Raw genomic sequence first — 115343 nt, 5'->3', positions numbered from 1 at the left:
ACTGCCGGGCTTGCCGATCCCAGTCAGGTATACGCAAATCCAGCAGAATCACCTGATAGCTACTCCAGTCCAATGCTGGTAATTCAGGCTGTTGTCCGTGTTTTTCACCGCTACTTTGATGTTCGTCTTGCTTGGATGCACGATGGCTGGGTTCTACAGCATTACGAGCATGTTCTCCATGAACCGGAAACAGCAATGCTTCGATCCAATCGCGCTCATGCGAAGACGGACTTCCCCACTTTCCATCTCCCTTTTCGTTTTCAATGCTTTGCCGTACTCGCTTTAGCTCCAGCGTCATTTCTTCCTCATCAACGGGCTTCAATAAATAACCATCCACCCCGAATCCCATGGCTTGCCTAGCATAATTAAAGTCTGCATATCCGCTTAAAATGAGAAAGTGATACGGCTCCCCATTCATTTGGCGTATGCTTTGTATAACCTCCAACCCACTCATCCCAGGCATACGAATATCTACAATGACCAGTTCCGGTCGATGCTCTCCGAACTTTTCCAAAGCCTCGCGTCCGTTCTCAGCCGTATCGACGATGCGAAAGCCACAATCTCCCCAGTCAATAATGGAAGACAGTCCTTCACGAATCGCAGGCTCATCATCTACAATCATCGCTTTATACATTCGACGCTTCCTCCCTTGGTATGGAAAAGTATACGGTTGTTCCTACCTGTAATGCGCTTTCAATATGCAGACCATAACGTTCACCATACATCAATGTCAGACGTTGATGAACATTGCGTAGACCAATACTGCTCCCTTCCGGCTCCTCCGTACCCGTGATCCGAGCCAACAGACGGGTCAGTTGCTCTTCCTCCATGCCAATTCCATCATCAGCCACTTTAATGTGCAGCTCTCTTTGTTCTATTGTGATATCTACCTTTACGGTAACTGGTTCTTCCTTATTTTCTAGGCCATGAATGACTGCATTTTCCACTAACGGTTGTATGATTAAGGGAGGAATCGACATGTCCTTCGCGCTTTCTTCCAAATTCACTTCATAGACCAAACGATTTCCAAACCTGAACTGCTGAATTTGCAAATAGGATCGCACCATATCCAGCTCCTGTGATACGGTTGTTTTACCACTGCCAATCTCCAAATTCCTGCGCATCAGCCTGCCAAGCAAACGAACCGTCGTTGCTATCTCCGCTTCCCCATTCAGGTGTGCTTTCATTCGAATGGATTCTAACGCGTTAAACAGAAAATGCGGATTAATTTGGCTTGCCATCATTTTTAGCTTGATATCCTTTTGTGCCAATTCAAGCTTATTATTATGCTCACTCGTCTCATAGACCTGGGCCATAAGCTGGCGGATACTGCTCACCATATAGTTGAAACGGCGGGATAAATCACCGATCTCGTCCCTTCCCTCCACACTTGATACCACATGAAAATCACCCGCAGCTACCTGACCCAGCTCATAGCTCAGCCGCTGGAGTCGTTTGGTAATAAGCCAGGAAATGATGGTAATCAGAATCAGCGCCATGATGAGTACCGCTAGTACACATAATGCACCAATCAGGCTGACCCGGTTTGCCCCCTGCACGATATGTTCCGTTGAAAACACCGAAATAATCGTCAATCCGCTCACACTTGAGGTTGGCAGCAGCTCATCCACAATAATGTTCGAGGGCGTTCCGTTAATTTTTGCTTCATATATCCCCTTACCTGCACGCTGGACATCAAAGCCTAAATGTAAATCCGTCAACGTCCGACCTACTGACTGCGGATGGGTAGCTGCGACCACAATTCCGTTACGATCCGTAATCAAGGTTTCAAAGGGCTCCTTGCTCAGCATATGATTCAACTCGGTCTGACTCAGTGCAATCATCAGAACTCCCTTGGAATTGTATTCGGGAAAAGGAATTTGCCGTACCAGGCTGAGGCGATTAACTGGGTTATCCTCCTTATCCTGAATGTAAAACCAGTTAATCGCCGTCCCCTTCAAAGCCTCCTGGAACCACGGCTGCCGCTCAATGTTAGCGTCCACAGGAATAAACTCCAGATTGTTGACCAACGTCGGATTGTAAGAATAGAACCGGATAGTAGCAACCTCTCTATATTGCTGGGTGTACTCATTAAAATCCTTGTACTGATGGTACGCATTCATGAGCTCCACCATGCCGGGATAACGGCGGTTCGCCATCTCCTTTAGCCTTTTATCGAACATTAGCCCATTTGAAATATCTGTTGGTACACGTAATAAATTTGCTGTCTGGCTCTTAATCTTTTCCACATTATTTACCGTCTGGGCAATCGCACTGTCCAGTGCCTGCTCTCGCAAATAAAAAATAACGCAGCCGCCCACCAACAGCACTGGGATCATGACAATCAGTACGTAGGAGAAGAGCAACTTATTCCGCATACGCATATTATTCATCAGATGCCTTACTCCACGATACATGCCATCCCTCCTGTGAGATAAGCGCTTACATGTTTTCAGTTTAAAGCTTCACAACATTTATATCCATATTTTCTTGCCAAATAAAAAGGTGGTGAACGGAGTCACCACACTTTACGGATCACGAACTATTTACGTACAAAAGGTTCGATATGCACTCCCTGTGGCAGCTTATACGGATCTTCCGGGTTGATACGGTCATAGAACATAATGCCATCCAGATGGTCCATTTCATGCTGTACGACAATCGCTGCATACCCCTTAAACGTTAACAGCTCCTGAGTTCCATCCGGTAAATTGGCCTTGATGCGAATCTTCTCGTAACGTGGTACATATCCGGGTATGTACCGATCTACAGACAAGCATCCCTCACCCTGTTCCAAGTAAATCATGGATGTAGAATGGCTGACCAGCTTCGGATTAAACAGGCCATATTCTACCGTTTTGTCTCCATCTTCATAATAAATAGCACACATTCTTTTATTCAACCCAACCTGGTTGGCGGATAGCCCTACACCCGGGCGCAGCTCATAGCGGGTGGCCAGCTCTTCATTTTGGCTATTTTTCAGGTAATCCAGCATCCATTGCATCTGTTGAAGATCCTCTTCAGACAGCGGCAGACATACCGGATCAACCTTTGTGCGCAAAATCGGTTCCCCTTCACGCACGATATCCTTCGTGAGAAGCATGTCCATCGATTGATTGCTCATTCGTCAGCCTCGATTCATTTAAATAAATATTACGATCATGTGATGTACAGCAAAAGCTGGATTTATCCCATAAATTATATCTATTCATGAAATGAATTGTCAAAATAGAGCGGTATGGGAGAGAGAAGCCATGATGCGCCCTCTATATATAAAGCCATTAAATATTCACTGGCTTAATAGTTTATCTAATGAATTCATATTAATGCTCTATGCTGCACTGAACCAAAAACCTCCTAAACCAATGAAGTGTTCAGGAGGTCTTTACATAGCTTTTCTTACGATTAAGACGGTTGCTCTAATGCTTCGGGTGCTTCACTGAACAGCTTCGCCTTCGGATTCGGCTGTGTCCAGGTATTATAATATTGCGAATTCTTGCCGTAAGAATTATCGATGACAACATGCGGCATATCAAGCAGGCAGGCCAGAATATGACCATGCAGCCGTGAAGTGCGAACCTCGCGGTAAGAGCTGAACAGCGTAACCGCCTTGTTCATGAGATGGTCGGTGTACTTGTACCAGAATGTACGCGTAGGCAACGGGCCGCCGATTTTCTTATTCAGACGGTAAAACTTTTGGAAATAGACGATCCCCTTCACTTCCAGCGGAGTGAATAAAGTATCCCAGTCCAGACGGTGTGAGGCATCAGCCTCGTCATCGAATTTCTTTTGTCCTCCTACCGTTTCAATATCTGTACGTAGGAAGTACAATACGTCCTTCACGGTTTCCGTAGTCGGCTTCAATGGCCATAGCTGGTGCGCCATATCAGGACATAATGTGATACTGCACTGGTTCAGTTTATCCTTAGCCCACTGATAAGAGCGTGTATCCCGCACAAACATATGTAGATCCGGGTGGGCATTAAACAGAACCGCCACCTCATTAGCCTTTTGTTCAGACTGGAAGTGGATCGTCTGCGGCATGATTACAATTCGGTGGTTAGGGAAATCACGAACGATGCGTTCCCGCAAATTTTGGTGATTTGAATATAGATCGCCAAAGTTGCCACCCCCGTGGCATACGATAATCCAGTCGCCCGGAATATGAAGCTGATCGGGAATATCCATGGCGCTATAACGGGCACGGACACGAATGCCATTATCCTTAAAGAACGCTTCGGTGCCTTTCATGATCAGTACGTCCCCACCGTTATTATAGACGGGATAATCGACATAAATAATGTTCGAACCTTGAGGGACTACGTCGAGAATGACGCTCAGCTTATTTTTCAGTTTAGCCATGGGATGCGAATTCGGCATCTTTCAGTTCTCCCTTCCTGCGCTTCTTTTGTATAGTCTGCAAGACAAATGTAATATCACTTTTATCAAAAATGATCCGGGATAGCGGAACATTGAAAAACATTGGGAACGAGAACAGCGAGAACGCCAACCGTACACAAGCACCTACAAGCAAAGCAATAGCAATGCCGTCCAGACCGAAGATCGGTGTACAAATAAAAAACAGACCGACGGTGATCGCATAGGCCACAATTTGCCGGAACAATACCAGTCCCGGACGACCGAGTGCGTTAAAAGCCGAAGCCAGAATCCATGAGCCACCACCGATAATACATTCCAGTGATAGCAGGTAGAACGTTAGCGATGCTTCCAGAAAAGCGGGCCCGTACAGCAAACCCAGCATGTATCGACCAATAAAGAGAGCTGGCACAATGACGATGAGCATCGCAGCCATGGAGATGCGAAAAGCACGACCCACCGTTTCGACAATTTTGCTGTGTTCCATCCCTGTCACTTTCGGGAAGGTTACATTAGTGACGGCATTTTGCACCACATTGAACACACGGGACAAGGCGTAGACAACAGAGTACAGACCGAACGCTTTGGGTGACAGCAGCGCCACAATGACGATTTTGTCCGTTTGTGTGGACAGCGTTCCCATCAACTCCATCCCATACACCCGCGCTCCATAGCTATAATAAGGGCGCAGCACTTGGCGGCTGGTCAACGGACGAAATGCGCGTAGGTTCATATGCTTGCGCAAACGGAGGAACGCCCACATGAGCGCAAGGAAACTCGCGGCAAAATTCACTGCCCCCGCCAGTTGTACATTGAGTAAGCCCATCAGCCACAGGGTCACTAGACCGATGAAATTCAGTAACGGATAGTAAAACAGCAGGCCGTTATATACGCTAAACCGATCCAGTCCTTGCGATAATGCCGTCGTAAGTGCTGTAAGCACCGCTAACGGTACTGCTGCCGCACAATAAATCTGCGACAGTTGGATAATGTCTGCACCATAGCCATTCAGCCACAGCGGCATACATATCCAGGCCACCGCTCCCGCCAACAGACTGGCAGGCAACTGAATCCAGAGCGACAACGCCAGCAGTTCTTCCGTCGTGCCTGTTTTCTTCTTAAGGTTATAAATTAACGAGGTTGGCAAGCCGAAGCTCAATACACTGCCGATCAGCGTAGGCCAGAACAGAACAGCCGCCAGTTCACCTTTCCCCTCTACTCCGAGCATACGTGCGGTCAGGATGGAAGTCAGGGTCGTGACGATTAGCACAAAAAAATTGTTAAAGCTCGTGCGCATGATCGTTTTGGCGAGACTGTCACCCGTGAATACTTTCCTTGCTGCTGTCCATGTGCTCATGTTACGTCCAACTCCTGTTCCTTATTAAGCCTCTCGTCTCTATGCTCACATCGCGTCTTTTGACGCACCTCCATCAGCCTACCGTTTTTTTGGAATTGCGTTCAGACAACTGTCCTCCGCTAACAGGCTCCTTCGTACTTGAGAAAATCTCTTTCAGTGCTCTTCTATAGCCTTGAATGGCTTTATGATTTTTTTTGGGTCTCTCCCTTAAAATCTGATACAACGTCGTCCAATATAGTGCTGCATAACCGATCGGCCCAGATCCCTCGTCACGTAGTAGATGAATATGATTCATCACCCGCATATAAGTAACCTGTTCCATATTGTCGCGCGAGGACGGCGATTCATGGTGAAGCAGCGTAAGGGCCGGATTAATATACAATGGACCGCTTTTCATGGCGATACGGGAAAGTAATAAATCCTCGCCGACGCTATAGCTTTGCAACCAAGGTACCGGCTCCAGACTTAGAATCGCATCACGGCGAAATGACATATTACAACCATGAAAAAACTGGGTCTTAAACGTCTTCTTGGCCTTATGCCAGTTGTACATCGAGCCGGACTGACCGCTGAGGGACAATCTCCCTTTGGACAAAGATTGCTGGAACGAAAGCAAGCAGCGAATTGTACCCATGAAGCTGTTACTCATTCCCTGTGCTATGCCGCCAACACCAGCTGCCTGCGGATACGCCTCATAGGTGCGCATCAACTCATTCAAGTAGTTGCTCGGCAGCTCAACATCATCGTCAAGGAACAAAATGATGTCACCTTGCGCAAGCTCCACCGTCTTTACACGTGATAACCATAGTCCGGGCTGCTCCTTACGATGATATCGGTAGGCAATTCCCGCTCTGCTCAACTGATGCTCATAACGTTCCAGCACATGCTTTGGCAGTTTTCCGTCATCAATAATCCACAGCTCGGTTTCACATGCCTCTGGTGCTCCCCCCATGGCAATTGAATTGATGCATCGGGTCAGATCGTCAACCCGATTGCGGGTGCACAGAGCAATGGACAAGCTTAACATCATACTCCCCCTTTATCCTGTCAATGTGTATTAAGCAGATTACTGAACCGCCGGGCATAAATATTCGTTATATTTTTGCTTACGCGGGTTCAGAATGAACAACACCCCCTGCTTGTATCCATCTGCTGCGTTAAAATTACGGCGCAGCGTTTCTTTGAGCATCAAGTAGGTTAAGGTCCATAAAAGAGCTCCATACTGGATAAATCCCGCCTTTTTCAGGGCAAGAAAATAATAGTGGTTAATCGCTGTGGCCTTGGCTACTTTGCCCGCCTTATCGCGCGAGCTTGGAGATTCATGATGGATGATCATTAAGTCGGGATTAATCACCAGTTTGCCGTAACGACTCGCTAACTGGCACATGTACAAATCGTCAGCCACCGCATAGCTGGTCATCCACGGATACGGCTTCATGTCCCGAAGCGCATCCCTCCGAAATGACATATTGCAGCCATGGAAAAATTCAGTGTCAAAAGTCTCGGTTGCTTCGCTCCAACGCAGTAAGGAACCTGCCAGGCTACTGGGCGAGAGCTTACCAAGGGAAGAAGACATTTGAAAAGTCAAAACGCCAAGCAGCTTTCCTGCCCGGCTTGAATGTAGTCCCTTTGCAATCCCTCCAACACCTACAATCGTTTCATCCTGTTCGTAGGTATCGAGCAAGCGCCGGATATAAAGTTTATCGTCCAGTTCGGCATCATCGTCAAAATACAGCACAATATCATACCGTACGAGAGACAAGGCCTCATAGCGGGATAACCAAACGCCGGGACGACTTTTTTTATAATATTTGAGAACACCTTGAGGCAATCCGGACACCATGTGACGGTACTGTTCAATCTGTTGGTCGGAAATATCGCCGTCATCAACAATCAGCAGTTCTACAGCTGTATGCTCCAATTGTTGCTGTGCAGCAATAGATTGTATACAGCGTGTCAGGTCTTCGATTCGGTTGCGGGTACAAATGATGATGGAGACATCGGACATGCCATTACCTCCTGTGTGTGTATCCAGATGCTTTGGAAGAGATATTCAAAGTTTTTCCAATTGCTGGATTATATATGTTTATTGTATCTTTGACAGCGTTTGAGTGTATATACCTCTTTTGTATACTTTTTCAGTCTCCAAAAGGGTAGACAATCCTCAAAAAAGAGCAAAAAAATAGGATCGGCTTCTTGCGCCAATCCTGATCTATCCTTGAAAATCCAGAAACAACGTGGCATTCACATACCGACGTGCCATCGACAAAAAATAACTATTTTGCACCGATACCGCTGCCACCAGCAAAGTATTACGCACTGCTTCACACTGGTTAGGGGTCAAATGCTGTAAACGACAAGTATATTGATCTGCGGCTTGTACCAGCAGTTCTTCTGTCGCAGCTTCCTGACGTTTCTGTCCTGTAGCAGAATTTCCGTTGTCTTTTGCATACCCTGCTCCTGCCACATCAAGCAGTTGGTCTCCGTTCGCATCCAGCTCTTCAAATAAAGTTGAATATGCAGCGTACAAATCGACCGGCTGAATCAGATCATCCGTATCATCTTCTGGCTGTTGGAACAGGATATAAAATAGCTGACGGATAGATTCAAAATCAAGACATGATTTTAAATCTTCCACGATGAGCAATATAGCAGCCTGGTTGACTGAGTATTTTTTGCCGATTTTCGGAGCGCCGAGGAACTCCTTGAAATCACGTTTGACCCAATTTTGCATAGAGGCCAGTGAGACATGGCTATATTCCACCAGTTGGCCTAAAGAAACGATCTCCTGCAGCGAAAAGGCTGCGCTGTGCTTGCCCTTGATGATTTTATCCAGCACAGGCGTCACTTCGGTATATAGAAATGTCGGCATGGTACTACCGGAACGGGCAAGATGGCTATGAGTGCGTCTCCAGGCGTCCTGAAGAACAGCCAAAGGCTGCAATTCGCTGCGGCCTTCCATGGCCAGCAACAAATGGGCCATATCACGGCGAGTGAGGGTAAAAGACTCCATCTGCTTTCCTCCCTTTATTGCATTTCAAGTTCATTCGAACTCATCATACGCCCTTAAACTAGGCTTGTAAAGTGAAGCAATGAGCCGTGCGGGTACTATTATGCCTTATTTTTCGTGTAAATTAGAGGTAGGTGACCTGCTACGATTCCATATGAACCTTGTATATTTTCTTTTAAGTTCTTAAAATAAGTTCAAGTGAACTCAAAATAGAGTTCCTTAAAAAATTGAACGAAAAAGGGATGAGTGAAAATTATATGGGTATAGGTGTCAGTCTATTTTTGTTTGCGGTGTTGATTTTATTTAGTGCTTTCTTCGTGGCTACCGAGTTTGCGATTATTAAAATCCGTTCCAGCCGGGTAGATCAGCTGGTGGTGGAGAACCGTAAAAACGCACTGGCGCTACAAAAAGTCGTCAATAATCTGGACGGCTACCTGTCTGCCTGTCAGCTTGGTATTACGATTACAGCGTTAGGACTCGGTTGGCTCGGTGAACCAACTGTAGTCAAACTGCTGGAGCCTCTCTTTCAACAGCTCAACATCAATGGGGAGTTTTCACATATCCTGGCCTTTATTATTTCATTTGTCATTGTAACTTACCTGCACGTGGTGATCGGCGAACTGGCTCCCAAAACATTGGCGATCCGCAAAGCGGAAGCTGTCAGCCTGTTAACCTCTCCAGTCATCGTGTGGTTTAATCGGATTATGTATCCGTTTATTTGGCTCCTTAACGGCTCGGCCAATCGCCTGGTTCGTCTGTTCGGTCTTCAACCGGCTACTGAGCATGAAGAAGCGCACTCTCAGGAAGAAATTCAGATCATTTTGTCCGAAAGCGTGGAAAGTGGTAAGATCAATAACACCGAATATGGCTACGTAAATCGTATCTTCGCTTTTGACGAGACCGTTGCCAAAGAAATTATGGTGCCACGTACAGATATGGTATGCTTGTTTACGAATCGCTCGCTCAAAGAAAACATGCAGACTATTCACGAAGAACAGTATACCCGTTTTCCGGTAGCGACAGACAGCAAGGATCAGATCATTGGTATGATTAATACCAAGCAGCTATTCCTTGAGTATGATCGCAATCCCGAGCTTGTTTTCGATAGCCTGATTCAACCGATCTTGACCGTTCCGGAAGTTATTCCCGTCAACACGCTGTTGAAACGTATGCAGAAGGAGCAGGTTCATATCGCTCTCCTGGTCGATGAATATGGTGGAACCTCTGGTCTGATTACCATTGAGGACATTCTGGAGGAGATTGTTGGCGAAATTCGGGATGAATTTGATAAGGATGAACGGAAGGAAATCGAGAAACTGACGGAGAACAGTTATTTGATGGATGGTAAAGTGATGCTTTCCGATCTGAGTGATCTGACGGGCTTGACATTGGATGATGAAGACGTGGATACTGTCGGAGGGTGGGTGTATAGCCGGGTTCCGGAACCGAGACAGGGCAAGGAATTCATAGAAGATGATGTGAAATTTATCATTCGTGAAATGGGTAAAAATCGTATTCGTCGGGTGGAAATTATTTTACACCACAAATCCCCGATCTCGGAAATGGAGTCGGACACTTCTTCCCAGGAGTGAACTTTGTGATCTGAGCGACCAGCATACTGCACTTGGCACTTGCGTTCACTCCTACTGAAATGACATATTTTTAGGGCAAACGACTCAGGTTGTTTGCCCTACATGCGTGTAAGGAGGAGCTAGTAAATTGGATATTTTATCATCTATTATTATGGGTATTATTGAAGGGCTGACAGAGTTTTTGCCGGTCTCTTCGACGGGTCACATGATCCTTACGGCTGATCTTCTAGGGTTGAACACCGAGAATGATACGGTCAAAACATTTGAGGTTATCGTACAATTAGGTGCTGTGATGGCGGTCGTTGTATTATACTGGCGCAGATTCCTCAGCCTGTTTGATTTCAGACGCAAAATTTCATCCCAGCCACGTCTAAACCTGTTACATATTATTTTAGCCATGATCCCTGCGGGAGTAATTGGTGTACTGTTCCGTGATGTGATCAAGCAATACTTGTTTGGTCCTGAAACGGTTTTGTACAGTTTGGTCATCGGGGGCTTGCTCATGATTGCGGCTGAAAAATTCCATCCGCCTATTAGATCACATACGTTGGATGAGATCACGTACAAACAAGCATTTACCATCGGTGTGTTCCAAGTCCTAGCTCTGTGGCCAGGCTTCTCTCGTTCAGGTTCAACTATGTCTGGGGGCCTATTCGCACGTGTAAGCCATACGGCAGCCGCAGAATTTACATTCCTCGTATCTGTTCCTGTCATGCTGGGTGCATCGGGGATTGATATGATTAAAAGTATGGATCATCTGTCTATGAGTGATTTCCCGGTGTTCGCAGCCGGCTTTATTACTGCCTTTATCGTCGGGATGCTGGCAATCAAAACGTTCCTCGGTCTGCTCAAGCGCTTGAGCTTGACTACGTTTGCCATCTATCGTTTCGTGTTAGCGGCTGTGTTCTTTTTCATTATTTTGTAATCATTGTTTGGTATCCTATAACCAAAAAGGGATATCCAAGTGGCCTTAAGGTCAGCCTTGGATATCCCTTTTGCTATTTTGCGGGCTTGGGTAGATCGTCCTGATCTACCTACCATGCGTACTGATTACTGTTTGGATTCCAGCGTAGTCAGGTATTCCGAAACTTGAGCTGGCGTTTTGGCGTATTTGCTGTGCAAATGAGCAATTTTCTCGCCATTACGGAACACGAGCAGGCTCGGAATGCCGCGTACTTGATTTTCTTCAGCAATCGGCTGAAACTTCTCGGCATCAAGCGCAAAGAAACGCTTATCCGCATTCTCCTTCATAATGCCGTCCATAAATTTATCCAGCGTCTTGCAATCTGGACACCAGCTGGTATCAAATTTCACGACGGTTAGACCGTCACCGTTAATTAAATCCTGATATTGCTGCTCAGATTCGATACGTTCCATTCGTTGGTCCCTCCTAGAGTGAATTGATAATATCTTCACATTCACATATGAATGATAAATCAGGCTTATTCCTATATTGTAATGATTCTTTTATATATTGCAACTGGGATGAGTACATGTTCGAGCGTATACTTCACTTATACTATTGTGGCTCGGATCAGCGGTATTGCGCATCATAACGATTGGCTCGGCTGATATGCTGTAGCGTCTCTCGCTCGTGCTCAGTTAGCGGCGCAATGTTGGCAGCGGAAATATTATGCTCCAATTGCCCCAAAGAGCTTGCACCCGGGATCACAGCCGCGACAGCCGGATGAGACAGGCTATAACGGATCGCTGTCTGCTCCATACTACGGTCCGCCCCTGCAAATGCCTTTAATTGCTTACGCACGTCCAGCAGCTCTGCTTCTTCGTAGTCTAGGTATCCCTTCGCTGCCTTTTCTTCCCCCTTGTCAGCCAATACGCCGCTCGCCACGGGTCCACGTGCAATCACACTAATTCCCCGCTCCTGAAGCAAAGACAGTACTTCTTCCTCTGCACGCCGATCCAGCAAGCTATACTGATTCATAACACTAACGATATTCGAGCGTTCCACATATTCACGGATGACATGCGGGCGAATGGAAGAAATACCATAGTAGCGGATGACACCCTCCTGCTGCAGTTGCTCGAAAGCCTCAATGGTTTCATCGATCGGATCATCAATCGTCCCTCCGTGCAACTGATACAGATCGATATAGTCCGTTCTCAGGCGGCGCAGACTTTCTTTCACGGCTGACAGGATATATTTCTTCGACGGGTCCCATCCCCAGCCCTCCTGCCCCGGTATACGCCGATTGCCGACCTTGGTCGCCAGGATGACATCCTGGCGCCGTCCACGGATGGCTGCCCCCACAATTTCTTCATTACGTCCATGCTGGTACAAATCGGCCGTATCCAACAGATTTACGCCCCTGTCTAACGCTTCATGGATCAAGTAAACAGCTTGCTGCTCCTCCGTACCGACCGACATACATCCCAAGCCAATCTCACCTACCAGCAAATCCGAAGCTCCCAGACGGTTTTTCTTCATCGTTGTCTCCCCTCACTTCAATGACGTATAACTTTAAATTTTTAACATTTCTCTATTATACGAAAAATACATACAAAAAAAACAACCCCAAAGACATAGAGACTCCACGCTCTCCAATCCTTTGAAGTTGTTGTATGAAATTCGTATTCCCTTAAAAGCTATCCGAACAGCCATTGAATGGCCTTAGGAAACTGACGCTGAAAACAATCTACACGATGCACCGCATCTTGATCCAGCTCAAGCAGCACATCTTTTGTGTCAAGTCCCTGTGCCAGGAGCACCTCGTGTGCCTGAAGGGTCAGCGGAACCATGTCTTTTTGTACATTCGTCTTCCCTTCCCCTTCACGGGTCCCAACAGATATATATACCCGGTGTGTCCCGGCCATTACAGTAGCAAATGATGCAGATTGCATATAATCGATCATACCAGGAAACCAATATGAGCCCGAGATCGAACCAATGCGTCCAAATATATGCGTATACGGGAAGGCCGCATACATGGAAATCAGTCCACCCAACGAAGCACCGATCAGCCCTGTATGCTCCAGCCCAGTTTGCACTGGATATTTTGCCTCGACATAGGGCATTACTTTTGAAACCACAAACGCCAGATAGGCATCTCCGCCACCGCCAAAAGCAGGTCTTCCCTCTACTAAAGCAGCTGCCTTCCAAGGCGTATAATCGTCCAGCCGATTCACGGGCTGAATGCCCACCAGTATCACACGGGGCAGCTCTCCCGTAGAAAAACCTCTTTCCAGCTCATCCAACCCGCTTAGAAATAAAGAGCTGCCATCCTGTACATACAGCACAGGATACAGCTCATTATGATTCACAGATACGGGAGGTGTATAGATGTGTAGAAGATACCCATCTAATGAAATTTCATCTACATGACCTTTCATCTTACGCAGTCCCCCATGATGTGAATGTATGCATTACAGTGCAGCATCTATTTCCTTGATCATTTCAGATACGGATTCCAGACCATTACCTGACAGGTACCAGTAGTTAGGATCAAGGTATACAATATGTCCATTTTTATATGCATTGGTTTTCTTCACCAGTTCATTCTCAATGGTTTGTTTACCTGTAACCTGTTCCTTGCCTTCCTCGACCACCACAGCCCCACGGTCAACGACAAAAATATAATCTGGATTTTTTTGCTGTACATATTCAAAAGAAACCTTTTGTCCATGCGTGGATACTTTAATGTCAGGATCTACAGGAGTTACGCCAAAAGCATCATGAATGATACCGAAGCGGGATTGTGAGCCATATGCGCTCAGGCTTCCTTCGTTCGTCAGTACGATCAAGCCTTTAGCCTTGCTCGCTACCGCCTTGTCATGTACAGCCTTAATGGAGCTATCAATCGCAGCCAGTTCCTGTTTGGCAGCATCCTCTTTATCGAAGATTTGACCCAAGGTTTCAACGTTTTTCTTAAAGGAATTGATATAATCCTTGGTGTCTACAGCCATCGAAATAGTCGGTGCAATCTTGCTCAACTCTTTATATGCATCAGCTTGTCTGCCGCCGATAATGATCAGTTCAGGAGAGAGATCACTGATTTTCTCATAATCCGGCTCAAACAGCGTACCCGCACTTGCATATTTGGAATCTTTATATTTGCTCAAATACGTAGGAAGATCCTGCTGCGCTACCGCCGCAACGTCTACTCCTAGCTTATCCAACGTATCCAATGAACCAAAATCAAAAACAACGACATTTTTCGGATTAACTTTGACTTGGACTGGATTCTCATCGAGTGCGTGTTTGACCGAGACGGTTTTGGATTCCGTTGTTGCAGTCGAGGAGCCGTTCCCAGTCGCTTCTTGTGTTGCCGGAGCCGCTTTGCCACAGGCCGATACGATCAGTACCAATGCAAGCATCAGTGTTAAAAACATCAAATTTTTCTTCATTTTACATTCCCCCTAAGTGAAGTACACACAAATTTTATGATCACCGATCTGTTGAATCGGAATATCCATATCGTACAAATCTTTTAATACCTGACTATCTATCATCTCGTCAGCCGTTCCTTGTTTTAGCAATCTACCATTCTTCATCCCGACAATATGGTCCGAATAGCAGGAAGCAAAGTTAATATCGTGAAGCACCACCAGAATCGTTTTGCCCAGATCATCCACTAAATTGCGTAGCGTCTTCATAATCTGAACCGAATGCTTCATATCCAAATTGTTCAGCGGCTCATCCAGCAGGATGTATTCCGTGTCCTGTGCCAGAATCATAGCAATAAAAGCCCGTTGCCGCTGTCCTCCACTGAGCAAATCAATATGCTTGTCCTTCATATCCTCCAATCCCATGTAAGCCATAGCCTGCTCCACCATTTTGCGATCCTCGCTGTTCAATCTGCCCTTGGAATACGGAAAACGGCCGAAGCTGACCAGCTCCTTTACGGTTAAGCGGATGTTGACATCATTGGTCTGTTTTAAAATGGATATCTTCCGGGCTAGTTCCTCACTTTTCGTCAGGCTCACGGCCTGCCCGTCAATCAGGATTTCTCCCTCATCACTGTCAGTTAGGCGACTAATCATCGACAACAAGGTGCTTTTTCCAGCGCCATTAGGACCAATAAAGGAGGTAATGGTGCCTTTAGGTACAGTGACGGATACCTGCTCCACCACATTTTTATTCCCGTAGCGTTTGGTTACGTTTTTGACTTCTACCATGATTTATTCTCCCGCAGCAAAAGGTACAGGAAGTACACCCCCCCGATAAAGTTAATAATGACGCTGACTGTTGTCGACAAGTCGAATACTCTCTCTGCCAGCAGTTGGCATCCTGCCAATGCGATAACACTAACAAAGATGGAGGCCGGAATTATATAACGGTGTTGATACGTCTTCATCACCTGATAAGCCACATTGGCCACAATTAATCCGAGAAATGTGATCGGTCCAACAAGTGCCGTGGATATGGAGATGAGAATCGCTACAATAATCAGCAATCTTTTGATGATATAACTGTAAGGGAGACCTAAATTAATCGCATGCTCCCGTCCGAGCGACAGCACGTCCAGGTACTTAATGAATCTCCACGCATAAGCAAATACGAGCACGAGCACGAATACAGAAAGCCATAACAGTTCGGTGTTTACATTGCTAAAGCTGGCAAAGCTCTTGTCCTGAATTTTCGCAAATTCGTTCGGATCTATCAGCACCTCCATAAAGGTAGACAGGCTGTTGAACAGTGTCCCAAACACCAGACCGATCAGTAAAAGCACATAAATTCCCCGTCCATCTTTGCGGAAAATTAACTTGTATAGCAATCCCGCGAACAGCACCATCATCCCCACCGACAGCAAAAAGTTTAATTCTTTGCTGGTCGAAATCAGCGGGACGGAACCAAATGCAAAAATTAATGTCGTCTGAATCAGCATATACAGTGAATCCAGCCCGATAATACCCGGGGTCAAAATCTTGTTATTCGTGACCGTCTGGAAAATAACAGTTGCAAAAGCAATGGAGCCACCGGTCAGAATGAAGGCTGCGACCTTTTTCAATCGTCGTGGCAGCGCGTAATGCCAGGTGTGCGGAAGATCTATAAACACAAAAGCAGCAATCAACACAAGCGCGGCAGCGGCTAATATTCCGATTTTTAATTTAGGATTCATAAGCCCTTCTCCTCAGCAGCAAATACAAGAACAACGCGCTCCCGATTACACCAACCGTAAGCCCTACAGAAATTTCATATGGGTAAATGATCACCCGTCCCAAAATATCGCAAAACAGCACAAACACGGCACCCAAGATTGCTGTATGTGCTAGGCTTTTTTTCAGATTATCCCCCATGTACATACTGACCAGATTGGGTACAACCAGTCCCAAAAAGGGAATCGTCCCGACAGTTAAGATGACAACAGAGGACACCAAAGCCACGATCACCAAACCAACATTGACAGTGCGCTTGTAATGTACGCCCAAATTGGCTGCAAAATCCTCACCCATGCCTGCAATTGTAAAACGGTTCGCATATATGTACGCCAACGCGACCAAAGGAACACTGAGATACAGCATTTCGTAGCGACCACTCATAATGAGAGAAAAATCCCCCTGCATCCACGAAGAAATGCCCTGAATCAGATTGTATTTGTAAGCAAAAAAAGTCGTCACCGAATTTAAAATGCCTCCAAACATCAAACCGACAAGCGGGATAAATACCGGGTCCTTAAAACGGATTTTATCCAGTATCTTCATGAAAACCAGGGTTCCCCCTAGAGCAAATCCAAAAGCCGTCAGCATCTTCGTCCAAAATCCTGCCGCTCCAAACACCATAATAGCCATCAGCACACCTAATCGTGCCGCATCCATCGTGCCTGCGGTGGTCGGCGAAACAAACCGATTCCGGGTAAGCTGCTGCATGATGAGCCCGCAAATACTCATACTCGCCCCTGCGATAATGATGCTGACCAAACGTGGGAATCTGCTAATCAGGAGCACCTGCGCTTGATCGTTGGATAAGTGGAACAAATCAAGTGGAGTTACATCATGCACACCGATAAACACCGAGGCGAAGGCCAGTACGATAAAAGCCAGTATTAAATAGCGCAATTTCATTTCTAACTAAGGGAGCCTGTCCAATAACCTGTACCAAGCTTCGGCCCTGTCCTCCCCTCCAATAATGATAATCATTATCAAAACAACTAGGATAAATTATATCAGTGATATTGTATCTGTCAAATTTTTTGCAATGAATAAGCCATGTCAAAAAAGGTGTTAGCAAAACCTGAATAGTCTGAAGAGTGAATGAGCGAATAAGAGCAATATCCTGTAAAATAGGGATGGAAGATTTAGGATTACCCGTTTCTCATTTTTACTGTAAGCAATTCTTGGAATTCGAGATTCATTAACTTGATGAATTAAAAAAATAGGAGGAGAATGATGAATCACATATTAATTGTCGAGGATGATACCGCCTTGAGTAACGGTATTGTTCTTGCCCTCAAAGAACCTAACAACGTATTTGTGCAAACGTATGACATAGCTGCTGCAAAAGAGCAATTGAACGTCACTACCTTTGACCTAGTGATTCTTGATATAAACTTGCCGGATGGGAATGGACTCGATCTTTTAACCCATTTACGAAAAAAAACAATGATTCCCGTCATCGTTCTGACAGCAAATGATATGGAAACAGATATTGTCACTGGTCTTGAGCTGGGTGCTGACGACTACATCACCAAGCCTTTCAGTCTGATGGTACTGAGAGCAAGGGTTGGTGTTCAGCTAAAGAAATCCAGATACTCGCTTGCGGACTCCATTCAGCTAGACAATTTTTCTTTTTCATTCGAGAGAATGGAATTTATTAAGAATGGTACACCTATTGAACTAAGTAAAACGGAGCAAAAATTGTTGCGCATCCTAATCAACAATCGAGGAAATACCGTTTCGCGTGATCATTTGGTAGACAGCATCTGGACAGATGGCGCTGAGTATGTGGGCGAAAATGCGTTGTCAGTCACCATAAAAAGGCTACGTGACAAGCTGGAGGACCATCCTTCCTCTCCTCTGTACATTAAGACTGTGTACGGTATCGGCTACACTTGGGCGGTGAAATGAATGACGATCCTGAATTATGCGTGTTTTGGAATTGCTATTACTGCTCTTTTCATAGCCGGGGTTACCATTCTTCTCTATCGTAAGAACGTACATAAAACAATGAAAACTATGGATCATATGATTGAAGCTGCAATTAGTGGCGAGTTTTCAGAGCGCGTTTTTGACGAATCCGTCTTATCAGCAGTAGAGGCCAAGCTTGCGCAATTTCTTTCCATTTGCTCCGTTTCCTCGAAAAATTTGTTGGCAGAAAAAAATAAAATAAACGAGCTTATTTCTGATATCTCGCATCAAACGAAAACCCCTATTGCTAATATCCTCCTCTACTCACAACTGCTTAGTGAATATGATTTGCCACCGGAAGGTTCCACTTGTGTAAAAGCTTTATCCACACAAGCCGAAAAGCTTCATTTCCTGATCCATTCCTTAGTAAAAACATCACGGCTTGAAACAGGGATTATCAAATTGTCGTCAAGGCAGGAGTCAGTTCAAAGGCTACTAACCACTGCACTGGAGCAAATTATGCCGAAGGCAAACGCTAAAGGGATTTCGATTACTATGGGGAGTAAAGAAATTCAGGCTTCTTTTGATTTAAAATGGACGGTTGAGGCAATCTATAATATTTTGGATAACGCCGTCAAATATACAGAAATGAGCGGGAATATATTTATTAAAGTGAGTGCTTACGATTTATTCTGCCGGATTGATATTACTGATAATGGCATTGGGATTGCAGAAGAAGAACACAGCAAGATTTTCAAGCGTTTCTATCGATCACAAACTGTAATCTCGCAAGAAGGTGTCGGGATTGGACTATTTTTAACAAGAGAAATTGTTTCAGCTGGGGGCGGATACATCAAACTATGGTCACGCCGCGGCAGTGGTTCCACCTTCTCGATTTTTCTCCCCATAGACAAGTAATTCTTACAACACTGTTAGATTTCAGAAAGATTGTAGAAAGATTCATATGGTAAAGTCTGTATTGCGAAGTATGGTGATACAGACTATTTTTCATGGAGGAGAAATGAATGACTCTGTTAAAAACTCAGGAGTTGAAGAAGTATTATGGTAACGGGGATACTGCTGTTCATGCCCTAGATGGGGTGAACCTGGAGGTGGAAAGCGGAGAATTTGTGGCCATTGTCGGTACGTCCGGGAGCGGCAAATCTACCCTTCTCCATATGCTGGGTGGACTCGATCGTCCGACAAGTGGAAACGTTACGATTGACGGTAAAGATATTTTCACATTGAAAGATGAAGAATTGACTATATTTCGCAGACGGAAAATTGGCTTCGTATTTCAAAATTACAACCTAGTGCCTGTTTTAAATGTCTACGAAAATATTGTGCTTCCTATTGAACTGGATGGTAAAGAACCGGACAAAACCCACATAGATAAAATTGTACATACCTTGGGCCTTGACCATAAGCTGAATAATCTGCCCAACCATCTTTCAGGAGGCCAGCAGCAGCGTGTAGCCATTGCCAGAGCACTGGCAGCCAAACCCGCCATTGTCCTGGCAGATGAACCCACTGGAAACCTGGATAGTAAAACCAGTCTGGATGTGATGGGGCTCATCAAAGTATCCAGTCAACAGTTCCAACAAACGATGGTGATGATTACGCACAACGAGGAAATTGCGCAAATGGCAGACCGGATTATACGGATTGAGGACGGTAAAATGGTCGGTGGTGAAGGCAAATGATTCAGGTTAGAAATAAAAAGACGATCCGTAATCTGGCAGATAAGAGCTTCAAAGTAAACAAAGCCCGTAACCTCTTTGCCATTGTTGCCATAGCTCTCACTTCATTGTTATTTACAACGTTGTACACCTTGGGGCTCGGTGCTGTTGAAAACTTACAACGGGCAACTATGCGACAGTCCGGTGGAGATGGACATGCCGTACTTAAATATATAACGGATGATGAATTTAATCATGTCAAGGATCATCCATTGATCAAGGAAATTGCTTATAACCGTATATTAAGCGACGGAGTTAAAAACGATAGCTTCCTAAAACGCCATACGGAATTCTGGTATTACGATGATGTAGGGTTGAAGCTCGGTTTAATTGAACTTAATGCGGGGCACAAGCCTGTGGCGAAAAACGAAGTGATTGCAGACTCCAAGACGTTGCAGCTATTGGATGTTCCACTGAAAATTGGAGCACCTCTGAGTCTAAAGCTTAACATACGAGGTAAAGAAGTACAGCGTGATTTTGTCCTCTCTGGCTGGTGGAAAAGCGATCCTGTGTTTAGCGCAGGACAAATATTGGCCTCCAAATCATATGTGGATGCTCATGCCAAGGAATTACAAAGCAACTATAAAAAAGATCACTTCCATACAGGAACCATTAGTGCATATATGATGTTCGACAACAGTTTTGATTTGCGAGGAAAGCTCAATAAAGTGATTACCGAAAGCGGTTATTCACTTGACGAAGATGCACCGAACTATATCGCGAATAATGTAAATTGGGCATACATCTCGACTAATCTTAGTTTAGATACAGAGACCATCATAGCGTTAACTTCTGCCCTGTTACTGATCATGTTTACTGGTTATTTGATTATATATAATATTTTCCAAATATCAGTGATGCGAGATATCCGTTTTTACGGTCTCTTAAAGACGATCGGTACAAGCCGCAAGCAGATACGCCGGATTATTCGCAGACAAGCACTGATTCTATCAGCGCTAGGAATCCCGATCGGATTGATAGCAGGTTTTTTTGTCGGTAAATCGCTCGTGCCTTTTATCATAAATATGAGTATATATAACGGTACCGAGGTATCGGTATCCCCCAACCCATGGATTTTTATAGGATCGGCTTTGTTCGCCCTCATTACCGTAATGATCAGCACTTTCAAGCCAGGCAGAGTTGCCTCGTCCGTATCGCCGGTAGAAGCAGTCAGATACACAGGTGGAGTAAACAAGAGCAATGGTAAGCTGAAAATATCAACCGGAGGTGCAAAAATCCACCTCATGGCTCGTTCCAATTTGGGGCGTAATAAAAAACGCACTGTTTTAGTGGTTATAAGTCTTTCTTTAAGCTTGGTCCTTCTGAACACTGCCTTCACACTATCCCAGAGCTTTGATATGGATAAATTTTTAGCCAAATTTAATGATACCGATTTTCTCATTGCCCATGCTGAATATTTCCAGGTTCCCACCAGTTTTAGTGGGCAAGAAAATGGGACCACCGAAAGTTTTATTAAGGCTGTACAGGCACAACCAGGCTTCGAAGAAGGCGGTCGATTGTACGGTGACCCAACAGCTTTCACGGCCGAGAATACAAAGGGAATCACGGATGATACCCAGAACACTGACGCTCGCGGCAACTTCCTTGTAGACGTGTATGGGCTCGAAGATTTACCCTTGCATCGGCTGCAATTGATTGATGGCGAGCTTGATTTTAAGAAACTAGCTTCCGGTAAGTATATCCTGGAGGGAGTCGAACTGAACGATAACGACAAGCCTTACATGGAAAGCATTCATCATAAAGTGGGCGAAACCGTTACTTTGCATAGTTATGTGAGAACAGTAGATGATGCTCCATTGGGTAGAGAGTATATTACACAAAAGTTTACAGTGCTTGGTCATGTGGGTATCAAATCCACCAATTCGAATCGCCTTTCGAGCTATAATAGCTTTTACCTCCCGGCGGAAATATACAAATCACTTGTAAAAGAGCCTGCTGTGATGAGCTACGCCTTTAATGTATCCTCAAATCAGGAAGCGTCAATGCAGAGCTTTTTGAAGCGCTATACTGAAACAATCGAACCGATGATGAACTACGAATCCAAAATTACGTCAAAGGACGCTTTATCAGGTATGCAAACCACTGTTGAGTTGATCGGTGGCACGCTTAGCTTGATTATTGGCCTGATAGGTATCCTGAACTTTGTAAATGCGATTTTAACCAGCATACTGACCCGGCGCAATGAATTTGCTATGTTGCAGAGCATAGGCATGACTAAACGGCAATTGCGGGGAATGCTGATTTATGAAGGACTGTATTATGTTTTCGCCACTAGCCTGACCTCTATTCTATTGGCAGTCTTATTTTCTCTTTTGATTGTAAAACCGTTTTGCAGCTTGCTATGGCTTTTAAGCTATCACTTTATACTTTGGCCACTTCTGGTCTTGTTGCCTTTACTGTTCTTGCTTGGGATACTGATACCAGTAGCAGTCTATTCTATGAATAACAAACAAAGTATTGTGGAGCGACTTCGAGAATCAGAGTAGTTGCACCTAAAAATAAGCAAGCAAAATACCTATGAGCGTCAAAAAGATGACTCCTGATCACATTCAGAGGTCATCTTTTTATGACTAGAAAGGTTTTTTTCACAGAACATTACGACTCCACTCTTCCCGTAAAAGCCCCATTCGGATCGAATCATAATACTTTCCATTATAATATCTGCATTTGCGTAGTCTGCCTTCCAGGGTCATGCCCAGCTTCTCTCCAACCTTCATCATCCGCTGGTTTCCTGACCAGGTTGTAAAACCTACTCTTACTAAAGGCAATGTATTAAACAAATGCGTGATCCACAATCGAAGTGCTCTCGTACCATAGCCACCGCTCCAATCCCCCGAATCATAGATAGCTATTCCCATTTCAAGCCATTGCGAAGGCTGATGCTCCCAATAGTAGCTCACAGATCCAATGACCTTGCCTTCCACTTCAATGGTCCAAAAGTCATCTTGCCCGATTCGCTTTTCCTTCTCTTTTAAATAATCATCAAAAGAAAGTGTCTTATGGTCATAATAAGGTGCATCCCATTGCTTCCATTCTGGTGCTTCTTCCTTGTAAGTTAATGTCCAAAGCGCATATAAATCTTCTTCCGTAACAGGTCTAATCGTTAAATACTTTTCTGTATACATCAAGTACACCCCTTTATCATAAAATGCTCATTTCTATGTCGGGTTATATGATCCTTTATTGTATCTGCTTTTGCATTATTTCGAATTCAATTTTTGTCCATCAAGAAACTGTATTGTAGCAAGATCGCAATTCATGTTGACAAACAATCAAAAATAATATATCTTAATATCAAGATATTAAATATAAAGAAAAAATTTACGACGCCGGTTTATTTTGCTTTGAAAAACCTAATCATATAAAAACCAAGGAGGGCAAATAATATGAAACTGTTAGGATTGCATCACGTTTCAGCGATTACAGCGGCAGCGGCTAAAAATGTTGATTTTTATACTCAGGTATTGGGACTTCGGTTGATCAAGAAAACGGTGAACCAGGACGATGTTAGTGTGTATCACCTCTTTTATGGAGATGAACGCGGAACCGCGGGTACGGAAGTCACTTTCTTTGAAATTCCACATGCGGGACAAACGCGTACAGGCAATAACAGTATTTCAGCGCTCTCTCTGCGTGTACCGAACGACAAGGCGTTGAATTATTGGAAAAACCGCTTCGAGCAGCTGGATGTGAAGCATGGTGAAATTATAGATCAAGCAGGACGCTTGGCGCTCTCGTTCGAGGATTTTGAAGGACAACGCTTCTTCCTCGTTTCAGATGAGCATGACAACGGAGTGCGCGGCGGTACGCCCTGGGAGAAAAGCCCTGTTCCTGCGGAATACGGCATCGTTGGACTTGGTCCGGTTCATCTGACCATTCCCAAAGCGGAGAATACCGTTCTTATTCTTGAACAAGTGATGGGCTTCCGTAAAAAAGGTTCCTACCCTTCCCCTGTTGCCGGACAACCGGATGTGGTTATCTACGAAACAGGTGAAGGCGGTACAGGAACTGAAGTTCATCTGGAAGAGCGCAACGATCTGCCACAAGAGCGACCAGGACGCGGCAGTGTGCATCACGTCGCTTTCCGTGTTGAAACCGAGGAAGAGCTCAAACAGTGGGTAGACCGTATTGGGCAGCTGCAAATTTCCAACTCTGGTTTTGTAGATCGCTTTTATTTCCGTTCCTTGTACTTCCGTGAGCCAAATGGCATTCTGTTTGAATTGGCTACCGATGGACCCGGCTTTGACACCGACGAGGAATTAGAGTTTTTGGGCGAATCTCTGGCATTGCCTCCATTCTTGGAGCCGCGCCGCGCATCGATTGAAGCCAATCTCAAGCCGCTCAACATCAAACATGAATAAAGTTATATTGGCTCTAAAATGACACAAAGCCGGGACTTCTACATCATGTAGAGGTTCCCGGCTTTTTTCGTGTAATTGCTCTATTTTCATTTAAAAAAGCATCTCATCTAGAAGCTTTCCAGCTTTGAGAGGCAAGCGAAATGCCCTTTTTGGCTGTACTTACAGCTTCTTATCATCCACACTGTTCAGCCATGCTTCAATTTCTCCGATCACAGAGGCGATGCAGCCATCTTGGAACGGCGAAATCAGTCCAGCCAGCTCAACCAATCCGGTAAAAGATCGACTTCCTCCGGCACGACACAGCTTCAAATAATCTTCCCACGCTGCCGCTCGGTCTTCGCCCATACGCTTCCAGAACTGGAATGCACATAATTGTGCCAGCGTATAGTCAATATAATAGAACGGAGATTGAAAAATATGTCCCTGCTTGTGCCAGAATCCACCCTTTTCGAGGTATTCGTTGCCTTCATAATCCAGATGCGGTTTATACTTGCGTTCAATGGAACGCCATGCACTTTTACGTTCGGCCGGGGTCCAATCCGGATGTTCATATACAGCATGCTGGAATTCGTCTACGGCTACACCGTAAGGTACGAACAGCAGCGCTGAAGATAGATGTTCAAAGTGATATTTGTCCGTGTCTTCCTCAAAGAACAGCTTCATCCAAGGCCATGCGAAAAACTCCATACTCATCGAATGGATTTCAGCCGCCTCCATGGTCGGCCAGTGGTACTCGGGAATTTCAAAATGTCGGCTTTCATAGACCTGGAAGGCATGACCTGCTTCATGAGTCAATACGTCGATATCACCGGATGTCCCATTGAAATTGGAGAAAATAAATGGCGTGCCATATTCGCTCAAAAATGTACAGTAGCCTCCGCTTTGCTTACCCTTTTTGCTGATTAAATCCATCAGTCCACGCTCAACCATAAAACTGAAAAATTCATGTGTTTCCGGTGAAAGCTCCTCATACATACGTGCTCCATTACGAAGAATCCAGTCCGGATCGCCTTTTGGCGTAGGATTGCCTGACAAGAAGTTGAAGCCCTCGTCGTAATAGCGAAGCTGATTTACTCCGATCCGCTCGCGTTGGCGCTCTTTCAGCTTGGTTGCCACAGGAACGATGTGCTTCAGCACCTGCTCGCGGAAATTGGCTACCATCTCTGCATTGTAATCTGTACGTCCCAAGCGGGCATAGCCCAATTCTACGAAATTGTTATAGCCCAGCTTGTGCGCCATGCGTGTGCGTACCTTCACCAATTCATCATAAATCCGGTCCAGCTCGTCCTCATGCTCACTCATAAATTGATATTTGGCCTCGGAGGCCTGTTTGCGGGTCTCGCGATTGGTTGCCATTTCAAAAGGCAGGAGCTGAGACAATGTGCGTTCTTCCCCCTCGAACGGGATCTTCGCTGAGGCAATCAATTGAGCATATTCCGAGGTCAGCTTATTTTCCTGCTGCAAATCCTCAATGATATCCGGATGGAACGACTTGAGCGCTACCTCGGCAATACTGAAAAGCTGGCTGCCCCATTGGCTCTCCAACTCAGCTCTAAATGGAGAATCCACCAATGCTCGGTAGTAATCGGTTACATACTCCTGAATAACCGGCATGAAATCATCAGCGTACTCTTGCTCCGCTTTGTAAAAGGCATCCTCCGTATCAATGGAGTGCCGAACTTCCACCAATTGCAATTGCGTTTCCACATTACTGCGCAGCTTGTTAATCGCATGAATAACTTCATTTTGACGTTCTACACTGTCCGCTTCACGAAATTGCTGCAACAACGTTTTAAACCGCTGTTCAATTTCAGGTTGCTCTGGCCGGCTGTAAGCCATTTCGCTGAATAATGTCATTGCTTCATTTCCCCCTTTAATGTAATAAATCTGATGCCTATTATACAGTACGATTAGACCAAACTGGAAGCTGAAATACCAAAATAATACAACCTCAAAAGCCGCAATACCATGTATTGCGGCTTTTGAGCCTAGGCTAACTCCATATATCATAGATGTCGTTATCTAAAGTAACCTCAATATATATACAGTCTGGTGGAGATTTATAAGTCTCCTTCATATGGCAGCCCTTCATGCTTTATTGATTTTGCAAACGATGTGCCACATGCAGGGTCGGACCGACAAATTCATTTAACTTGAAACCACCTTCAATGGCCTGTGTAATGAATTTCTTGGCCTGATCCACAGCTTCACGCACAGTCAGCCCTTGTGCCAAACCAGCCGTTACCGCAGCCGAAGTGGTACAGCCTGCACCGTGTGTAAAGTTGGTTAGTACAACATCCGCTTCAAACCAGTCAAAAGTGATTCCGTCATACAGCAGATCCATTGCTTTACCAGCGCGAATTTTGCCACGGTCCTTGATCAGTACATGCTTAGCACCACGCTCGTGGATAATAGCAGCCGCTTCCTGCATCTGCTCCAGTGTCGTGATCGGTCCATTCTTCGCCAGTTGCGAAGCCTCGAACAAGTTCGGTGTTACCAGGTCAGCGCCAGGAATCAACAATTCCAGCATGGCCTCTGTATTTTCCGGTTGAAGCACTTCATCCGTGCCTTTGCAGACCATAACCGGGTCAATCACAATCCGTTTCAGATCATGCTTTTTCAAGTAGCTGGCCACCAGTTCGATGATATCTACGGAACCCAGCATACCGGTCTTCATTGCATCAAAACCGATACCTTCCAATACAGTACGCAGCTGCGCCTCAACCACGTCCAACGCAACAGGATATACAAGATGGTTCCAGGTTTTAGGTTCCATCGCAACTACGGTAGTCAATACAGTCATGCCATATACGCCAAGCTCCTGGAAGGTTTTCAGGTCCGCCTGAATACCTGCTCCGCCGCTTGTGTCGGAGCCGGCTATCGTTAGTGTTTTGGGAATCGTCATTAGTACATGCTCTCCTTCACTTTCTGTGCTGCATTTATCCTAATCCTGCATGCGAAACTTGTCAACGCGCAAAACGGTCCTTTCCATACGAAAAGTCACAAGAACCAGCAACAGCTAAAAAACGAGAATATCCCCCTTTGAAATGAGAACATCCTCGTAAGTACGTGTTATATGAAGAATTTGAATGAATTTTAGAATTATAAATACCCACCAGCACTGTGATCATAGGCATGGTTTTTTTCGTTTGCCCGTACGCCGAGGCAAAGACTCTGATACAACTGCTGCTGTTCCGGGGTAGCAAAATTTCGATGCTGCTCAAATAAAGCCATACAACCAATGATATGTTCGGTATAGCTGTTATCGACAGACAATTGCAGGCAATGCAGTGTTTGTCCCAAGCCCTTGGGGTAATCGCATTTTCGAAAATAATATTCCGCATACACCTTGCAAAAAGAAGCAAAACGAAATGCATTAAAGTGCTTGCGATAATGTGTGTCCCATTGCTCCGGTGCAAGCTCCCAGAATCTCTTGAGTTGCTGGTTGAACAGCTCCAGCTCGGCATCTACGAAATAGCCAAACCGGTTCGCCGATTCGAGCAACGTATTCAGGCCTTCCAGTGTCTCATCCGGATGCTCGCGCAGGTAAGTAATATATTCATAGATTGCAGAAGTGTTGCCCATTTTGATTTCAATACAAAGTCGGTTGCCCTGTGCATATACACGATGCAGGTTGACCACTTTCCAACCTTCCTCGTCCAAACCCTCAAACCAGCTCAAATCTGCGTAACCTTCAATCCATTGCTTGGATTCCTCATATCTACCCTGAAACTCATAGCAGCTGGCCTTAAGCAGATGCCCTTGAGCATAGTAATAAACGAGCGGCTTAATCAGCTCCAGGTGCTCATCTCCAAAGCGGTTCCGATTGCGATACAATGCCTGCGCCAACTCTCTTAGCTCGTCCGCATACATTTCCATCTCGGACCATTGCATTTTTAAAGCAAACACTTGAGATAGCATATGTAAGCCTTCCAGTGCATAAATTTCCGGTAGACGACTACGGTACAAATGGAATTGTACAGCAGCCTTCAAGTTCCGTTGGTTATCCTTAATCTGAATCTGGAATATGCGAAAATAGCTAATCGCCAACCGTTCGGAGTGGGTATACTTCTCACTCTCAATGACACAATCATACAAAAGCATGGAGGCTTCATGTCGACCATCCTCAAACATCGCTTCTGCAGTCTCAAAAATAGCCGGAACATTCGATAAATCGTCCATCAAATAACCAAGCACACTGCGTATACAGTCCAGCTTGTTCAACTCTGAGCAACGAAGAAGAAACGGACGCAGCCTCCTCCAGTGTGGCAAGGAATGAATAAAACACTCATCAACATACATCTCGAACAAAGATCCTTCTTCCAATCCCATCGCCTCAGTAATCAGATCAAGCTGATTAACTGAAATAGGCCGTGGTGGGTTTCGGTTAAGTATACCGCTAAGTGTACCCGGATTTACTTTAGAAGCATCTGCAAAACATTGCATCGAAATGCCTTCACTTTGAATATACTTTTCTATCTCTGCGCGGATCGTGGTGTTTTTTTCCAAAGGGACACCCCCTCAAACGAATGATGGTGACTTTTTCATTACCTTTTAAACCAAAATTTGTTTAATCAAAGTATATGTCTAATTATACGAGAGGTCAATAACTTTAAACACGACTCAGGACATATAAAATCACGAGTTTCGTACGATTTTAAATCTGTTTTATGAAAAAAGACCGTCCTCTGAGAGACAGTCTTTTTCTATTATTTTGATGCTGTGGACTTAGAGGACAATAACTTGCAAAATATTTTAAAATTGACGAAAATCAAGAGCAAACTTAGCGTATCCTTCTGCCGTCAGTCCTTCATAGAGCAATTCAGAATAAGCATGGGCAACATTCGTTGCTTGCGGCGAGGTTAGGAAGGTCACATGTGGACGACCCGACCATGGGGCGAGGGACCAGTGACCGTCGGCCTTTGGCGTCAACGTCTTCATATGCCGCACATACTCAGTCAGCACATGTCGGTTCTCATCCGGGGAAGCCAGTATAATTCGCTCTCCACCCGGATTAACCAGCGCAGAGGAGAATGCGCGATAGTTATTCGTAACAACCAGATAACTCCGCTGCATATCCATTGGTTCCCCTTCAAAAGACATATGAATGATTCTGTGCGCTTCTAGGTCCTTTAATTCCCCGGCAGCATCATATCTGGCTGGCTGTGTTACATCAATCTGATACGTGATGCCATCGATGATATCGAAATTAAAGCTTGGAAAATCAGAATTAATCAGCTCTTGCTCCTCCTTTGCCAAAGGGTCAATTTGCCTGAATTGACCGGCCGACCACTCAAGCCATTCCCGAATTTCTGCCCCGCTCAGTCGAACGACATGCAGCGTATTCGGAAAATTGTACAGGTCGGCGACATGCTTGATCGCCAGCGTCCCTGCGGGAATATCGGTATAATACGCCGGACCATATCTGCCACCTGTTTTAAAAGGAGCTGCTGCCGACAGAATGGGCAACCCTTCATACTCGCTCCCTTGTAGCTGCTGTTTCACATACCAAATTTGCGCATCATTCACGAGCTGAACCGAAGCATCATCCATCACCTGGGCAAAAAAGCTGTTCACTGCTACTGTCGTTTGACCTACAGGTGCACGGATGTAATCTAGGGTTCCCGCATGTTCAGCTGCTACCGCCTGCTGGATAGCAGTATCGGGTTGGACGAGGGCTTCCTTGCGTATCGGGTCATACACCGGGCGTACCTCGGCAGCAGATGCAGTCACTTGCCACTTCCCTCCAATAAGGGCCAGATCCAGATCAATGATACCCAGATGATCTCCCCAGAAGCCCGGCTCTACTGCTGGAATGCCATGGATGGTGCCCTGCTCTGTATCCACACCTGTCATACCTATAAATGAAGGGCCGGGAAATACTTTATGGGCATGACCAAACACAATGGCATCGATCCCTTCCACCCTGCTCAGATGCAGCACCGCATTTTCCATACTGGGAGCTTCGGGAATATCCTCAAAGCCTGCATGGGGCATCGCAATGATGAGATCGGCTCCCTCCGCCTGCATTTCTGGGATAAACCGTCTTGCGGTTTCCAGCATATCTTTGACGATAAGTTTCCCTTCCAACCACGCCTTGTCCCATTGCATAATTTGCGGAGGCACAAAGCCGATGACCCCCACCTTCAGCAGATGCTTACGGCCTGCTTCATCCTCAACCGTCTTATCCAGCAATAGATAAGGCGTGAAGTAGTTTTGTTCTTCCTCTCCCGCTATATAGATGTTGGCATTCACATAAGGAAACTGTGCTCCTTGAAGACAGGTCTGCAAATATTCCAACCCATAGTTAAATTCATGATTACCAATACTGCCTGCCTCGTACCCCAGCAGATTCATGGCTTTATAGGCGGGATGCACCTCGCTTGGGTTCTGTTGGAGCCGCTGCACAGCATAATCTCCCATCGGATTCCCCTGAATCACATCTCCGTTATCCAGCAGCAGGTGATTGGGCACCTCTGCCCGAGCTGTATGAATCAGACTAGCGGTTTGCGCCAAACCGTAATGCAGCGTTTCCTGATCTGTATAATAATCATAATTCCACAAGCTGACATGCAGATCGGTTGTAACCATAATGCGGAATTTCGCCCTTACAGCACCTGCATTTTCCTGCTCTGTCTTATCATTAATGTCCAAATTATCCAATCTTGTTCTCTCCCTCAGCTTCGGTCATAGAGCTTGAACAAGTCTAACAGAGCACTGTTAAGAGAATGTTAAAAGATGCAATTCGTATAAATACCACTTATGGTCTCTAGCAAATGATAAATTTTACATCATTTTTACCAAAGTCAGGAGTGGTTTTTACCCTAGTTGCAGGACTAGCTGTTAAGATTTGGTTTGTCACTGAATTTACAGGTTTTTTAAATTTTCGTTATTACGATGTTTAGGGGGAAATTATTTTGTTCAAAAAAGCACTGACCTTGTGCATGACCTTCACACTGGCAGCGGGTTTAGCCGCTTGTGGCTCAAATGCAAGCAATAACAACAGCGCCTCCACTCCGGGTACAGATGGCTCTAAAAACGAAAGCACAGCCTATGTCCCTAAGGAGCTAAAGGTACAATTCGTTCCTTCTCAAAATGCAGATACCCTCGAAGCCAAGGCAAAACCGCTCGAAAAACTGCTGGGGGACAAGCTCGGAATCCCGGTAAAAGTAACCGTATCTCCTGATTACAATACGATTGTGGAAGCCATGTCTTCCAAACAGGTCGATGTAGGATTCCTTCCGCCGAACGCTTATGTACTGGCACACGATAATCGTAAAGCGGCCGACTTGCTCCTGCAAGCTCAACGCTATGGCATTGAAGATGCCACAGGCAAGGACACGACTGAAAAAGTAAACTTTTATAAAGCAATGATCGTGGTGAAAAAGGATTCTCCGATTCAAAGTCTGGCTGATCTGAAAGGCAAGAAGGTTGGCTGGCAAAATGTAACCTCCTCCGCAGGCTATGTGTACCCCGCAGCAGAGCTGAAAAAAGCTGGCGTGGACCCGGACACAGATGTGCAGGGTGTGACGATCAAAGGCCACGACGCTGCTATTCTGGCGCTGCTGAACGGTCAGGTTGATGCTGTCGCTGTTTTCCAGGATGCACGTAACACAGTGAAGAAGGAAATCCCGGACGTATTTGAAAAGACACGTGTCATTCATTACACAGCTAAAATTCCAAATGACACCGTCAGCGTACGTTCCGATATGGATCAAACGTGGAGAGACAAAATCGCCCAAGCCTTTATGGACATTGCCAACGATCCTGAAGGCGGCGAAATCATTAAAGAAATTTACACCCATGTAGGTTATGAGAAGGGCGACGATAAAAACTTCGATTCTGTGCGTGAATACGCCGAAGCCGTCGGCCAAGCGGTAAAGTAACAGCTACGAAACAGGCTTTACGAATGACAGGGCAGCACCGTCCATGTATTCATGGCGGTGTTGTTTTCATTCCACCCCATCGGGGAGAAAGTTGGGAGCATATGATTGAATTTCGAAACGTATCGAAAACATACCCGAACGGCACCAAAGGGTTGAATAATATTAATTTGACGATTCAGGAGGGAGAGATGGTTGTCATAGTCGGCTTATCTGGTGCAGGTAAGTCCACCCTGCTGCGTTCCATTAACCGACTGCATGACATTACGTCCGGCGACATCGTTGTAGGTGGCAGGTCTGTCACGTCTGCTGGAAGCAGCGAGCTGCGGCGCATTCGCCGTGATATCGGCATGATCTTTCAAAGCTTCAATCTGGTTAAGCGTTCGACGGTGCTTCGCAACGTACTTTCCGGCCGCGTCGGTTATCATTCGACGCTGCGGACCATTCTTGGTCTCTTCCCGAAGGAAGACATCGAACTGGCACTAACGGCGCTGGAACGCGTAAATATCCGCGAAAAAGCCTACAGCCGAGCCGATGAGCTGTCCGGTGGCCAGCAGCAGCGTGTATCCATCGCACGTGCTCTGGCGCAGGAGGCTAAAATCATTCTGGCAGATGAGCCTGTCGCGTCGCTTGATCCGCTGACCACCCGCCAGGTGATGGACGATCTCCAGCGAATCAACCGTGAAATGCAGATTACGACCATTGTCAATCTGCATTTCATTGATCTGGCGCGCGAATATGCAACACGGATCATCGGATTACGCGCGGGAGAAGTCGTCTTTGATGGCACACCGGAGGAGGCTACGGATGAAGCCTTTGCGGAGATCTACGGCCGGGCCATCAAGCATGATGAACTGCTGGGAGTGGGATCATGAAGCCCGACTCTACTGCCCAGCCGCTCTCTTCGACGCAACCGTCACCATCTGCTGGACCGCCCCAGCCAGGCAAGCCGTCCGCAGGGCCACCTTTGCCAGGACGATATAAGCGTTACGCCACCTGGATGATTTTTATCGTAGTGCTGGTAGCCTGCTCCATTCATACGGATGCCACGCCTTACCAATTGATCGTTGGCTTACCGGAGATGGGCAAATTGCTGGAAGAAATGTTTCCTCCTGACTGGAGTTACTTGCCTACCATCTGGAAACCGATGCTGGAAACGATCCAGATCGCTATTGTCGGCACGACACTGGGAGCCATATTGGCAATCCCTGTCGCGTTGCTGTGCGCCTATAATGTGATGCCGCGCAAGCTGATCTCGCTGCCGATGCGCACGATCCTGAACCTGGTACGGACGATTCCCGATTTGCTGTTTGCCTCGATCTTTGTGGCCGTATTCGGCATCGGACCGTTTGCAGGGATGCTCGCCCTGCTGTTCTTCTCCTTCGGGATCATCGCCAAGCTGACCTTTGAGGCGATTGAAGCCATTGATCCAGGGCCACTGGAGGCCATGACCGCTGTTGGCGCGAGCCGCATTCAAGTCATCGCCTTTGGTGTGGTTCCGCAGGCACTGCCTTATTTTGTGTCGTATTTGCTATACACCTTTGAGGTTAATGTGCGCGCAGCTTCTGTTCTGGGACTGGTCGGCGCTGGCGGCATCGGTCTGCTGCTTGACCGTTCCCTTGGGCTGTTCCGATATGACCGGGCAAGCATTATTATTCTACTGACCCTCGTCATCGTCCTTGCGATTGATTACGGCAGTAACCTGCTACGGAGGAAATTATTATGAATGATCCTACGCTTCGCAGACCTATTGGCTCCCGCCTGCGCTTTTGGGCGTTAGCTATTCTGCTAATTATCATTTACATTTGGGCTTTTCGCGGGATGCAGTTTGAAGGATTACAAGGGACGGCCAAAAGCGTCTCTGTCGCAATATTGGACGGCTTTCTTCATCCCGACTGGTCATTTGTCTACATCCCTGAGGGGGAGGACTTGCTGCGTGGGTTGCTGGATACACTGGTCATTTCAGTGCTCGGAACCTTCGTATCCGCATTTGTCTGTCTTCCGTTTGCCTTTTGGGCATCGAGCAATATGACCCGTCTACGCCCCTTATCGGGTAGCGGGAAGTTTGTACTTAGTGTCATTCGGGTATTTCCCGAAATGATCGTCGCCATTCTATTCATTAAAGCCGTAGGTCCCGGCTCGTTTGCAGGTGTGCTTGCCCTCGGCATTCACTCCATCGGCATGCTGGCCAAGCTTTTCTCAGAAACAATTGAAAGTGTCGATCACGGGCCGCAGGAAGCTTTGATCGCGTGCGGTGCCAACCGTTGGCAGGTCATTTTCTTCGCCGTGCTGCCGCAGGTGATTCCACAGTTTCTTTCCTATTCGCTCTATCGTTTTGAAATTAACATCCGGTCCGCAACCACGCTCGGTCTGGTTGGTGCAGGTGGTATTGGTACTCCGCTGCTGTTTGCACTCCAAATGCGCAACTGGAACCGTGTAGGCGTCATTTTACTCGGCATTGTAGTCTTAATCATTTTGACGGATCTGATATCCGGCTGGCTGCGCAAACGGATTGTATAATTAAACATCTCTATCCTAACAAAAGCCTCTCCTGTGTAAAAGGGAAATGCTATGCTCCCATTTACTTGGAAGAGGTTTTTGCTGTTCAACAACTCCCGCCTAGTTCATCTAGGACCCGCCGGACTTCCTCTGCCGTATTGTAAAAATGCGGAGCCACACGAATAACATCCTTTCGTGCTGACACAATCATATTTCGGCTCCGCAAACGCCTCTCTACCGCCGACACATCGGCTACTTCAACAGCGAGCAGACTTGGTAAAGTGCCTCCTTCATCAGGTATTCGTATGTGTAACCCTTTGCTGCGTCCATATTCAATAGAAAAGTCCAACAGCTCATTCATATAGGTCTGAATGTTCGTGACCCCAATTTCCAGCAGCAGCTTTAAGGCTGCATTGGCGGCAAAAATGCTAATGAAGGAAGGTAATCCTGTCTCAAAGCGCCGGGCGCCTGCCGCCGGAACCGGATGAGCAATATCAAACCGGGAGGCAGGCTCCTGGCCGAGCCAGCCCGTAAGACGGGGCTTGAAGCGTTCTATTCGCTCCTTACTTATATAAAGAAAAGCCACTCCCGGTATCCCCAGCATATATTTGCGTGCTCCCGCGACCAGCATATCTATGCCCATCGCCTTTACGTCTATCGGAATCATTCCTGCAGACTGATAGGCATCGACGAATAGTAACGCCTGATTTCGATGAGCTATATGTGCAATGGATTTGAGATCCTGCTGAAATCCGTTGGTATAATTCACATGGGATACCATAATAAGCGCAGTATTCTCCGTAACATGCTCCTCATACTGCTCTAGGGTCACTTCTCCCTCCGTAGAAGGGATACAGCAAATATGATCACGGAACATCTCCTGTGCCTGCCAGATGTGGCCCACCGTCGGAAAGTCGGTGTCTGCATACACAATCCCTTCTTTTCCCGGTACATAAGAAAGGGCAGTGGCCACGCCAGCAATCGCCTCAGAGGCTGAGGACAGCACCGCAATTTCGTCAGGCTCCGCCCCGATGAGCTTGGCAAAATGTCCTCTTGCCTCCTCCAACCGTGCCATAGATAGGTCGCCGTTATGACCGTGTTGCAGCAAGCTTCGATGATATTCCTCAATGGCAGCGGAAACCGGTCTCGATATCGCCCCCTGGGAACAGCTTCCTACATGGATATGTGAGGACAGCACCGGAAACAACTGACGGTAGGACTGAAACGGATGTTTCATATTTCCCTTCGCTCCTCCTGGGCACACCAACGTGCCTTGATATGATCATTTTATTATCCATATAAGCCACCTTAGAACAAGGGCCTCTCTTCCCATCTTCTCGCCGTTAACAGACGATAGACACAAAGAGAGGCCCTGTTGGATCATATACACAATTATTAATTAATGCACGCGTTTGCGTCCAAACCAGCTTTTAAGCACCAAGGTTGCCAAAGCAAGTAGCAGCAACAACGAGGCCACCGCAAAAGATGCCGAGAACTGATACTCGTTATACAAAATCTCAACATGCAGCGGAAGTGTATTCGTCTCGCCCCGAATATGTCCCGAGACGACGGACACTGCACCAAACTCGCCCATGGCTCTCGCATTACACAGAATAATGCCGTACAGCAAACCCCATTTGATATTCGGCAGCGTCACTTTCCAGAAAATGCGCCAGCCGCGTGCGCCCAGTGTGACCGCCGCTTCCTCCTCCTGCTGCCCCTGATCTTCCATCAGCGGAATAAGCTCGCGCGCAACAAAAGGAAATGTAATGAACAGCGTTGCCAAAATAATGCCTGGCAAAGCAAATATAATTTTAATATCATGCTCGTCCAGCCACGGCCCAAGCCAGCCCTGTGCGCCAAACACTAATACATACATCAGTCCTCCGACGACAGGCGAGATCGCAAAGGGTAAATCAATCAAGGTGACCAGCACACCTTTGCCGCGAAAATGAAATTTTGTGATCAGCCAGGCGGCCGCTACACCAAATACCGTATTCAGCGGAACCGTTATCGCTGCCACCAGCAGCGTCAAGCGCAATGCGGACATGGCATCCGGGTCCCGTAGCGCTTCAACGTATACGCTCCATCCCTGCTTGAGTGCTTCGGTAAGCACGACGATTAGCGGCAATACCAACACCCAGAGCAAAGCTAAAAAAGCAGCACCAATGAGCGTCCACTTGACCCAAGGGGCTTCGGTTGTAACCCTATTGGGCGGTGCGGATGAAGGCACTGGTGCAGAAGCAAGCTCCTGCCCAGTTATCGCTTGTGACATGATGTATCCCTCCTTGAACACGGGGTTAATGCGCAGACCTCTGCTGTCTGCATGCTAACGTTAGACATTTGCGTTAGACTGCACGGCGCCGTGACCAGCGCTGAAAACTGTTAATCACGAATAACAGTACGAACGAAATGACCAACAGCATCAATGCCACCGCCGTAGCCCCTGCGTAGTCATTTTGCTCCAGCTTGGACATAATGAGCAGCGGAGCAATCTCGGTCTTCATCGGCATATTGCCAGAAATGAAGACGACAGATCCGTACTCGCCAATGCCGCGGGCAAAGGCAAGCGCAAAACCCGTCAGCAGCGGGGGTACAAGCTCCGGCACAATAACGCTGCGGAAGGTACGCCATCTGCCCGCTCCCAGCGTAGCAGCCACCTCTTCCTCATCCTTGTCCAGCTCCTCCAGCACCGGCTGAACTGTCCGTACGACGAACGGAATGCCAATAAACATCAACGCGAGCGTAATCCCTGTCTGTGAGTATGCCATTTTCCACCCAAGCGGTTCGAACAGTGAGCCGATCCAGCCGTTCTGTGCATATAGAGCGGTCAACGCAACCCCTGCCACCGCCGTGGGCAATGCAAAGGGCAGATCGATGACCGCATCAAACATTCGTTTCCCTGGAAACTCATAACGCACCAGTACCCAGGCGATCAATAAACCGAGAAACAGATCGATCAGCGCCGCGGCTGCGGCACACAAAAAGCTCACCTTGTAGGAAGCCAGCACTCTGGCATCCGTCGCCACGTCCCAAAATTTCTCCCACGTCAGCCCGGTTGAATTCAGGAGCAGTGCTGATAATGGCACCAGCACCACCAGACTGAGATACAGCACACTATAACCCATCGTTAACCCGAAACCGGGAAGTACGCGTTTTCGGGTGGCTTGCATTTGACTCATGTTCTGTCCATCCCTCTCTGCATCCTTTGACTATGGCACTCGCGTCAACTGATCCTCTCGCCTTTACACTTCACTTATGTTATGAACTACCAGGTACATAAATCTGGTCAAAAATCCCCTTGTCGCTAAAATGCTTTTGCTGTGTCTCTTTCCATGTTCCGAATACATCCTTCAAGGTTACAAGCTCCAGATTAGGAAATTGATCCTTGAACTTTGCCGTCACACTCTCTAATGTGGGGCGATAATAATTTTCGGCAGCAATGGTCTGCCCTTCTTCACTGTACAAATATTTCAGGTACGCGTCCGCCACCTCGCGTGTACCTTTTTTATCTACCACTTTATCGACCACCGCTACCGGAGGTTCAGCCAAAATACTGATCGACGGATATACGATATCGAATTTATCCGCACCTAGCTCCTTCACAGACAGCAGTGCTTCATTTTCCCAAGCGATCAGCACATCGCCAATTCCACGCTCTACGAAAGTCGTCGTCGCTCCACGCGCTCCGCTATCCAATACCGGCACATGCTTATACAGCTCCTGTACAAACTGCTGGGCTTTGGCATCATCGTTATTGTTCTTTTTGAGCGCATAGGCCCAGGCTGCAAGATAGTTCCAGCGGGCTCCGCCCGAGGTTTTAGGGTTCGGTGTAATGACCTGTACATCGCCGCGGACTAGATCATCCCAGTCCTTGATCCCCTTCGGGTTCCCTTTACGTACCAATAACACGATGGTTGAGGTGTATGGGGAACTGTTATGCTCATATTTACTTTGCCATCCTTCTTTAATAAGCCCTTTCTCCTGTAACGCATCAATATCATAGCCCAGGGCCAATGTAACCACGTCTGCATCCAGCCCGTCCTGCACAGAGCGGCTTTGCTTGCCAGATCCCCCGTGGGATTGCTTGATTGTAACCTTCTGTCCTTTCTCCTTCTCCCAATGGGCGGCAAACGCTTTATTATATGCCTCATACAACTCACGGGTCGGATCATAAGAAACATTGAGCAACTCCACGTCCTTGGAGCCGGAAGCAGAGCTACCATCCGCTTGCGTCCCTTCCTTGCTTGCCCCGCAAGCACTTAGCACCATCGTTAAAACCAAAGATAGTCCGAGAATAAGTCCGGTTTTATAATTCCTCTTCATCAAGACACCCCTCATTCTATGTAATTTGTAAATACCCATTCATTTACGCCTGTTATTTACAGACATAATCAAAAAAAAGGGCGGAGAATTCCCTGATGCAGCCCTGATAGGTCAAACCTGTCGCTTGGACAGTGTCTGCCTGCTGTTCCTAGAGGTTCTCCGCCAGAATGGCGAGGTTATACTTTAATACTTTAATTCCTACCTGTTTAATGAGTTATATGGATATAATACGAGAGTTTATGAGGGATGTCAAACCTTTTTTTGGAATGGGATGATCTATAAATTGCTTTCTTCAAGGGGGGACAGTCAGAAACATGGTATACGTTTCCGACCGCCTAGAGGGCATGGGCACACGTGGAATACGACTTAGTTGGCTACCGTTTCAAGATTAATTGAAAAGACTCCAAAATGCTTCGGATTGTCCGTAGCTCTTCTCAGCCACAGCTCACCCGATCCCACCATAACTCCCTGATAATTAACAAACAACTCATCTGTCTTTTGGTTCACTAGCGCTTCACGAATCGCGTCCGTAAAAATCTGATCATATTTAGCCAGAAAATCTTTTTTGTTCGGAATCGTTAGCGACTTTTCACTATCATTGACACGCAGAGGGTACAAAATAAAATTGGCTACCTTCTCCTTATCATTGTCGGCAACAGCCTTCTGCAACGCTTTGAATGTGTTCAAAAATGCTTTAGGATCTTGAATACCTGCTACCTCAAAAGGATTTTGAGATGCATTGGAGGCTGCCGGAGCAGAAGATGTATCCTTTGAAGGAGCTGGGACGGAAGGTGACTTTTTCGCATCAGTACCGCTGTTTTCTGCACTCTCGCTCTCTTTAGCTACTTTGTCATTTTGTGCTGAACTGCTCTGATTGCCTCCAGCACTGTTCTCGATCATGCTTGTACTGCTTCCCGCATCACTCGGTTCAGCATTATTATCCTGACCGCAGCCAGTAAGAGCTACAAATGTAAGTGTAAGTAAAATGGCTGTAAGTGACAGCCTCCGTGACATTTTGTGATTATCGGATTCATGTTTTTTGGGCACAACGGGTCATCCTTTCTGCTTTCTACTCTGACCTATTCTGTTCATTAAGTCTTCAACCGTTCTATTGTAACATAAGTAGACTAATGACCGCATGTCGTGCCCATTCTGGAAGGAGCTTACAGTGTAATATATGCGAAGGTTTTAATGTCTCCTCGTGATCCGTCGTCCGTACTTACTTTCAAAATCAGCTCTTTCAAGGAGCCATTTGCAGCCTCATTCTGCCCCTCTGGCTTGATAAACAGCAGATCGTGGCGTTCTCCCGGCTGTAACGTTCGGCTAGAAAAGCCGCTCGTTGTGCCTTGCAAGTCTGATCCATTCGAACTGTTGAGCTTGTATCGTACGGGTTGCCTTCCTGTATTCTTGATACTGATATACAGCTTGCGCCCCTCTTCAAATCTAAATTCTGTTTGTCCTTGTCCTCCGAATTGCATTCTTTGGTCATGTACGATACGCTTCGCTGCTTCCCCTTGCTTATTCTGCATGCTAAGCGGAGCTGTCTGATGCGTGGCACCCGCCGTTGATGTAGTATAGGTGTTCGTCGGAACGCTCATATTGGCAAAAGCGACATAGCCTACGATCACCCCCGCCACACCCATCCAAACCCATTTTTCCACCATTTCATATTCCTCCTTCACAAAATATACTGGAGCTATGCTGTATGAAGTCAGTCGTCACCGTGATTGCACAGATGGAACGGCTTATCTTCTATAAGAAAGCGATCCAGCCAGGTCATGTCATATATAAATTCAGGTGCCGATTCAATCAATCCGTTCACAATGTCCAAGGAACGCAGATTTCTTAGGCTTTGTATTTCAGAAGGCAGCGTACGGATTCCGCTATATGAGATATCCAGATGCTCTAGTTGATGCAGCTCTCCGATTTCAGGCGGCAAATGCCGAAATGCCAATTTCTCCTTGGGGATCACCTTTTGGCCCGGTGCCGGGCGATCATAGCATCCACAGCTGACTCTTAGGCTTTTGAGTCGAGATAGCTTGGCAATGTCAGCAGGTAGCTCCTCCAAATCCGCTACTTGGATCGTCAGTGACTCCAATGATTCCAATTCAAACACAGCAGACGGTAATGTTCGTATATCCTGTTCAAAGATAGTCAAATGCTTCAGAGAACGCAATTCTCTAATCCGTTCCGGGATCTCCGTCAAACCATACTGCATGAGCTCCACTCGATCCGGTTGATGCCGAATAGCATCATTCAAAAACATATCTATATTGCCATGATGTTCAGGTTTATAAATAAACACGCCAGGGATAAGCTTCTCCAATTCATCTGCTGCTTCTTTATCCATATTCAATCTACCGATTCGCTCGTGAGCGATGTTCATGATCCAATCCTCTCCATCGGCATTCTGGAAACACAAATCTTCTGGCAATTTCGGATGCACCCAGGAAAACAGGCTGGACGCCGCATGCTTTAATACTCTTCCAGCCTCAGGCGTGCATTGGTACTGGTAAAAGGTTCCGGCTGTGTAGGCAATGGAATGCTTTCCCCTTATTTCCTCATAGGAGTGCGTGGACAGCAAAAAAGGATTCAATTGCTGTAACAATTTCTCGAACAAAACATCCTTGTCGGCGACTCCATTATCATCCTCAGTTACCCAGTTATGTACGCCTAGCATAAATGTATCTGCCCGTTCCATAGCATAATCAATCAGTCTTTCATAAGCTGTCCCACGAACATCGCTGTATAATCGGAACATGTCTCTCCTCCTCTGTGCTGTCCTGCACCCTAACAATAAAAAAAGCCAAACTCATATCTATTATGAGTCTGACTGTCATATTTTTCAAACTTGTTCATAGGAATCCATACGGTGGCTCTCTATCTAGATCATCCATATTAGTAGATTACACGTTCAACGTGTTACGGGACTTTTTCTTATCCAGCACACTATACACCACAAAGATAATTAAATAAGCCGCAATCAGCAAAGTGGAAAATAGATACATTGTTTTATAAGAGGTTAATCCGGCAATCATCCCTAGAATCAAAGAACCGCCACCAATCCCCAAATCGAAAAAATTATAAAAGGAGCCTACAGCGTCCTCTCGCTCATCTTCTCCGACTACACTGATAGCCCAAGCCTGTAAAGCTGGAAAAATAGCACCAAAACTCAAACCATACAGCACAGCAGCAACCAAAAATTGTAGCTCGGTCCGTGATGAAGCCACCATAACGATGGCGACGATAAGCACAATTCCTGCGGGGATCAAGATATAAGCTGGACCTTTAGTATCAAAAATCCTACCGGACACCAGCCGAACGAGGAAGCTTGCCATTGCCACCGTAAAGAAGAACCAGGCCGCATTTGTAAAACCCTGCTCCTTGGCAAATAAGGCCACGAAAGACATCACTCCCCCTGCCACCACGCCAATTAGCAGCACAAGACCAGATTGCAGCAGCACTCTTTTTTCAAATAATTTAAAGGGAACCTTCTTTTTGTCCTTTGCTGTATCTGCCGTCGTGGGGTTCGCAGAACGGCGACGAACCAATATGCTCATCACAAGCGACAGCAGCAAAATTATAGCTCCCGTGGAAAATAGCCCGCTAAAACCTGCCGCATGAAGCATCCATATGCCGAGCAGGGGGCCGACTGAAATCGCTACAGTTTCACCTACGCCAAAGTAGCCCATTCCTTCCCCCATACGATGAGGAGGCAAATCATCTGATGCTGAGGTAGCATACAATGTGCTCGCAATACCAAATCCAAAACCATGTACTAGCCGAAAGACTAACAGCAATACCAAACTGGTGGAAAGCATGTAGCTTCCTGTTGCCAGCATACAAATCACAACTCCAATAATCAGTACATATTTCTTGTCCAAAAGCTGGATCAGTGTGCCTGAGAATGGACGAATCAATATAGCTGAGCACATAAACACGCCTGTCACCAAGCCAATCTGTGACGGACTGCCGCCAAGACTTTCCACAAACAGTGGCAACGTGGGCATAAGCATTTCAAATGCCATAAATAATAGAGCGTTGGATATCATCAAAAATATAAAATTTCTGGACCAAAAGGTTTCTTTCACAGACACAACTCTCTTCCCCCAATACAATCATATTTACTTTAAAGGCTTAGATGATCAGACCTGAACCAAGCCGTGCCAGTAAATATCCCAGGAACTTTCCAGACGCGGATCAAAACCAGCGGTGCCGTTGTACACCAGTTCTACCAGCATCCCTTCAATCAAATTCATATAGGCTATAGTGGCAGATTGAACTGGAACACGAAGCTTAACTGACGTTTCGGCTGCCAACCGCTCATATACCAAGCTGGTTTTATGCTGTACATAGCGTGTAACCAAAGCCTGAACCTGGTTTTCCAGCGCAGATGGAATCAGAAATCCGACATACAGAATCAAACGCAGATTCATGGCACTCTCATAGCGTTCTTTGAATTCAATAATCAATCCTCGCAGTACAGCTTCAAGTGATTGTTCAGCTTGAGCTTGAAAATAACGATCCAACTCCAAAATCTCTTGGTCTACCGCGTCCGCAAATATGTCTAAGAACAAATCGTCTTTGCTTTTAAAATGAGCATAAATAGACTGCTTTTTGATTCCTACCTCATCAGCAATCAATTGTAGGGAGGCGGCATCGTATCCCTTTCTCGCAAATTGCTTTAGGCTTGCTGTTTTAATTTTCTGTAGTGTCATGTGTTCCCTCCAATTACCTTACGAACGATCGTCAGTTTATAAATTTAGTATAGTTCCCTCACTAGAAATTGACAACCGCTTTTTTAATTCCACCGCTCAGTTGCCTGAGCTAAGAACAAAAAAAGCCGGAAGCCCTCTAATGTAAGGGCTCCGGCTCTATAACTATTGATCTGCTAACGCCTTATACTATACAGCTACAGCTTACTCTGTCACCGTTCCATAGATCAGCACAGGTGCTTCCGCGTGATCCGCAATACGGATATTTGCGTAGATTTTCTCCAGCACTTGATCTACGTCTTCACGGTTGGCATGGATAGTAACCAGCGAATCGCCTTTTTGAACTGCATCGCCGACTTTTTTGTTCAGCATCAAGCCGACAGCCAAATCAATCTCGGATTCTTTGGTCGCACGACCTGCTCCCAGCAGCATCGCAGCGGTACCGATTTCGTCTGCCACAATTTCAGCTACCACACCGTCCTGCTTTGCAGGTACTTCAATAAGATACTGCGCCTGTGGCAAGCGTTCTGGATGATCCACTACAGAAGCGTCGCCGCCCTGATTTGTAATAAACTCTTTAAATTTCTCCAGTGCTTTGCCGTTACGAATGACCTCTTTGAGCTTCTCTTCAGCGTCTTCGAGAGAGTCTGCCTTCCCAGCCAAAAATACCATCTGACTGCCCAAAGCCATACACAACTCTTCCAGATCTTTGGGGCCTTCGCCGCGCAATGTATCAATTGCTTCTTTAACTTCCAGCGAGTTCCCGATGGCCAGCCCCAACGGTTGGCTCATGTCGGAAATAACCGCCATGGTCTTGCGACCCACATTGTTCCCGATGCTTACCATGGCATGTGCCAGTTCTTTGGCATCTTCTACTGTTTTCATGAATGCCCCCGCACCTGTCTTGACATCCAGTACGATGGCATCAGAGCCGGCAGCGATTTTCTTACTCATAATCGAGCTGGCAATCAGCGGAATCGAATTTACCGTTGCTGTAACATCACGCAAAGCATACAATCTTTTATCCGCAGGGGTCAGGTTGCCACTTTGTCCGACAACCGCAATTTTGCTGCGATTCACCAAATCTACGAATTCATCCTTAGTGATCTCTACGTGAAAGCCTGCAATGGCCTCCAGCTTGTCGATCGTTCCGCCCGTGTGCCCAAGGCCGCGACCTGACATTTTCGCTACTGGAATGTCTAAGGCTGCTACAAGCGGAGCCAGTACCAGTGTGGTCGTATCACCCACACCACCAGTGGAGTGCTTATCGACCTTTACACCTTCAATTGCGGACAAATCAATCGTATCTCCTGAATGAACCATTGCCATGGTCAAATCAGCACGTTCCCGTTCGTTCATATCTTTGAAGAAAATAGACATCGCCAATGCACTGACCTGATAATCAGGAATTTCACCCTGAGTATAGCCTTGGATAATAAAGTTAATTTCCTCAGTGCTCAGTTCTTTTCCGTCACGTTTTTTTTCAATCAAGTCTACCATTCTCATATGTCATTTCTCCTCACTGTGCGTATGATCGTTTACAGGGATACTGCTGTATCCAGTGCAACTTCCATCATTTCTTTAAACGTGGTTTGCCGTTCCTCTGCCGTCGTTTCTTCACCTGTCAGCAAATGATCACTTACCGTCAGAATGGTCAGTGCGTTTACACCAAACTTGGCTGCCAGCGTGTATAAAGCCGAAGTCTCCATCTCCACACCCAGCACGCCGTATTCCATCAGCTTTTGTACCACTGATTTGTCATCACGGTAGAAGCTGTCTGAGCTGAATACGTTGCCGACATGCATGTTCAAGCCTTTGGCAACACCGCGATCATAAGCGCCCTTTAAGAGAGGGAAGCTGGCAATCGGTGAGAAATCATAGCCGCCAAAGATATGGCGGTTCATGCCGGAATCTGTACAGGATGCCTGTGCCAAAATGACGTCACGAACGTGCACATGCTCCTTCATTCCGCCGCAAGTACCCACACGGAACAAGTTTTTCACACCATACTCGCTAATCAGTTCGTTGACATAAATACTGATGGAAGGCAGCCCCATCCCGGTTCCCTGTACAGACAGACGTTTGCCTTGGTACGTTCCCGTGAATCCGAGCATTCCGCGTACCTCGTTGTAACAGGTTACGTCCTCCAGATACGTTTCAGCGATAAATTTCGCCCGTAGCGGGTCTCCTGGCAGCAAAATCGTTTCTGCAATTTCTCCAGGTTTGGCTCCAATGTGTACACTCATGTTTTTATTCCTCCGTCCCATTTGTCCATGCTCATATCGTTACTAATCATCCTACCTGCACTCTTGCTAGGGTCCTGGATTACTGAAGCTCTGCCAAAAAGCTAGTTCCGTGTTCAGGCAGTTTTACACCAAAGTTATCCGCTACGGTCGCCCCAATATCCGCAAACGTCTTGCGAACCGCCAGTTCTTTGCCTCCAGCTGCAAAACGAGGGGAATATACCAGCAAAGGCACATATTCGCGGGTATGATCCGTTCCGCGATAGGTTGGGTCATTCCCATGGTCTGCGGTGATGATCAGCAGATCGTCATCAGTCATTTTGGCAAATACCTCGGGCAGACGGGCATCGTAATCGTCCAAGGCTTGACCGTATCCCTGCGGATCACGGCGGTGCCCGTATACAGCATCAAAGTCCACCAAATTCAAAAAGCTTAATCCGGTGAATTCTTCATCCAGCGTAGCCACCAGCTTATCCATGCCGTCCATGTTGGACACTGTGCGCACTGCTTTCGTTACACCCTCGCCGTCATAAATGTCAGAGATTTTACCCAAGGCGATTACATCCAGACCTGCATCCTTCAGCTCGTTCATTGTGGTACGACCAAAGGGCTTGAGCGCATAGTCATGTCGATTGGAGGTACGAGAGAAGTTCCCTGCTTCACCTACGAACGGACGGGCAATAATGCGACCCAGCATGTACGGATCTTCCAGCGTGATTTTACGACAGAACTCACAAATCTCATAGAGCTCCTTCAAAGGTACAACTTCCTCGTGTGCCGCAATTTGCAACACTGAATCTGCTGAGGTATAGATGATGAGTGCACCTGTTTTGACGTGTTCTTCGCCCAGTTCGTCAATGATTTCTGTGCCACTGGCTGGCTTGTTGCCAATAACTTTACGACCTGTATGCTCCTCAATGCGCTGGATCAGCTCATCTGGAAACCCATCCGGGAATACACGGAAAGGAACTGCAATATTCAACCCCATGATTTCCCAATGGCCTGTCATCGTGTCCTTGCCGTTGGAGGCTTCCTGCATTTTGGTGTAATATGCGAGTGGCTTATCGGCCACCGGTACCCCTTCTATGGAACGAATGTTGGACAGACCGAGCTTACCCATATTCGGCATGTTCAGACCGCCGCGTTCGCGCGCAATATGACCGAGTGTATCTACATCATAATCATCAAACTGGGCAGCATCCGGTGCTTCGCCGATACCAACCGAGTCCATAACGACCAAGTGAATCCGTTTAAATTTAGACATCATAAAAATCCTTTCCTGATTCGCTGTTTTTTTTACAAAAACAACCCTGCAATTGTTGCCGACAGCACGCTAACCAGCGTCGCTCCGTACAACAGCTTCAGACCAAAACGGGCCACTACATTTCCCTGTTTTTCATGCAGACCCTTCACAGCCCCAGAAATGATACCGATGGATGAGAAGTTTGCAAAAGATACGAGGAATACCGATACGATTCCGACCGTACGCTCGGACAAGCCTGTTTGTTTGGTCAGATCCAGCATGGCCACAAATTCGTTGGATACGAGCTTGGTAGCCATAATGCTGCCCGCCTGCACTGCCTCGTTCCACGGAATCCCCATAACAAAGGCGAACGGTGCAAACACATAACCAAGCAGCGCCTGAAAGCTGATTCCAAACAACCATGAGAAAATACCGTTAACCATGGCAATCAGCGCCACAAAACCGATCAGCATCGCAGCTACCGTAATAGCAACCTTGAAACCGTCCATAATATATTCCCCGAGCATTTCGAAGAAGGACTGCTTCTCTTCCTCTTGAACCTCCAGTAAATCGTCTTCCTTCTCAATCTTGTATGGATTAATAATGGAAGCGATAATAAAGCCGCCAAACAGGTTCAGCACCAATGCGGTAACCACATATTTGGGGTTCAACATTTGCATGTAGGCTCCCACAATCGACATGGACACCGTAGACATCGCAGATGCACACAATGTATACAGCCGATGTTTTGGCAGCAGACCAATTTGTTTCTTAACGGAAATAAATACCTCGGATTGACCCAAGATAGCCGAAGCTACAGCGTTGTAGGATTCCAGTTTACCCATTCCGTTTACTTTGCTCAAGACAAGCCCGATATATTTAATAATGAAAGGCAGCACTTTTACATATTGTAAAATCCCAATCAGTGCGGATATGAACACGATTGGCAGCAGTACACCGATAAAGAACGGTGCTGCTCCTTCATTCGCAATTCCGCCAAAAACGAAGTTAATCCCTTCCATAGCATAACCAATCAGACTATTAAAACCTTTTGCAAAACCTTTGACTAGAATTTCACCAATCTCTGTGTTCAGCAATACGAAAGCAAGCGCTGCTTGCAGAACAACCATAACTATCAGCGGACGATACCTGATTTTACGCTTGTCACTGCTGGCAACGTAAGTAAGTGCAAATACAACGAGCAATCCCACCAAAGCGATTACATATTTCATTTCAATTCCCCCTCATTACATTAAGCGCTTACATTGCCCATAAAAAGAATGCGCCCCAAAGAGGCATTCTTTTTTTTATTTTCCCAGATCCGCAGGTCGAAAGGCACCCGGCAGTAATTGATCCACCGTCCACTCTTCCGTATTGCCATGAAGGTTTGTCAGATAAATTTTGGTATCTTGATGAGCAAATTCGGAAATGACCTGACGACAGGCCCCACATGGAGACACAGGTCCTTCCGTATCAGCTGCTACCGCAATCGAATCAATTTTTCGGCAGCCTTCGGATACCATTTTGAAAATCGCTGTCCGCTCTGCACAATTACATAAGCCGTAGGAGGCGTTTTCCACATTGCATCCGTGATAAATCGTGCCATCGCTCCCGAGAACCGCAGCACCTACTTGAAAATTCGAATACGGAACATATGCCTGATTACGCGCCTCAAGCGCTTTCTGAATCAATTGATCCTTCATCGCGAATCCCTCCATGACTTTAAAATAAACTTAGTAGGAAGATGTTGATTGCTCGCCCTCGATGATTTTCACACCGGAACTTGCACCGATCCGACTTGCGCCAGCTTCTACTAATTTTTGTACGTCCTCCAGGCTGCGTACGCCGCCAGAAGCTTTAACACCAATATCAGGTCCTACTGTTTTGCGCATCAACGCTACGTCTTCCACAGTAGCTCCACCTGTAGAGAAACCCGTCGAAGTTTTCACAAAATTTGCTCCGGCTTTGACGGACAGCTCACACGCCAGTACCTTCTCTTCGTCTGTCAGCAGGCAGGTTTCAATAATTACTTTTACCAGTGTACCCGCAGCCGCTTCCACAACCGCACGGATATCCTGCTCGACAAGCTGTACATCACGCGCCTTCAAAGCGCCTATGTTAATTACCATATCAATTTCAGTTGCACCGTTAGCAATAGCATCTTTGGTTTCAAACGCTTTCGTTGCCGATGTATTGGCTCCCAGTGGAAATCCGATAACCGTACAGATAGCCACGCCTGTGCCTGCAAGCTGTTCGGCTGCATAAGCTACCCACGCCGGATTCACACATACGGAAGCAAACTGGTATTTTTTTGCCTCAGCAGTCAGTTTTGTAATTTCATCCTTCGTCGCATCTGCACGCAACAATGTATGGTCGATTAATGCTGCAATGTTCATATCTAAAGGCTCCTTCATTTAATAAATAGTGTGAAGAAAATGAATCGATTATTTCTCTGTGATGAGATCATCATAGCACGGCTCTGAACATATGTAAAACACATTTTGAAATTATGTTCACGCTTGTACACAGGCCGTTCACCTACAATTCATGTTACCCTGTAGGCACACTCCGTAACCATGTTTAATTGAATTGAGCTCCACAGGTTCTATTGCAAAAGTGCTTGTGCTGTAAACTGATCCGTCACCAAGATATTCGCATACTTGCCGCGCAGTGATGCCCGAATGGCCTCTACTTTGCGCTGGCCTCCAGCTACAAGGATGGACTTCTCCTTCTTTCGCAGCTCAGGTAAATCAATTCCAACGGTACGGCTGTTGATTTCCTGACTGCATATGTTGCCCTCATCGTCAAAAAAGCGCGAGCAAATATCGCCCTTGCCGATTTTTTGCAGCAGCTTCTGCTCTTCATGGTTAAAATAGCCTAATCGGAACAGCAGCGCATCCTCCTTGACCGTCCCCACCGTAAACACCGCAATGTTCGCCTGCTTGCCAAGTTCAATGATACGCTGGATATGCCGATCCTCCTCGACCATTTTCTTAACAGCTTGACTGTCGAAAATCACAGGCAGCGGCAAATACCGAGCGATGGTGTTAAAGGCTTCTGCGAACAAATTTACGGTTTCCACGGCATAAGTGTTGACATGTGAATGGCTTACGCCTCCTTTGAGCTGAACTACCTCAACTCCCTTGACCTGCTTTTGCTGGAGATGAAGCGCCACCGCATGCATGGTTGTTCCCCATGTCACTCCAATAATATCAGCATCCTGTACCGTTTCATGCAAATAATCGGCTGCTTTTTTGCTAATATGCTTCTTGATCTCCTGATATTCATTTAATGGCGAATAACAGACCAGCACGGTATCCAGCCCGTATTTCTTTTTCACCTGCTCTCCGAGCGCGTCCATATCCTCCATAGGGTCCACAATACTGATCCGCACGTATCCCTGTTCCTTGGCAGCCTGAAGTAACCGCGATACCGTAGGCCGCGAAACTCCGAGTCTGACCGCAATATCCTGCTGGCTATAGTCGTTCAGATAGTATAATCTGGCTGCCTCGATACTTAACCGCTGCTTTTCATGATCCATTCTACCTCAACCCGCTTATCTTAAAATGTAGTGCATCGGACACGACCTCAGCTCCAAACATTATATATGAAGGGAAATTCGAAGCCACGCCTTGTCCGGTTGGTTGTTATTTTGGAAGATTTAACTGCTCGTTTGTGATATTCTGTGATTAACTAAAACCATTTTACCGCATCCTCCACTTTATCGTTCCGTCTGTTAAAACGCAATAGTTAACCCAATTTATCGCTAGTTCACAACTTGTGATGGACTTATCTGAATATGTAAGGAGAATTGCTATGTCTGAATATATTGTGTGCAGTCTGGCGGACAAGAAGTTCGCGTTAAACTTTCTGGAAGTCGAAGAAGTCATGAATGCCAAAAAAGGGACACCGCTCCCCTTTTCCGAGGCGTGGCATGAAGGAATGGTGACCATTCGTGGCGATGTATTTACAATCCTTAACCTACGCAAGAAACTGTTTCTCCCCGCATCAAGCGACTCCTCCGAGGACAAAATGATTTTGCTCAGTCGTGCGAAGATTGCCCTGCTTGTCGATCAGGTGGAGGATACGGCATCTGCTGAAGACAGTCAGCTACAAAGCAATGAGGAAGAATGGCAACGCGAATTGTTTCCTACTGTGATGGAGCATCGGGGTACTCTCATTCCGGTGATCGATATGGACGCTTTTCTCGCATCCACCAAGACGAATTAAAAAAATACTCCCGAACCTTGAGCCAGCTTGCACTCATCGTTCGGGAGTATTTTCCGTTATTGGAGTCCCTGCCCCTCTTTCATATGAACCAACGTGTTTAGCTGCTCCAGCAGCGTATTTCCGCCAGTCAGCGATATCGTACCAATCTTCTCACAGATTTTTTCCATGAATTCCAGCTCTTTGAGACGATAGAGGGTGGAGTTTTCGTCCATCAGCTTGGCCGTATTGAGCAAACTACGAGTGGATGCCGTCTCTTCACGTCGTGTGATGAGGTTGGCTTGTGCCTTCTTCTCTGCCAATAGCACCGTATTCAGAATATCCTTGATATCCCCCGGCAAAATAATATCCTTCACCCCTGCGGATGTAAAAGTAACCCCATATTCACAGCTCTGTTCATTCAGTCGTGTCAAGACATATTCCGCGATCTCCTGCTTCATTTTCAGCAAATCATCCAGCTTCATTGTGCCCACGTATTCACGCAGCAGCAGTTGAAGCATAATGTATATTTGTTCCTCGTATGCTCTGAATTCCAACGCCCGTAGCGGCTCGATGATCCGGTACTGACAGACGAAGTTAAGGCGCAGCGTGATTTTGTCTTCAGTCATGATTTCCTGCCCCATCAGGTCCATCTGCTGCTGTCGCATATCTAATGTTTTGATCTCTGTATTCACCGTGGACAACCAGAAATAATATTTGCCCGGTTTCAGTTCACCTTGCAGCACATTATCGTAATACAAAAACCCCAATTCATGACTGGCCACCTGAAGGGCTTTCCAGAAGCCCGGTGTCTTGGACAAGAATGCTTGCCCCAAAGCCTTATCAATTGCAGGCTGCCGGGTATCTGCTCGAACAAAACGATGCTCCTTAAGCATGTTCCAAAATGCATATTTCCCTGCTGTCAGCAGTTCTACAAACCGATTATCCTCATAATGCAGCACATATTCATGATCCTCTACATCGATGACAGTCAATTGCTCCAGCAATAGAGGATCTGTCAAAAACAAACGAATATCATGATCTGGTACAAAAAATGATTCGGCTACATTCAAAATTTCAACAGCTTCCTGCTGAAATGTCTTCAATAGGTAGGTACCTGGGAGCAACAACTTGTGGTAGCTTCCTTTTTTGAACAGCAGTCCGCGCTCATCGGCTTTAATCGTTATCTTCTTAAACATCGTATCACTCCTAGTGTTAAAAATCCTCAACTTAAAAATGTACATTTTCCGCGTGTAGCGGCTCCACGTTCCATTTGATCTTCCGATCGCTGTTGCTCCTGAATTTTTGGATTTGATGAACCCCTTATAGGGTTAAAATTCAGGTGCAAAGGCGAACGCTTCGCTTCTCCAGATTCGAACGGACCGCTCCGCTTATTCGCACGTTGAGTCAAAACACATTTTTAAAATGAGGATTCTTTATTTTTATTTGTTATAGCAGGGGTAGGACCCTTGCAGAGCATCCCTCCGTGTGAAAGGCGGGGCCAAGCTTAAGGAAAAAGAAAGGAGCCGCCTGTTCCCGTGTTTCGGGGATTGAATTCACCAGCCCAACATCGACTGTGAATCTGTATTCCCGTAGCCTCTGGTCCTGTCGGCGCTTGCTCTCTCCGGTATCCGCTGACCGCATAGCCATCGCTCCAGCATCTGTCATCAAGACCAGACATGGGATGCTCTTATCGGGGTCTTTTCATTGTTTTATTCGTCCATTCGAATACTCTACCAAAAGTCGCTTGGAAGGCGATTGGGAATCGAACCCTAATTGTTGGTGGATACATCAGATTTACAGGATACCTGATCCGATTAGGGCAGGCACTGCGGGACCTTTGGAAATCCTCGCCTCGGTAATATCTTCCGTATCAGCCTTTATCATTATTGCGCACCCTTGCACTCACGAACATGGCGAAAGTATTACGACCCCATAAAAAACAAAAAAAGACACGGAGGAAGCATATGTGCTTCCCTCATGTCGTTCTCTCACCATTCACTTACAGCTCTTTGTGACATTTGACCATGATAAATTTGAATGGAGGTTTGCTTTCCATATTTTTATGTGGCTCAACAATTTCCGAAATTTCTGTTAATCCATATTTTCCGAATTCTTGTTCTATCGAGTCAGCATTATAAAAAAACATGTTTACCCCTTCCATGATCTCGAAATAGTCTTTACCTAGCTGCTTTCCCTTTCCAAACATCGGAGCTTCCTTTGAAATAGTAGTAAAAACCATATATCCATTTGGCTTTAGCTGATGATAGCAATCCTTAATAAATTTCTCTCTCTCACTTTTATTCAATAAGTGAATAAGCGCATAACAAAATATGCCGTCATAAAGCTTGTTATCAAAAGGCATATCCATTACGGAGCCATGAAAAATACTGATATTGAGCCCTTTTTGTCTTGCCAAATCAATCGCTGTTTTTGAAATCTCAATACCTGTAACATGTATTCCGTTGTCCATAAAAACCTTGGCATTTCTACCATATCCAATACCAGGTATCAATATATTCTTAACGTTCTTTTCAATGAAAAAGTCCTTGGTCAGAATTGCTGAGTCTGAAGGTTCAAAGCCCCACATCATTTGATTTTCTATAAAGCTTGATTCCCAAAATTCTGTCATACTTTTATCTCCTCTATAATTATCATATCCATAATTTCGAATTTATTCAGGAGCAAGCCCGGGCTGGAACGTGTCTAACGCCTCGATCGCGGAAATTTCGGAAACCCCTGTCGTTGTAGAGGCCGTCTGGTGGGTATAGCTGAATGAAGGCGTCTCATATTGCAATCCCGCCTTTTCATAGGTGAACCAATAGCTGACGGCCTTTCCGATGGTGAGGTCTTTAACCCGCTGCTCCCAAACACCGGCGTTGTTGGTCATCCGGTAGTTGAGCTGTTGCCCACCTAATAAAGTATAATGCACGTCAACATAGGCTGAGGCTGTTTTGGGGGTAAATTGAAGCAGTGCTTCACGATCGCTGACAAAGCGGGCCCGTACGGTGTAATCCTCCGTTTCTCCGCCACCCTCATTGCCGCCAGATGCTGCCTCCGTAGTTACCGATACAGCACGACTTGCCGCAGACAGGTTACCGGCTGCATCACGAGCCTTGACGGTAAAGCTATAAGCGGTCGCTGCATTCAGTCCTGTAATTGAAGCGGAAGTGCCGCTTATCTCTGCCGCCTGAGTCCCGTCCTTATACACGATATACCCCGTTACGCCAACATTGTCTGTAGCTGCCTCCCACTCCAGCGTAACCGCCGAAGCCGTTTTGGCCGTAGCTCGCACATTGGCCGGGCTGGTTGGGGCCTCTATATCAGGTTGTGGATTGCCGCCGCCGTTTCCATTTCCGATATTAAAGCTGTTCGGCTGCACGGTAATACTATGTCCATCTGAAAAGGTTACTATTTTCTCTTGGCTGGTAAAGTTGTAGGCCACATAGGTTTTTACACCGTTCTTATGAAACACGGCATAAATAGGTGAATTGGCAGTGACGCTACGGTCGATGTTGCCAACAGCATCCAAATTATAAATCCAGTGGTAGGCATTCGCCTTGGAATTCCCAGCTTCCGGTGTCATCGCCGCTACGCGTGCACTGAATTTGGCCTTGGCATCGGACGGGTCCGAAATCGTTCTGTACATATACACGATATCTTCCCACGGACTGAAATTCCCACCGCTTTTTTGCAGCAGATTGCTAAAATTTTTAGCCGCATATTCCGGATATTGTGTCAGATACAAGGAAGCAGAAGTAATCGGCAGCCAGTTGATGCCATGCACCTCTGCGGGGTTATTGGTCCACCATGTAGCATTCCCCACCGTTTTACCACCCCAGATCATACTTGCCGTCGCACTTTGCATCCCTGAAGGGGTGTTTGTACCTTGTACATCAAACCAGTATTCGTTAATCGCATTCATTTCCGTTGTATATAGATAGATGCCCAGATCACGAGTTTGGGTATTTCCCGTCGCCTCGCCCCATAAAATCAGACCGGCCCAAGCATTCATCGCTTCCGAGGAGGATTCATTGTTGTTGCCGTCGCCAAATTTGGCATGACCGGAAGCCCAGGTGTGACCGGCATAGGGATCAAAATTACGTAAATACGGAAATTTAGAATCAGACCTGTCTGTATTGGCAATGTCGCGAATGAGCAACTGCACCATCTGCCCCCATTGTGAATTGGATGCCCAGCTCTTGTCCACCCGTGCAATTTCGGCCGCAGCCTTAATAAAGTATCCATAATGGAAATGATGGTCGTTTAATTCTACCGCGCTGCCAAAGCTGTCGGGATAACCGATTAATGTCCCCCAATTGCTATTGTACACAAATAGGTTTGAGCTTTTCAGGTTTCCTGAGCTGTCGCTAGCCTTAAACCAGTCCTGTAGCCGACTTTTAATCTCATTGCGGAACTGGGTCGCTGCTGCAGTATTGCCCACCTGGTCGGCAATTGGCGCCAAGGCTGCTAGCTTGCCCAAACGTTTTCCAGTCCAGTATGTGTCACCATCGCCAGAATAGACTTCCGCTTTCGCTTCGTCTATATAACTATTCAGCTTATTTTTATCATAAGACCCCAAATCGGGCAAAGAAGGGAGCACGCCTGTAAACTTCATCTTCGTTTGAAAAGAAGCCCCTTCCGCTGTTTTCATCAGACCACGTACAGAATTGTACGTATAGCCCAGCAGGGACTGTGATGAGTTTTTCCACTGATGTGGATATAAGGCAAAAATAGTACCCGCTTGTGTACCTTGCTTCGCGGTTGTTGTAACGGTAAAGTTGGTTGTTACTTCGGAAGAAGCTTCGTTGTAGCTGTACTGTGCTTTGGAGTTTGTAACAAAAGAATAGGCATATTGCTGAAATTTGTCCAAGGTCGCCGTTGTATTGTCAGGCAAAGCCGCCACTGTAAAATAGTTTTTCCCGTTCAATTGATTGATCAGAGTACTCGTTCCGAGACCGGACCAGGTGCTGCCGGAAGGACCAAACAGACCATAGTGTGAGCCATTGATCGTAATGCCAAGCACAGGGGAGGTAGCTGAGCCAGACCAGACCTTGGGTACCTCATTGAACGAGAGCTTGGGATTACCACCGCCAAACTCGAAAAAAACATAGGGGGAGCCATGCCCATAGGTAGCACTCATTTTGTTGCTGCCGCTTTGAAATAAGGATTTGACAAACCAGTCACTGAAGCCATCCACTTTGGCATTCGGAAATGAAGCGCTTTCAGAATGTCCGATGGTAAAATCATTCACATCATCCATCCAGCCTGCAATGTATCCCAGATTCACCGTAATTTTTCCGCTTGGGTTAAAGATGCGTAAACCATTTTGCTGATTTTTCAAGGCAAGCGGATGTGGATATTGAGCCTCGGAGTGGGGCACCCAGGCCAGGCTGCTCCACCAGTCGTTAGTAGGCATTGGGCTAGTTACATTCGCTGTCTTATAAATTTCGTTTTGCGGTGTAGCTGCTCCGGCAGGTAGTGTGGTTGAATAGGAGCCTGTGCCTTGTGTGACCTCACCCGAAAAGGCCTTAGTAGAAACTGGCGCAGCTAAACATATCAGACTGGCACTTAACAAGCATAATATCATTTTTTTCACAACCAACATCCTCCTTTGAATTCTCTTATCCCTTTCCCTGCAGGGCTTTTCCCTTTTCCTCCAAGCTGAATTCAACTTCATTGTGCTTGATCTCTATTTCCAGGTCAATCCTTATATTTCTAAAATCTAACTAAACGAGGCGAAAGCCTCTAAATAATACATAAGAAACCAGGACGAAAAACCCAAATATTATGTAATTATGTCATTTTGCAATAAGTAATTATGTCATTTCGATTTCACCCCATAAGACGTTCACCTTATGAGTTATTCACCCCATTAACCATTCACCCTACTAACCGTTTAGTATATAAAAAAGACCCTCCAGGCCTTTAGCCCTTCAGATCCTCTGTTCTTTTGAATTTATAAGTTTTTGAATCAATGAGTTTGAGCTTTTAAGTGTTTAGTTTCTCCTGCCCTTCCCATGCTCCACACCATTTCGAAAAATGAGTGACTTTGCGGTGGGCAGCAGCGGAGCGGAGGGGTTGAATCTGGAGAAGCGGAAGCGTTCGCCTTTGCAGTGGGATTCTTACCTTTAAATCTCTTATACAATCGAAGAATCCCACTGCAACAGCGATCGGAAGATCAACCCCTTCGCGGAGCCTCCTTCTCCACCCAAAAACAACTCACTCATTTTTCCCGCTCAAAATACCCTTCTATTTTCCAGTCCACGCCAACCTGTGTTACGCTCAAATCCTGCAAGGCCACCGCATCGCTCATCGCAGACACGCCCTCTCCCCCGAGAAAGCCCGGGGCTGTGCGCCCTCCAACCAGCTTCGGTGCCATATACAGCACCAGCTTGTCTGCCAGTCCTTGCTGCACGAACGAAGCGTTCACCTCGGCTCCGCCTTCCACGAACACCGATGACACCTCCGCCGCACCCAGAATATCCAGCATTTGCGGCAGGTTAACCCGATCACTGTTTTCATCCTGAGTCGGATATACCTTTACACCCAGTTGTTCCAACTGGCTACGCTTGCCTTCATCATAAATGCGCCCTGTGAATATCCAGGTAGGTGCCTCCCCATCTGTAATGACACGGGCATCCAATGGAATTCGAAGCTTGCTATCCAAAATGATACGAATCGGATTCCGTCCATCCGGTAGACGAGTCGTAAGCTGAGGATTATCGTGAATCACCGTCTGTACACCGACCAGGATTCCCACATGCTCGTTACGTAGACGATGCACATCCTCCCGTGCAGCCTCAGACGTAATCCATTTGCTTTTCGAGGTCCGGGTTGCAATTTTACCGTCCAGTGTTACTGCCGATTTGATCGTAATAAAAGGACGCTTGCTCACGATATATTGGTTAAACACTTCATTCATGCGGATCGATTCCTGCTCACATACGCCGACAATGACCTCAATGCCCGCATCTTTCAAAATCTGTACCCCTCTGCCGGAAACCAGCGGATTCGGGTCCAGGGCTGCAATCACCACCCGACGAATGCCTGCCTTCACAATCGCTTCCGCGCATGGGCCTGTCCGGCCGTGATGAGAACACGGCTCCAGCGTTACGTAGATCGTCGCTCCCTGAGCGTGTTCCCCCGCCATACGCAAGGCATGAATCTCGGCATGTGGCTCACCAGGCTTCAAATGAGCGCCGATCCCAACGATACGGCCATTGTTAACAATGACTGATCCGACGAGCGGATTCGGTTCTGTTTGCCCTTTGGCACTTCTGGCATTTTCCAGTGCCAGGCGCATATATTTTTCGTGAGTGTTCATAGAACCTCCCTGAGATCGGAATCCCGCAAATGGCCGGATCGTTCTACTTTTGTATTCAAGTACCGTTCATTATATTGTGACACATCGCCCCAGAGCGGCATACGTCCCGCCACATTCATACCCGACTTCTTCAAAGCATCCAGCTTTTTAGGGTTATTTGTAATCAGAGTTACTGGTTTTTGTCTCAGATGTTGAAGCACACTAATGGCATCCGCATAATTGCGTGTATCATCTTCAAAACCCAACTGATGGTTGGCTTCGACGGTATCCATGCCTTCTTCTTGCAGAATATAAGCCATGGCTTTACTAAACAAACCGATTCCGCGACCTTCATGATTTGCCAGATAAAACAATGCACCTGTTCCATGTTCCACAATCATTTTCATCGACTGGTGGAGTTGAAATCCGCAATCACAACGCTTGCTACCAAAAATATCTCCAGTATGACAAATACTATGCATGCGAACTAATGCATTTTCGGACTGTTGGAGATCCCCGTACACCAATACACTTGATTGTTGTCCCTCCGCCAAGTTCAGTGTGGACAATCGCTTCACAATCGTCTCAGCATTAGCATTCAGTAAGTTCTGGCGATCTTCCTCGTCCCGTACAGGTAGCCAGCAATACCATTGAAAAACAACCGTTTCCCCTTCCAAATTAACTGGCAGCTTGATCGGTCCTACCAAAATTGTCGAGGATTGCTCTCCACGAACGGTTTGAATTTTATCGTTAAGTAGCGTAGCTACATCTTTAATGTTCATCTCTCTGCACCATCCTTTATATAAACTCTATATATGAAATGCCTCGCATTTCTCAGGCTAATCGTTGTTGTCGGGGTTTTATATCATTTAACTATGTGTAAGAAATGTTCATGAAACGTGGACTCCAAGATTAGTTGACGCTCCTGAAGCTCGGTGACAGCCTGCCGTCGTCCATCTTCGAAAGCCTTCAGGTCTTCTGCGGTATATACCTGCTGGCGTAAACGAAGAAGCTCACTGGCCAGCACATCGGCATCCTTCAAAGCAGCGTTCAAACCAAAAGCTCCCGTAGGTGTCATGGTATGCGCCGCATCTCCAATCAGGACCAGTCCATTCTGTGCCCATGTGTCACTACGGCTGCTGAAAATATCCAACGGTACGAAGTCCTTCCATGAACGAATGTGATCATGCACACTATGCTCTAAATCTGGAAAAGCCTCCGTAAACAGCTGTATAAATGGTTCAAAAGATTGCTTAAACAGGGTGGAAAAGCTCCCCTCCTCCACATTCCAGCCAATTTGGATATAACCCTCAGCCTGCGAGAATAAAGCCAACTGACCTCCGTTGACCAGAGCCAGACGAGTGACGGGCTCCCACCCGGCAGGTGCCGTGATTTTGGCCCATAGCAGATCATAATCGTGGCGAATTTTCGTCACAGGCATCTGCGCCAGCTTGCGCACAGTCGAATAGCGTCCGTCTGCCCCCACAATCAAAGAACTATGAATTGTAATCTCATGACCGTTCTTATCGCGGGCGGTCAAGCCCGTGTACCCCTGCTCGCTGTCACCCTCCAACGCAGTCACAGTTGTACCTGCCAGGTAACGGAAAGACTCGTAGGTGGACGCCTGCTTGAGCAGAGCTTCCAAAAATCGAGGTTGTGGAATATGCACCCCTACATTATGATGGATTGAAGCTGGCTCAACCGTCTTGACCTGCTGCTGATGCTGCCAATATTCGATTCTTGTGGAGGCGAGAATATGATCCTCATGAATTTGTTCGAGCAGTTTATGTTTGCGGATCACTTCCTGACCCTCATCGTTTAAAATTTCACCGCGGAAAGCCTTTCCGGGCACGCTCTGCCGCTCAACCAATATCGTTGAAACACCCTGCTCCGCCAGTAGACAGGATAACAAAGTCCCTGCGGGTCCCCCTCCAACTACGCACACTTCACATTCTAGCTTCATCCGACTTCCCCCTGCACCCAAACCATAACCTCAACGATTCGTCCGTATCTGTTCTTTTTATTACATCATTAATCATATCAAATTAAGTTCAAATTTTAAGCATTTACATCTTAAACTCCGTATCAAAGCTAACAAGTTACTTTATGTAACAAAGTATATTTATATCATTCGATTTCGTCAAGTAATAAATTTATGTAAAGTAAAATCATTTACTTTTAACAGTGAATCGTTAATAATAGGAGCATGAGGTGATCACATGAATATTCCGCAGATGTGCCCACGGTTTGAAAAGGCTATGGAGCTACTGAGCAAGCGTTGGACGGTGTTGATCGTATTTCAACTAACGAATGGTCCGCAACGTTTCGTCGCTATTGAGAATTCAATTCCTAACTTAAGTGGAAAGGTCCTTTCGGACCGTTTGAAAGAGCTGGAGGAAGAAGGAATCATTCAACGTATGGTTTATCCTGAAAAGCCTGTGCGGATTGAATACTCCCTTACGGATAAGGGACGCGATTTAGCTCCTTTATTTGACCATATTGGTACTTGGGCTACACGCTGGATTGAGGTTTTACCAGCCCTTGAACAGCAATGATCCATATGGGCTACAGCTATTTTTCCTAGACTAACATGATCCACACACACAGACTGCTAACATGCCAAAGAACGCCTTCGCTCTAGGTACAATTCGTACTCATAGTGCAAGGCGTTCTATTTTTTATATGACGGAGTGTTAAAGGTCCATCTAAGATCGCATCCAAGATTTAAACATTTCCCTCACTGCTGCGTTGCATTTCCTCACGGATGGATTGCACCCGTTTTTTCCCCCAGTCATACATCATCTCCACAATCGGTAAAATCGTCATCCCCAACTCAGTCATCGAATATTCCACCTTTGGAGGCACTTCGGGATACACTTCCCGGTGTACAATACCGTCCTCCATCAACTCCCGTAGCTGGTTGGTCAGCACTTTATGCGACAGCTTCGGAAACAACCTTTGCAGGTCACTGAACCGGTGCGGCCCTTCGACACCCAGATGCCATAAAATAACGACCTTCCATTTCCCGCTCAGCACAGATAGCGTTAATTCCTTTTCGCAGTTGTAGTCTCCGTTTACAATTTTCTCCCGTATTTCTTCTCTCAGCGTATCAGACATATATCAATTAACTCCTTCTAAATCATCATGATCTTCCACATGAATAGTAACCTGCAGGTAACCTCCGTACTTGAAAGTGCATTCTTCACAGCCCGACGAAGCCACCCTACAATAGTAAATAACGTTACACATTCAAGGAGGAATAGAGTATGAGTAAAAAAGCTCTTTTTATTATACCCCCAGAGCGCTTTAATGAGGATGAATTGTTTAAACCAAAAGAAGCGCTGGAGCAAGCAGGTGTTACTGTAACATTAGCCAGTACAAAAACAGGCGAAATCATGGGTGACTACAACGGTAAAGCGACGGCTGATCTTGTCTTTACAGACGCTGTGCCGGCTGAGTATGATGTGGTATCTGTAATCGGCGGATCAGGAACAAATGATCACCTGTGGAATAACGCGGATCTCCAAGCTCTGCTGAAACAAGCTCATGAGCAAAAGACTTTAGTGGCTGGCATCTGCGCAGGCTCTGTAGCTGTGGCTCAAACCGGTCTGCTCTCTGGCAGAACGGCTACATGCTACCCTGTGGATGTGCAAAAGGATCAGCTCCAATCGCATCAAGCCGACTATGTCGCTCAGCATGTCGTCGCTCATAGCGATATTATTACAGCCGACGGCCCAGATGGTGCACAGGAGTTTGGTAAAGCACTCGTTCAAGCTCTGCAATAAGCATATTCTCGAAGTTCCAGATGGCACTTTAAGCAGCACTCCAACAAGCCGCATCACGTCCTTTCTATTGTATGGGACCTGATGTGGCTTCTTTGTGTCATTTTCATGCTTAAGTGATTAATTTAATTGTATGGTCCTGGATTTTCGTGTTAGCTTTAAAGAATCGACGTTTAGTATAGGAGGCTTATATGCCGTGTTTATGAAAGGCAAAATCCATTTACATCAGGTAACGTCCGAATCGTTGCGACTGGGCGCCTTACTATCATTAGTAGGGGGCTTTTTGGACACATATACCTTTGTAGGAAGAGGCGGTGTTTTCGCCAACGCACAGACAGGCAATATCGTACTGCTGGCTGTCAAAATCATTCAGGGGCACTGGATTCAGGCGTTAGCCTATATCCCGCCACTGATCGCCTTTTCACTGGGGGTTTTTGTTGCTGAAGGGATTAAACGCAAATCAACCCACCGTTTAACTCCAGACTGGACCCGCGCAATTCTTTTACTGGAAATCGCGATTTTTTTCATCGTGGGATTGATTCCACAAGGAGTTCCCAATACGGTAGTAGTGGTGATCGTCTCATTCGTCGCTTCCGTGCAAATGACTTCCTTCCGCAAGCTCATTGATGTGCCGTACACCTCCACGGTCAGCACCGGTAACCTTCGATCAGCTATCGAGGCTGTGTATGTCGCTGTAACGACCAAGGACACGAACGCTGCCATTCGAGCGATGCGTTATGGTGTCATCCTGGCTGCCTTCTTGGTAGGAGCCTTGCTGGGGGGATTTCTGACTTTGACGATTGGGGATAAAGCCGTTTGGGGCGCTGTTGTTGCACTTATTTTTTCTTTTATTTTATTTACAGAAGAGGAAAAGTGGAAGCTACCGCTGCGTCACTAATCCTCCATTATATTAGCCCTGAATGAACTGCCGCTGGGCCGTTTCGAAGAAATTCAAGAGGTTCTCGCGGGACGAAAATGCTGCCTGAGCAGATTGGTTGCTACCGCCCCCCTTGCCCTGAAACGCGCCCAGATTCTCTTTCAAAAACGCCCCGCAACTAACAGATTGGCTACCATTATGTGCCAGAATGATTTTGTTTTCGGCTGTTGTGGCAAATAAAACAAGCAAATCATGCTCAGTGGTCAGCTTGGCAGCCAATTGCTGCATCTCCTGAATGGATTTTTGTTCAAATACATGAGCAAGAACATGCCCCTGTACAGCAGACAGCAGCTCTTTCGCCTGGTACGATGCATTTTCCTCTTGTAGAAGCTCCACTTGCGCCTTGAACTGCTTATGCTCCTGCTCCCACTTTTCGAATCGAGTCAAAATATCCTTTCGCCCAGTATTGAACTTCGCAGACAACACGTCCAAAATCCGAGCACTCTCATTAAATTCCTGGAGTGCGCGAGCACCACATTTGAAATGGATTCTCGCCATCCCTTTTTGCTTTTCCCATTTCAAGCATTTAATCATCCCGATTTCCCCGGTTTGAGCCACATGTGTACCGCCGCAAGCATTATATTCAATGCCTTCGATCTCAACAATCCGAATATTTTCCGTCACTTTAGGCATTTTCACAAGCGGAATGTTCTTCAATTGCTCATGGGTTACAAAATAACTTTTTATGCTGCGGTTATTGTAGATTTGCTGATTTGCTTCCTGCTCGATTGCCGATAGCTGTGCGGATGTTATATCAGAAGAGTTGACATCAATTGTGGCGTACTCTTGTCCCAAATGAAAGCTTTCTGTACGCGCACCCAACAGTTCCAGACAAATCGCTGACAGCAAATGCTGCCCGCTATGCTGCTGCATATGATCAAATCTGCGCTCCCAATCCAATTGGCAGGCCACTTTCTCATCCTCCGGCAAACGTTCTACCTGATGCCAAATGTCCCCATTCTCAAGAACCACATAGTGAAAAATCTGCATGACGATTAACAAAATTTAGCTTGAAATTCATTTTTGAATCGATTAAGATTAGTCGGCTAACTAATTTGTCGACTGGAACACAATGTAAGAAGAAAGGAGAACCTTATGGATTTTGATTTACGGGATTTGCCCACTCGTGAAGCGCTGCAAGAATTTTCTATGCGTATCCCAGAGATTGATGTAAGAGCGACAGAAGCGATGCTATTTTTTATGCGCGTATCCTCCAGTCTTTTTAAAGTGAGCTTTGAAGGCTTTGAGAAGTTTGGTATATCTCACGGAAAATTTTCAATATTAATTCTCCTGTATCGCAACATTCAAACAGGGTTGCTGGCTACAGAGCTTGCGGAGAAAGTAGGGGTTAGCAAGCCTACCGTTACCGGTCTGCTTGACCGTTTGGAACGCGATGGGCTTATTATGAGATCCGTTCACCCTTCCGACCGCCGTATGAGTATTGTTAAACTGACCGAACAAGGAACAGAAATGATGGAGAGACTGCTGCCTGTACATTTTACATGCACTTCCACACTGATGAGCCATCTATCCAACGATGAAAAAGAACTGCTCCTGACATTACTGAAAAAAATAGAAAGCGGCATCCCTCAAGCAAAAGAGATATATGAAGCAGCAAAGCCAGAGTAAGTTTTAATTTTTGCATTTTAGTTAGCCGGCTAACATCTAAATTATTAAATAATAGAATAAATAAAATGTACATAATCAGGATATTTATTCGAGTCTAGGTTGAATCCATTTTATGAACTTAAGGAGCATATTACCCATGAATCGCACACAAGTCACCAGCCTTATCATCCCTGTCATTTCTATTGCCTGTCTGATCGGCGGGGGGTTCCTGCTTCAGACTAACGGACAAGATCAAGTCACTGCTTCGCGATCCGTTAAAGGCACAACGCTCAATGCTGATAGCATTCATGTATCTTTTGAACAAGTAGGCGGCAAAGTCCTAAACATCCCGGTAACAGAAGAAACGAAAGTGAAAAAAGGAACTGTCCTTATGGCTTTGGATTCCAAAGATGTGGATTTGCAAATTGAGCAGCTGCGGACACAAATCGCGCAGTTCAATACACAGATCAGCCAACAGCAACAATCCATCCAATTAGGGTACACACGAGCAACAACTCAGGAAAAACAAGCACAGCTGGATATCGCGCAAGCTCAAGTCACTGAGAGCAAAAGCCAAGCGGCACTGCTGCGGGCACAGGCAGCTGAGCGTCAAGCCACTGCTGCGGAACAACAGGTCAATAATGGTGCTCGGGATGAAGATGTTCAGCAGCAACGAATTGCCGTAGCTTCTGCCACCAAAAACGTTCAGACGTCCCAGACTAACTACAAACGTAATAAAGCACTTTATGATGCAGGAAGTGCATCCAAAGCAGTGTTGGATGATGCTGAATCCTCATTGACTTTAGCGACAAATCAGTTGAGCCAGCAAAAGGAGTCTCTTCAAAAGCTGCTCCATGGCGCTACTCCTGAAGAACGTATGCAGGCCAGTGAACAGACCACACAAGCAGCGGTTGCGGTAAAACAAGCCGAGGAGGAAATCCGTGGTGCCCAATTGTCCGTCGATCGTTCCAGAACCCAACTGGAAACCATTCAGCAAAGCCGTCAACAGCTGGCAGATCAGAAGTTGGCTATCGACCTTTTAAAGCAACAAAAAGACACACAGGAAGTTCAGCTTAAAACATTGCTGCTCAAAAAAGAGCGACTGGTATTAAAGGCACCACAGGATGGCAAGGTTACTTCGATTAGTACAAAAGTCGGGGAAAATGTCGCGCAAGGAGCGCCTGTGATTACCCTGGAAACCAACGATTTATATTACGATCTGTATGTCAATGAGGAACAAGCGGGTAAATTCAAGGCCAATCAAGAAGTTAAAACCCGAGTATCTGCTCTCAACAAGGACTTGAAAGGTACCGTACGTTATGTGACCGCTGCGCCGCAATTCGCTAATGTAAAGATGTCCCGTGAAAAAGGTGAGGCAGATACCGCCACATTCCAAGTACGTGTATATGTAACAAGAGAAGCCGCTTTGCTACCAGGCATGACAGTTGAGGTGAATACGAATGAAATCACTTCGTGATGAATGGACGTATCTGGTTCACTCCAAGTATCCGATCATAGCTATCATCTTCCCGCTGATTGCAGTGCTGGGGTACTCCCTGCTGCTCCCAAGCAGCCAAATTAACGATGCTAACGTGGTAGTAGTGGATCAGGACAACACAGCCTACAGCCGTGAGTTGATCCAGAAGATAGATGCTTCTCCATATATGAACGTAGCAGAGATTGTTTCGTTTACGGACAATCCTGAGCAGTATTTTTATCACGAAAAATATTTAGCCGTTATTTCCCTGCCGCACGGTTTAGAGGACAATCACCATCGTTCCCTTTCCAGTCGCGTGGGTCTCATTCTTGATAATACCAACGTTCAATCTATTACTTCCATTCGTACAGCTATGCAGGAAATTAGCGTTTCTGAGAATATGGAACTGTCTGTTCCAGCTATGTTGAAAACGGGGATGAACGCCGAACAGGCTCAGGGAGCTCTCAATGGTATTGCCTTGGAGGTGCGTTCCCTGTTTAACCCAACCAATGATTATCAGAATACGACGATACTTGCATTCACTTGTATGTTCTCTTTTATGATACTCAATATCAATAGCTTACCTATCGTCGCCAGACTAAGGGTTTCCAAGAGACTGGCTGCCGAACTGCAAAATCCGTTCAACATCCTACTGCGTATTCTTCCTTATACGCTGTTTTCGACGGCTGGCTTAATCTTCTCTCTCGGGATGCTTAAAATGTTTGGGGGAGGTCGTTTCGAAGCCAATCCGATCCTCTTCATGATTCCGGTTGTCCTGTATGTATTCGGTACCGTATGCTTCAATGTTCTGGTTGCATGGGGCGCTGCACATCCGGGGATTGCCATTGGCAGAATGGTGATGGTGCTCATGCCTGCTTTTGTACTATCGGGGGCCGTTCTTTCCAGATCACTGTTTCCACCTTTAGCGATTCAAATCGGTGATTTTTCCCCCTTCGTATGGATGTACAAATTCCTGCGTACCATGGGACTGCGCGGCGCACCTTTTCAGGAGATGCTTCCCGAACTCGGATCATTGTTACTATATGTTGGTGTACTCTCCATGCTGGTGATCGCCAGAGCACTGTGGGAAAAACAGAAGCTGGCCAAGCAAACTGCAGGCGCTGCTCCTGAAAAGGGATCACCACATCACGTTGTTCCAGCAAGCTCAACTGGCGGCGGGTTATCTATGCAAGGGGCACCATCAGCACCTATGCACGAGCCTATAAAAGGATAGAATCTCGTCTATAAAATAAAAAGGGTTAAGTGTCGTCTAACGAGCCTTAACCCTTTTTCATTAACATGAAGATCTTCTATTTCAAAAATGCCAAACAAACACCGCCCTTTTAAGGAAGTATGCCTGAGTTCGCCCTTCCTAAGCCGTGCACTGGTTTATTCACCGGTCTCCGCAAATTTGCGAATACGAGCCCCGACTTCATCCCGTACACGCTGGAATACGCTCCATTTCTCTTCTTCTGTTCCTTGTGCTTTAGCCGGATCATCAAATCCCCAATGTTCGCGGCGCACGTACGGAGGTGTAATAGGACATTTATCGGCAGCATCTCCGCATAAGGTCACAACTAAATCCGCACTATTCAGCAAAACAGAATCAATAATATCTGAAGTTTGACCGGAAATATCCATCCCAACTTCATTCATCGCTTGCACCGCTTTAGGGTTGAGGCCGTGTGCTTCAATGCCCGCACTGTATACATTCCAACGGTCTCCCAAGTATTGTTTAGCCCAGCCTTCTGCCATTTGACTGCGGCAAGAATTACCAGTGCACAAAAAATAAATTGTCTTCTTATCCATCATCAGCGTCTCCTTCAATTGTCCATTATGAAATGATTAACCACAGATATAAGCCCAGTAGGGTAATAAAAAGTGTAGGAATAGTTAAGATGATGCCTGTTTTAAAATAAGTCCCCCATGAAATTTTCACGTTTTTCGAACGAAGCACATGCAACCACAATAATGTGGCTAGCGAACCAATTGGGGTTATCTTCGGTCCGAGATCCGACCCTATAACGTTAGCATAAATCAGTGCCTCTTTGACTATACCGGTTGCATGGGTGGCATTAATGGCAAGCGCATCAATCATGACCGTAGGCATGTTATTCATACCCGACGAGATAATCGCCGCAATAAAACCCATGCCCATGGTGGCCACAAACATACCTTGATCTGAAGCCGCTTGAATCACATGGGCCAGCAGGTCTGTCAAACCGGCATTACGCAGACCATACACCACCACATACATCCCGATGGAGAAAAATACGATGGCCCATGGAGCGCCCATGATAACTTTTTTTATGGGTACCACAGGGCTTCTTCTTGCCATCAGCAAGAAGAAGATAGCAACAGTACCAACCACCGCCGAAACGGGAATGTTAAAAAATTCGCATGCAAAGTAGCCAACGAACAAAACCGCAAGAACGATCCAGGACATACGGAACATTTTTGGATCTTTAATCGCTTCCGCAGGCGTGATTAATTGTGTCGTATCAAACGTTTTCGGAATTCTTTTACGGAAAAAAAGATACAGTACTCCTATACTGGCTGCTAAAGAAAATAAATTAGGTACAATCATGCGACTCGCATATTCCATAAAGGTGATCCCAAAGAAATCGGCTGACACAATGTTGACCAAGTTGCTGACCACAAGCGGAAGCGACGTCGTGTCTGAAATAAAACCGCTCGCTATGATAAAAGGAAAAATCATTTTCTCATCCAATTTAAGTGCCCGAACCATCGCCAGTACAATCGGTGTCAGTATTAAGGCCGCACCGTCATTCGCAAAAAAAGCAGCAACAACGGCGCCAAGAATGGTCACATAAACAAACATCCGAGTTCCGCTTCCATGGGCTACCCGTGCCATGTGAAGCGCCGCCCATTCGAAGAAGCCGATTTTATCAAGCACCAACGAAATCAGAATAATGGCTACAAAAGCCAGTGTCGCATTCCAGACAATATGAGTCACTTCCCAAACATCATGTAAATCGACGACACCCACCAGCAAGGCGAGTATGGCACCGCCGCAGGCAGACCAGCCGATAGACAGATTTCTAGGCTGCCAGATCACCAACACTAAAGTGGCTAAAAATATAATGCATGCCAACAAAATCAATGTTCTTAACCTCCAATATATTACCTTATAAACATATACTTATATAATAGCACCGTTACGCCACAAGGAGATAAACGGAACAGGCTTTAGCATGAACAAGCTGAGGAATCCGGTCCACAAGATGCGATCGGTTCCTCTTTATTCAGCGATTTCAAAATATGCTTGGAGTCTGGCATGCTCTCAAGAACAGCTTGAATATGCGGTTTGTCGTCTACGTTTAAGGAATAGTATACCCACTGACTTCGTCGTTCTTCTTTTACAATTCCTTGCGACTTTAATTTTCTCAAATGTTGGCTAATTGCTGGCTGCGACATATCAAAGATATCTACAAATTCGCAAACACACCATTCTCTTTCTCTTAGCAGGGATAACATGATCAATCGGGTTTTATCCCCCAATAACTTTAAATGATCAGCTACATAACCTAGTTGATTCAATATATGCCCCCTTTCACTTATATAACTACATGCTTATATACTAATATAGCTCAATTTTAATATCAAGAACGATCAATACTTATTCATTCACCAATTGTAGGAGCCAATCTTTTATATCCACAATTCGCAATGTTTTGGGTCGTGTATTCGTTCCAGAAATAATTAGTGGGACAAGGGAATCTTGTTCATGCAGCGATCCATGCGCTCCCCCTCCGATGTGGGTAGGGGAACTTTCACCGACCAGTTCATATCCAGGTTGAACCGTAACGACAACATATCTTCCTTCATGTGAATTCATTGCCCCGTGTAGCCTCGCCAAAACGTCTGGATATTTTCCATATTTGATCCGGTTGTTATTAGTCGTAATATCCACAAGATTCGTTTCGCCCGATAATGTCCATGATTGTCCATATTCATCGGTAAATTTCCCACCGGGATGATAAGAAAACAGGCTACCATTTCTCCCCTTTGTAACCTGGATATTATTTTTACCGTCTTTCATAGCAATAATGTCGAGCTTATTCTCATGCTGTAAAAGCTTCACCACGTCAGACAAATCTACGTTATTGTCAATTGCATAGATATAGGCCATCCGTTCATTAGCGGCAATCACGATTTGGTCATCACTTCTTACGGGTTGATTTAATTTTGCAATCCGGTAATGGCCCAAAAGCGGCCTTATATCAACTGTGGCTGCCTGTCGATCATTATAAACCGCGCTTTGCCCACTGTCTCCCAAGACGATCCATGTAGCATTTTGTACAGCCTCTTCCCAAGAACCGTATGCGTTCAACACAGTTTGCAGTGCTTGATCGGCTTTTTCAATTCCCTTCAGTTGAGTCGGGCCTTTTCTATGCGCCAAATTATCATTCCCTGGAAAGTATGTGATGGTTAGGTTTGGAAGTTTTTTTTGATTGATTAGAAAAGCGGTTTCTTTTGCAGAAAATTCGTCGTTCATCCCAAGTTTTTTCCACGGAGAAGTATTCCAGCTATTCCCCGGATCCAGTTGAGCAAAAGTTGCATATGAAAACCATTTAGGTCCTGTTATTTTCACTTGTTCTGGCACACGGTTACTGTTTGCAATAAAACGAGGCACCTTTAAGGAATGTTCCGTTCTTCCTCTAAAAACAACAGCATTGATGGACGCGGATTCTTTCCCTTTGTCAGCTAATGCTTCATGTATTGTTTTCGTTTTTTTGTTCAAATGAACTTGGTTTAATTGGTAAATAGCGTCATTAAATACTTGCAGTTGGTCGATCTTTAAGGCTTCTTTGGCACCATTGCCGTAGAGAATCATGCGTTTCTTTGGGTCGCTATACCAAACGAGACCAGGCACATGATGTTGGTCAGCATACGTTCCCGTTAATAATGTACTGTCGATGGTTACAGACATCGTGGGAAATGAGCTCACTACCTGCGGGAAATATTGTCCTTGATGAAGGAGAAATCGTATGGCGGGTGCACGGCCTTCTTGAATGGCATCTTGCAGAGGCTTATCCATTAAAGAATCAATCAAGATTACAATGACAGGTTTTTTGCCCATTTGCTTTGCTGTGATATGTGGGTTCATGCTCTGTTGCTTTAGCTGTTGACTGGAGTCCGCTCTACAGCCCAAGATCAACAACAATAAACTTAACACTAGTACAACGGTAACTTTATTTTTCATGCCCATGTGTGTGTCCCCTTCTTAGAAAAACAGTGCCCTTGATCCTCTTATTTTTTCATATACAAAAAAAATTATTCCTACATTGGATCATCGGGGAAAAGGGACCTCACGCAACCCAAAGTTACAACTCCATGAATTTTTTGAATCTAATAAGCCAAATTTAAGATCAAAACCATTCAGGGAGAGAGCATAGCAATGACCACAACAAACATACATGAGCACTCCATGCACTATATAGATTCCGGAGAAGGAACAGCCATCCTATTCATTCACCCTCCGGTACTTACAAGCTCAAATTTCACATACCAAATCCAAGGGCTATCGCCCTATTTTCGTACTATAGCTTTTGATATCAGAGGACACGGTAAAAGTCAGCCTTCCGAACAAACGGTTACTTACCCTCTCATCGCCCAGGATATTAAGCATTTGATGGATCGATTGAGCTTGGATAAAGTATTTTTGTGTGGATATTCTACCGGAGGTTCAATAGTACTTGAATTTCTCCTGACTCACCCAGATCGGGCATGGGGGGGCATTGTTATCAGCGGAATGTCCGAGGTAAACGAATGGCGACTAAGAAACAAAATTTCTTTAGGCATTGCGCTATCCAAAATCGGCGCAGTCGGTACGATTGCGCTTTCTAATGCCTGGTCACAAACGAAACAGTTATCTTTGTTCCGTAAGTTATTCAACGATGCGAAGCAGGGAAATCCCAGGAATGTCGAACAATATTATCGTTACAGCTTGAAGTATAACTGTACCTCACGGCTAGGGGAAATCCATCTTCCTGTCCTGCTCGTTTATGGTGAAGAGGATAAACACTTTCATCCATATGCCAACATATTGCATCAGCATTTACCGAAGAGTGAGCTTGTTTTCATTAAAAAAGCCGATCACCGCCTTCCTACGAAGGCCGCTGGATCATTGAATGAACTGATCAAGCAGTTCATAGAACGCTTCAGCCTTTAAGGCACATCCTACAGGAAAAGTCGCATACACATCTACATCCCACTCCTGATCTTATATCTTTGTCTGTATATGGCCTTGCATATGAGTTGCTCATCAAAGTAAAAAAAATTATATAATATTTTATACAATGTAAATATACAAATTATGCTAAAGTCATATATAGTTTAGGTTGGATAGGTATGTAAGTTCCGCTTCTAAATCTAAAGGGGTGTAAAAATGAAATGCTAAAGCGTATTCAAAATCTTTTCTTTATCCCTAACTACCCACTATTCATGATCTGCATGTTATTGCAAGGTATGGCTATTTCCATAAGCGCACCTTTTTTAGCTGTATATTTTACAAGTACACTTGGCGTATCGGTAGGGACCTTTGGTGTGTTTACAGCGGTGACTTTGATTTGTGGTATATGGATCAGCTCTCTTATTGCCAAACGCTCCGATACCGGATTGGATCGCAAACAAATTTTAGTGATTTGTACGTTATTTAATGCTGTCGCCTTTGCAGGATATCTTGTAATCCAAAACTTTTATGTACTTTTTATTTATATGACGGTCTTTACAGCGATTGGCGCCCCTGGGATGCCGCAGTTATTTGCCAGTGCACGTGAAGCGGTAGATCGCAGTAAATCTGCGGATCATGCCTTTGCGAATTCAACGCTTCGTTCTATGTTTTCTCTTGGCTTTATTACCGGGCCGCTCTTGGGTTCCTTCTTGATTGCACATACGGGCTTTAAAGGTATTTTTGTTGGTACGACCTCTATTTTTGTACTTATTGCCGTTCTTCTATTCTTTTTTATCAAGCAGCGTCCTGTTCAGGCTAAAAATAAGGATCAACTTTCACTTCATCACATTACATTACATAAAAATATGAAAATCCTGATCCCTTTTGTAGTTCTTACTCTGCTTTATACGTCTCACTGGATGAATAGTTTAAATATTTCCTTGTTCATCATTCACAATTTAAAAGGTGACACGAATGACGTTGCCCTCGTATCCAGTATTTGCGCAATCTTAGAAATACCCCTGATGCTCATGCTGGGCGTACTAGCAGCCAAATACTCCAACCGTTTGCTTATATTTTTAGGGGCTTTAACAGGCGTTGTCTATTACCTCCTCGTTCTTATGTCTACGGAGATGTGGCAACTATTTGCGGGACAGCTTCTCCTAGCATTCTTTGTTGCAGTGATATCAGCCATTGGTATCAGCTATATGCAGGATTTGTTGCCATCTCTGCCCGGATACGCCTCGACACTGTATTCCAATGCGACAACGATCGGAAGATTGGCGGGGAGCTTGATGGGCGGATTGTTTGCTCAATGGATGGGTTATCGAAACTCCTATTGGATATGCTTATTCCTGATTCTCTGTTGCCTTGGTCTGCTGGCGATATCAAAAAAATTAGAGTTTGACCAATCGGCTGCTCTACAAGAAAGAAATCACAGCCTATAGAGCACCATCAATAAAAGAAACAGCACGTAATCTGGACGAGAACCTAAAGTCCGATTACGTGCTGCTTTATTATGCTACCCTGCCATGCGTAGCCCGAATTGGTTATAATCAGGAGCTGACGCACACGCACCCTATTTTTTTATAGTAGAGAAACGACTCATAATTGCATCGGCCGCATACGTATAACCGCCAGCCTGACGGAGTGATTCGCCAATTACATGCGCCTGTTGTTTATAGATGGCTTGATTTAAAACCTCTACCAAAGCAGCTTTTAAGATAGCAGGGGTAAGCTCATTTTTATTCACAGCAATCCCTGCTCCCAGCTCTTGGACCCGATTGGCCACAAGCGGCTGATCCGATGTCATGGGAACCAGAACCATTGGCACGTTGTAATACAAGGCTTCGCTTGCACTGTTCATTCCCCCATGTGTGATGAATGCATCTACACGCTGGAGCATTTCCAGCTGGGGAATATAGGGCTTGATCATAAAATTGTCCGGGATACCATCCGCCAATAACTCCATCTCCGCATATTGGCCTGATGAAAGTACAAATTGCACAGGCAAATCACGAAATGCTTCAAAGCAAAGCTTGTAAAACTCCAAATCTCTATTAAGAATAGTTCCCAATGATATATAAACAACCTGCGGATACAAAGCACGAAGCTGGTCGAACGGAAAAGAGGGCGCATCTTTACGAGGTACAATAGATGGACCTGCAAAAATATAGCTGTCATCCAGCTTTTCAGCTTGCGGTTGAAAATAACGGCTTGTATACACGACCTTTAGGCTGTGGGAATGTGAATCGAGTTCATCAATAGCAGGGACGGCAACCTGAAACTCCTCAGCTAATTGATGTACTACTTTCATCGTATCATCATAAAGCGCTCTCACTTTTATGTCATGATCATCCCCGCCTTGGTCAGAACCCAGAGGCTCTACGAAAGCAAACGAACAGACCGTACATACCGCAGGTATTCCCAGCCTCTCTGCTATAATTTTGCCTCCCCAACCCATCAAATAGTCATAAATCAAATAATCATACACCTTATTTTCAATTGCTTTCATAACCTTTGGAATAATCGGTTCAATCAAACCTTTAACGATCATATTCACGAATTGATAATGATGTTTATATTCAGCCGGCTTTAATACAGGATTGTGAATAAATGCATCCACACTAAATGGATAGGTGATCAGGTTTGCTCCCGTTTGTTGAATTCTCGTACCAAATTCCTCTGAACACACATAATCTACTTCCTCTCCCCTATCGACCAATTGCTTAATTAATCCTAATGACGGGTTAACATGGCCTTCAGCAGGCGTGATCACAACCAACACACGTGCCATCCTACACCTCCGACAACATAATGTATTTAAGAAAAAATGTTAGTTTTGTCCTTGATGATTTACACACTTCCCTCATTCAATATATAAAATATTTACCATAAAAACAAATGGTTTCAATTTTAGATTATGTATGCATCACATCCAAAATTGCTCACAAACACGCACATAAGCGGGGGAAAACGCTTGAAGCGCATCCCCCGCTTATCTATTGAATATACAATTATAGACGCCAATTCCAATGATCTGTCCCGCTCAGAACAGCTTCAACAGTGTACTGGTTTGCTTCGTCAGCCGTAAGCTGTTTGGCCCAAGGTACACGCCCGCTACTTTCTGCACCTGGTCCAAAGTTATCGTACTCTCCAAATCTTGCAGTCTGCTCATTGGATTCTTTACCCCAATTGTTCCAACCACCTGGCTTGATATGGTCATCCATATAGGTTTTCAAAAAAGTAACATGTGCGTAAGGACGCCATGGTCGCCCAAGATCCACCTTGCCTGTCAAGCCAGCTTCGGTTGTCAGACGACACTGAGTAAATACAAAACCTGGCTGGTTCTCTTCTGTTGAAGCGGCTGTTACGTATCCGGCACGCAGGCTGTGTATGATTGAGTTATCAAACACGGCAGGGGCATTGCCAAATATAAAATCTACACTGCCACTAATATAGCTGTCCTTAAAATATTGTCTGCCACGGTTCACGAGCAGTGTATCCTGTAGGCCAGTAATTTTGACATTGTGATACTTGCCACGATCACCTTCGGCATATAACGCTACAGCCTGCACCTGCCCGGTCCCTTCTGTGTTGGCGACCGTCACATTTTCCAACACAAAGTCAGAACTTTGCACACGCATGGTATAGCTATTGCTCGTTCCTAATTCTTTTCCGTCCACTACGGTCTTGGCCGTATCATCAAAAGCAATGATCGTTTTGTCCCGATCTTCCCCGATAATACTCAGATTTTTTTTGGAGGAATTCACCTTTATTTTTTCACGGTACGTGCCGTTTTTGAGATGGATAACAGTCCTTGTGTTGCTGTTGTCAGGGACTGCATCAATAGCTGCCTGGAGAGAGGTGTAGTCAGCAGGGCCATAGGTCGATACAACCACACTAGTGGGAGAAGTTCCTCCTGAGTCTGTTAGCTTGCGGACCTTAACATTGCTGAATTCCGACGTATTGTAATTCCACACTTCATTTTGTTGTTTGGATGCATCAGTAGCTAACCCGAACAATAGCGGTTGATGATCCGGCAAATCTATAACGGTTTCACCAACCTTCTCCCAGTTCGTCACACCGTCTGCGGATACCCATCCGGTAAGCTTTTGCCCCTGTCGCACAAGACGAACCGAATATGGCGTTGGAATAAACGTCTCCATTGACGCACGCGTGGTTTTACCATCTGTTTGATCACGACTGATAAGAATCCCCTGTTTACCATATTTAACAAATGCTAAAGACATAAAGGCCATTTTTGATCCAGGCTTCAGCGATTCACGAATCATTACCCCTGCCTCGGCATTATCATCCACAGGGGTAATCTTCTCCACACGAGCTGTAATTTCACCGTCTCCCTCCCATTTCTGATAAGCATAATGGAAAAGATCGGCTTTTCCGTCAATATCCCCCGCCGATTTCAGTCGGATACTGCTGCCGTTTGCATCTTCTTTTAATACCTGAGTATGCCCTTTGATATAGCCATCGTTACCATCAGAGCCAACCTCTTCGCTGAGCCAGTTCCCCGTTGGTACAGTCGTGTTGACATGGATGGTAACAGGATTGGAAAATGTAGCAGTCCCCTTGCGGTCTGTCACCCGTGCAATAATGTAATGGGTGCCGTCCGTCACATGATTCCAACTGATTTGATAAGGCGCACTCTCTACTTTTCCAGCAAGTTTACCGTCAATGACAAATTCAACGTGAGCAATGCCATCTTGATCCTTGGCCGTTGCAGTTATGGTCGCATCACGTCCGGCTTCCAAAATATCGTTATGCTTCAGTGAACGTCCACCTTCATCCGATACCTGAACGAAGGCCTCCGGATTATCCACCTCACTCCCATTGGACAGCTTCTCAATGAGATCATTTAAATAAACTTCCAGATTCGTATAGCCCTTGGCAAAATGAGCATACTCGCCTGTACCGGCAAGCTCCTGACCGTTGCGGTCATCTGCATTATTGGGGTCCAGCCCATGAGCGCGTTCCCATTCATCCGGTATACCATCATGATCGCTGTCAGTAAGCTCCGTGGTGGTTACGCTATAATCATCGTAAATCCAGCCTGCTTCACGCGGGGAGTTGATAAACGCACCCGTTCCATTCTTCACATCATTCATAATTCGAGCGTCCACCGCATCTCTTCTTGGCAGCGTGGCTCCTGAGCCGGCGAGCACCTCAGTATATGCGGTCTGCGCATCTGTCGCCTGATATGGTCCATACGCATCTGGTGAAATTCCGTTGTCGTATTCCCCTCTGACTTCAATCGGCTCTGCCAAACGAGTGGAAGGGTCAATAATCGATCCAATGGATGTTCCAAGCTGCCAGTTGTCTTGAGTAACCGATTCGTTGCCGTACATGTAGTTGCCACCAATATAAATGCGTGTTTTATATTTTTTACTCCCCACGTCTACAAAGATTTGACTCCGCACGTCCTTATATGTGTTGGGGCCATACTTATAGTAGTTATTCAGCACATTATACGATCCTTCACCGCCACCGTAGGAAGAGAAAAATCCCCAGTTATATATGACATTATTGGTCATTTCCACAGCGTCGATTTGTTTTTTATCGGTTGGGAACCGTGGATTGCGGCTTGCATTGTGAGCCAGCAAGTTATGATGATAGGTGGAATTCCGACCACCCCATATACCGCCATAGCCGTGGCGGCCTTTCTGGTGCGTAGTCATTAGCATACTTTCGGATGCAATAGACCATTGTACTGTCGTATTCACGTTATCGTACAGACTTAGTACCTCATCCACCGACCAGCTAAAGGAACAGTGATCAATCATAATGTTTTTATGGTACCTGGCTCCTAACGCGTCATCCTCACTGGGGTAACGATCAGTTAATCGAAAACGCAGGTAACGGAGAATGACGTTATCTGCATCAATCCCTGTTGTGTAATCGCTTACAGTTATGCCGTCGCCAGGAGCTGTCTGACCTGCAACCGTCAGGTTGTTGCCCAGGATTTTAAGTGGCTCCTTCAGATGAATGGTTCCACCCACCCGGAATACGACCGTCCGATTATCGGAGCTGACCGCTGCACGAAGAGATCCGGGGATCACCTGCTCACCTTTGCCGTAGTCTGCCAGCGTGGTAACTTCGTATACTTCACCTCCGCGTCCACCGGTAACATATTTACCCCCGCCTTCAGCTCCCGGAAACGCCGGAATATTCGTCGCTATATTTTCTACTTTCTCCACTTTCCCCATCTCTGTCCCTACCGCAGTCTCTGCCTGGATCAATGGTGGGCACAAGGTCAACAACATTGAACCCACGACCACATTACATAGCACCTTTCTCCATGTACGCTGCTTGCTCATATTCTGTTTCCTCCCTAAGATTTTCTTTCACATCAGCGCATACTTTTATAAAAGAATGATCCGAGACGTTCAGAAGTGTCTTCACCTCCTTTCATCAATCTTTTCCGCTTTTACCGTGGGCAGGTGTCATATATACTATGGATATATGAATGCGCTTACTTATCTTAATTGGCAAAGGAAGAAGCACATGAATGAAATGAAGGAAGACAAATATGTCATCGGAGAACAACAATTCTCCATTCATCACATCTACCGTACCGGCTTCACCGTTATGCCCAGACCTCATGTTCATGACAACTATGAGCTGTATTTTTTGCTGCAGGGCGAACGCATCTACTTTATGAACGGCAAGGTATACACCGCTCGCAAGGGCGATCTGATATTCATCCTCCCTCATGACTTACACTCTACCGCCAGTACACAATTGGAGGAAACAGAACGCATTTTGATTCATTTTTCCCCGACGTTTCTCCCGCAGCAGGATCATGACATTCTGGATCTACCGCCGTACCAGCAATCTGCGTTGCTTCGCTTACCGGCTAGAGAGCAAGTCGAAGTTGAACGGCTGTTCCTACAAATGAATACCGAATGTAGGAATAAGCAGCCTCTGCATGACCGCTGTGTACAGCATTTGCTGCTGGAAATGCTTATCCTGGTGCACCGATCGGAAGCGGCCGAGCGTAGTGAACTTGTTTCCTCTCATCCCATGCATCAGAAAATCACAGAAATCTCGTCTTTTATTCAAGACCATTTCAATGAGCCGTTAACTCTCGAACAAGTGGCCGCCTGCTTTTTTATTAGTCCGGCTTACCTAAGCCGCATCTTTCTAAAATTGACTGGCTTTCATTTCAGCGAGTACATCCGCGTAGTGAGGGTCAGGGCGGCTCAAACCAGACTGCGAACCACCAAAGACAAAATCCAGCACATTGCGGAGGATGTCGGCTTCGGTCATGCCTCCCATTTTAATAAAATCTTTAAAAAAATAACCGGACTCTCCCCTCTTCAATATCGTAAACAGGTTCGATAGGTATTCAGTGTAAATAATTAGGCGTTAATTTTATACATTCACTCTTGTCTTGTTTTTCCATTTTTATATCTGCTTGCTCTTTCATGGAACTAAAAAGCAAGCCACTTGAATTAAGCAAATTACACAACAAAAAAGCCATATTTCGCTGCAATGTATGCAACGAAGTATGGCCTATTACATCATCCATTCTATAATTTCAAGATGATATTCATCGTTTATCCATGATCTTTATTGTAATGCTTTGATATCCTGTAGCAGCATTTCAATATTTTCTTTCTTTGTGGCCCAACTGGTGCAGAATCGAACAGCAGTATGGGTATCATCAGTCTTTTCCCAAAAGGAGTAAGTATATTTTTCGCTCAATGCCTGTAATATACGATCTGCTATAATCGGAAACTGCTGATTGGTTGTGGAATGATATTGGAAAGAAAATCCTTGCTCGGATAATCCTTTTTGCAGCAGCATGGCCATATCTATGGCGTGTTTGGAAATCTCAAAGTATAAACCGTCTTCAAACAGCGTTTCAAACTGAATGCCCAGCATTCTCCCCTTAGCCAGCAGCCCTCCTTTTTGCTTGATCATGTATCTGAAATCTTGTTTCAAAGCATCATTTAGGATAACTACGGCTTCGCCCATCATTGCTCCAATTTTAGTGCCGCCTATATAAAACACATCGCACAGCTTGGCTATATCTGCCAAAGATGCATCACTATCCTCTGCAACCAAACCATAGCCTAAACGGGCCCCGTCTATAAACAGTGGTAAACCACATTCATGACACACTCCACTTAGCACTTCCAGCTCGGATCGGCTATAAATCGTTCCATTCTCGGTAGGTTGAGAAATATAAACCATCCCGGGCTGTACACAATGCTCAGGAGCAGAATCACTCCAGTGAGCGTCGTACAGTTCCTTTACCTGTTCACCCCGGATTTTCCCATCCTCGCTTGGCAATGTCAGTACTTTATGTCCAGTAGCCTCAATTGCTCCGGTCTCATGCACAGCAATATGCCCAGAAGTTGCCGCAATGACGCCTTGATGCGGACGCAAAATCGAAGAAATGACCGTTGTATTGGTCTGTGTACCTCCAACCAAAAAGTGTACATCCGCATTTTCGGAGTCACATGCTTTTTTAATATAAGATTTGGCTTTTTCACAATGATCGTCCACACCATAGCCTGGGGTTTGTTCCTCATTCGTCTCCAGTAGTCGCTTTAAAATACGCTCATGAGCACCTTCGGTATAGTCGCATTCAAATCGTATCATTCTGTATCCTCTCCGAAATATCCAATTTCTTCTGAATTAACAACATAGATGCATGTAATTCTGTAATCTCTTCTTCTGAAAGTCCTTGAACTAATCTTAGAATTTGTTCATCAGATCTTTCATTCAATTGGTTGTAGAACGTTTTTCCTTTGGGTGTCAGACGAATTAGATTTGTTCTATTATCCAACGTTGAATTTTCCTTAACAAGAAAGCCCTCTTTGCAAAATTTAGCAATGATCCTGCTCATATAGCTGCGATCAATTTGAAGAGATTCGACCAGAGTATTCGCAATACACGGTTCGATCAACCCGATCTCTATAATGACACGTGCCTCGGTAAAGGAATATCCGCTATCCAGCACATGTCTGTCTAAAACACCAAGTAAATTCGTATAGAACCGATTAAAACGCCTCATATCCGCTATGATATTAGCATCGATATTGACCATAACTCCCCCTATTTAGTGGACTTTTGCAACAATTATAGTAATGATATTTGTTGACTCTGTCAACAAATAAAAAGATCGTACATAAAGACATTCGCCTCATGTACGATCCATATTTATAAGAAAAATTGCAGTATATTCTTATCTGTATTTACCTACATGGTCAATGAGCTATCGGTATTTATAGACTTTTCCTGCTTCTGCTTCCGCTTCAGATGAGCTACGACCATATACAGAGTCGGAACAACAAACAAGGTTAAAATGGTCGAAAAGATCAGTCCAAAAATAATGGTCGTTGCCAACGGTTTGAAGAGGATTTCCCCTATTGTGGCAATAGGGATCATACCCACAATCGCAGTTAGCGAAGTAAGCAAGATCGGACGGAAACGGGCAGAACATGCCATAAGAATTGCGTCTGTCAGTTCGGCTCCTTCACGCCGCGCATCTTCAATAAACTCTATCAACACAATACCGTTGCGCACGACGATACCGGCCAGTGAAATGATACCCATAATACTCATGAATCCAATTGGCATGCCTGAAATAAAGCTTCCAAGAATTCCGCCTGCCGCTGCCAGATACACAGTGGTCATAATAATGAGCGGTGTGGAGACGGAGTAAAACTGCATCGTGATCAAGAGCAGGATGAGAAACACAACAATAATAGCTAACTTGCCCAGATCTGTAAAAATATCAGATTGCGCGGATGTTTCTCCGCCCATCTCCCAGGTATAGCCTGGTTCAAACTGTGTATGGGTTAGTTTGCTACGGATGTCATTAGTGAGTTCTGTAGCCGTACGCCCATTCGCATTGGCTGAGATCGTTACTGTCCGCTCCAAATCATAGCGGTGGATTTGCTGAATGGAAAAGTCCGGTTTCATCGTGACTAACTGGGATAAGGGAATTTGCTCTTTTGCCGCATTGGTTACACTTAATTGCTGGAACAATACCTCAGGATCATCGTTTGGTTTATTCATGTATATATTGATATCCAGTAGTTCCTTACCTGTATCAAAATCCGTTACATTAACTCCGTCACCCATTAACAGCAGCGTACGTGTCAAATTGGAATAGCTAACCCGATATTTATCCAATGCTTGTGGATTGACTTGGAAATTCAGATTATAGCTTTGCATTCCCATATTATCGGTCACATCAACAGCTCCGGGGGTCGCCGCAACCATTTCTTTGACTTTAGCTGTCATGTTTTGCAGTTTATCGATGTCTTCTCCCTTCATACGGATAGACACCGCACTGCCGACCGGGATACCTAATTGAGGAACCCGAATGCTGATCAATGCAGATGGATATTTGGCTTGAAGCGTATGAGTCCAGCTATCCACTGTTTTTTGGAGATCGAATAGCCCCTCTTTTCCAACGACAGCAAGTTGACCGTTGACCGCTCCCCCGGAGCCGTGACCGCCTGCAACATCGCTATACATCTGAGGCGCTCCTCCACCTGCCGTTGCCGACAGCCGTTCTGTTTCTGGTTGTTTTTTGACCCACATGCCAATCTCGTTAATAACCCGATTGGTTGCCTGCAACGACGTCCCTTCTGGCATCGTTACGCTGATGGTGGCATCTGCTTGATCGGATTCTGGGAATAGTTGAATGGGAACAACCGCAAGTAGTCCATAAGCGGCTGTACCAATCATAAGACCAACCAGCGCTGTTAAAAGTGGACGCCGTAGTATTCTTGGCATCCAGTTTTTAGAGTACACATTGGATAGAGACTGGATTTGATGCCCCAGAAGCCCAGGTGGCTTAACGGTTTGGTTCCTCTCTTTTCCTTTACGACGTTGATCATACCATTGGCGGAAAATAGGAATAATCGTTAGCGACATAATCATGGAAGCCAGCATGGTTAACGAAATAACGGTAGGGATCGGTTTAATAAAGTCTCCGATATTACCCGGCAGGAATAACAGCGGGGCAAATGCTGCAACCGTAGCTAGCGTAGCTGTAACGATCGATAAGGATACCTCTTTGGTTCCTTTAATGGCTGCCTCCGTAGCATTTTCCCCAAATTCAGAGCGTCGGCGTTCAATGTTGTCATTGACCACGACCGCATCATCAACCAATATCCCTAGCACGATGATGAGTCCGATAACTGATATTTGATTCAGCGTAGTTCCTGTCATGGGCAAGAAAATAAAGCCGATGGCGATGGAAACAGGAATGGCCAACGCTACAAATGCAGAAGTTAGCAAATTCAAACCTAAAGTACATATCACAATGACCGATAAAATAGCAATAATCATCTCTTTGGTCAGATTTCCAAATATTTCACTCACTCGATCATTTTGTGCAAAAAGCAGTTCAAAATGTACATTCTTCGGCAAACTGCTCGCAAGTTCATTGATTTTAGCTGTTGTTGCCTTGGAAACTGTAGGCACGTCTGTGCCTATATCTCCACTCACACTGATCGAAATAGCAGGCTTGGTATTCACATACGTATAACTAGCTGCTTTTTTAAAAACAAGCGAGGCAGTACCTATATCCTTCAAAGATATCGGAAATCCATCGTCATTGCTTGAAATCTGGACATTATTCAGAATCGATGGGTCCGTTGAGGCATTTACCGTCAGCTGATAAGTACGCTCATTGAAATCCATGCTTCCTGTAGGTACTCTATCATTCTCATCCTTGATTGCTTGGACGACTTGTTCCCAGGAGAGGTTATATTGTTGCATCTTTTGCGTGTCTAAACTAACTCGTACCTCTTGCTCGGGTATCCCTTGAATATTAACCTGCGAAATACCGGGAACCGTTTTTAATTGATCTTTCCATCTGTTCATTAATTCATTTAACGAGTATAAATCCTCCACCTTATCAGAAGTAATCGCATATGAACCAATGAAAGAGCTAGTCATGCTATCATTGATCATAGGCTGCATCGCGTCCTCTGGAAGCTCAGATTGTGCATCCTGCACCTTTGTACGAAGATCAGCCCATACTTTGGTCGGGTCCGCATCATTCAAAGCTTCTATGATGATACTGGATTGGCCTTTCGATGAAGTAGAGGAAATCGTTTTGACACCTTGCACAGCTTTAATTTTCTGTTCCATGATCTTAGTAATGGTTTGCTCGATTCTTTCAGGTGAGGCACCCGGATAGATCGTTGTAACACTGGCGGTCATGGGAATAACATCAGGCTGCTCCTGTTTGGGTAATGATGTAAAATTGAAGAGCCCTAGCAGTATGCACATGCCAAAGAAAATAAGCGTAATTTTCTGCTTTTTAACAATATATTTAATCATTCGGACGACTCCTCCGCTTTCCCAAGCACATCATTCCCAATTAAATCGCCATTAAATAAGGTTCCTGCTCCTTGTGTAACGATTTGATCGCCTGCCTGTAGTCCGGAGAGAACTTCGAATTGATTATTCGTCACTTTTCCCACTTTAATCGTGGTTTTAACAGCCTTACCATTCACAGCTTTAAATATATAAGGGTCACTTCCATTGCTAATCACGGCTTCCACAGGCACTAACAGTGCTTCCGCTTGATTCACACTTTTAGATGCGCTGATGACTTGACCAGGTTTCCAATTCAGTTCAGGATTAGGAATGCTAACTTCCACATTAATACTGCCCGTTTTGGTATTCGTGGATGGATAGATTTGAGTAACAGTCCCTGTTCTAATTTCATCATAGAGAGAAATATTTACTTTTTGGTTTTTCTTCCATGATAAGATTTCGCTATCCGGTACGGGCAGAAGTACTTTTAAGGTCTTGATATTCCCGACAATGAATGCCTCACTTCCACTGGAGCCCAGTTGACCATCGGCTACTTTTTTTTCAATGACCACGCCAGTGATCGGGGAGGTTAAAGTCGCTTTTTTAAGTGACAAGGATGACTGTTCATAAGCAGCCAATGCATCCTCATAGGTTGCCTGCGCTTGAGCTTTACTGGCTAGCCCTTGCTGTTTCGTAGCCATAGCGGTCTCCAGCCCTGCTCTGGCCTGCTCTATACCAGCTGAAGCCTGGGTACGTTGTTCCTGCGAGGCGCCTGCAAGCAAGAGAGACAGCTGCTCTTGTGCGTCACTTAAACTTTTTTGTGCATTCGTTAATTCCAGCTGTGCATTCTCATTTTCCGACAATGATGCTGCGCCTGCCTGGAACAGGCTCTGCGTCCGTGCGGCATCCGCCTTTTTCTTATTGTAAGCATTGGTTGCCGCAGTAACCGCATTTTGTGACTGGGCAATTTCCTGTTTTTTGGCGCCATTGTTCAATTCCTGCAATTTCGATTGGGCCGCATCGACCTGGGATTGCGAACTATGGATACCAGCCTGTGCCGATTGAATGGAAGCCTCCGCTTGGCTAAGACCAGCCTTTGCCTTCTCCATGGTTGCCTTGGCCCGATCCAGCTGCAACTGGTAGGCAGATGTATCCAACTTCGCAAGGACGCTCCCTTTTTCTACGGAATCCCCTACCTCCACCATAGTGTTCAATATACGTCCATCCGCTTCAAAGGAAACACTAGCTTCATTACTTGACTGCAATGTTCCTGCCAAATTAAAATCATTGGCCAAAGGTTTCATTACAAGTTTCTCTACTTTTACCGGGTGACTGGCTTGTGTTACAGAGTTCTCCGTTGCACTGGAGCAACCGGAAGCTACTATAGCTAATGCAATCCCTGTAATCATGATCCTGATTTCTTTTCTCTTCAACTTCATGTCATCCTCCCTGATTCTCTCTTCTAAAGGTGCTATCAGCAACCCGTGGGTCAAGTAAACTTTTTCATTTCTTTTTTCATGTTATAACAATGAACACACAAAAAAATCGTACAAAGGGGCAAGCACCTTATGTACGACTGGGCAATGAAATAACATATATTTAGTTAACATCTCTAAAGCTGTAAAATACCACGCTCCAACGAAACGGCAACGGCTTCGGATCTAGAATCAACACCAAGCTTGTTATAAATATTCGTTAAATGCGCTTTGACGGTACGCTCGGAAATTCCCATATCAAAGGCAATTTCTTTGCTTTTAAAACCGTGTGCAACCGACTTTAATATGTGCCTTTCCTTATCAGTAAGAACTAAGCTGCTTTCGTGCGGCTCTGGCTTGGCTTCTTTCTTATTCGTTGCAGCGAACACCCTAGCTGTTATTTCTGGCTGAAGCAACGTTTCGCCTCTAAGTGCTGACTCAATCGTGCGAAATAAGTTTTCCCGACTGGTATCTTTTAATAAATATCCCTTTGCCCCTAAAGAAAGTCCTTTAATCATGAGATCATCTTCGTTATAGGTAGTCAGGATAATGACTGGCGTTTCATTTTGTTTTTCTCTGAGGGCTTTCATAGTTTCCAAACCACTCATTTGTGGCATATATAAATCCAACAATATGACATCCGGTTGGAGTTCTTCGATCAGTTTAAGAGCTGTTGTACCTTCTCCGGCTTCACCAATAACTTCATAGCTGTCATTGGTCTCCAACACCAGCTTTAACCCTTCTCTAACGACCCAATGATCATCGACGATTAAAATCTTGTATTTCATGATAGGTCTCCTTTAGTAAGAGGCGCCTCTATTTTTATAGCTGTACCTTCTTGAACTATACTGTTGATATTTATGTTTCCACCCAGCATCCGTACACGTTCATGCATACCTATAATTCCGTAATGTCCTGTCTGCTTGGCAATAATATCCTTATCAAATCCTTTGCCATCATCGCGAATCTCGATTTCAATCTTGCCTTCGTTATCTAAAATATGAATCCATACGGTATTCGCATGTGAATGCTTCGCTACATTGGTTAAACATTCGCTTATTATAAACAATCCATGTTCGAACAACAGTCTGGGGACGGAAGCTTTAATTTTGATGTTGCGTATTACTCGAATGCTCGTAGCCATAGTAAATCGCTGTATTTCTTCCTCCACGGCCTCTGCAAAATCAACCTCCGAGATGGTTTTCGAACGCAGATTGTCTATAGCTCGTCTCGAATCAGACAATGTTCTTCGCACTTGTGACATCGATTGTTGGACGATCTCCTGAGCCCTTTGCGTACTTCCTTTTGTCAGATGAGCATCAATGGCTTCAAGCTGCATGATTAGCCCAGCAAGCCCTTGAGCCAGCGTATCATGCAGATCACGAGCCATACGTTGTCGTTCATTGGCAATTGTAAGTTCTTCCACCTTTTGATGTGCGGCTTCAAGCTCTTTCAGAACATTTTGCGTGCGGATTCGTGCTTTGACTTGTTTGAGAAAAAGAACCGCATAAGCTACTATAACAACGACAATTAGAAAAAATAGCGGGATGAACAACACAAATTGCCTGCCCTCATTGTGAGAGACCACAGCCACACAAAAAAGCACATAGGAGATCAAAAATACAAGAATAACCTTGAGCGGCTTATAATAAATACCTATACTCTGACCCACCAAAACGGGCATTAGCCCCACCAGTACTATGGAGAAACTGTCAGGTAGAAGAAATGCACTTGCAAAGATCAAGCCCCCTTGTACAACAAAATAAGCCCATGAAAAATATTTTGCAACTCTATGAGCATGCAAGTACAAGAGGATGTGCAATATGATGATTACAGTAAACAAGGAACTTTGCAGCAGATATAAACCACCGAACAAATGTTGAAGAATGACAGACTCACTATAAATTATAAAAATCCATATAATAGTTAATATTTTCGAAATGTCCTTGTTCTCAACTTCACCTGCACTTATTTCCGGATCTAGATTTTGAACCTGTACATTGAATTCATCGTTCATAATTCCCTCCTACAATTCTGAATTCATGCTTTTCAACTTATTAGAGACAATGCCGCTATGAGCAGCTGGTCCATTTCGTTTGAACAGAAATCATGTATAACTTATTTTACAAAAAAACGAAAAGAAAAAAACGTACACACGGGCAGCTTCACTTGTACGTTTGGGCATTGAATACTTTTTGTTCGATACGATCCAATTATACGTCATATAAAAAGCACGCAACAGGTTATCCTGTGCGCGCTTGTCCACTCCCTATTCTTCTTCCAACTCATCTGGTACATCATATTTATTGATATGCGAGGTCATTGCTGCAACAGCTTCGCTGGCATCTGTTGTGGCCGGTACTTCTCTGACCACATCGTCCGTCTGATCACGAAAATTCAAACGATCTGCCTCGATTTCTTTCTGTTGATTGGGTTTCACTTTTCATATCGCTCCTTTCTATTCAAGGGTTTGATCTCGTTCTGTTAACGCGTACAAAGGCACTTCCCGTTCCTCTTCCGGATTGTTCAGCGCATAGATTCGTGCCGTCTCACGTTGTTCGTTCACATGCTGAATGTAGATGGGTAACCCATCGCACAACACATTTGCCATGATGGAAGAGGACGCTATTTCTTGTGCTCTTTGGACATTCATTTAGAAAAAACCTCCCTCGCTAAATAGGTTCGTCTTTACTATGCACGAGGTAAATATTTGTTATACACATTTCATGCCAACATGTCCTTGTCTTATTCTTTTGAATTATGTTGACTGTTTTAAAACGCAATTATGAAAGGATATCATTTGAAAAAATAAATATTATTGTTATTATGGATTGAGAGATTCAGTTAAAACTGCATCTTAAATGAAAGAGAAGGAAAGGAGTAAGGATGGATGTTAAATGTATTAATGGTTAATTTTCCGGCAGAAGGACATGTAAACCCCACGCTTGGGATCACACAAGCCTTTGCAGCACGAGGGGACCAGGTTCATTACATTACAACTGAGAAATACAAGAATAGACTCGAAGCAGTTGGAGCGAAGGTTCACCTGCATCCTGATCTGGTCAGGACTGCTTCCATTGATACCAACACTCCGGCAGGACTGAACGCATTTTTGAATATTCATATCCAGACTTCGATGGACATCTTAGCCATCACTCAGGAGCTGTCCGAGCGTATTCAATTTGACTTGGTGTTCTATGATCGATTCGGAGCTGGTGAATTAGTAAGAGATTATTTGAATATTCCAGGCATTTCTTCATCCCCATCTTTTCTCATTTCAAATCATCTGATGGCTGCCAATCTCTTCCGCTCCGACGCTAAAGTACCGTTTCAGCCTGATGAACAAGTCACATCTTCACTGCATCTCATGAAAGAAAGGTTCGGTGTTGCTCCCAAAGAGCTGGTTCAATTTATGAACAATTCAGGAGCTTTGAATGTCGTATATACGAGCAGATATTTTCAACCGAATGGTGGACAATTTGGGGACGAGCATCTTTTTATTGGCCCCAGCTTCCCGGAGCGCAAAAGAGAAAATTCATTCCCGCTAGACAGACTACAGGGTAAAAAGGTTTTGTATATTTCGATGGGAACTGTTCTAGACCATACTGAGGACTTTTTTAACACCTGCATTGAGGCTTTTTCCGATTTTGAAGGCATCGTCGTGATTGCGGCTGGCGAAAAAGCTAACTTTACGAAAATTAATCCTGCCCCTGAGCACTTTATCATCTCACCCTATGTACCTCAATTGGAGGTATTACGTCATACAGATGTCTTTATTACTCATGGTGGAATGAACAGTGTGAATGAAGGAATTCACTTTAATGTCCCCTTGGTGGTGCTGCCTCAGGACAAAGATCAGCCCATGGTCGCACAGCGATTAACTGAACTTCAGGCTGGCTATCGAATAACTAAAGATCAAATCAATGCACAATCGTTAAGAGATGCCGTACGTGAGGTCGTGTCAAACGCAGCCTATAAAGAGGGCGTACAAAAAATTAATGAAAGCTTCCAGCAATCCGGCGGTACAGAAGAAGCCCTCACCAAAATTGATGCTTATCTTGATGCTTATCTGCAAAATAAGCGCGCCTAAAATTACACAAGCAAAATGGCCACAAAAAACAGGAACCTGACCATCAACGGTCAGGCTCCTGTTTGTCATGCGATTCTATGTGAGAATATCCCATTTCTGGAACGAGGCCAACGTACATTTTCCGCTTGCAAATGCACGAATACCTGTTGATTCCATTCCGGGATACACTCTTCCTGTGAGGACGTATTCACCGTCACCGATGAATATTTCCACAGAGCTTTTATCGACGAAAATCCGAAGCTCCAAACGTCCCTCTTGTAAGCCCAAGGGTACTCTTCTCTCTCCGCCCGGTCCGATACCGGCACGCTCACGGTTAAAACGGAACAGACCGTCATCGGGACGATACGACAGTACCGTCTCCTCTTCGTCGCCCACTCTCAGCTTCAAGCCGAATTCCTCCGTATGGCCAGCCTCGAACTCAAATACCGCCTTCAGCTCGTAGCTATCTCCGGACGTTTCCATAATATGCTCGCCTGTCAGTAAGATATCATGCTGCTCGAACAGATTGGATCGGTAATTCTCCACCTCTTCAAGCGGACGGAACAGCAATCTGTCGTGGTCGATCACCGCTTCCCGCGGAAGACTCATCGCCCCAGCCCAATGGTGCCCCTGCTGGGTCGGCATCTCCGACTCCCACATATCCATCCATCCGATGATAATACGCCGCCCTTGATCATCCAAGGTTGACTGCGGGGCATAGAAATCGAATCCGTGATCTACCTGAGCATACCGCTCTGCCGTAAATGTTCCAGCCTCCGCATTGAAATCACCTATACCGTACATGGTGGAATGCAGATTACGGTATGCTTCTCCCTGAGCAGGCATGCGCTGTGGAGATAGCATGAATACGTGCCGATCGCCGAGCGGGAACAAATCCGGACACTCCCAATTATCGCCGTAGCGTCCGTCACTCACAGCCAGCACATTGACATACGTCCAGTTTCTCAAGTCTTTAGATCGGTAAAGCAGTACAAGCCCGTTCCCTTGGGCATCATTAGATCCAAGCACGACGTAGTAATGATCTTCGTGCCTGAACACCTTGGGATCACGAAAATCTTTGCGGCTGACCCTGTCCGGTATGGCGTCATAACCGATGACCGGGTTGCCCTCCCACTTATCGAAGGTTACCCCGTCTTCTGATACTGCAATCCCCTGCGACTGCTTGTAATCCTTATCTTTGTCGGGCCCGGTTACAACATGTCCGGTATACATCAGGACAAGCTTCCCGTCCTGCTCAACCGCACTGCCGGAGAAGCAGCCATCCTGGTCGAACTCACTGTCTGGAGCCAAAGCAACCGGTAGATAGTCCCACTTCATAAGATCGCGGCTGACTGCGTGTCCCCAGTGCATCGGTCCCCACACCGATTTATACGGATAATGTTGATAGAACAAGTGATACTGCCCGTTATATTGAATGAAACCGTTCGGATCATTCATCCAGCCAAATTCAGCCATTAAATGATAGTTCAGCCGATAATCCGGCCGAAGCATATGCTTGGATTGGGAAATAAATTGATCAGCATTTTCTCTCGTATACACTCTAGTATGTTTGATAAGGCATCCTACTCCTACAGTTATTTAATCGAACCTTGCATAACACCCTGAATAATATATTTTTGGGCGAACAAATAGATGATAATGATCGGAAATATCGTGAGTACCAAACTTGCCATCAATGGCCCATAATCCACTGTGTAGGTTCCATAAAAGTTGTATGTGGACAATGGAAGCGTCCTTTGCTCGGGATCGACCAGAATGAGCGATGGCAGCAGAAAATCATTCCATATCCACAGTACATTGAGAATGGAAATAGTGGCCGTCGTAGGCATCAATACCGGAAACACGATTCGGAAGAAGGTTTGAATCCGCGTGCAGCCGTCAATCAGCGCCGCTTCCTCCAGTTCCTTCGGAATACTCTTTACAAATCCATGATAAATGAAGACGGCCAGCGAGCTACCAAAACCGATATACATGTAAATCAGCGACCATTTGCTGTTCAGCAGATCAAGTGAGCCGTAAATTTTCACCAATGGAATCATGATGGCCTGGAATGGAATAATCATGGAAGCTACCATCAGCATAAATGTATATTGGTTGAACTTGGTATTATTTCTGACAAAATAATGAGCCGTCATCGCCGCGAACAGGGAGATAAACAAGACACTTAACACCGTTATGACCAATGAGTTAGTGAAGGCAGTGATATAATTCATTTTATCAAATGCATTCATATAGTTGCCCATATTGAAGCTCTCTGGTAGCGATAACGGATTCGAAGTGATGTCTATATTATCCTTGAACGAATTAATCAGCAGAAAGACGAACGGTACGATGAACAATATGAGTATGATCGTCAGCACAATGAATTTGATCATGGAGGAAGCGATTTTTTTGCTTGCCATTACGCCTCCACCTCCAACTTCTTGCTAAAATAAACCTGGAGCAGAGTGATGAGAGCAACCATCAGGAACAGTACGAATGCTTCTGCCTGTCCCACACCATAATCACGGGAAAGGAATGCCTTTTCATACACATGCATCGACACCATTTGAGTACTACTGAACGGTCCGCCTTTCGTGAGCGCGAGGTTGACGTCATAGACCATAAACCCACGCTGCAGGGACAAAAATATACATACGATGAAAGAAGGAACCATCAAGGGCAGCACCATTTTCCGCAGTCTGGTCCAGCTGTTCGCCCCATCAATGCTTGCAGCCTCCATAATATCATTCGGTACACCCGTCAATCCTGCAATATAAATGACCATCATGTAACCCGCGTTCTGCCACACGGTTACAATCACGAGTGTCCAGAACGCTTTGTCAGGATCAGCCAGCCAAGTCGTGCTGAGCGCCTGAATATCGGCATGTTGCCCCAAATAGACCAGCACGTTGTTGAAGATGAACTGCCAGATAAAACCGAGTACAATGCCGCCGACAAGGTTGGGCAGGAAAAATCCTGCCCGGAAAATACTCTGTCCTTTTAACCCTTTAGTCAGAACATAAGCCAGCATAAAAGCGATGACATTGATAAGAACAACGGTATAAAATACATATTTGAGCGTCAAGGCGAACGATTTCCAAAACTCAATATCCCGAAAAACGGCCAGATAGTTTTGGATGCCAACCAGCGTTAGTGTCGTGGAAATACCATCCCAATTTGTGAACGTCAGATAAATGCCGTACAAAAATGGAATGATCATTACCGTTATGAAGGCAAACAAGGTTGGTCCGGTGAACAGCAGCCGTGACCGTAGCCGGTTCCATACTCCTTTTTCCGCAATCATGGTGATCCCTCTCTTTGTTTCGGATTTCTCTCTCTATTTCCGGGTAATTTGAAATAAGCCTTATTTTACGCTTTTCCAGTAGTTTTCGATTTCCTTAGCCAGTGTTGCGCGATCGCCCTGCTTCGCCAGATATTTTTGCATGGAAGATCCTAGCTTAGACCAGTGATCGGCCGGCAGCAAGCTCATCGACTGCTCTGACTTGCCTTTTGCAATATAATCCTGAATGGATTTGCCAAGTGGATCGGCCGCAGGCAGTGTAATATTTTTGAACGCTGGGATAATGTTCGCTTTGTTTACGAGGAAATCCTGGCCTTTCGCATCATAGACAATCCAGCTCAGGAACTTCTTCGCTGCCTCTTGCTGCTCCGGCGTACTCTTCTCCTTGTCAATGACAATACGCTTGGAAACAGCGGATGAAATTTCCTGATTACCGTAGTCATCAGCATTGTTGCTGATGGGTACAGGCAAGAAACCATATTCTTTGTTAGCCGTATCAAAACCGCTGATTTGCGGCCATGCCCAGTTGCCCATGAACCAAATACCAACTTCGCCTTTACCAAGCAGTTCTGGTCCACGCTCATAAGCGCCTGCCAGTGGGGAAGCCTGATCGATATTGTATTTCATCATGACGTCGAATGTATCCATAAGTCCGTTAAATACTGGATTGGTAGCCAAGTTAGCCTGGCCCGCTTTCAGTGATGCCATAAATTTGTCCACTTCAGCCATGTCTTTGTTCTGGCCTGCATAAGCAAGTGGCAAATAATGAGCGCCTAGGGACCAATCCATTGGTGAAATCACCAATGCTTTCTTCCCAGATGCCTCGATTTGCTGAAACAGCTTTTCAAGATCATTTCGGGTTTTAATTGTGGTGGGGTCAAAGCTTCCGCCTACCGCTTTATCAACAACCGCTTTGTTATAGATGAATCCGTAGCCTTCAACAGCCAGCGGAAACGCGTAATTTTTACCGTCAAACGTCGTCGTTGTGGTAGCGTTTTCAACAGTGTCCGCATTCCACTTTTCTCCGCTTAGATCGAGGATACGATCCTTGAATTTCTCCACATCACCTGTATCAAGCATGATCATGGTCGGCGGGTTTCCGGATGCATACAATGCAGAGGCACGCTCAAAAGGCGATCCACCGGCCGGAACCGGCTGGATTTCAACAGTAATGCCGGGATTGTCTTTCTGGAACGCCTTGGCGGCATCCTCAAGTTGTGAAAGGATTTCACCCTTAGAGTTCAAAAGTGTAATTTTCACATTTCCTGAATCCGCTGATCCCCCTCCAGAAGCTGAATTGCCTTCTCCTCCGGAGCCGCCGCATGCAGACACCACCATAACCAAAAGAAGCAGCATTACCATCCATTGAACTCTTTTGAATTTCCTCACTGTTGTCATCCCCCTATTTCTGTAATGGCTCTGAACGCTTAAATAAAACGCTTACAAACGGATTATATGTCAAAGAATCATTCTATGTCAATCGTTTGACATGTTAAACCTTTAACATTCTCTAAAAAAAATCTGTTCCCCTTGTTAGAGGAACAGATTTCATTCAGGTCGTTGCACGCTCAATCAGTTCAACAGGCAGCCGATTAACAGGCTGTACCTGCTCTCCCTCTGCCTGTCTACGAATCAGCTCGACCGCCAACCTGCCGATCTCTGCAATTGGCTGTCTTACCGATGTAAGTTCAGGCGTCAGCCAGGAAGCAGCGCTCACGTCATCGAAGCCTACAATACGCACATTCTCCGGTACATGCCGTCCGGCGCGGATATATTCTTTCAGCGCAAAAGCTGCAATAATATCGCTTGTTGCAAACACCCCATCCACATCTGGATGTTCATGAACGAGTTTGGAAATCAATCGCTCGTACTCCTTTTGGTCGAACACATTCAGGTCTGTTTGAACGATTACATGCTCGACACTATTCCTGTTCACGACATCCCGGAAAGCTGTGGTCCGCTCATTGGACAGCATGTTCAGCTCCAGATTTCCACATATATGCGCAATTTTCCGGCACCCTTTGCGAATGAGCAGTTCCGTAGCCAGCTCACCTCCGCGATAATTGTCCGAAGATATGTACGGGATTTGTGGATCAATCTGTCTGTCAAATGTCACAATTGGTGAATTCAAATGTCGGTACTCTTCTACTTCCAAGGTATGGCTGCCCATAATGATGCCGTCTACCCGGTTTCGTTTTAACATATCGATATACACTTTTTCCTTCACAGGGTCCATATGCGAATTGCAGAGTAGAACCTTGCACCCCTGCTGATAGGCATAATACTCCACCTGATTAGCAAGCTCACTAAAGAAAGGATGCGAGACATTGGGAATAATAAGACCGATGATATTGGACTGCTTGCGTAGCAGGGATCGTGCTATTTCATTTGGTTGATAATTAAGCTCTTCCATTGCATCGAACACTTTTTTGCGTGTAGCTTCGCTGATATAGCCCCGGTTATTCATTACACGAGATACTGTAGTGACCGACACGCCCGCTTTTAACGCCACATCATGAATTGTTGCCATATAAACCTCTTTCCGAGCAAAATACATACATATAAACTATACCCCCTCCTCATCTTTTCGACAACCTTAGGTATTATGTGCTTCTCAGACATTAAAACAGCGACAGCCGTAGACAAAAAATCATCCTCAACTGTCGCTGTTTCATTAACTACCGTATCCCTTTAGTCTCCGTAACAATCCCAACACCATTCCTTTACATTGCCAGACATATCGCAAATTCCTAATTCGTTGGGTTTTCGTATACAGTTTCCAGATAAGTATTTGTCTCCGGCGTTATTTCCCTGTTTATGTTGTAATACGGTTTTAAGCCCTCATCCTGCTTTCCCCGTGACGAAATGCCAATCGCTCCCGTTCGTTGAACCGATTGCAGTTGAGTGGTTACCACACCGTTACGTTAGAGCTTCCACTACTCTGATATCCTTCTGTTGCTAACACTTGGTAAGACCAGTTGTTCCCCAGATGCATTCCTTTGCTCGCCCATGCGTTCACGTGGTTGCTGAAAGTGATCGTGGAGTTGCCCCCGGTCGGTCTCTTCGTCTGTCGAACACTCCAGTACTGAATAAACGTCGTTTTTTGGCCTTCAATGGAAGGTGCGTCGTATCGCATTGTTGTGTAGATGTCATATGTGCCTCCATCACTGGTCACCGTACCTTTATACGTTCCGGTAGGTCGATAAGTTCCCCAGCTATCAACGACGTAGTATTCGATAAGTGAGTTTCTCGTCCACCCGTAGAGAGCCAAATATCCATTACCAGACGGCGCCCAGACACCGGCATTGTAGTTAATCGTTCTGTTGGGCGATCCAGTAGTCCAGCCTTTACCGACAACAAAATTCCCGGTATCCTTCCATGTTACGCTGTAATTACCGCCTGATCCATTAACAGCATTGACCGTCCCACCGCCATCGGTCCAATTTTGCCAATAGTCTGTCGCTGCACTTGAGGTTGTTGCAAACACCCCAAAACTCATGGAAGCTGCAAGAACTACCGTTAACATTTTCTTGCCAAATTTAATCATACTTTACCTCCTGAAATTTTTATATTTGCATTCTACACCTGCTTTTCAGTCGATTCTCTGTTGCAGTACATCGCTTATGTGTACCATATTCCGTGTTTTCTTACTTTCACCTCCTTTCTAAGTAAAATTATATAATGATAGCGTTTACATAAAAACTCGACAAATTAAACATTAAACTCTATTATGTTTAGATTTCCTTAAGTTTTATAGAGCCCGTCGAGCGTATATCAGGGTTTCTTTCTTCAGATTTTCTTTAGATATATCCTCGTAAAATCCTTAGATTTTTTCGTTACTATTTTTATATCGAAACGAAAAAAATAGGGAGAAAATAAATCATGGAGAAGAAACAAATGAATTTCAATGAATATCTGCTTTTTTTGCAAGGTTTCCTCACAAATCCACAACGAGTGGGAAGCCTCATACCTAGCTCTCGATTTTTGGCAGCTAAAGTGGTTGAGTCTGTACCCTGGGATGAGGTAAAGACAGTTGCAGAGCTTGGGTCAGGTACAGGTGCTATCACACGTTGCATGAAGACACAATTAACTGGATCAACAAAAGTGTTATTGTTCGAAAGAGATAAGAAAATGAGAGAGAATCTGAAGGCAGAATACCCGGATTTCGTGTGCCATTCTAATGCTTGCCAATTAGTTAAAAAATTAAATCACGATGACATCGGCCAGCTGGACTGCATTTCCCTCCTGCTTTTGTATATATCTGTCTCAAAAAAAGAGGTGCCATGTAATGGATACAATACTTGTTGTAGCTGACGATTCAGAGATTCAAGACGTTTTTCATGCATATTTGCGCAATGAGGGATACTTTGTCATAAAAGGCCTGTATTAAAATATGGAAAATGTCTGACACCCCTATGGTCCTCATCAAAGACCTAAGTAAAAAAAACTTAAGCCCGAACAAAATGTGTTCCTGGCTTAAGTTTTATTTTAGAACCTTTCGATTCAATTTTTCTCGAACTCATGTACTTAGCCCGTTTAACGATCAGCATCTACTCTATGAAAGGAATACCCTGTAGATAATGCTTCAGTGATAAATTCATTTAGTGCCTCCAACATATATGCAGGTGCCTCCCTGTCTGCTCCGAACGTCTGTCCACTATCATGAAGAACAATGACAGCTCCCCCCTTTAACTTGGACAGCAGCCTTTGCTTAATTTTTTGCTTGCCGCCAGAGCTTTTCCAATCACCTACAATAACAGACCAAAGAATCATACGAAATTTCCTCATCAAAAAAAAGTCAAACAGGTTGATAACTCCCCATGGGGGCCGATAGTAAAAGGTTCTTTTCCCAATAATACGATCAATGACGTTGGCCGTTTTGTTTACCTGCTCTCGAACCTTCTTTGGACTCATCAAGGCATTGGACCAATGCACGTAATTGTGAATTCCAACAAGATGTCCTTCACTGTGCATTCGTTGAATTAGATCGGGGTATTGCTCCGCTTTTTGACCAAGAACAAAAAAGGTTACCTTTATATTGTGCTTCTTTAATAAATCAAGCAAAAGAGGTGTATATTCTGGGTCTGGACCGTCATCAAAGGTCAAAGCAATGGGCTGCTTGCTCGTTCCTCTTTTATAAACCCCGATTCCAAATAGTCGAACCATAAGGGTTGGAATAATCGTGTAGATGAGTAATCCACTGATGATAATTATGAATGTCTGCTCCATAATCCTGCTCCTTTTTAACAGTAATGAATCAATGCTTGTCTTTCTTTAGGAGCATATATTTATTCCATTGACTCTATTGTTCATTTTCACAATTCCAAAAATAACTTCTAATGACGCAAACGCGGACTCTTTAGGATGGAACCGTTTAGTATTTGTCTTCATTTCCTGAAGAAGTTTTGCATTTTAGCAATTTCGATAGCCGCTTTGTTAAATCCCGAGATGTCTCTGCATGAATGGCTACACCGGAGCGAACTAAAAAATCGGCATTATCCTGTTCTTGACCAGGAATTGGCTTACAAAGTAGCATCGGCAGCTCCATAGCAATCGCCTCAAAAGTCGTGACTCCTCCTGGTTTGGTAATCATAATGTCAGATACGGCCATTAACTCATGAACATAATGAATATAACCTGTTAAATGGATGCGATGTTTGGAACCTTTCAGCTTCTCACTCAATTCCATTCGAAGCTTTTCATTATGCCCACAAACAATGATGAATTGTACAGGTTGAGGCAATTGATCAAATTCCTGAATCGTAGAGCTCCCATCGCCAATCATGCCGCAACCTCCTCCCATCACAAGCACAGTAGGCATATAAGGATCTAAACCATGCTTCTTTGCCGTTTTCACTCTTTCCATGGACTGAGAAAATTGCGGCCGAATAGGAATTCCTGTATCCGAAATCTGCATCTCTTCAACACCTAACTGAATCAAAGAATCACGAACAATTTTGGAGCCTACGATATATTGATCGGTATAGGGATAGATTACTTTTTTCATTGATTACAGTTCTCCTTATATCGTTTCAAAAAATCAAACCGTGTTGTCTTATTTATTTCATTCATCGTCTCATGCAGTAAAGATCAACTTGAACCACTTCGTTATGATAAAAGTGCCAACGGCTATTATTAGGGCAGCCACGGCTAATTTAGGATCGATTGTATCTAGCAAATTTAATATATGATGTCCAAAGAATTTGCCAAAAGCAAAGAATGTAGTGGTCCAAGCAAACGCGCTCAAATACGAAATCAAAGCAAACTTCTTGTACGAGACACCGTTGAGACCAACAAACACAGGCAGAATATACCGAACGACTGGAATTAACATTCCAAGACACATTGCAATATCTCCGTGTTGTTCAAAAAGTTTCTCTGCTTTCAAGAAATGACGGTTGTTTTGAAACTTGGGTTTGAATTTCTCTCCAAAAATTCTGCCTGCAAAATAAGCAAATGTAATTGCTACAAACAAACCAGCGAGAATAACCATATATGCAATCCACGGGTTTAAAACTCCGTTGTTACTCAAAATTCCACCTGTTAGTATAGTTAACTCATTAGGAACCGGAATCCCAAATGGGCCTAGGCAGAAGGCTAGGAAAAAAAACAAATATCCATAATGATCGACTAGCTGTAAGACAATATCGCTAATCATGTTCTAACCTCCTCGTTATGTCGATGAGAGTATATTAGTATAAAAATCTTAGGAGATTATAGGGATATTTCTAAAGAAATTCTAAAGTAATTAACTGTTTCTTCTTATAAAAAAGCCTTACCAACTTGATTGGTAAGGCTTTTTGGGTTGGATGACATAGACTTTAAGCCTTCCATAGATGAATTCTTTAGATTTTCTTTAGAAATATACTCATAAAATCCTTAGTTTTTTTCAATATGATTTGTGTATATAAACCGTAATGGAGGATAATCAGTTGAAACTCAATGAAAATCTTTTATTTTTGCGAAGCTTTATTCACAGTCCAAAAAATGTGGGAAGTGTTATACCAAGCTCCCGGTTTCTGGCGACCAAAATGGTTAAACAAGCGCCTTGGAACGAGGTTAAGACAGTCGCAGAGCTCGGTTCGGGTACAGGTGCCATCACACGTTGTATCAATACTCAGATAAGTGAGGCAACAAAAGTGTTATTATTTGAGATGGATGAGACGTTGAGGAATAATTTACAGACAGAATATCCAGACTTCTCCTGTCATCCGAACGCTGAACGTTTAGTAGACGCAATGAAGCAAGAGAACATTCAGCAGTTGGATTGTATTTTTAGCGGACTACCTTTTTTTAATTTTGAACGTGAATTGAGAGATACCTTGGTTGAACAGATTTATAAAGCTCTCAAACCTGGAGGCTTATTTATCGCCTTTCAATATTCACTTCAAATGAAAAAGCAGCTTTCCGAAAAATTTATCATCGAAAAAATTGATTTGGTGCCTCTCAATATCCCTCCTGCTTTCGTTTACGTTTGTCGTAAAAGGGAAACGATGTAAACGGTGGAATGAACGTGGGCTGATTATGGATAACAATTTAATATGGCACCTTAAATATCTTAATTCTACCAATTTTTAAAAAAGGAGCAGTCAGTAATGAATACAATCCTTGTTGTGGATGATGACTCCGAAATTCGAGATGTCATTCATGTATATCTACGCAATGAAGGATACCAGGTGATTGAAGCGGCTGACGGGGAGGAAGCTCTGAATGCTATAAAGAAAACATCAATTCATCTGGTTATCTTAGATGTCATGATGCCACGAATGGACGGGATCAAAGCATGTCTTAAAATAAGGGAAATCTCAAATATTCCGATTATCATGCTGTCAGCCAAAGAAGAAGATATTGATAAAATCAATGGGCTGACTACCGGGGCAGATGACTACATGATCAAACCGTTTAATCCGTTAGAATTGCTTGCTCGCGTAAAAGCGCAGCTACGGCGTCAGTCATTAATAGGAAAAGAAGAATTTAATTCGCTTATCCTTATTAAGGACCTGGTGATTGATAAGAGTAAACATTCGGTAAAGTTAAAGGGGAATGAAATTTCGCTGACTCCTCTAGAGTTTTCTATCCTGATCTTGCTTGCCAGCCACCCTGGACAGGTTTTTAGTTCAGAGCACATTTACGAAAATGTATGGAAAGCGCCATACGGATTCTCTGACAATACGGTGATGGTTCATATTCGTAATTTACGAGAAAAATTAGAGCAATTCCCAAGAGATCCACAATATATTAAAACGGTGTGGGGAGTTGGCTACAAAATTGAATGAACATATACAAAAGCCAAAACGAAAAAAACGCATCCAGGTCAACATTTTAATCCGGATGGTGCTGAGTCTCATTATCGCTATTGCTATAAATGATATTCTCATTTTACTTTTCCTGAAAATTAGCAATGTCATGGAATGGCATTGGTTTCGCAATTTTTTTCCTTATCTTCTTACCCCCTTGTTTATGGTTACGTTTATCTTTACTTTTTTAGTTTTGACACGACGAATCGTTAGAGACTTAATTACATTGGAGCAAGGGCTTCAATTTATTTCTGAAGGCAATTTACATTATCGGGTACCTGTGGTTCGGCAAGATGAACTGGGACGGGTCGCGCACAACATCAATCGAATGACCGAACGTTTGGAGCAGCAGATTGTAAAAGAACGTGAAATAGAAAAATCCAAGATGGAGCTGATCACTGGTATTTCACATGACTTGCGTACGCCTCTGACCAGCATTATCGGCTATATCGAGCTTTTAAGAACAGACTCATATCAAGATAAAGATGAATATACGCGCTTTGTTCAGAACACCTATAACAAAGCGATTCATTTGAAGAAGTTGCTGGATGACTTGTTTGAATATACACGGCTCACTTCGGTCGATACCCATTTAAATCTGAGAAGGATCAATTTATTTCAACTTTTGGATCAATTGTTGTTCGAGTTCGAACCCATTGCTCAAGAAAACGGTGTATATATCGTAAAGGATATCGGTGATTCCTCGATCATTACCTCCGTTGACAGCGATAAAATGGCCAGAGCAATCGATAATCTTCTCATGAACGCCTTAAAATATTCCTTAAAGCCGGGAGGCATTTGCATTCGACTGCAAGCAACTCCTGAGCAAATTACGATTAAGGTCGAAAATGAAGGAATTCCTCTCACGCAAGATCAAAAAGAGAAGCTGTTTGACCGTTTTTATAAAGTTGACCACTCAAGAAGCAGCGAAGGTATCCAAACAGGAGCAGGGCTGGGGCTTTCCATAGCAAGGAATATTGTTGAGTTACATCAAGGCACCTTAACGCTCAATCACACCAATAACACATTTATATTTCAGTTGAACTTACCTACAGATAGAAGCTCCAGTTCATAATCACTAAAAAGCATGAAAAAAGCGGATGGATATTCAAATGGGAACATGTTTAATTGCACTTGGCGTTCCAACAACGTCAATTTTACTAACGATGGCAAAATGGAGCGTGGCTTAACGAGTTCTGAATAGATATTGAATTTTAGGTAAAGACACGAGCAATTAGCCTGTAATATAAAAGCAGCCTGTAGTGGCTGCTTTTTTTGATGCATTGATTCAGCCATGCTCCGTCCGTAAAGAAAATCGCTGAAAGTCTATTCAAAGCTGGCGATCACCGATGCGTAGCTTGAATATAATTAGGTGTTTAATAAATCCCTAGTTTAACCCACACATTTGCGAGTGGTATCAACGGCGCTGGTACTACCCAAAATGAAAATGACCACTTGAGTCAAGATAACTAACTCTTGATTTCCCACTGACTCGTGCCATTATTCATAAAAGAGTTGAGCGATTTTAGCGCAATTTCTACCATATCACTCACCGCTTGATCAGTATAAAATGCCATATGTGGCGTTACAATGACATTGGGAAATGATTTTAAAATAGCCAGTTGGTGATTGTTCAGAACATTCAAACGGTGATCCTCATGAAATATTCCCAATTCATCTTCTATGACATCCAGTCCTGCAGCCCCTACTTTGCCTGTCTCAATGCCATGAATCAGCGCTTCGGTATCAATTAGTGGTCCCCGCCCACAATTCACGATGCAGACGCCATCCTTCATTTTAGCGATGCTTTCCCGATTAATCATATGGTAGTTGCTGTCGAATAATGGTGCATGCAGGCTGATCACATCACTAGTGGAGATTAGCTTTTCCAGCGAAACATACTCTATCAAATCCTTTAGATTATCATTTTCGTAAATATCGTAACCTATAATGTTACATCCAAATCCAGAAAGATTTCTGGCAACAGTAGCTCCGATCTGGCCAGTACCTATAATCCCCACTGTTAAGTTTCTGATTTCTCTACCTTGAATACCTGCCAAAGTGTAATCCTGTACGGCGCCTCGCGCTAAAATTTGTTGTGCTTTACGTTCACACATTAGAATTAACATCGTAGTAAAATCCGCGACACTATTGGGCGAGTAGGTAACATTAGAAAAGCGAATGCCATACTCTTTAGCTGCAGCTCTATCTACATAATTGTATCCGGCGCTTCTTAAAGCGAGATACTTGACCCCAACCTTACTTAAAGCTTGCAAAGTTGCTCGATCCGCTTTATTGCTCCCTTGTATCGTTACAGCCTCAGCGTCTTGCGCTTGAATTGCGGTCTCGGCATTTAACTCTTGATTCACATATTTGATATCCAAATCAAACTCATTCCCAAATTTTTTGAAGTATGCCGCTTCGTCAGGACGAGCTTGATAAACTACGATTTTATTCAAGGTTGAAAACTCCTTTCGGTGATTGGCCTTATAATGGAAAATGGAAATGCGTTATTATCGGGCAGTAAATTGTGAACATTTTCACATTAATACTGCCCATATATCGTCCAATGTCAGCCGAATAGCGGAAACATTTTTAATTTGTGCATTATAAAAAGTATGGCAACAGCAAACTGATAACAATAACCATTATGGCTCCGCCGATCCGGTTGGCGATCGTTGCAAATGGCATCATCCCCATCCGCTCTGAAGTTGATAATACCCCGATAGCGCCGGTTCCTCCCAGATTTCCTAAATTAAGACCTACGGCGATCATCGAATCAATGGGGTGGAATTTCATAAACTTGCCGACGATTAATGAACCTACCACAGAACCGATAACCCCAAAAATGATAATGATAAAATTCGAAACTGTAAAATAGGAGGACACTTGGCTCAAATCAAGCGATGCAATCCCAATCCCCGTGATCAGGAACGGTAAAAAGTTTCGAACCATAAATCCTTGCCAATAGTCACTAGATTGGCACAAGGTATCATCCAAAAAGCCTGTTGCTTTCACGATAATGACCAAAATTACAGCCCAGGCTATAAAGTTAAGCTGTGGTATAATGCTCTGCAAAATGTTACCGGCGATTATAAAAACAACCGAAACAAACAACCCTGTACCTAACTTTGTAATATCTTTTTTCAAATCACTCGAGACTTTAGCTTTTTCTTGTGCAGGTTGGTCTGCACTTTTGCGCACATTCTTCAGCAATTCGCCATTACCTGTTAGCGAAGGATAACGCTTACCAAGTTTATGCAACAAGCCAGCGAAAATGACGCAAATCAGGTTCGAAATGTTCATGTATACTAGGAACTGCCCCGAAAAAGTTCCTGCCGGCTTGTGAAAAATTGGGCTGTAAATGGACGGAACAACGGCGATTGCACCAGAAGAGCCTCCAGAATAATTCGGCAAACCGATCATAAACAGACCTTCCAGCAACGTTGAGCCTGTTAAGAGCGATCCTAGAACTAAGAAGATGAATACAAAGGCCAGAGCACCAATAATGCACGGTAATAGCCGTAATGAGATGGAGACGAGCACCTTCCGATCCATACTAAGGATCGAACCGATGATGATTGCCGACAAAAATAAATTAACAAAGCCCGATCCGATCAAACCCGAAATATTCGTCTGTACGTAATCCGGAATCAGACCAAAATACACGAGTGCTGAGCCACCGAATAACGGCAGGAGGATCGCCCCTCCCATCCAACTGCCGAAAATGGGAATGACGCCTCCAACATATGAAAACAAACCACCAGCCATCAAGAGAAATGCAATTGAACCGATAATATCTTTATTCAAATTCCCGGTATAGACCGCAAGCAATATGATGATAGAAAAGGGAATATAGTATTTTAACGACAAGCCTGAAATCTTTATTTTTTTTAATTGAGCTATGAAATTTGACTTCGGCGGAATGGCGGTAACCCCAATTTGCTTATCCATAGTAAACTCCCATCTGATTATTGTTATAGCGCAAATTGTTTAGCTGGATGAGTGATGACCCCCGTTAAGGCGGATGCCGCGGCCACTGCCGGGGAAGACAAATAAATTAGCGACTTCTTGGTTCCCATCCTACCGATAAAGTTGCGATTGTTAGTACCTAGTACCACCTCATCGTCGCTCATTAGACCATAGGGTTGCCCGCAACATAATCCGCAGCAAGGGTGCGATACACTGGCACCGGCATCGATGAAGGTTTGAATATAACCGCGTTCCATCGCTTCTTTGTAAATATTGATAGTTGCCGGAATCACAATCATTTTCAGGAAAGGAGCAATTTTTTTACCTTCAAGAATTTTAGCTGCCATCTCCATATCTTCAATGCTACCGTTGGTGCAAGAACCAATATAAACCTGATTCAGTTTCGTTCCTTCGATTTCGGAAATAGGATGAACATTATCAACGCCTTGTGGACATGACAATTGGGGCTCAAGCCTACTGACATCATAATGAAGAACTTGTTCATACTTGGCGTCTTCGTCTACTTTCAGCCAGGAAATATCATTATAGTCCATGTCATAATACTCGGCTGTTTTTTCATCTGCTTCGAATAATCCTACCTTTGCACCGGCTTCCAAAGCCATGTTGGCTATAGTGAATCGTGACTGCATACTCATGCTGCGCACGGCAGCTCCTGTAAATTCCATCGACTTGTACTGACCGCCGTCCGATTTGATGTCACCAAGGATTCTTAAAATAATATCTTTTGCTCCGACACCTTTCGGAAACTCACCATCAAGCACAATCTTGATGGCCGAAGGAACTTTGAGCCAGATCTCGCCCGTTGCCACAACTGCTGCCATTTCGGTATGTCCAATGCCCGTACAGAAACAACCTGCCCCGCCATAGGTCGTTGTATGGCTATCTGTCGCTACGACGATTTCACCTGGTCTTGCGTATCTTAGTTCATGCATCAGAGAGTGGCAGATTCCCTCGCCCTTATGAACATTTTTAATTTGAAATTTTTCAGCCAGCTCAAGTCCATCCACAAAATGGGCAGGATCGGTATCCGCCTGGTTGGTCGGCATCAAATGGTCAAAGATGATTACTCCGCGGTCCGGGTAGATCGCTTTGGTCACATGCATATCCTTTAACGCGCGCTTCAGGAACGAGGTATAAATATCATGGATCATATATCGATCGGGCCGAGCGATTACCATGTCACCAGGGGCCAGAATTTGTTCTCCCGTATTTTTCATTAATAGTTTTTCAGCCAGTGTATGTCCCATTGTTTTGTTATCTCCCTTCTGCCTCGGCTTTTTCCATGCGTTTAATGATATTGGGGATTAGTCCGCCATCTTGAATAATTTCAAACAAATTATTGGACACCTTGGGAATGCTGAAGCTCTTGCCGTTGACGGTAACTGACTGGTTCACTTCGACGGTCAGGATGTCCCCTTCTTCGCAGTGCTCAGGTATTTCTGCATTTTCAATCAGTAGCATGCCGTTATTGATCGCATTTCTAAAGAAAATGCGGGCAAAGGATTTAGCGATGATGCAGTAAACACCATGTACATTGATCGCTTCGGCGGCCATTTCCCGCGATGATCCGCAGCCAAAATTTTTGCCAGCTACAATAATGTCTCCCGGTTGTACCTGGGATGCAAATTCGGGGCGAAGGGTTTCAAGACAGTGCGAACCCATTTCCTTTTTATCGAGAATAACTCCGTGCCGGCCTGCAATAATAGTATCTGTATCGACATCATCTGGGAGTTTCCATATCTTACCGCTAAATTTCTTTTTCATATAAATCTTCTCATCCCTTCGAATTTAATGTGATACAGCCCTTCAACGCGGAGTTAGCGACAGATTCTGCGGAAGCCAGGTAAACCAGCGAGTCCTTTGAGCCGTTACACCCCTTATAATTCCAGCAACTAGCCGATAGCATCGTTTCGCCTTCGGCAATAACACCTTTTGAGGTTGTCACACAGCTGGCACAGCCTGTGCTCAAAATTTGCGCACCACTATCGATAAAGGTCTGAATTAACCCTTCGGAAATAGCCTGCTTGTAAACTTCATTAGTTTGTGGTCCAATCGATAACCGCATATTTATGGGAATCCGTTTTCCTTTCAAAATCGCTGCGGCTGTTCTCAAATCCTCAATACTGCCTCCTGTGCATCCGCCGATGAAACAAGCCGATAATGGAGTGCCTGCCAATTCAGCCGCAGGTTGCGATTGATGGATCGACCCCGGCAGAGCAACCATGGGTTGCACATCTCCTAAATCATAGCTTTCTTGGCCCGGTCCTTGAAAATCCATATGAAGAAATGCTGTCACAGCACCGCTTCTCGAAGCCAATTGGCAAAGATCTGTTGTTTCTTTCGGGGATAAGGAATTTAAGCCCTCTCCATAAAATTCGATGGCTTTGCCAGCGTATTTAAGTTCATTTGATGCTAAAAAAGAAATTGCGAAATCCTTGATGGACGCTTCGGATTTTAGTTGACCCGTAAGTTCAATGTACACGGTTTCCGGAACCACTAGATTCATCTGGCCGCTTGCACACACATGAAGCAATTCGGATGGATTCACATGCAACCCAAGAGCCTGCTTTACACCGAAAATGCTGTTATGCTTACCTGAAGAAACAACGATGTCACCAGGTTTTACATATTGATTCAGCAGAATGTGATATCCGATGCCTTGGGATTGGACAAATTTCAGTTCGTGCTTGCGAGCAAACTGGATGAGTTTTTTCTGTATTTCAGCTGATATGAAATTCCCAGCGGGAGTGTCAAAATAGAGCATTACGATCACCCGCTCAGGCGCTTCAAGCCGCTTTATATTTTCTAATTCATTTACAATTTCTAATGGTAGACTGTCACTTAAAACGATATAGTTCGGTTCAATAACTGTGGTTACTCCGGACTTTTCGTTCAAAATGGATTTGATCATCGTCATATCAAACTAGCTCCTTCCCAATTTCTCTTATCTTTTCGGATATGATAGACCCCATTTCGCTTGTCCCAATCCGTTTACTTCCCGGTAAGCAAATGTCCTTTGTTGCGTATTTTTCATCTAGTACCCGTCTAACTGCTTCCTCAATGGCTTGGCTTTCTTGGTCCAAACCAAAAGCAAAACGTAGCATCATCGCACCAGATAAAATGGATCCGATTGGATTGGCGATATCTTTGCCTACAAGGGAATAATCCTTATTGTGTATTTGGTTAGGTGTAAATAGACCTTTGCCTTGGCGATTGAGCTCCGCTGACGGAAGTACATTCGGTGTTCCTGCCAATGCGGATATTTCATCCGAAAGGATATCTCCGAACATGCCAGACGTTAGAATGACGTCATAGTTATGAGGATTGGCAATGACTTGCGCGGCTGCATCATCAATGTACTGATTCACCAGAGCTACATCCCGATAATCTGCACTAACCTCTTGGACAACCTCACGCCACAACTTCGAACTTTCCAGGATGACCGCCTTATCCAAACTTGTGACCTTCTTGCTGCGCCCACGAGCAATTTCAAACGCAGCGCAAGCATTCGCTTTGATCATTTCTTCGTTATAGTACTCTTTATCGAATGCTTCTTTGCCATAATCCCCGATTCCTCGGTATCTTTGGGACATGAGCATGCCGCCGGCCAGATCACGAAGCATAAGAATATTAAATCCCTCGCCAATGATACTGTTTTTCAGTGGGCTCAATTCCGCCAATGATTTATACACTGAGATCGGCCGAAGATTTATCTTAAGCTCTAGCTTTTTCCTAAGTAGAGAAAGAACATAGCTTGGACGCTTTTCTTGCGGCAATTCCGGATACTTGTCGAGCCACAGGCTTCCGAGTAATATCGCGTCGCTTTCTTGACATTGCCTTAGGCTCTTATCAGGAAGGGGTTCACCGTATTTTTGAACGGCCTCGGTTCCGGCTTCACATCTTTCAAAATGAAAGGTATGATGAAATACGTTGCCGACTTCATTCATTACTTTGATCGCTTGGTCAACGATTTCTTTGCCGATACCATCTCCATGAATAACCGAGATATTGTATGCCATCTACCTCATCTTCCCTTTTTAATATTACGGAATCATATTTTTAATCATCCAAAGAGATCACCGTTATATTCCTTGGATTTGCCGAAACATAACAATAATTACGATTACACAGTAAGTACAACGTTGTACTTAAAAATCAATATTCTTATCTATCCACTACACACAAGGCATTCACTCTTCTCCTTTCTAAGGTTTCGGCCGCATTTTTGAAATTAAGTTAAGTACAACGTTTTAGTATAACGTTGTACTCGTTGACAAGCTCATTTTATATCAATAAAATAAACAAATCAAGGACATGTTCTATTTTTCACAATTGTTCACATTTACAGAAAATTAGATTAAGATTATATTTAAGGAAAGTATGACCAATTATTTATTAGATTGGAGACCTTAAGATGGTTACACTGAAGGATGTTGCTAAACTGGCTGAGGTATCTGTTTCGACGGTTTCCATTGTCATTAACGGCAAAACGAAGGAACGAAATATTCCCTCGAAAACCTACAATAAAGTCATGAAAGCCATAGATGAATTGGGGTATCAGCCGAATGTAAGTGCAAGACGTTTACGCAATTTAGATCGGGCCAAGCCGATCATTGCTTTATATTGGACATTAGATGCCCGGACGAACATGCTGACGGCACTGTTGGCGGGGATTCAATCCGAAATAGAAAAAAAACAATTTGATTTTGAGCTTGTTATACGTATTTATATGAATGATCAAATCGCCAAAGACGCTAAAGAAATCATGAATAATACGTATAATGGAGTTATTATAGGTGCTACTTCCGAGGCGGATCTTGCGTATTTAGAGTCATTGTCGCCCCGCATGCCAATCGTTTTGATTAACCGCCAGTCTAAAAAATTCTCCACAGTTTATGTTGACTCTGGCGAAGTTGCAATAGAGGCGGTTTCTTTGCTTAATAAGCAGTCGGTACAACATATCGGAGTAGTGGCAGTAGAAAGTCCTTATGTTGCTTCCAACCAGCGTATAAACGCTTTTCTTGAGGAGTGCAGGAAGCAGCATATTGTGGTTGATCAATCACACATTATAACAGCACCGAATTCGCTTGCCGGAGGAGTTACAGCTGCAGAGAGATATCTGCAAATGACGGATAGACCTAAAACGATATTCTGTGAATCGGATACTATCGTTATGGGAATGATCCATGAATTTAACCGTTTGAAAATTAAAATCCCTGAGGAAGTTGCTATCATATCGATCGGGATGACCGGACCAGACGCTACCCAGTATTCTACACCACCCATTACGGCCATCGATATACCATCTGAGCAAATAGCCGCTGCAGCTATATCTATACTGTATAAATCGTTATCCCAGAAGAACCTACATGAACGGTTGTTACCTGTTCATCAAAAAATAGCTCCAACAACTTATATTCGAGCTTCATTCCCTTTACCGCCGGATGATAATCCTTAACTTTCCGAGCGCATGAAAGGCTGATCATATGACGAAGTGCTGTCTCTTTAAAATAAATAGAGCGAGACTGAAAAACACCTTCAAGAAAATGCACCATGTCGTAAGATATGGCACAACCTTGGAAGTGTTTTTTTGTGGTAAGCCTACCATATTCTATTAGACAGCATCAGAGCCATGGTTGTATTCGAATGCGGAACCACGATGTCATGGAATTATACAATCTGGTCCCCCTAGGCACAAAATTAACAATATATGGCCATGTATTAGGAGAGTCTGATCAAATGTATAAAAGGAACTGGGGTTAGTGGAGTAATACTTAGAAAGAAATAACTGTAAGTGGGATTACAGGTGATTTGTTGCTCTCCACTTGGGCGTTTCTTTTATGATGAAGAAATTCGAGTTGAGGAAAGGTGCTCTAAGTGACAGGTACAGTTTCCCGATTGAATGACACATTAATGGCTTTTTGCTCACAAGAGGGGCTACCGAGTACATAGCGGTAGCCCCTCTTAAAAACGTCATATTGTCGACTCTCGGTTGCTACTCGTTTTTTGTTGCGCTATTGAGAGACATCGAAGTAGCTGCGATGTCGCGCGCTGCCCAATAGCTATTCGGCACATCCTTCCAAGTTAATTGGAACTGCCCATTTAGCGGCTTGCGGTTTCGATTCCAAGCCTAGCATTCCTGTTGAAATTCCTTACTCAGAACGTCGTCGGCTATCTCTTTCAGCCCTTCCTGCGACCTATTTCGGCCATTGTATTTCGGAACTTTTCCCCTATGAGGTAGTAGTAAACGAGTAGCCGCGGCGCACGTTTTAGATATCTGTATTTCTTCCTGTAGTCTTCGTGTGCCTTTTGTTGTTCTTCTGGTGTCATAGTCAAAAAATTAAACTCGTCTGCAACGATCGACAATTACTTCTTTTCGTTTTTCGGGTATTCGGATTTTATGGTGGAATTATCTCTGTTTAAATGGTTTGATTCTTATTATACCAAAGGTAAACTACGATTTCTGTTGTGTTTTTCCCCTTTCATTTGGAAAAAAACACCCGGCAGGATGCGTACCGAGAGAAATACGGCATACACCCAAGCCGGGTAAGGGATTAGAAAATAATATCAATGGCCTCTAGCACATCTTGCTCCTGTTCGGATTGCCCGTTCAGGGAAATATCCTTCAACAGCACCGAAGGCTGTTCGCAAATTTGGGTGATGATTACGAGCAGGTCCTGAGCGAAATTGTCGATCAGATTGCGCGTAAACAACTTGGTGGCATATTCAAACTGCCCGTTCATTCCCTCATCCAGCAACGAAATGACCAAGGTAAGATCAAATTGGGAAACCGTATGAGTTTCCGGATAAGATTCGATCTTGATATCCCCGAAGCTTTGAACGTTATCTTCCTTGGTTTCCAGAGCAAACATGACATCGAATACAGGATTGCGGCTTTGATCTCGCGGCGCCTGCAGCTTTTTCACAAGCTCCTCGAACGGATAATCCTGGTGGTCGTAGGCCCCCAGCATCGTTTCTTTGACTTCGTTCAAGTAAGCGAGGAACGTCTTCTCCCCGGACGGATAATGACGAATCGCCAAAGTGTTGACAAACATTCCGATGAGCGGCTCCAGGTCGGCATGTGTGCGGCCCGAAACCGGCATGCCTACAATGAAGTCTTCTTGTCCCGAGTACTTGCTGAGCAGGATTGAATAGGCCGCCAATAACACCATATAAAGGGTAGCACCGTTCTTATCGGCGATGCGCTGCAAGCTGTCGGTCATCTGCTTGTCGATGCTGAAGGGCAGCACATCTCCCTCAAAGCTGCGAGCGGCAGGTCTGACAAAGTCCGTAGGCAGTTCAAGCGTCGGCAGTTCGCCTTCCAGCACGTCCAGCCAGTAGGCTTCCTGACGTTTCAGCCGCTCTTTTACAGGTTCTGACTGCTGCCAAGCGGCGAATTCCTTGTATTGAATCCGAAGCGGCTCCAGAGTCTCACCGTTATACAGGCGCAGCAGCTCTTCGACGAAGATGCCCATCGACATGCCATCCGTGACGATATGATGAATGTCCAGCATGAGCAGATGCCGTTCCGCTTCCCATTCGACTAAGCCCACACGCAGCAGCGGCGGCCGCTCCAAATCAAAGACGCGCACAAAGCCGTCTACGATGCTCTTCGTTTCACTTTCCGTCGCTTTCGTATACTCGACGGCAAACTTCAAGTCCGGATAAATCCGTTGTACCGGTTCGCCGTCGACCATTTCGAAGCCGGTTCGCAAAATTTCGTGACGAGCTATCAATCCTTTGAGCGCCGCCTCGAATTGATTCCGTTCCAAGCGCCCGACGAGAACCGTCATGCCGGACATGTTGTAGCTAAGCTCGGCGCCTTCCATCTGCTGCTGGATGTACAGCCGTTTTTGCACGGAGGAAAGCGGATAGTAATCCCTCTTATCCAGAACCGGAATGGAGAGGTGTTCCTGCCGCTCCAATTGGCTGATCGCCTCGGCCATCGCTTCGATGGTCGAGTGCCGGAACACATCGCGCAGTGGCAGGTCCACACTCAGTTCCTTGTGCACCTTGCTGACTAGCGTCGTCGCCCGCAGGGAGTGCCCGCCGAGGTCGAAGAAGTTGTCCGTCACGCCAATCGTGACCGGTCCGAGCACGCCCTGCCAGATGGCGACCAGTTTCGCCTCCAGTTCGGTGCGCGGCGCCACGTATTCGCGGCCTGCGCTTGCTCCCCCTTCCGGCGCCGGCAGCGCCTTCCGGTCGATTTTCCCGTTCGGCGTCAGAGGCAGGCGCTCCAGCTCGACGAAGTACGACGGGATCATGTAACCCGGCAGCTCGCTGGAGATCGCCCGTTTCAGGTCCGCCACCGTCAAGCCTTCTTCCGCTGTATAATAAGCGCACAAAGCTTTCTGACCTTCTTGATCTTCCCTGACGACGACGACCGCTTCCTTCACGCCACCTACACTCAGCAGCTTCGCTTCGACTTCCCCCGTCTCAATCCGGTACCCCCGGATCTTCGCCTGGTTGTCGATCCGGCCGATGAAGTCCACGTTCCCGTCTTCCATCCACCGGGCCAAGTCTCCCGTGCGGTACAACCGCTCGCCCGCGGCGAACGGGCTGTCTACGAACTTCTCTTCCGTCAGCTCCGGACGGTTCAAGTACCCACGCGCCACTCCGACTCCGCCGATGACCAGCTCGCCCAGCACCCCGACCGGCACCGGATTCAGGTGCGCGTCAACGATGTAGAACTTGGCGTTCAGCCACGCTTTGCCGATCGGCACATGGCCTGTCTGCGGCAGCTTCGCCAGCTCCTCGTCGTAGAAGCTGGAGTCGATCGCCGCTTCCGTCACGCCGTATGCGTTGATGATCCGGAACAACGAGCCGAAGCGTTCCTGCAAGGTCCGGTAATCCGCCACGCTGCAGCTGTCCGAGCTTGTGATCAACAGCTCCATCCCGCTCATATCCAGTTGATGCTCGTGCACGTACTCCAGGAACGGCACGATCAGCGCCGGCGTCGATTCGAAGATCGTCACTTGCTGCTGGCTGATCCA

102 protein-coding genes and 3 pseudogenes (1 of these 105 running past the window's edge) are annotated in these 115343 nt (G+C 45.2%); 29 read left to right on the top strand and 76 right to left on the bottom strand.

The features are described 5' to 3' along the window. From HFE01_RS17305 to HFE01_RS17270, 8 genes are all read right to left on the bottom strand, one after another. On the bottom strand, nt 1–634 hold the 5' portion of the coding sequence (locus tag HFE01_RS17305) for a response regulator transcription factor (protein WP_153794459.1). Its footprint begins 1016 nt before the window's first position; the window shows 634 of its 1650 coding nt (coding positions 1–634); its start codon is at nt 632–634; the stop codon falls past the left edge of the window. Further along, a complete protein-coding gene (locus HFE01_RS17300; protein ID WP_102997618.1) occupies nt 627–2417 on the bottom strand; it encodes a cache domain-containing sensor histidine kinase in 1791 nt (596 codons plus the stop codon). Before HFE01_RS17300 ends, HFE01_RS17305 begins: the two co-directional genes overlap by 8 nt. A 125-nt stretch (nt 2418–2542) precedes the next feature. After that, nucleotides 2543–3124: a peptide deformylase gene (gene def / locus HFE01_RS17295; protein ID WP_016820341.1), complete on the bottom strand. Its 582-nt coding sequence runs from the start codon at nt 3122–3124 to the stop codon at nt 2543–2545. Nucleotides 3125–3405: 281 nt separating this feature from the next. Next, nucleotides 3406–4380: a polysaccharide pyruvyl transferase family protein gene (locus tag HFE01_RS17290; RefSeq protein ID WP_167438574.1), complete on the bottom strand. Its 975-nt coding sequence runs from the start codon at nt 4378–4380 to the stop codon at nt 3406–3408. Then, nucleotides 4355–5734, bottom strand: coding sequence for a lipopolysaccharide biosynthesis protein (locus HFE01_RS17285; protein WP_013373123.1), 1380 nt, complete (start codon nt 5732–5734; stop codon nt 4355–4357). Before HFE01_RS17285 ends, HFE01_RS17290 begins: the two co-directional genes overlap by 26 nt. A gap of 73 nt (nt 5735–5807) precedes the next feature. Continuing rightward, nucleotides 5808–6761 carry a glycosyltransferase family 2 protein gene (locus HFE01_RS17280; protein WP_016820343.1) on the bottom strand — a complete coding sequence of 318 codons (954 nt, stop codon included), beginning with the start codon at nt 6759–6761 and terminating at the stop codon, nt 5808–5810. A 39-nt stretch (nt 6762–6800) separates the two neighbouring features. Further along, on the bottom strand, nt 6801–7742 hold the full coding sequence (locus tag HFE01_RS17275; protein WP_167438573.1) for a glycosyltransferase family 2 protein: 942 nt from the start codon (nt 7740–7742) through the stop codon (nt 6801–6803). A gap of 204 nt (nt 7743–7946) precedes the next feature. Beyond that, a complete protein-coding gene (locus HFE01_RS17270; protein ID WP_025365859.1) occupies nt 7947–8747 on the bottom strand; it encodes a DUF1836 domain-containing protein in 801 nt (266 codons plus the stop codon). Between the two features lie 224 nt (nt 8748–8971). On the opposite strand from HFE01_RS17270, the gene HFE01_RS17265 reads away from it, so the two are divergent. After that, nucleotides 8972–10336 carry a hemolysin family protein gene (locus HFE01_RS17265; RefSeq protein WP_017425547.1) on the top strand — a complete coding sequence of 455 codons (1365 nt, stop codon included), beginning with the start codon at nt 8972–8974 and terminating at the stop codon, nt 10334–10336. A gap of 127 nt (nt 10337–10463) precedes the next feature. Continuing rightward, complete coding sequence (gene bacA / locus HFE01_RS17260; RefSeq protein WP_017425548.1) at nt 10464–11261, top strand: undecaprenyl-diphosphate phosphatase; 798 nt, start codon at nt 10464–10466, stop codon at nt 11259–11261. A 125-nt stretch (nt 11262–11386) separates the two neighbouring features. Here bacA and HFE01_RS17255 read toward each other — a convergent pair whose 3' ends face one another. The 7 genes from HFE01_RS17255 to HFE01_RS17225 all read right to left on the bottom strand — a co-directional run bounded on the left by HFE01_RS17255 (nt 11387) and on the right by HFE01_RS17225 (nt 17356). Further along, nucleotides 11387–11713: a thioredoxin family protein gene (locus HFE01_RS17255; RefSeq protein WP_019688638.1), complete on the bottom strand. Its 327-nt coding sequence runs from the start codon at nt 11711–11713 to the stop codon at nt 11387–11389. Between the two features lie 157 nt (nt 11714–11870). Beyond that, nucleotides 11871–12782: an aldo/keto reductase gene (locus HFE01_RS17250; RefSeq protein WP_107734532.1), complete on the bottom strand. Its 912-nt coding sequence runs from the start codon at nt 12780–12782 to the stop codon at nt 11871–11873. Between the two features lie 158 nt (nt 12783–12940). After that, nucleotides 12941–13684, bottom strand: a complete 744-nt coding sequence (locus HFE01_RS17245) for an alpha/beta hydrolase (protein ID WP_167438572.1) — start codon at nt 13682–13684, stop codon at nt 12941–12943. A gap of 33 nt (nt 13685–13717) precedes the next feature. Continuing rightward, the gene (locus HFE01_RS17240; protein WP_031462258.1) at nt 13718–14698 is read right to left on the bottom strand and encodes a siderophore ABC transporter substrate-binding protein; all 981 of its coding nucleotides are present in this window, start codon (nt 14696–14698) and stop codon (nt 13718–13720) included. A gap of 12 nt (nt 14699–14710) precedes the next feature. After that, complete coding sequence (locus HFE01_RS17235; RefSeq protein WP_031462259.1) at nt 14711–15469, bottom strand: iron ABC transporter ATP-binding protein; 759 nt, start codon at nt 15467–15469, stop codon at nt 14711–14713. Continuing rightward, the gene (locus HFE01_RS17230; RefSeq protein ID WP_164964932.1) at nt 15463–16413 is read right to left on the bottom strand and encodes an iron chelate uptake ABC transporter family permease subunit; all 951 of its coding nucleotides are present in this window, start codon (nt 16411–16413) and stop codon (nt 15463–15465) included. The genes HFE01_RS17235 and HFE01_RS17230 overlap by 7 nt, the downstream gene beginning before the upstream one ends. Further along, the gene (locus HFE01_RS17225) at nt 16403–17356 is read right to left on the bottom strand and encodes an ABC transporter permease (protein WP_019688644.1); all 954 of its coding nucleotides are present in this window, start codon (nt 17354–17356) and stop codon (nt 16403–16405) included. The genes HFE01_RS17230 and HFE01_RS17225 overlap by 11 nt, the downstream gene beginning before the upstream one ends. A 324-nt stretch (nt 17357–17680) precedes the next feature. Here HFE01_RS17225 and HFE01_RS17220 point away from each other — a divergent pair, with 324 nt between their 5' ends. From HFE01_RS17220 to HFE01_RS17205, 4 genes are all read left to right on the top strand, one after another. Then, the gene (locus HFE01_RS17220; protein WP_107734530.1) at nt 17681–18358 is read left to right on the top strand and encodes a response regulator transcription factor; all 678 of its coding nucleotides are present in this window, start codon (nt 17681–17683) and stop codon (nt 18356–18358) included. Beyond that, the gene (locus HFE01_RS17215) at nt 18359–19276 is read left to right on the top strand and encodes a sensor histidine kinase (protein WP_107734529.1); all 918 of its coding nucleotides are present in this window, start codon (nt 18359–18361) and stop codon (nt 19274–19276) included. A 107-nt stretch (nt 19277–19383) separates the two neighbouring features. Then, on the top strand, nt 19384–20061 hold the full coding sequence (locus tag HFE01_RS17210) for an ABC transporter ATP-binding protein (RefSeq protein WP_017425557.1): 678 nt from the start codon (nt 19384–19386) through the stop codon (nt 20059–20061). Next, a complete protein-coding gene (locus tag HFE01_RS17205; RefSeq protein ID WP_107734528.1) occupies nt 20058–22604 on the top strand; it encodes an ABC transporter permease in 2547 nt (848 codons plus the stop codon). Before HFE01_RS17210 ends, HFE01_RS17205 begins: the two co-directional genes overlap by 4 nt. 99 nt (nt 22605–22703) lie before the next feature. Here HFE01_RS17205 and HFE01_RS17200 read toward each other — a convergent pair whose 3' ends face one another. Then, the gene (locus HFE01_RS17200; protein WP_107734527.1) at nt 22704–23243 is read right to left on the bottom strand and encodes a GNAT family N-acetyltransferase; all 540 of its coding nucleotides are present in this window, start codon (nt 23241–23243) and stop codon (nt 22704–22706) included. A gap of 261 nt (nt 23244–23504) precedes the next feature. Between HFE01_RS17200 and HFE01_RS17195 the strand changes: the two genes are divergently transcribed. Then, nucleotides 23505–24479, top strand: coding sequence for a ring-cleaving dioxygenase (locus HFE01_RS17195; RefSeq protein ID WP_167438571.1), 975 nt, complete (start codon nt 23505–23507; stop codon nt 24477–24479). Between the two features lie 159 nt (nt 24480–24638). Here the strand turns inward: HFE01_RS17195 and HFE01_RS17190 are convergent, their stop codons facing one another. The 4 genes from HFE01_RS17190 to HFE01_RS17175 all read right to left on the bottom strand — a co-directional run bounded on the left by HFE01_RS17190 (nt 24639) and on the right by HFE01_RS17175 (nt 31142). Beyond that, nucleotides 24639–26336 carry a M3 family oligoendopeptidase gene (locus HFE01_RS17190; protein ID WP_102997609.1) on the bottom strand — a complete coding sequence of 566 codons (1698 nt, stop codon included), beginning with the start codon at nt 26334–26336 and terminating at the stop codon, nt 24639–24641. Nucleotides 26337–26574: 238 nt separating this feature from the next. Next, nucleotides 26575–27384, bottom strand: a complete 810-nt coding sequence (thiD, locus tag HFE01_RS17185) for a bifunctional hydroxymethylpyrimidine kinase/phosphomethylpyrimidine kinase (protein WP_107734526.1) — start codon at nt 27382–27384, stop codon at nt 26575–26577. A 197-nt stretch (nt 27385–27581) separates the two neighbouring features. Then, nucleotides 27582–28988, bottom strand: a complete 1407-nt coding sequence (locus tag HFE01_RS17180; protein WP_107734525.1) for a DNA-binding protein — start codon at nt 28986–28988, stop codon at nt 27582–27584. A 246-nt stretch (nt 28989–29234) separates the two neighbouring features. After that, on the bottom strand, nt 29235–31142 hold the full coding sequence (locus HFE01_RS17175; RefSeq protein ID WP_167438570.1) for a bifunctional 2',3'-cyclic-nucleotide 2'-phosphodiesterase/3'-nucleotidase: 1908 nt from the start codon (nt 31140–31142) through the stop codon (nt 29235–29237). A 254-nt stretch (nt 31143–31396) separates the two neighbouring features. Here HFE01_RS17175 and HFE01_RS17170 point away from each other — a divergent pair, with 254 nt between their 5' ends. The 4 genes from HFE01_RS17170 (at nt 31397) to phnE (HFE01_RS17155) (ending at nt 34882) form a co-directional block, all read left to right on the top strand. Then, nucleotides 31397–32365 carry a phosphate/phosphite/phosphonate ABC transporter substrate-binding protein gene (locus HFE01_RS17170; RefSeq protein ID WP_019688653.1) on the top strand — a complete coding sequence of 323 codons (969 nt, stop codon included), beginning with the start codon at nt 31397–31399 and terminating at the stop codon, nt 32363–32365. Between the two features lie 101 nt (nt 32366–32466). After that, nucleotides 32467–33237, top strand: a complete 771-nt coding sequence (phnC, locus tag HFE01_RS17165) for a phosphonate ABC transporter ATP-binding protein (RefSeq protein ID WP_023990372.1) — start codon at nt 32467–32469, stop codon at nt 33235–33237. Then, nucleotides 33234–34088, top strand: coding sequence for a phosphonate ABC transporter, permease protein PhnE (phnE, locus tag HFE01_RS17160; protein WP_167438569.1), 855 nt, complete (start codon nt 33234–33236; stop codon nt 34086–34088). The genes phnC and phnE (HFE01_RS17160) overlap by 4 nt, the downstream gene beginning before the upstream one ends. Continuing rightward, complete coding sequence (gene phnE, locus HFE01_RS17155) at nt 34085–34882, top strand: phosphonate ABC transporter, permease protein PhnE (RefSeq protein WP_016820374.1); 798 nt, start codon at nt 34085–34087, stop codon at nt 34880–34882. Before phnE (HFE01_RS17160) ends, phnE (HFE01_RS17155) begins: the two co-directional genes overlap by 4 nt. 85 nt (nt 34883–34967) lie before the next feature. Here the strand turns inward: phnE (HFE01_RS17155) and HFE01_RS17150 are convergent, their stop codons facing one another. From HFE01_RS17150 to HFE01_RS17075, 16 genes are all read right to left on the bottom strand, one after another. Beyond that, nucleotides 34968–36098, bottom strand: a complete 1131-nt coding sequence (locus tag HFE01_RS17150) for an aminotransferase class V-fold PLP-dependent enzyme (protein WP_167438568.1) — start codon at nt 36096–36098, stop codon at nt 34968–34970. 162 nt (nt 36099–36260) lie between these two features. After that, entirely contained in the window at nt 36261–37136 is an 876-nt protein-coding gene (gene cysW / locus HFE01_RS17145) for a sulfate ABC transporter permease subunit CysW (protein ID WP_013373166.1), read from the bottom strand. A gap of 73 nt (nt 37137–37209) precedes the next feature. Further along, nucleotides 37210–38043: a sulfate ABC transporter permease subunit CysT gene (cysT, locus tag HFE01_RS17140; protein WP_016820376.1), complete on the bottom strand. Its 834-nt coding sequence runs from the start codon at nt 38041–38043 to the stop codon at nt 37210–37212. Nucleotides 38044–38122: 79 nt separating this feature from the next. Continuing rightward, nucleotides 38123–39187: a sulfate ABC transporter substrate-binding protein gene (locus HFE01_RS17135; RefSeq protein ID WP_044786287.1), complete on the bottom strand. Its 1065-nt coding sequence runs from the start codon at nt 39185–39187 to the stop codon at nt 38123–38125. Nucleotides 39188–39553: 366 nt separating this feature from the next. After that, a complete protein-coding gene (locus HFE01_RS17130; protein WP_167438567.1) occupies nt 39554–40234 on the bottom strand; it encodes a hypothetical protein in 681 nt (226 codons plus the stop codon). 116 nt (nt 40235–40350) lie between these two features. After that, entirely contained in the window at nt 40351–40851 is a 501-nt protein-coding gene (locus tag HFE01_RS17125) for a hypothetical protein (protein WP_044786288.1), read from the bottom strand. A gap of 47 nt (nt 40852–40898) precedes the next feature. After that, on the bottom strand, nt 40899–41948 hold the full coding sequence (locus HFE01_RS17120; RefSeq protein WP_044786289.1) for a leucine-rich repeat domain-containing protein: 1050 nt from the start codon (nt 41946–41948) through the stop codon (nt 40899–40901). A 145-nt stretch (nt 41949–42093) separates the two neighbouring features. Next, on the bottom strand, nt 42094–43284 hold the full coding sequence (locus HFE01_RS17115) for an MFS transporter (RefSeq protein ID WP_017425573.1): 1191 nt from the start codon (nt 43282–43284) through the stop codon (nt 42094–42096). Between the two features lie 48 nt (nt 43285–43332). Further along, a complete protein-coding gene (locus HFE01_RS17110; RefSeq protein WP_017425574.1) occupies nt 43333–43905 on the bottom strand; it encodes a TetR/AcrR family transcriptional regulator in 573 nt (190 codons plus the stop codon). Between the two features lie 201 nt (nt 43906–44106). Then, on the bottom strand, nt 44107–45408 hold the full coding sequence (locus HFE01_RS17105) for a pyrimidine-nucleoside phosphorylase (protein ID WP_017425575.1): 1302 nt from the start codon (nt 45406–45408) through the stop codon (nt 44107–44109). A gap of 32 nt (nt 45409–45440) precedes the next feature. After that, nucleotides 45441–46148, bottom strand: coding sequence for a purine-nucleoside phosphorylase (gene deoD / locus HFE01_RS17100; protein ID WP_013373173.1), 708 nt, complete (start codon nt 46146–46148; stop codon nt 45441–45443). A gap of 79 nt (nt 46149–46227) precedes the next feature. After that, on the bottom strand, nt 46228–47412 hold the full coding sequence (deoB, locus tag HFE01_RS17095; protein ID WP_174821103.1) for a phosphopentomutase: 1185 nt from the start codon (nt 47410–47412) through the stop codon (nt 46228–46230). A gap of 29 nt (nt 47413–47441) precedes the next feature. Further along, nucleotides 47442–48620, bottom strand: coding sequence for a NupC/NupG family nucleoside CNT transporter (locus HFE01_RS17090; RefSeq protein ID WP_016820385.1), 1179 nt, complete (start codon nt 48618–48620; stop codon nt 47442–47444). A 75-nt stretch (nt 48621–48695) separates the two neighbouring features. Next, nucleotides 48696–49091 (bottom strand): cytidine deaminase, encoded by a 396-nt coding sequence (locus tag HFE01_RS17085; RefSeq protein ID WP_016820386.1) that lies wholly within the window; start codon nt 49089–49091, stop codon nt 48696–48698. Between the two features lie 30 nt (nt 49092–49121). Beyond that, nucleotides 49122–49784: a deoxyribose-phosphate aldolase gene (deoC, locus tag HFE01_RS17080; RefSeq protein ID WP_016820387.1), complete on the bottom strand. Its 663-nt coding sequence runs from the start codon at nt 49782–49784 to the stop codon at nt 49122–49124. A gap of 209 nt (nt 49785–49993) precedes the next feature. Then, nucleotides 49994–50929, bottom strand: coding sequence for a sugar-binding transcriptional regulator (locus tag HFE01_RS17075; protein WP_017425578.1), 936 nt, complete (start codon nt 50927–50929; stop codon nt 49994–49996). Between the two features lie 275 nt (nt 50930–51204). Between HFE01_RS17075 and HFE01_RS17070 the strand changes: the two genes are divergently transcribed. Continuing rightward, nucleotides 51205–51618 (top strand): chemotaxis protein CheW, encoded by a 414-nt coding sequence (locus tag HFE01_RS17070; RefSeq protein WP_017425579.1) that lies wholly within the window; start codon nt 51205–51207, stop codon nt 51616–51618. Nucleotides 51619–51674: 56 nt separating this feature from the next. Here HFE01_RS17070 and HFE01_RS17065 read toward each other — a convergent pair whose 3' ends face one another. The 7 genes from HFE01_RS17065 to HFE01_RS17035 all read right to left on the bottom strand — a co-directional run bounded on the left by HFE01_RS17065 (nt 51675) and on the right by HFE01_RS17035 (nt 60863). Continuing rightward, a complete protein-coding gene (locus tag HFE01_RS17065; RefSeq protein ID WP_167438566.1) occupies nt 51675–52793 on the bottom strand; it encodes a slipin family protein in 1119 nt (372 codons plus the stop codon). Between the two features lie 250 nt (nt 52794–53043). Further along, nucleotides 53044–53262, bottom strand: coding sequence for a hypothetical protein (locus HFE01_RS17060; RefSeq protein WP_049789289.1), 219 nt, complete (start codon nt 53260–53262; stop codon nt 53044–53046). 334 nt (nt 53263–53596) lie between these two features. After that, nucleotides 53597–54226: a class I SAM-dependent methyltransferase gene (locus HFE01_RS17055; RefSeq protein ID WP_019688665.1), complete on the bottom strand. Its 630-nt coding sequence runs from the start codon at nt 54224–54226 to the stop codon at nt 53597–53599. Nucleotides 54227–54268: 42 nt separating this feature from the next. Continuing rightward, entirely contained in the window at nt 54269–57193 is a 2925-nt protein-coding gene (locus HFE01_RS17050) for a glycosyl hydrolase (RefSeq protein ID WP_167438565.1), read from the bottom strand. 627 nt (nt 57194–57820) lie between these two features. Then, complete coding sequence (gene ribD, locus HFE01_RS17045) at nt 57821–58921, bottom strand: bifunctional diaminohydroxyphosphoribosylaminopyrimidine deaminase/5-amino-6-(5-phosphoribosylamino)uracil reductase RibD (protein WP_017425584.1); 1101 nt, start codon at nt 58919–58921, stop codon at nt 57821–57823. Then, entirely contained in the window at nt 58918–59682 is a 765-nt protein-coding gene (locus tag HFE01_RS17040) for a GTP cyclohydrolase II (RefSeq protein ID WP_016820395.1), read from the bottom strand. The genes ribD and HFE01_RS17040 overlap by 4 nt, the downstream gene beginning before the upstream one ends. A gap of 83 nt (nt 59683–59765) precedes the next feature. Beyond that, the gene (locus tag HFE01_RS17035; RefSeq protein WP_167438564.1) at nt 59766–60863 is read right to left on the bottom strand and encodes an FAD-dependent monooxygenase; all 1098 of its coding nucleotides are present in this window, start codon (nt 60861–60863) and stop codon (nt 59766–59768) included. Between the two features lie 256 nt (nt 60864–61119). On the opposite strand from HFE01_RS17035, the gene HFE01_RS17030 reads away from it, so the two are divergent. Next, nucleotides 61120–61455, top strand: a complete 336-nt coding sequence (locus HFE01_RS17030) for a winged helix-turn-helix transcriptional regulator (RefSeq protein WP_013312049.1) — start codon at nt 61120–61122, stop codon at nt 61453–61455. 169 nt (nt 61456–61624) lie between these two features. Here the strand turns inward: HFE01_RS17030 and HFE01_RS17025 are convergent, their stop codons facing one another. Beyond that, nucleotides 61625–62017: a winged helix-turn-helix transcriptional regulator gene (locus tag HFE01_RS17025; protein ID WP_016820397.1), complete on the bottom strand. Its 393-nt coding sequence runs from the start codon at nt 62015–62017 to the stop codon at nt 61625–61627. Between the two features lie 149 nt (nt 62018–62166). On the opposite strand from HFE01_RS17025, the gene HFE01_RS17020 reads away from it, so the two are divergent. Together HFE01_RS17020 and HFE01_RS17015 are read left to right on the top strand one after the other, a co-directional pair. Next, nucleotides 62167–62685, top strand: a complete 519-nt coding sequence (locus HFE01_RS17020) for a DJ-1/PfpI family protein (RefSeq protein ID WP_017425587.1) — start codon at nt 62167–62169, stop codon at nt 62683–62685. A gap of 193 nt (nt 62686–62878) precedes the next feature. Then, a complete protein-coding gene (locus HFE01_RS17015; protein ID WP_167438563.1) occupies nt 62879–63580 on the top strand; it encodes a YoaK family protein in 702 nt (233 codons plus the stop codon). Nucleotides 63581–63592: 12 nt separating this feature from the next. Here HFE01_RS17015 and HFE01_RS17010 read toward each other — a convergent pair whose 3' ends face one another. Next, nucleotides 63593–64609: an alanyl-tRNA editing protein gene (locus HFE01_RS17010; RefSeq protein WP_243208211.1), complete on the bottom strand. Its 1017-nt coding sequence runs from the start codon at nt 64607–64609 to the stop codon at nt 63593–63595. A gap of 105 nt (nt 64610–64714) precedes the next feature. Between HFE01_RS17010 and HFE01_RS17005 the strand changes: the two genes are divergently transcribed. The 3 genes from HFE01_RS17005 (at nt 64715) to HFE01_RS16995 (ending at nt 67938) form a co-directional block, all read left to right on the top strand. Then, nucleotides 64715–65248: a MarR family winged helix-turn-helix transcriptional regulator gene (locus tag HFE01_RS17005; protein ID WP_019688671.1), complete on the top strand. Its 534-nt coding sequence runs from the start codon at nt 64715–64717 to the stop codon at nt 65246–65248. Between the two features lie 136 nt (nt 65249–65384). Next, nucleotides 65385–66704 carry an HlyD family secretion protein gene (locus tag HFE01_RS17000; protein ID WP_019688672.1) on the top strand — a complete coding sequence of 440 codons (1320 nt, stop codon included), beginning with the start codon at nt 65385–65387 and terminating at the stop codon, nt 66702–66704. Next, nucleotides 66688–67938: an ABC transporter permease gene (locus tag HFE01_RS16995; protein WP_107734510.1), complete on the top strand. Its 1251-nt coding sequence runs from the start codon at nt 66688–66690 to the stop codon at nt 67936–67938. The genes HFE01_RS17000 and HFE01_RS16995 overlap by 17 nt, the downstream gene beginning before the upstream one ends. 155 nt (nt 67939–68093) lie before the next feature. Here the strand turns inward: HFE01_RS16995 and arsC are convergent, their stop codons facing one another. The 4 genes from arsC to HFE01_RS16975 form a co-directional block, all read right to left on the bottom strand. Next, nucleotides 68094–68513, bottom strand: coding sequence for an arsenate reductase (thioredoxin) (arsC, locus tag HFE01_RS16990; protein WP_090890958.1), 420 nt, complete (start codon nt 68511–68513; stop codon nt 68094–68096). Nucleotides 68514–68538: 25 nt separating this feature from the next. After that, nucleotides 68539–69828 carry an arsenic transporter gene (locus HFE01_RS16985; protein ID WP_107734509.1) on the bottom strand — a complete coding sequence of 430 codons (1290 nt, stop codon included), beginning with the start codon at nt 69826–69828 and terminating at the stop codon, nt 68539–68541. Nucleotides 69829–69914: 86 nt separating this feature from the next. After that, the gene (locus HFE01_RS16980; protein WP_107734508.1) at nt 69915–70265 is read right to left on the bottom strand and encodes an ArsR/SmtB family transcription factor; all 351 of its coding nucleotides are present in this window, start codon (nt 70263–70265) and stop codon (nt 69915–69917) included. A 79-nt stretch (nt 70266–70344) separates the two neighbouring features. Beyond that, nucleotides 70345–71937: an alkaline phosphatase family protein gene (locus HFE01_RS16975; RefSeq protein ID WP_107734507.1), complete on the bottom strand. Its 1593-nt coding sequence runs from the start codon at nt 71935–71937 to the stop codon at nt 70345–70347. 189 nt (nt 71938–72126) lie between these two features. On the opposite strand from HFE01_RS16975, the gene HFE01_RS16970 reads away from it, so the two are divergent. Continuing rightward, nucleotides 72127–72900, top strand: a complete 774-nt coding sequence (locus HFE01_RS16970) for an alpha/beta fold hydrolase (RefSeq protein ID WP_107734506.1) — start codon at nt 72127–72129, stop codon at nt 72898–72900. Between the two features lie 221 nt (nt 72901–73121). Continuing rightward, nucleotides 73122–74348, top strand: coding sequence for a sugar efflux transporter (locus HFE01_RS16965; protein WP_031462276.1), 1227 nt, complete (start codon nt 73122–73124; stop codon nt 74346–74348). Between the two features lie 131 nt (nt 74349–74479). Here HFE01_RS16965 and HFE01_RS16960 read toward each other — a convergent pair whose 3' ends face one another. Together HFE01_RS16960 and HFE01_RS16955 are read right to left on the bottom strand one after the other, a co-directional pair. Next, complete coding sequence (locus tag HFE01_RS16960; protein ID WP_025365895.1) at nt 74480–75697, bottom strand: macrolide family glycosyltransferase; 1218 nt, start codon at nt 75695–75697, stop codon at nt 74480–74482. 220 nt (nt 75698–75917) lie between these two features. Beyond that, nucleotides 75918–79235 (bottom strand): pectinesterase family protein, encoded by a 3318-nt coding sequence (locus HFE01_RS16955; RefSeq protein ID WP_107734505.1) that lies wholly within the window; start codon nt 79233–79235, stop codon nt 75918–75920. 187 nt (nt 79236–79422) lie between these two features. On the opposite strand from HFE01_RS16955, the gene HFE01_RS16950 reads away from it, so the two are divergent. Further along, nucleotides 79423–80262: a helix-turn-helix transcriptional regulator gene (locus tag HFE01_RS16950; RefSeq protein ID WP_016820412.1), complete on the top strand. Its 840-nt coding sequence runs from the start codon at nt 79423–79425 to the stop codon at nt 80260–80262. Between the two features lie 228 nt (nt 80263–80490). On the opposite strand, the gene HFE01_RS16945 is transcribed toward HFE01_RS16950, so the two are convergent. The 8 genes from HFE01_RS16945 to HFE01_RS16910 form a co-directional block, all read right to left on the bottom strand. Further along, entirely contained in the window at nt 80491–81528 is a 1038-nt protein-coding gene (locus HFE01_RS16945) for a threonine aldolase family protein (protein WP_017425602.1), read from the bottom strand. After that, a complete protein-coding gene (locus tag HFE01_RS16940; RefSeq protein ID WP_016820414.1) occupies nt 81515–81976 on the bottom strand; it encodes a MarR family winged helix-turn-helix transcriptional regulator in 462 nt (153 codons plus the stop codon). The genes HFE01_RS16945 and HFE01_RS16940 overlap by 14 nt, the downstream gene beginning before the upstream one ends. Nucleotides 81977–82128: 152 nt before the next feature. Next, nucleotides 82129–85233, bottom strand: coding sequence for an efflux RND transporter permease subunit (locus tag HFE01_RS16935; protein WP_016820415.1), 3105 nt, complete (start codon nt 85231–85233; stop codon nt 82129–82131). Then, nucleotides 85230–86651, bottom strand: a complete 1422-nt coding sequence (locus tag HFE01_RS16930) for an efflux RND transporter periplasmic adaptor subunit (protein ID WP_016820416.1) — start codon at nt 86649–86651, stop codon at nt 85230–85232. Before HFE01_RS16930 ends, HFE01_RS16935 begins: the two co-directional genes overlap by 4 nt. A 173-nt stretch (nt 86652–86824) precedes the next feature. Continuing rightward, nucleotides 86825–87475 carry a response regulator gene (locus tag HFE01_RS16925; RefSeq protein WP_016820417.1) on the bottom strand — a complete coding sequence of 217 codons (651 nt, stop codon included), beginning with the start codon at nt 87473–87475 and terminating at the stop codon, nt 86825–86827. After that, entirely contained in the window at nt 87472–88704 is a 1233-nt protein-coding gene (locus HFE01_RS16920) for a sensor histidine kinase (RefSeq protein WP_017425605.1), read from the bottom strand. Before HFE01_RS16920 ends, HFE01_RS16925 begins: the two co-directional genes overlap by 4 nt. 252 nt (nt 88705–88956) lie before the next feature. Continuing rightward, entirely contained in the window at nt 88957–89127 is a 171-nt protein-coding gene (locus HFE01_RS16915) for a hypothetical protein (RefSeq protein WP_013373210.1), read from the bottom strand. An 18-nt stretch (nt 89128–89145) separates the two neighbouring features. Next, nucleotides 89146–89340 carry an H-type small acid-soluble spore protein gene (locus HFE01_RS16910; protein ID WP_016820419.1) on the bottom strand — a complete coding sequence of 65 codons (195 nt, stop codon included), beginning with the start codon at nt 89338–89340 and terminating at the stop codon, nt 89146–89148. A gap of 237 nt (nt 89341–89577) precedes the next feature. Here HFE01_RS16910 and HFE01_RS16905 point away from each other — a divergent pair, with 237 nt between their 5' ends. Continuing rightward, nucleotides 89578–90777, top strand: a complete 1200-nt coding sequence (locus HFE01_RS16905) for a macrolide family glycosyltransferase (RefSeq protein ID WP_017425606.1) — start codon at nt 89578–89580, stop codon at nt 90775–90777. Between the two features lie 75 nt (nt 90778–90852). On the opposite strand, the gene HFE01_RS16900 is transcribed toward HFE01_RS16905, so the two are convergent. The 7 genes and pseudogenes from HFE01_RS16900 to HFE01_RS16870 form a co-directional block, all read right to left on the bottom strand. Continuing rightward, on the bottom strand, nt 90853–92316 hold the full coding sequence (locus HFE01_RS16900; RefSeq protein ID WP_017425607.1) for a glycoside hydrolase family 32 protein: 1464 nt from the start codon (nt 92314–92316) through the stop codon (nt 90853–90855). A 35-nt stretch (nt 92317–92351) separates the two neighbouring features. After that, entirely contained in the window at nt 92352–93179 is an 828-nt protein-coding gene (locus HFE01_RS16895) for a carbohydrate ABC transporter permease (protein ID WP_017425608.1), read from the bottom strand. Next, nucleotides 93179–94063 (bottom strand): carbohydrate ABC transporter permease, encoded by an 885-nt coding sequence (locus tag HFE01_RS16890; RefSeq protein ID WP_017425609.1) that lies wholly within the window; start codon nt 94061–94063, stop codon nt 93179–93181. Before HFE01_RS16890 ends, HFE01_RS16895 begins: the two co-directional genes overlap by 1 nt. A 60-nt stretch (nt 94064–94123) precedes the next feature. Then, the gene (locus HFE01_RS16885; protein ID WP_167438562.1) at nt 94124–95449 is read right to left on the bottom strand and encodes an ABC transporter substrate-binding protein; all 1326 of its coding nucleotides are present in this window, start codon (nt 95447–95449) and stop codon (nt 94124–94126) included. 163 nt (nt 95450–95612) lie between these two features. Then, a complete protein-coding gene (locus HFE01_RS16880; RefSeq protein WP_045244976.1) occupies nt 95613–96617 on the bottom strand; it encodes a LacI family DNA-binding transcriptional regulator in 1005 nt (334 codons plus the stop codon). 134 nt (nt 96618–96751) lie between these two features. Continuing rightward, nucleotides 96752–96856, bottom strand: a pseudogene (locus tag HFE01_RS16875) (SUMF1/EgtB/PvdO family nonheme iron enzyme); the annotation flags it as partial. Nucleotides 96857–96968: 112 nt separating this feature from the next. Next, a complete protein-coding gene (locus HFE01_RS16870; protein WP_031462284.1) occupies nt 96969–97607 on the bottom strand; it encodes a glycoside hydrolase family 11 protein in 639 nt (212 codons plus the stop codon). 335 nt (nt 97608–97942) lie between these two features. Here HFE01_RS16870 and HFE01_RS16865 point away from each other — a divergent pair, with 335 nt between their 5' ends. Beyond that, nucleotides 97943–98374 (top strand): hypothetical protein, encoded by a 432-nt coding sequence (locus HFE01_RS16865; protein WP_243208210.1) that lies wholly within the window; start codon nt 97943–97945, stop codon nt 98372–98374. A gap of 222 nt (nt 98375–98596) precedes the next feature. Here the strand turns inward: HFE01_RS16865 and HFE01_RS16860 are convergent, their stop codons facing one another. The 3 genes from HFE01_RS16860 to HFE01_RS16850 all read right to left on the bottom strand — a co-directional run bounded on the left by HFE01_RS16860 (nt 98597) and on the right by HFE01_RS16850 (nt 100718). Next, nucleotides 98597–99289, bottom strand: coding sequence for a polysaccharide deacetylase family protein (locus tag HFE01_RS16860; RefSeq protein ID WP_167438561.1), 693 nt, complete (start codon nt 99287–99289; stop codon nt 98597–98599). A gap of 145 nt (nt 99290–99434) precedes the next feature. Beyond that, nucleotides 99435–100067: a glycosyltransferase gene (locus HFE01_RS16855; protein WP_243208209.1), complete on the bottom strand. Its 633-nt coding sequence runs from the start codon at nt 100065–100067 to the stop codon at nt 99435–99437. Nucleotides 100068–100136: 69 nt separating this feature from the next. Next, nucleotides 100137–100718: a DedA family protein gene (locus HFE01_RS16850; RefSeq protein WP_167438560.1), complete on the bottom strand. Its 582-nt coding sequence runs from the start codon at nt 100716–100718 to the stop codon at nt 100137–100139. Nucleotides 100719–100992: 274 nt separating this feature from the next. On the opposite strand from HFE01_RS16850, the gene HFE01_RS16845 reads away from it, so the two are divergent. The 4 genes and pseudogenes from HFE01_RS16845 to HFE01_RS27370 form a co-directional block, all read left to right on the top strand. Continuing rightward, complete coding sequence (locus tag HFE01_RS16845) at nt 100993–101559, top strand: class I SAM-dependent methyltransferase (protein ID WP_167438559.1); 567 nt, start codon at nt 100993–100995, stop codon at nt 101557–101559. 96 nt (nt 101560–101655) lie between these two features. Next, nucleotides 101656–102336: a response regulator transcription factor gene (locus tag HFE01_RS16840; RefSeq protein ID WP_107734499.1), complete on the top strand. Its 681-nt coding sequence runs from the start codon at nt 101656–101658 to the stop codon at nt 102334–102336. Next, on the top strand, nt 102329–103432 hold the full coding sequence (locus tag HFE01_RS16835) for a sensor histidine kinase (protein WP_045244972.1): 1104 nt from the start codon (nt 102329–102331) through the stop codon (nt 103430–103432). The genes HFE01_RS16840 and HFE01_RS16835 overlap by 8 nt, the downstream gene beginning before the upstream one ends. 15 nt (nt 103433–103447) lie before the next feature. After that, nucleotides 103448–103552 (top strand): annotated as a pseudogene (locus HFE01_RS27370) (beta-glucanase); the annotation flags it as partial. 274 nt (nt 103553–103826) lie between these two features. Here the strand turns inward: HFE01_RS27370 and HFE01_RS16825 are convergent. The 6 genes from HFE01_RS16825 to leuB all read right to left on the bottom strand — a co-directional run bounded on the left by HFE01_RS16825 (nt 103827) and on the right by leuB (nt 110369). After that, on the bottom strand, nt 103827–104816 hold the full coding sequence (locus tag HFE01_RS16825; protein ID WP_167438558.1) for a D-isomer specific 2-hydroxyacid dehydrogenase family protein: 990 nt from the start codon (nt 104814–104816) through the stop codon (nt 103827–103829). 148 nt (nt 104817–104964) lie between these two features. Then, nucleotides 104965–106311: a 2-hydroxycarboxylate transporter family protein gene (locus HFE01_RS16820; RefSeq protein WP_167438557.1), complete on the bottom strand. Its 1347-nt coding sequence runs from the start codon at nt 106309–106311 to the stop codon at nt 104965–104967. A gap of 23 nt (nt 106312–106334) precedes the next feature. Then, entirely contained in the window at nt 106335–107597 is a 1263-nt protein-coding gene (locus tag HFE01_RS16815; protein WP_167438556.1) for an aconitase/3-isopropylmalate dehydratase large subunit family protein, read from the bottom strand. A gap of 7 nt (nt 107598–107604) precedes the next feature. Beyond that, on the bottom strand, nt 107605–108114 hold the full coding sequence (locus tag HFE01_RS16810; RefSeq protein WP_167438555.1) for a LeuD/DmdB family oxidoreductase small subunit: 510 nt from the start codon (nt 108112–108114) through the stop codon (nt 107605–107607). 10 nt (nt 108115–108124) lie between these two features. After that, nucleotides 108125–109267, bottom strand: coding sequence for an aconitase family protein (locus tag HFE01_RS16805; RefSeq protein WP_167438554.1), 1143 nt, complete (start codon nt 109265–109267; stop codon nt 108125–108127). Between the two features lies 1 nt (nt 109268). Then, nucleotides 109269–110369, bottom strand: a complete 1101-nt coding sequence (leuB, locus tag HFE01_RS16800; RefSeq protein WP_167438553.1) for a 3-isopropylmalate dehydrogenase — start codon at nt 110367–110369, stop codon at nt 109269–109271. 395 nt (nt 110370–110764) lie between these two features. On the opposite strand from leuB, the gene HFE01_RS16795 reads away from it, so the two are divergent. Together HFE01_RS16795 and HFE01_RS16790 are read left to right on the top strand one after the other, a co-directional pair. Next, nucleotides 110765–111808 carry a LacI family DNA-binding transcriptional regulator gene (locus tag HFE01_RS16795; protein WP_107734492.1) on the top strand — a complete coding sequence of 348 codons (1044 nt, stop codon included), beginning with the start codon at nt 110765–110767 and terminating at the stop codon, nt 111806–111808. Nucleotides 111809–111951: 143 nt separating this feature from the next. Next, nucleotides 111952–112080 (top strand): annotated as a pseudogene (locus tag HFE01_RS16790) (L,D-transpeptidase); the annotation flags it as partial. A gap of 824 nt (nt 112081–112904) precedes the next feature. Here the strand turns inward: HFE01_RS16790 and HFE01_RS16785 are convergent. Next, a partial coding sequence (locus HFE01_RS16785) for a condensation domain-containing protein (RefSeq protein ID WP_167442862.1) occupies nt 112905–115343 on the bottom strand: 2439 nt, incomplete at its 5' end.

It is taken from the genome of Paenibacillus sp. EKM10P (genome assembly GCF_011800655.1).
GTDB classification, from domain to species: domain Bacteria; phylum Bacillota; class Bacilli; order Paenibacillales; family Paenibacillaceae; genus Paenibacillus; species Paenibacillus polymyxa.
Note: the sequence above shows the minus strand (reverse complement) of the source record. Positions and strands in the feature narration are given on the sequence as shown.

Excerpts from the sequence above, each read along its gene's own strand:
- HFE01_RS16910 (WP_016820419.1), bottom strand. The coding sequence starts at position 89,340 with ATGAATGTCCAAAGAGCACAAGAAATAGCGTCCTCTTCCATCATGGCA.
- HFE01_RS17005 (WP_019688671.1), top strand. The coding sequence starts at position 64,715 with ATGGATTTTGATTTACGGGATTTGCCCACTCGTGAAGCGCTGCAAGAA.
- HFE01_RS17190 (WP_102997609.1), bottom strand. The coding sequence starts at position 26,336 with ATGACATTATTCAGCGAAATGGCTTACAGCCGGCCAGAGCAACCTGAA.
- HFE01_RS16945 (WP_017425602.1), bottom strand. The coding sequence starts at position 81,528 with ATGATACGATTTGAATGCGACTATACCGAAGGTGCTCATGAGCGTATT.
- HFE01_RS17225 (WP_019688644.1), bottom strand. The coding sequence starts at position 17,356 with ATGAAATTGCGCTATTTAATACTGGCTTTTATCGTACTGGCCTTCGCC.
- deoD (WP_013373173.1), bottom strand. The coding sequence starts at position 46,148 with ATGAGTGTACACATTGGAGCCAAACCTGGAGAAATTGCAGAAACGATT.
- HFE01_RS17245 (WP_167438572.1), bottom strand. The coding sequence starts at position 13,684 with ATGAAAGGTCATGTAGATGAAATTTCATTAGATGGGTATCTTCTACAC.
- HFE01_RS17250 (WP_107734532.1), bottom strand. The coding sequence starts at position 12,782 with ATGAAGAAAAACCGTCTGGGAGCTTCGGATTTGCTGGTAGGTGAGATT.
- HFE01_RS17085 (WP_016820386.1), bottom strand. The coding sequence starts at position 49,091 with ATGAAGGATCAATTGATTCAGAAAGCGCTTGAGGCGCGTAATCAGGCA.
- HFE01_RS17105 (WP_017425575.1), bottom strand. The coding sequence starts at position 45,408 with ATGAGAATGGTAGACTTGATTGAAAAAAAACGTGACGGAAAAGAACTG.
- phnE (WP_016820374.1), top strand. The coding sequence starts at position 34,085 with ATGAATGATCCTACGCTTCGCAGACCTATTGGCTCCCGCCTGCGCTTT.
- HFE01_RS16890 (WP_017425609.1), bottom strand. The coding sequence starts at position 94,063 with ATGATTGCGGAAAAAGGAGTATGGAACCGGCTACGGTCACGGCTGCTG.
- arsC (WP_090890958.1), bottom strand. The coding sequence starts at position 68,513 with ATGGATAAGAAGACAATTTATTTTTTGTGCACTGGTAATTCTTGCCGC.
- HFE01_RS16940 (WP_016820414.1), bottom strand. The coding sequence starts at position 81,976 with ATGGTCAATATCGATGCTAATATCATAGCGGATATGAGGCGTTTTAAT.
- HFE01_RS17195 (WP_167438571.1), top strand. The coding sequence starts at position 23,505 with ATGAAACTGTTAGGATTGCATCACGTTTCAGCGATTACAGCGGCAGCG.
- HFE01_RS16815 (WP_167438556.1), bottom strand. The coding sequence starts at position 107,597 with ATGGGACATACACTGGCTGAAAAACTATTAATGAAAAATACGGGAGAA.
- HFE01_RS16840 (WP_107734499.1), top strand. The coding sequence starts at position 101,656 with ATGAATACAATCCTTGTTGTGGATGATGACTCCGAAATTCGAGATGTC.
- HFE01_RS17000 (WP_019688672.1), top strand. The coding sequence starts at position 65,385 with ATGAATCGCACACAAGTCACCAGCCTTATCATCCCTGTCATTTCTATT.
- HFE01_RS16925 (WP_016820417.1), bottom strand. The coding sequence starts at position 87,475 with ATGAAATACAAGATTTTAATCGTCGATGATCATTGGGTCGTTAGAGAA.
- HFE01_RS17120 (WP_044786289.1), bottom strand. The coding sequence starts at position 41,948 with ATGTTCCGATTATACAGCGATGTTCGTGGGACAGCTTATGAAAGACTG.
- HFE01_RS17235 (WP_031462259.1), bottom strand. The coding sequence starts at position 15,469 with ATGGTAGAAGTCAAAAACGTAACCAAACGCTACGGGAATAAAAATGTG.
- HFE01_RS17090 (WP_016820385.1), bottom strand. The coding sequence starts at position 48,620 with ATGAAATATGTAATCGCTTTGGTGGGATTGCTCGTTGTATTTGCACTT.
- HFE01_RS17025 (WP_016820397.1), bottom strand. The coding sequence starts at position 62,017 with ATGTCTGATACGCTGAGAGAAGAAATACGGGAGAAAATTGTAAACGGA.
- HFE01_RS17285 (WP_013373123.1), bottom strand. The coding sequence starts at position 5,734 with ATGAGCACATGGACAGCAGCAAGGAAAGTATTCACGGGTGACAGTCTC.
- HFE01_RS16895 (WP_017425608.1), bottom strand. The coding sequence starts at position 93,179 with ATGGCAAGCAAAAAAATCGCTTCCTCCATGATCAAATTCATTGTGCTG.
- HFE01_RS16870 (WP_031462284.1), bottom strand. The coding sequence starts at position 97,607 with ATGATTAAATTTGGCAAGAAAATGTTAACGGTAGTTCTTGCAGCTTCC.
- HFE01_RS17055 (WP_019688665.1), bottom strand. The coding sequence starts at position 54,226 with ATGACAGAATTTTGGGAATCAAGCTTTATAGAAAATCAAATGATGTGG.
- phnC (WP_023990372.1), top strand. The coding sequence starts at position 32,467 with ATGATTGAATTTCGAAACGTATCGAAAACATACCCGAACGGCACCAAA.
- HFE01_RS17125 (WP_044786288.1), bottom strand. The coding sequence starts at position 40,851 with ATGGTGGAAAAATGGGTTTGGATGGGTGTGGCGGGGGTGATCGTAGGC.
- HFE01_RS16855 (WP_243208209.1), bottom strand. The coding sequence starts at position 100,067 with ATGAAAAAAGTAATCTATCCCTATACCGATCAATATATCGTAGGCTCC.
- HFE01_RS17020 (WP_017425587.1), top strand. The coding sequence starts at position 62,167 with ATGAGTAAAAAAGCTCTTTTTATTATACCCCCAGAGCGCTTTAATGAG.
- deoC (WP_016820387.1), bottom strand. The coding sequence starts at position 49,784 with ATGAACATTGCAGCATTAATCGACCATACATTGTTGCGTGCAGATGCG.
- thiD (WP_107734526.1), bottom strand. The coding sequence starts at position 27,384 with ATGACGATTCCCAAAACACTAACGATAGCCGGCTCCGACACAAGCGGC.
- HFE01_RS17070 (WP_017425579.1), top strand. The coding sequence starts at position 51,205 with ATGTCTGAATATATTGTGTGCAGTCTGGCGGACAAGAAGTTCGCGTTA.
- HFE01_RS17275 (WP_167438573.1), bottom strand. The coding sequence starts at position 7,742 with ATGTCCGATGTCTCCATCATCATTTGTACCCGCAACCGAATCGAAGAC.
- HFE01_RS17200 (WP_107734527.1), bottom strand. The coding sequence starts at position 23,243 with ATGTATACAGAAAAGTATTTAACGATTAGACCTGTTACGGAAGAAGAT.
- HFE01_RS16995 (WP_107734510.1), top strand. The coding sequence starts at position 66,688 with ATGAAATCACTTCGTGATGAATGGACGTATCTGGTTCACTCCAAGTAT.
- HFE01_RS16960 (WP_025365895.1), bottom strand. The coding sequence starts at position 75,697 with ATGGCACGTGTGTTGGTTGTGATCACGCCTGCTGAAGGCCATGTTAAC.
- HFE01_RS16975 (WP_107734507.1), bottom strand. The coding sequence starts at position 71,937 with ATGGGCATGAAAAATAAAGTTACCGTTGTACTAGTGTTAAGTTTATTG.
- HFE01_RS16880 (WP_045244976.1), bottom strand. The coding sequence starts at position 96,617 with ATGTATTTTGCTCGGAAAGAGGTTTATATGGCAACAATTCATGATGTG.
- HFE01_RS17255 (WP_019688638.1), bottom strand. The coding sequence starts at position 11,713 with ATGGAACGTATCGAATCTGAGCAGCAATATCAGGATTTAATTAACGGT.
- HFE01_RS16965 (WP_031462276.1), top strand. The coding sequence starts at position 73,122 with ATGCTAAAGCGTATTCAAAATCTTTTCTTTATCCCTAACTACCCACTA.
- HFE01_RS17040 (WP_016820395.1), bottom strand. The coding sequence starts at position 59,682 with ATGAACATTAAAGATGTAGCTACGCTACTTAACGATAAAATTCAAACC.
- HFE01_RS17230 (WP_164964932.1), bottom strand. The coding sequence starts at position 16,413 with ATGAATCCTAAATTAAAAATCGGAATATTAGCCGCTGCCGCGCTTGTG.
- HFE01_RS16865 (WP_243208210.1), top strand. The coding sequence starts at position 97,943 with ATGGAGAAGAAACAAATGAATTTCAATGAATATCTGCTTTTTTTGCAA.
- HFE01_RS16850 (WP_167438560.1), bottom strand. The coding sequence starts at position 100,718 with ATGATTAGCGATATTGTCTTACAGCTAGTCGATCATTATGGATATTTG.
- HFE01_RS17210 (WP_017425557.1), top strand. The coding sequence starts at position 19,384 with ATGACTCTGTTAAAAACTCAGGAGTTGAAGAAGTATTATGGTAACGGG.
- HFE01_RS17240 (WP_031462258.1), bottom strand. The coding sequence starts at position 14,698 with ATGAAGAAAAATTTGATGTTTTTAACACTGATGCTTGCATTGGTACTG.
- HFE01_RS17035 (WP_167438564.1), bottom strand. The coding sequence starts at position 60,863 with ATGAAGCTAGAATGTGAAGTGTGCGTAGTTGGAGGGGGACCCGCAGGG.
- HFE01_RS16935 (WP_016820415.1), bottom strand. The coding sequence starts at position 85,233 with ATGATTAAATATATTGTTAAAAAGCAGAAAATTACGCTTATTTTCTTT.
- HFE01_RS17030 (WP_013312049.1), top strand. The coding sequence starts at position 61,120 with ATGAATATTCCGCAGATGTGCCCACGGTTTGAAAAGGCTATGGAGCTA.
- HFE01_RS17220 (WP_107734530.1), top strand. The coding sequence starts at position 17,681 with ATGAATCACATATTAATTGTCGAGGATGATACCGCCTTGAGTAACGGT.
- def (WP_016820341.1), bottom strand. The coding sequence starts at position 3,124 with ATGAGCAATCAATCGATGGACATGCTTCTCACGAAGGATATCGTGCGT.
- HFE01_RS17135 (WP_044786287.1), bottom strand. The coding sequence starts at position 39,187 with ATGAAGAGGAATTATAAAACCGGACTTATTCTCGGACTATCTTTGGTT.
- HFE01_RS17110 (WP_017425574.1), bottom strand. The coding sequence starts at position 43,905 with ATGACACTACAGAAAATTAAAACAGCAAGCCTAAAGCAATTTGCGAGA.
- HFE01_RS17075 (WP_017425578.1), bottom strand. The coding sequence starts at position 50,929 with ATGGATCATGAAAAGCAGCGGTTAAGTATCGAGGCAGCCAGATTATAC.
- HFE01_RS17150 (WP_167438568.1), bottom strand. The coding sequence starts at position 36,098 with ATGAAACATCCGTTTCAGTCCTACCGTCAGTTGTTTCCGGTGCTGTCC.
- HFE01_RS17010 (WP_243208211.1), bottom strand. The coding sequence starts at position 64,609 with ATGCAGATTTTTCACTATGTGGTTCTTGAGAATGGGGACATTTGGCAT.
- HFE01_RS17290 (WP_167438574.1), bottom strand. The coding sequence starts at position 4,380 with ATGCCGAATTCGCATCCCATGGCTAAACTGAAAAATAAGCTGAGCGTC.
- phnE (WP_167438569.1), top strand. The coding sequence starts at position 33,234 with ATGAAGCCCGACTCTACTGCCCAGCCGCTCTCTTCGACGCAACCGTCA.
- HFE01_RS16805 (WP_167438554.1), bottom strand. The coding sequence starts at position 109,267 with ATGACGATGATCAAATCCATTTTGAACGAAAAGTCCGGAGTAACCACA.
- HFE01_RS17205 (WP_107734528.1), top strand. The coding sequence starts at position 20,058 with ATGATTCAGGTTAGAAATAAAAAGACGATCCGTAATCTGGCAGATAAG.
- HFE01_RS16930 (WP_016820416.1), bottom strand. The coding sequence starts at position 86,651 with ATGAAGTTGAAGAGAAAAGAAATCAGGATCATGATTACAGGGATTGCA.
- leuB (WP_167438553.1), bottom strand. The coding sequence starts at position 110,369 with ATGGCATACAATATCTCGGTTATTCATGGAGATGGTATCGGCAAAGAA.
- HFE01_RS17270 (WP_025365859.1), bottom strand. The coding sequence starts at position 8,747 with ATGGAGTCTTTTACCCTCACTCGCCGTGATATGGCCCATTTGTTGCTG.
- HFE01_RS17060 (WP_049789289.1), bottom strand. The coding sequence starts at position 53,262 with ATGACAGATGCTGGAGCGATGGCTATGCGGTCAGCGGATACCGGAGAG.
- HFE01_RS16955 (WP_107734505.1), bottom strand. The coding sequence starts at position 79,235 with ATGAGCAAGCAGCGTACATGGAGAAAGGTGCTATGTAATGTGGTCGTG.
- HFE01_RS16905 (WP_017425606.1), top strand. The coding sequence starts at position 89,578 with ATGTTAAATGTATTAATGGTTAATTTTCCGGCAGAAGGACATGTAAAC.
- HFE01_RS16950 (WP_016820412.1), top strand. The coding sequence starts at position 79,423 with ATGAATGAAATGAAGGAAGACAAATATGTCATCGGAGAACAACAATTC.
- cysW (WP_013373166.1), bottom strand. The coding sequence starts at position 37,136 with ATGTCACAAGCGATAACTGGGCAGGAGCTTGCTTCTGCACCAGTGCCT.
- HFE01_RS16920 (WP_017425605.1), bottom strand. The coding sequence starts at position 88,704 with ATGAACGATGAATTCAATGTACAGGTTCAAAATCTAGATCCGGAAATA.
- HFE01_RS17215 (WP_107734529.1), top strand. The coding sequence starts at position 18,359 with ATGACGATCCTGAATTATGCGTGTTTTGGAATTGCTATTACTGCTCTT.
- ribD (WP_017425584.1), bottom strand. The coding sequence starts at position 58,921 with ATGAACACTCACGAAAAATATATGCGCCTGGCACTGGAAAATGCCAGA.
- HFE01_RS17300 (WP_102997618.1), bottom strand. The coding sequence starts at position 2,417 with ATGTATCGTGGAGTAAGGCATCTGATGAATAATATGCGTATGCGGAAT.
- HFE01_RS16820 (WP_167438557.1), bottom strand. The coding sequence starts at position 106,311 with ATGGATAAGCAAATTGGGGTTACCGCCATTCCGCCGAAGTCAAATTTC.
- HFE01_RS17280 (WP_016820343.1), bottom strand. The coding sequence starts at position 6,761 with ATGTTAAGCTTGTCCATTGCTCTGTGCACCCGCAATCGGGTTGACGAT.
- deoB (WP_174821103.1), bottom strand. The coding sequence starts at position 47,412 with ATGATGTCTAAATTTAAACGGATTCACTTGGTCGTTATGGACTCGGTT.
- HFE01_RS16810 (WP_167438555.1), bottom strand. The coding sequence starts at position 108,114 with ATGAAAAAGAAATTTAGCGGTAAGATATGGAAACTCCCAGATGATGTC.
- HFE01_RS16795 (WP_107734492.1), top strand. The coding sequence starts at position 110,765 with ATGGTTACACTGAAGGATGTTGCTAAACTGGCTGAGGTATCTGTTTCG.
- HFE01_RS17065 (WP_167438566.1), bottom strand. The coding sequence starts at position 52,793 with ATGTTTAAGAAGATAACGATTAAAGCCGATGAGCGCGGACTGCTGTTC.
- cysT (WP_016820376.1), bottom strand. The coding sequence starts at position 38,043 with ATGAGTCAAATGCAAGCCACCCGAAAACGCGTACTTCCCGGTTTCGGG.
- HFE01_RS16860 (WP_167438561.1), bottom strand. The coding sequence starts at position 99,289 with ATGGAGCAGACATTCATAATTATCATCAGTGGATTACTCATCTACACG.
- HFE01_RS16970 (WP_107734506.1), top strand. The coding sequence starts at position 72,127 with ATGACCACAACAAACATACATGAGCACTCCATGCACTATATAGATTCC.